General features: G+C 36.6%; 108 protein-coding genes, 2 pseudogenes and 3 other annotated features. Of the genes and pseudogenes, 70 read left to right on the top strand and 40 right to left on the bottom strand.

Annotation, left to right across the window (positions count from 1 at the left end):
* Positions 1-67: 67 nt before the first annotated feature.
* On the top strand, positions 68-424 hold the full coding sequence (locus tag AC1DIT_RS04340) for a hypothetical protein (protein WP_016113757.1): 357 nt from the start codon (positions 68-70) through the stop codon (positions 422-424).
* A gap of 126 nt (positions 425-550) precedes the next feature.
* Here the strand turns inward: AC1DIT_RS04340 and AC1DIT_RS04335 are convergent, their stop codons facing one another.
* Both AC1DIT_RS04335 and AC1DIT_RS04330 read right to left on the bottom strand, forming a co-directional pair.
* Entirely contained in the window at positions 551-691 is a 141-nt protein-coding gene (locus AC1DIT_RS04335) for a hypothetical protein (protein WP_229161490.1), read from the bottom strand.
* Positions 692-765: 74 nt separating this feature from the next.
* Positions 766-1,257, bottom strand: a complete 492-nt coding sequence (locus AC1DIT_RS04330) for a YajQ family cyclic di-GMP-binding protein (RefSeq protein WP_016113758.1) — start codon at positions 1,255-1,257, stop codon at positions 766-768.
* 142 nt (positions 1,258-1,399) lie between these two features.
* On the opposite strand from AC1DIT_RS04330, the gene AC1DIT_RS04325 reads away from it, so the two are divergent.
* Complete coding sequence (locus AC1DIT_RS04325) at positions 1,400-2,266, top strand: CvfB family protein (RefSeq protein ID WP_006093927.1); 867 nt, start codon at positions 1,400-1,402, stop codon at positions 2,264-2,266.
* A gap of 322 nt (positions 2,267-2,588) precedes the next feature.
* Here AC1DIT_RS04325 and prsA read toward each other — a convergent pair whose 3' ends face one another.
* Both prsA and AC1DIT_RS04315 read right to left on the bottom strand, forming a co-directional pair.
* Positions 2,589-3,443, bottom strand: a complete 855-nt coding sequence (gene prsA, locus AC1DIT_RS04320) for a peptidylprolyl isomerase PrsA (protein ID WP_016113759.1) — start codon at positions 3,441-3,443, stop codon at positions 2,589-2,591.
* Between the two features lie 317 nt (positions 3,444-3,760).
* Complete coding sequence (locus AC1DIT_RS04315) at positions 3,761-3,892, bottom strand: DUF3941 domain-containing protein (RefSeq protein ID WP_016113760.1); 132 nt, start codon at positions 3,890-3,892, stop codon at positions 3,761-3,763.
* 106 nt (positions 3,893-3,998) lie between these two features.
* Between AC1DIT_RS04315 and AC1DIT_RS04310 the strand changes: the two genes are divergently transcribed.
* A complete protein-coding gene (locus tag AC1DIT_RS04310) occupies positions 3,999-4,856 on the top strand; it encodes a YitT family protein (protein WP_016113761.1) in 858 nt (285 codons plus the stop codon).
* Between the two features lie 27 nt (positions 4,857-4,883).
* Here the strand turns inward: AC1DIT_RS04310 and AC1DIT_RS04305 are convergent, their stop codons facing one another.
* The 3 genes from AC1DIT_RS04305 to AC1DIT_RS04295 form a co-directional block, all read right to left on the bottom strand.
* On the bottom strand, positions 4,884-5,081 hold the full coding sequence (locus tag AC1DIT_RS04305; RefSeq protein ID WP_016113762.1) for a DUF3813 domain-containing protein: 198 nt from the start codon (positions 5,079-5,081) through the stop codon (positions 4,884-4,886).
* The gene (locus AC1DIT_RS04300; RefSeq protein WP_003195901.1) at positions 5,082-5,222 is read right to left on the bottom strand and encodes a hypothetical protein; all 141 of its coding nucleotides are present in this window, start codon (positions 5,220-5,222) and stop codon (positions 5,082-5,084) included. It lies immediately after the preceding gene.
* A gap of 100 nt (positions 5,223-5,322) precedes the next feature.
* Positions 5,323-6,132, bottom strand: a complete 810-nt coding sequence (locus AC1DIT_RS04295; protein ID WP_016113763.1) for a Cof-type HAD-IIB family hydrolase — start codon at positions 6,130-6,132, stop codon at positions 5,323-5,325.
* A gap of 645 nt (positions 6,133-6,777) precedes the next feature.
* Here AC1DIT_RS04295 and AC1DIT_RS04290 point away from each other — a divergent pair.
* Both AC1DIT_RS04290 and clpB read left to right on the top strand, forming a co-directional pair.
* Positions 6,778-6,957, top strand: coding sequence for a YjzC family protein (locus AC1DIT_RS04290; RefSeq protein ID WP_016113764.1), 180 nt, complete (start codon positions 6,778-6,780; stop codon positions 6,955-6,957).
* A 206-nt stretch (positions 6,958-7,163) separates the two neighbouring features.
* Entirely contained in the window at positions 7,164-9,764 is a 2,601-nt protein-coding gene (gene clpB / locus AC1DIT_RS04285) for an ATP-dependent chaperone ClpB (protein ID WP_016132588.1), read from the top strand.
* A 38-nt stretch (positions 9,765-9,802) separates the two neighbouring features.
* Here clpB and AC1DIT_RS04280 read toward each other — a convergent pair whose 3' ends face one another.
* Positions 9,803-9,985: a YjzD family protein gene (locus AC1DIT_RS04280; protein ID WP_016113766.1), complete on the bottom strand. Its 183-nt coding sequence runs from the start codon at positions 9,983-9,985 to the stop codon at positions 9,803-9,805.
* A gap of 156 nt (positions 9,986-10,141) precedes the next feature.
* Between AC1DIT_RS04280 and AC1DIT_RS04275 the strand changes: the two genes are divergently transcribed.
* From AC1DIT_RS04275 to AC1DIT_RS04240, 8 genes are all read left to right on the top strand, one after another.
* Positions 10,142-10,876, top strand: coding sequence for a lipase family protein (locus AC1DIT_RS04275; RefSeq protein WP_016132589.1), 735 nt, complete (start codon positions 10,142-10,144; stop codon positions 10,874-10,876).
* Between the two features lie 57 nt (positions 10,877-10,933).
* On the top strand, positions 10,934-11,794 hold the full coding sequence (locus AC1DIT_RS04270) for an NAD-dependent epimerase/dehydratase family protein (RefSeq protein WP_016132590.1): 861 nt from the start codon (positions 10,934-10,936) through the stop codon (positions 11,792-11,794).
* A 206-nt stretch (positions 11,795-12,000) separates the two neighbouring features.
* Entirely contained in the window at positions 12,001-12,174 is a 174-nt protein-coding gene (locus AC1DIT_RS04265; protein ID WP_003195910.1) for a ComZ family protein, read from the top strand.
* Positions 12,175-12,520: 346 nt separating this feature from the next.
* Positions 12,521-13,453 (top strand): beta-ketoacyl-ACP synthase III, encoded by a 933-nt coding sequence (fabH, locus tag AC1DIT_RS04260; RefSeq protein WP_016132591.1) that lies wholly within the window; start codon positions 12,521-12,523, stop codon positions 13,451-13,453.
* A 31-nt stretch (positions 13,454-13,484) separates the two neighbouring features.
* On the top strand, positions 13,485-14,723 hold the full coding sequence (fabF, locus tag AC1DIT_RS04255) for a beta-ketoacyl-ACP synthase II (RefSeq protein WP_016113770.1): 1,239 nt from the start codon (positions 13,485-13,487) through the stop codon (positions 14,721-14,723).
* Positions 14,724-15,018: 295 nt separating this feature from the next.
* Positions 15,019-15,522 (top strand): SMI1/KNR4 family protein, encoded by a 504-nt coding sequence (locus tag AC1DIT_RS04250; protein WP_016113771.1) that lies wholly within the window; start codon positions 15,019-15,021, stop codon positions 15,520-15,522.
* Between the two features lie 254 nt (positions 15,523-15,776).
* Positions 15,777-16,565, top strand: coding sequence for a DUF2268 domain-containing putative Zn-dependent protease (locus AC1DIT_RS04245; protein WP_016113772.1), 789 nt, complete (start codon positions 15,777-15,779; stop codon positions 16,563-16,565).
* A 171-nt stretch (positions 16,566-16,736) separates the two neighbouring features.
* A complete protein-coding gene (locus AC1DIT_RS04240) occupies positions 16,737-17,483 on the top strand; it encodes a YjbA family protein (protein ID WP_016113773.1) in 747 nt (248 codons plus the stop codon).
* 275 nt (positions 17,484-17,758) lie between these two features.
* Here AC1DIT_RS04240 and trpS read toward each other — a convergent pair whose 3' ends face one another.
* Together trpS and AC1DIT_RS04230 are read right to left on the bottom strand one after the other, a co-directional pair.
* Positions 17,759-18,748, bottom strand: a complete 990-nt coding sequence (trpS, locus tag AC1DIT_RS04235) for a tryptophan--tRNA ligase (protein ID WP_016113774.1) — start codon at positions 18,746-18,748, stop codon at positions 17,759-17,761.
* A 229-nt stretch (positions 18,749-18,977) separates the two neighbouring features.
* Positions 18,978-19,197, bottom strand: a binding site (T-box leader).
* Positions 19,198-19,430: 233 nt separating this feature from the next.
* The gene (locus tag AC1DIT_RS04230) at positions 19,431-19,766 is read right to left on the bottom strand and encodes a DUF3899 domain-containing protein (RefSeq protein ID WP_375337739.1); all 336 of its coding nucleotides are present in this window, start codon (positions 19,764-19,766) and stop codon (positions 19,431-19,433) included.
* A 155-nt stretch (positions 19,767-19,921) separates the two neighbouring features.
* On the opposite strand from AC1DIT_RS04230, the gene AC1DIT_RS04225 reads away from it, so the two are divergent.
* The 6 genes from AC1DIT_RS04225 (at position 19,922) to AC1DIT_RS04200 (ending at position 25,826) form a co-directional block, all read left to right on the top strand.
* A complete protein-coding gene (locus tag AC1DIT_RS04225) occupies positions 19,922-20,134 on the top strand; it encodes a hypothetical protein (RefSeq protein ID WP_033671046.1) in 213 nt (70 codons plus the stop codon).
* Positions 20,131-21,765 (top strand): peptide ABC transporter substrate-binding protein, encoded by a 1,635-nt coding sequence (locus tag AC1DIT_RS04220; protein ID WP_016132592.1) that lies wholly within the window; start codon positions 20,131-20,133, stop codon positions 21,763-21,765. The genes AC1DIT_RS04225 and AC1DIT_RS04220 overlap by 4 nt, the downstream gene beginning before the upstream one ends.
* A gap of 126 nt (positions 21,766-21,891) precedes the next feature.
* Complete coding sequence (gene opp3b / locus AC1DIT_RS04215; RefSeq protein ID WP_016113777.1) at positions 21,892-22,821, top strand: oligopeptide ABC transporter permease; 930 nt, start codon at positions 21,892-21,894, stop codon at positions 22,819-22,821.
* Positions 22,818-23,834 (top strand): oligopeptide ABC transporter permease, encoded by a 1,017-nt coding sequence (gene opp3C / locus AC1DIT_RS04210; RefSeq protein WP_016113778.1) that lies wholly within the window; start codon positions 22,818-22,820, stop codon positions 23,832-23,834. The genes opp3b and opp3C overlap by 4 nt, the downstream gene beginning before the upstream one ends.
* A gap of 20 nt (positions 23,835-23,854) precedes the next feature.
* A complete protein-coding gene (locus tag AC1DIT_RS04205; RefSeq protein WP_016113779.1) occupies positions 23,855-24,898 on the top strand; it encodes an ABC transporter ATP-binding protein in 1,044 nt (347 codons plus the stop codon).
* Entirely contained in the window at positions 24,891-25,826 is a 936-nt protein-coding gene (locus AC1DIT_RS04200; protein ID WP_016113780.1) for an ABC transporter ATP-binding protein, read from the top strand. The genes AC1DIT_RS04205 and AC1DIT_RS04200 overlap by 8 nt, the downstream gene beginning before the upstream one ends.
* Positions 25,827-26,178: 352 nt before the next feature.
* Here the strand turns inward: AC1DIT_RS04200 and AC1DIT_RS04195 are convergent, their stop codons facing one another.
* Positions 26,179-27,570, bottom strand: a complete 1,392-nt coding sequence (locus AC1DIT_RS04195; RefSeq protein WP_016113781.1) for an MATE family efflux transporter — start codon at positions 27,568-27,570, stop codon at positions 26,179-26,181.
* A 650-nt stretch (positions 27,571-28,220) separates the two neighbouring features.
* Here AC1DIT_RS04195 and AC1DIT_RS04190 point away from each other — a divergent pair.
* Positions 28,221-29,867 (top strand): peptide ABC transporter substrate-binding protein, encoded by a 1,647-nt coding sequence (locus AC1DIT_RS04190; protein ID WP_016113782.1) that lies wholly within the window; start codon positions 28,221-28,223, stop codon positions 29,865-29,867.
* Positions 29,868-29,900: 33 nt separating this feature from the next.
* On the opposite strand, the gene AC1DIT_RS04185 is transcribed toward AC1DIT_RS04190, so the two are convergent.
* Entirely contained in the window at positions 29,901-30,104 is a 204-nt protein-coding gene (locus AC1DIT_RS04185) for a hypothetical protein (protein ID WP_016131247.1), read from the bottom strand.
* A 621-nt stretch (positions 30,105-30,725) separates the two neighbouring features.
* Between AC1DIT_RS04185 and spx the strand changes: the two genes are divergently transcribed.
* Positions 30,726-31,121, top strand: coding sequence for a transcriptional regulator Spx (spx, locus tag AC1DIT_RS04180; protein WP_000258267.1), 396 nt, complete (start codon positions 30,726-30,728; stop codon positions 31,119-31,121).
* 307 nt (positions 31,122-31,428) lie between these two features.
* On the opposite strand, the gene AC1DIT_RS04175 is transcribed toward spx, so the two are convergent.
* Positions 31,429-32,100, bottom strand: coding sequence for a TerC family protein (locus AC1DIT_RS04175; protein WP_016113784.1), 672 nt, complete (start codon positions 32,098-32,100; stop codon positions 31,429-31,431).
* Positions 32,101-32,466: 366 nt separating this feature from the next.
* Here AC1DIT_RS04175 and mecA point away from each other — a divergent pair, with 366 nt between their 5' ends.
* From mecA to pepF, 4 genes and pseudogenes are all read left to right on the top strand, one after another.
* A complete protein-coding gene (mecA, locus tag AC1DIT_RS04170) occupies positions 32,467-33,144 on the top strand; it encodes an adaptor protein MecA (protein WP_016113785.1) in 678 nt (225 codons plus the stop codon).
* Between the two features lie 83 nt (positions 33,145-33,227).
* The gene (gene cls / locus AC1DIT_RS04165; RefSeq protein ID WP_016113786.1) at positions 33,228-34,772 is read left to right on the top strand and encodes a cardiolipin synthase; all 1,545 of its coding nucleotides are present in this window, start codon (positions 33,228-33,230) and stop codon (positions 34,770-34,772) included.
* Between the two features lie 94 nt (positions 34,773-34,866).
* Complete coding sequence (locus tag AC1DIT_RS04160) at positions 34,867-36,108, top strand: competence protein CoiA (protein ID WP_016132593.1); 1,242 nt, start codon at positions 34,867-34,869, stop codon at positions 36,106-36,108.
* A gap of 46 nt (positions 36,109-36,154) precedes the next feature.
* Positions 36,155-37,834: pseudogene (pepF, locus tag AC1DIT_RS04155) on the top strand (oligoendopeptidase F); the annotation flags it as partial.
* Between the two features lie 250 nt (positions 37,835-38,084).
* Here pepF and AC1DIT_RS04150 read toward each other — a convergent pair.
* The 5 genes from AC1DIT_RS04150 to AC1DIT_RS04130 form a co-directional block, all read right to left on the bottom strand.
* Complete coding sequence (locus AC1DIT_RS04150) at positions 38,085-38,381, bottom strand: P-loop NTPase family protein (RefSeq protein ID WP_170927945.1); 297 nt, start codon at positions 38,379-38,381, stop codon at positions 38,085-38,087.
* A 64-nt stretch (positions 38,382-38,445) separates the two neighbouring features.
* On the bottom strand, positions 38,446-38,751 hold the full coding sequence (locus tag AC1DIT_RS04145; RefSeq protein ID WP_016132594.1) for a hypothetical protein: 306 nt from the start codon (positions 38,749-38,751) through the stop codon (positions 38,446-38,448).
* Between the two features lie 413 nt (positions 38,752-39,164).
* Positions 39,165-40,058: a ClpXP adapter SpxH family protein gene (locus AC1DIT_RS04140; protein WP_476998074.1), complete on the bottom strand. Its 894-nt coding sequence runs from the start codon at positions 40,056-40,058 to the stop codon at positions 39,165-39,167.
* Positions 40,058-40,456, bottom strand: a complete 399-nt coding sequence (locus AC1DIT_RS04135) for a globin domain-containing protein (protein ID WP_016113792.1) — start codon at positions 40,454-40,456, stop codon at positions 40,058-40,060. Before AC1DIT_RS04135 ends, AC1DIT_RS04140 begins: the two co-directional genes overlap by 1 nt.
* A gap of 323 nt (positions 40,457-40,779) precedes the next feature.
* Positions 40,780-41,358: a CYTH domain-containing protein gene (locus AC1DIT_RS04130; protein WP_016113793.1), complete on the bottom strand. Its 579-nt coding sequence runs from the start codon at positions 41,356-41,358 to the stop codon at positions 40,780-40,782.
* 144 nt (positions 41,359-41,502) lie between these two features.
* Between AC1DIT_RS04130 and AC1DIT_RS04125 the strand changes: the two genes are divergently transcribed.
* From AC1DIT_RS04125 to AC1DIT_RS04110, 4 genes are read left to right on the top strand one after another with little or no spacing between them, the layout of a single operon-like run.
* A complete protein-coding gene (locus tag AC1DIT_RS04125; protein WP_016113794.1) occupies positions 41,503-41,874 on the top strand; it encodes a UPF0738 family protein in 372 nt (123 codons plus the stop codon).
* Positions 41,875-41,904: 30 nt separating this feature from the next.
* Positions 41,905-42,543, top strand: a complete 639-nt coding sequence (gene yjbM, locus AC1DIT_RS04120; RefSeq protein ID WP_016113795.1) for a GTP diphosphokinase — start codon at positions 41,905-41,907, stop codon at positions 42,541-42,543.
* Positions 42,544-42,561: 18 nt separating this feature from the next.
* Positions 42,562-43,359 carry an NAD kinase gene (locus tag AC1DIT_RS04115; protein ID WP_476998073.1) on the top strand — a complete coding sequence of 266 codons (798 nt, stop codon included), beginning with the start codon at positions 42,562-42,564 and terminating at the stop codon, positions 43,357-43,359.
* Positions 43,360-43,374: 15 nt separating this feature from the next.
* Positions 43,375-44,262 (top strand): RluA family pseudouridine synthase, encoded by an 888-nt coding sequence (locus tag AC1DIT_RS04110; protein ID WP_016113797.1) that lies wholly within the window; start codon positions 43,375-43,377, stop codon positions 44,260-44,262.
* 34 nt (positions 44,263-44,296) lie between these two features.
* On the opposite strand, the gene prpE is transcribed toward AC1DIT_RS04110, so the two are convergent.
* Both prpE and AC1DIT_RS04100 read right to left on the bottom strand, forming a co-directional pair.
* Positions 44,297-45,037 carry a bis(5'-nucleosyl)-tetraphosphatase PrpE gene (gene prpE / locus AC1DIT_RS04105; protein WP_016113798.1) on the bottom strand — a complete coding sequence of 247 codons (741 nt, stop codon included), beginning with the start codon at positions 45,035-45,037 and terminating at the stop codon, positions 44,297-44,299.
* Between the two features lie 75 nt (positions 45,038-45,112).
* Complete coding sequence (locus tag AC1DIT_RS04100) at positions 45,113-46,273, bottom strand: FtsW/RodA/SpoVE family cell cycle protein (protein WP_016113799.1); 1,161 nt, start codon at positions 46,271-46,273, stop codon at positions 45,113-45,115.
* 863 nt (positions 46,274-47,136) lie between these two features.
* On the opposite strand from AC1DIT_RS04100, the gene fabI reads away from it, so the two are divergent.
* The 7 genes from fabI (at position 47,137) to AC1DIT_RS04065 (ending at position 54,591) form a co-directional block, all read left to right on the top strand.
* Positions 47,137-47,913, top strand: a complete 777-nt coding sequence (gene fabI / locus AC1DIT_RS04095; protein ID WP_001050746.1) for an enoyl-ACP reductase FabI — start codon at positions 47,137-47,139, stop codon at positions 47,911-47,913.
* A gap of 263 nt (positions 47,914-48,176) precedes the next feature.
* The gene (locus AC1DIT_RS04090) at positions 48,177-48,995 is read left to right on the top strand and encodes a UTP--glucose-1-phosphate uridylyltransferase (RefSeq protein ID WP_016113800.1); all 819 of its coding nucleotides are present in this window, start codon (positions 48,177-48,179) and stop codon (positions 48,993-48,995) included.
* Positions 48,996-49,023: 28 nt separating this feature from the next.
* The gene (locus AC1DIT_RS04085) at positions 49,024-50,304 is read left to right on the top strand and encodes a UDP-glucose dehydrogenase family protein (RefSeq protein ID WP_476998072.1); all 1,281 of its coding nucleotides are present in this window, start codon (positions 49,024-49,026) and stop codon (positions 50,302-50,304) included.
* Between the two features lie 146 nt (positions 50,305-50,450).
* Complete coding sequence (locus tag AC1DIT_RS04080) at positions 50,451-51,452, top strand: glycosyltransferase family 2 protein (RefSeq protein ID WP_016113802.1); 1,002 nt, start codon at positions 50,451-50,453, stop codon at positions 51,450-51,452.
* A gap of 30 nt (positions 51,453-51,482) precedes the next feature.
* The gene (gene galE, locus AC1DIT_RS04075; protein ID WP_016113803.1) at positions 51,483-52,469 is read left to right on the top strand and encodes a UDP-glucose 4-epimerase GalE; all 987 of its coding nucleotides are present in this window, start codon (positions 51,483-51,485) and stop codon (positions 52,467-52,469) included.
* A gap of 371 nt (positions 52,470-52,840) precedes the next feature.
* Positions 52,841-53,836 (top strand): glycosyltransferase family 2 protein, encoded by a 996-nt coding sequence (locus AC1DIT_RS04070; RefSeq protein ID WP_016113804.1) that lies wholly within the window; start codon positions 52,841-52,843, stop codon positions 53,834-53,836.
* A gap of 26 nt (positions 53,837-53,862) precedes the next feature.
* Positions 53,863-54,591: a GT-D fold domain-containing protein gene (locus AC1DIT_RS04065; RefSeq protein ID WP_016113805.1), complete on the top strand. Its 729-nt coding sequence runs from the start codon at positions 53,863-53,865 to the stop codon at positions 54,589-54,591.
* A 1,481-nt stretch (positions 54,592-56,072) separates the two neighbouring features.
* Here the strand turns inward: AC1DIT_RS04065 and AC1DIT_RS04060 are convergent.
* A complete protein-coding gene (locus AC1DIT_RS04060) occupies positions 56,073-57,041 on the bottom strand; it encodes a GDP-mannose 4,6-dehydratase (RefSeq protein WP_016131249.1) in 969 nt (322 codons plus the stop codon).
* 465 nt (positions 57,042-57,506) lie between these two features.
* On the opposite strand from AC1DIT_RS04060, the gene AC1DIT_RS04055 reads away from it, so the two are divergent.
* Both AC1DIT_RS04055 and AC1DIT_RS04050 read left to right on the top strand, forming a co-directional pair.
* Entirely contained in the window at positions 57,507-58,235 is a 729-nt protein-coding gene (locus AC1DIT_RS04055) for a glycosyltransferase (protein ID WP_016113807.1), read from the top strand.
* Positions 58,236-58,294: 59 nt separating this feature from the next.
* Positions 58,295-58,978, top strand: coding sequence for a CotO family spore coat protein (locus tag AC1DIT_RS04050; protein WP_016132595.1), 684 nt, complete (start codon positions 58,295-58,297; stop codon positions 58,976-58,978).
* Positions 58,979-59,030: 52 nt separating this feature from the next.
* Here the strand turns inward: AC1DIT_RS04050 and AC1DIT_RS04045 are convergent, their stop codons facing one another.
* Positions 59,031-59,450 (bottom strand): CotY/CotZ family spore coat protein, encoded by a 420-nt coding sequence (locus AC1DIT_RS04045; RefSeq protein ID WP_016113810.1) that lies wholly within the window; start codon positions 59,448-59,450, stop codon positions 59,031-59,033.
* A gap of 131 nt (positions 59,451-59,581) precedes the next feature.
* Here AC1DIT_RS04045 and AC1DIT_RS04040 point away from each other — a divergent pair, with 131 nt between their 5' ends.
* The 4 genes from AC1DIT_RS04040 (at position 59,582) to AC1DIT_RS04025 (ending at position 62,215) form a co-directional block, all read left to right on the top strand.
* The gene (locus AC1DIT_RS04040; protein ID WP_016113811.1) at positions 59,582-59,938 is read left to right on the top strand and encodes a DUF1360 domain-containing protein; all 357 of its coding nucleotides are present in this window, start codon (positions 59,582-59,584) and stop codon (positions 59,936-59,938) included.
* Positions 59,939-60,250: 312 nt separating this feature from the next.
* On the top strand, positions 60,251-60,916 hold the full coding sequence (locus AC1DIT_RS04035; RefSeq protein ID WP_016113812.1) for a class I SAM-dependent methyltransferase: 666 nt from the start codon (positions 60,251-60,253) through the stop codon (positions 60,914-60,916).
* Positions 60,917-61,413: 497 nt separating this feature from the next.
* A complete protein-coding gene (locus AC1DIT_RS04030; RefSeq protein WP_077295706.1) occupies positions 61,414-61,587 on the top strand; it encodes a cytochrome C oxidase subunit III in 174 nt (57 codons plus the stop codon).
* A 235-nt stretch (positions 61,588-61,822) separates the two neighbouring features.
* Positions 61,823-62,215 (top strand): CotG/ExsB N-terminal domain-containing protein, encoded by a 393-nt coding sequence (locus AC1DIT_RS04025; protein WP_476998071.1) that lies wholly within the window; start codon positions 61,823-61,825, stop codon positions 62,213-62,215.
* Positions 62,216-62,932: 717 nt separating this feature from the next.
* Here AC1DIT_RS04025 and AC1DIT_RS04020 read toward each other — a convergent pair.
* The 5 genes from AC1DIT_RS04020 to AC1DIT_RS04000 form a co-directional block, all read right to left on the bottom strand.
* Entirely contained in the window at positions 62,933-63,400 is a 468-nt protein-coding gene (locus tag AC1DIT_RS04020) for a CotY/CotZ family spore coat protein (protein WP_016113814.1), read from the bottom strand.
* A 493-nt stretch (positions 63,401-63,893) separates the two neighbouring features.
* A complete protein-coding gene (locus AC1DIT_RS04015) occupies positions 63,894-65,957 on the bottom strand; it encodes an ATP-dependent helicase (RefSeq protein ID WP_016113815.1) in 2,064 nt (687 codons plus the stop codon).
* Positions 65,958-66,057: 100 nt separating this feature from the next.
* Positions 66,058-66,480: a GNAT family N-acetyltransferase gene (locus AC1DIT_RS04010; RefSeq protein WP_033671025.1), complete on the bottom strand. Its 423-nt coding sequence runs from the start codon at positions 66,478-66,480 to the stop codon at positions 66,058-66,060.
* A 1-nt stretch (position 66,481) separates the two neighbouring features.
* Entirely contained in the window at positions 66,482-67,000 is a 519-nt protein-coding gene (locus AC1DIT_RS04005; RefSeq protein ID WP_016113817.1) for a YjcG family protein, read from the bottom strand.
* 93 nt (positions 67,001-67,093) lie between these two features.
* The gene (locus AC1DIT_RS04000; protein WP_016113818.1) at positions 67,094-67,825 is read right to left on the bottom strand and encodes an alpha/beta hydrolase; all 732 of its coding nucleotides are present in this window, start codon (positions 67,823-67,825) and stop codon (positions 67,094-67,096) included.
* A gap of 376 nt (positions 67,826-68,201) precedes the next feature.
* On the opposite strand from AC1DIT_RS04000, the gene AC1DIT_RS03995 reads away from it, so the two are divergent.
* From AC1DIT_RS03995 to AC1DIT_RS03965, 7 genes and pseudogenes are all read left to right on the top strand, one after another.
* Positions 68,202-69,113 carry a DMT family transporter gene (locus AC1DIT_RS03995; protein WP_016113819.1) on the top strand — a complete coding sequence of 304 codons (912 nt, stop codon included), beginning with the start codon at positions 68,202-68,204 and terminating at the stop codon, positions 69,111-69,113.
* A gap of 433 nt (positions 69,114-69,546) precedes the next feature.
* On the top strand, positions 69,547-70,128 hold the full coding sequence (locus AC1DIT_RS03990) for a DUF4256 domain-containing protein (protein ID WP_016113820.1): 582 nt from the start codon (positions 69,547-69,549) through the stop codon (positions 70,126-70,128).
* A 488-nt stretch (positions 70,129-70,616) separates the two neighbouring features.
* Positions 70,617-73,232, top strand: a complete 2,616-nt coding sequence (gene ppsA / locus AC1DIT_RS03985) for a phosphoenolpyruvate synthase (protein ID WP_476998070.1) — start codon at positions 70,617-70,619, stop codon at positions 73,230-73,232.
* 112 nt (positions 73,233-73,344) lie between these two features.
* Positions 73,345-73,752 (top strand): annotated as a pseudogene (locus AC1DIT_RS03980) (CgeB family protein); the annotation flags it as partial.
* 345 nt (positions 73,753-74,097) lie between these two features.
* Positions 74,098-74,799 (top strand): TCR domain-containing protein, encoded by a 702-nt coding sequence (locus AC1DIT_RS03975; protein WP_016113823.1) that lies wholly within the window; start codon positions 74,098-74,100, stop codon positions 74,797-74,799.
* Positions 74,800-74,865: 66 nt separating this feature from the next.
* Positions 74,866-75,339, top strand: coding sequence for a hypothetical protein (locus AC1DIT_RS03970; RefSeq protein WP_016113824.1), 474 nt, complete (start codon positions 74,866-74,868; stop codon positions 75,337-75,339).
* A gap of 491 nt (positions 75,340-75,830) precedes the next feature.
* On the top strand, positions 75,831-76,013 hold the full coding sequence (locus AC1DIT_RS03965; protein WP_016113825.1) for a hypothetical protein: 183 nt from the start codon (positions 75,831-75,833) through the stop codon (positions 76,011-76,013).
* Positions 76,014-76,252: 239 nt separating this feature from the next.
* Here the strand turns inward: AC1DIT_RS03965 and AC1DIT_RS03960 are convergent, their stop codons facing one another.
* The 5 genes from AC1DIT_RS03960 to putP form a co-directional block, all read right to left on the bottom strand.
* Positions 76,253-76,540 (bottom strand): hypothetical protein, encoded by a 288-nt coding sequence (locus AC1DIT_RS03960; RefSeq protein WP_016113826.1) that lies wholly within the window; start codon positions 76,538-76,540, stop codon positions 76,253-76,255.
* Between the two features lie 2 nt (positions 76,541-76,542).
* The gene (locus AC1DIT_RS03955) at positions 76,543-76,839 is read right to left on the bottom strand and encodes a DUF2089 family protein (protein WP_016113827.1); all 297 of its coding nucleotides are present in this window, start codon (positions 76,837-76,839) and stop codon (positions 76,543-76,545) included.
* 1,450 nt (positions 76,840-78,289) lie between these two features.
* On the bottom strand, positions 78,290-79,138 hold the full coding sequence (locus tag AC1DIT_RS03950) for a DUF2935 domain-containing protein (protein WP_016113828.1): 849 nt from the start codon (positions 79,136-79,138) through the stop codon (positions 78,290-78,292).
* Between the two features lie 366 nt (positions 79,139-79,504).
* Positions 79,505-79,894 (bottom strand): Ig-like domain-containing protein, encoded by a 390-nt coding sequence (locus tag AC1DIT_RS03945; RefSeq protein WP_016113829.1) that lies wholly within the window; start codon positions 79,892-79,894, stop codon positions 79,505-79,507.
* Between the two features lie 181 nt (positions 79,895-80,075).
* Positions 80,076-81,542 (bottom strand): sodium/proline symporter PutP, encoded by a 1,467-nt coding sequence (gene putP, locus AC1DIT_RS03940; RefSeq protein WP_016113830.1) that lies wholly within the window; start codon positions 81,540-81,542, stop codon positions 80,076-80,078.
* Positions 81,543-81,847: 305 nt separating this feature from the next.
* Positions 81,848-82,086, top strand: a binding site (T-box leader).
* 49 nt (positions 82,087-82,135) lie between these two features.
* Positions 82,136-82,376, top strand: a binding site (T-box leader).
* 52 nt (positions 82,377-82,428) lie between these two features.
* Between putP and trpE the strand changes: the two genes are divergently transcribed.
* The 9 genes from trpE to scfB all read left to right on the top strand — a co-directional run bounded on the left by trpE (position 82,429) and on the right by scfB (position 90,775).
* Positions 82,429-83,847, top strand: a complete 1,419-nt coding sequence (gene trpE / locus AC1DIT_RS03935) for an anthranilate synthase component I (protein WP_016113831.1) — start codon at positions 82,429-82,431, stop codon at positions 83,845-83,847.
* Complete coding sequence (locus AC1DIT_RS03930; protein WP_016113832.1) at positions 83,844-84,431, top strand: aminodeoxychorismate/anthranilate synthase component II; 588 nt, start codon at positions 83,844-83,846, stop codon at positions 84,429-84,431. The genes trpE and AC1DIT_RS03930 overlap by 4 nt, the downstream gene beginning before the upstream one ends.
* Positions 84,428-85,453: an anthranilate phosphoribosyltransferase gene (gene trpD / locus AC1DIT_RS03925; RefSeq protein WP_016113833.1), complete on the top strand. Its 1,026-nt coding sequence runs from the start codon at positions 84,428-84,430 to the stop codon at positions 85,451-85,453. The genes AC1DIT_RS03930 and trpD overlap by 4 nt, the downstream gene beginning before the upstream one ends.
* On the top strand, positions 85,454-86,215 hold the full coding sequence (gene trpC, locus AC1DIT_RS03920) for an indole-3-glycerol phosphate synthase TrpC (RefSeq protein WP_016132599.1): 762 nt from the start codon (positions 85,454-85,456) through the stop codon (positions 86,213-86,215).
* Positions 86,212-86,820 (top strand): phosphoribosylanthranilate isomerase, encoded by a 609-nt coding sequence (locus AC1DIT_RS03915; protein WP_016113835.1) that lies wholly within the window; start codon positions 86,212-86,214, stop codon positions 86,818-86,820. The genes trpC and AC1DIT_RS03915 overlap by 4 nt, the downstream gene beginning before the upstream one ends.
* A 2-nt stretch (positions 86,821-86,822) precedes the next feature.
* Complete coding sequence (gene trpB / locus AC1DIT_RS03910; protein WP_016113836.1) at positions 86,823-88,016, top strand: tryptophan synthase subunit beta; 1,194 nt, start codon at positions 86,823-86,825, stop codon at positions 88,014-88,016.
* 3 nt (positions 88,017-88,019) lie between these two features.
* Positions 88,020-88,781 carry a tryptophan synthase subunit alpha gene (gene trpA / locus AC1DIT_RS03905; protein WP_016132600.1) on the top strand — a complete coding sequence of 254 codons (762 nt, stop codon included), beginning with the start codon at positions 88,020-88,022 and terminating at the stop codon, positions 88,779-88,781.
* Positions 88,782-89,091: 310 nt separating this feature from the next.
* Positions 89,092-89,241, top strand: coding sequence for a six-cysteine ranthipeptide SCIFF (gene scfA / locus AC1DIT_RS03900; RefSeq protein ID WP_016113838.1), 150 nt, complete (start codon positions 89,092-89,094; stop codon positions 89,239-89,241).
* A gap of 127 nt (positions 89,242-89,368) precedes the next feature.
* On the top strand, positions 89,369-90,775 hold the full coding sequence (gene scfB, locus AC1DIT_RS03895; RefSeq protein WP_016113839.1) for a thioether cross-link-forming SCIFF peptide maturase: 1,407 nt from the start codon (positions 89,369-89,371) through the stop codon (positions 90,773-90,775).
* Positions 90,776-91,065: 290 nt separating this feature from the next.
* Here scfB and AC1DIT_RS03890 read toward each other — a convergent pair whose 3' ends face one another.
* Positions 91,066-91,461, bottom strand: coding sequence for a hypothetical protein (locus tag AC1DIT_RS03890; protein WP_016113840.1), 396 nt, complete (start codon positions 91,459-91,461; stop codon positions 91,066-91,068).
* Positions 91,462-91,692: 231 nt separating this feature from the next.
* On the opposite strand from AC1DIT_RS03890, the gene AC1DIT_RS03885 reads away from it, so the two are divergent.
* Both AC1DIT_RS03885 and AC1DIT_RS03880 read left to right on the top strand, forming a co-directional pair.
* Positions 91,693-93,189 (top strand): L-lactate permease, encoded by a 1,497-nt coding sequence (locus tag AC1DIT_RS03885; RefSeq protein ID WP_016113841.1) that lies wholly within the window; start codon positions 91,693-91,695, stop codon positions 93,187-93,189.
* A gap of 102 nt (positions 93,190-93,291) precedes the next feature.
* Positions 93,292-93,975: a DUF2278 family protein gene (locus AC1DIT_RS03880; protein ID WP_016113842.1), complete on the top strand. Its 684-nt coding sequence runs from the start codon at positions 93,292-93,294 to the stop codon at positions 93,973-93,975.
* A gap of 14 nt (positions 93,976-93,989) precedes the next feature.
* Here AC1DIT_RS03880 and AC1DIT_RS03875 read toward each other — a convergent pair whose 3' ends face one another.
* On the bottom strand, positions 93,990-94,823 hold the full coding sequence (locus AC1DIT_RS03875; RefSeq protein ID WP_016113843.1) for a hypothetical protein: 834 nt from the start codon (positions 94,821-94,823) through the stop codon (positions 93,990-93,992).
* 275 nt (positions 94,824-95,098) lie between these two features.
* Here AC1DIT_RS03875 and AC1DIT_RS03870 point away from each other — a divergent pair, with 275 nt between their 5' ends.
* Together AC1DIT_RS03870 and AC1DIT_RS03865 are read left to right on the top strand one after the other, a co-directional pair.
* Positions 95,099-95,899 (top strand): zinc ribbon domain-containing protein, encoded by an 801-nt coding sequence (locus AC1DIT_RS03870; protein WP_016113844.1) that lies wholly within the window; start codon positions 95,099-95,101, stop codon positions 95,897-95,899.
* Between the two features lie 19 nt (positions 95,900-95,918).
* The gene (locus tag AC1DIT_RS03865; RefSeq protein ID WP_016113845.1) at positions 95,919-97,178 is read left to right on the top strand and encodes a TcaA 3rd/4th domain-containing protein; all 1,260 of its coding nucleotides are present in this window, start codon (positions 95,919-95,921) and stop codon (positions 97,176-97,178) included.
* A 328-nt stretch (positions 97,179-97,506) separates the two neighbouring features.
* Here the strand turns inward: AC1DIT_RS03865 and AC1DIT_RS03860 are convergent, their stop codons facing one another.
* Positions 97,507-97,938, bottom strand: a complete 432-nt coding sequence (locus AC1DIT_RS03860; RefSeq protein ID WP_016113846.1) for a hypothetical protein — start codon at positions 97,936-97,938, stop codon at positions 97,507-97,509.
* 451 nt (positions 97,939-98,389) lie between these two features.
* On the opposite strand from AC1DIT_RS03860, the gene AC1DIT_RS03855 reads away from it, so the two are divergent.
* Together AC1DIT_RS03855 and AC1DIT_RS03850 are read left to right on the top strand one after the other, a co-directional pair.
* The gene (locus tag AC1DIT_RS03855; RefSeq protein WP_476998069.1) at positions 98,390-99,724 is read left to right on the top strand and encodes an FAD-dependent oxidoreductase; all 1,335 of its coding nucleotides are present in this window, start codon (positions 98,390-98,392) and stop codon (positions 99,722-99,724) included.
* Between the two features lie 183 nt (positions 99,725-99,907).
* Positions 99,908-100,318 carry a DUF3908 family protein gene (locus tag AC1DIT_RS03850; RefSeq protein ID WP_016113848.1) on the top strand — a complete coding sequence of 137 codons (411 nt, stop codon included), beginning with the start codon at positions 99,908-99,910 and terminating at the stop codon, positions 100,316-100,318.
* A 268-nt stretch (positions 100,319-100,586) separates the two neighbouring features.
* On the opposite strand, the gene AC1DIT_RS03845 is transcribed toward AC1DIT_RS03850, so the two are convergent.
* The 5 genes from AC1DIT_RS03845 to AC1DIT_RS03825 all read right to left on the bottom strand — a co-directional run bounded on the left by AC1DIT_RS03845 (position 100,587) and on the right by AC1DIT_RS03825 (position 110,560).
* The gene (locus tag AC1DIT_RS03845) at positions 100,587-102,152 is read right to left on the bottom strand and encodes a SagB family peptide dehydrogenase (RefSeq protein WP_016113849.1); all 1,566 of its coding nucleotides are present in this window, start codon (positions 102,150-102,152) and stop codon (positions 100,587-100,589) included.
* A 22-nt stretch (positions 102,153-102,174) separates the two neighbouring features.
* Positions 102,175-104,124 carry a TOMM precursor leader peptide-binding protein gene (locus AC1DIT_RS03840; RefSeq protein ID WP_016113850.1) on the bottom strand — a complete coding sequence of 650 codons (1,950 nt, stop codon included), beginning with the start codon at positions 104,122-104,124 and terminating at the stop codon, positions 102,175-102,177.
* Positions 104,124-106,043, bottom strand: coding sequence for a putative thiazole-containing bacteriocin maturation protein (locus AC1DIT_RS03835; protein ID WP_016113851.1), 1,920 nt, complete (start codon positions 106,041-106,043; stop codon positions 104,124-104,126). The genes AC1DIT_RS03840 and AC1DIT_RS03835 overlap by 1 nt, the downstream gene beginning before the upstream one ends.
* 237 nt (positions 106,044-106,280) lie before the next feature.
* Positions 106,281-107,540 (bottom strand): 2-oxoglutarate dehydrogenase complex dihydrolipoyllysine-residue succinyltransferase, encoded by a 1,260-nt coding sequence (gene odhB / locus AC1DIT_RS03830; RefSeq protein WP_016113852.1) that lies wholly within the window; start codon positions 107,538-107,540, stop codon positions 106,281-106,283.
* Positions 107,541-107,692: 152 nt separating this feature from the next.
* Positions 107,693-110,560: a 2-oxoglutarate dehydrogenase E1 component gene (locus AC1DIT_RS03825; protein ID WP_476998068.1), complete on the bottom strand. Its 2,868-nt coding sequence runs from the start codon at positions 110,558-110,560 to the stop codon at positions 107,693-107,695.
* 841 nt (positions 110,561-111,401) lie between these two features.
* On the opposite strand from AC1DIT_RS03825, the gene AC1DIT_RS03820 reads away from it, so the two are divergent.
* From AC1DIT_RS03820 to AC1DIT_RS03795, 6 genes are all read left to right on the top strand, one after another.
* Complete coding sequence (locus tag AC1DIT_RS03820; protein ID WP_016113854.1) at positions 111,402-111,608, top strand: helix-turn-helix transcriptional regulator; 207 nt, start codon at positions 111,402-111,404, stop codon at positions 111,606-111,608.
* A gap of 19 nt (positions 111,609-111,627) precedes the next feature.
* Entirely contained in the window at positions 111,628-112,005 is a 378-nt protein-coding gene (locus AC1DIT_RS03815) for a hypothetical protein (protein WP_016113855.1), read from the top strand.
* Between the two features lie 46 nt (positions 112,006-112,051).
* Entirely contained in the window at positions 112,052-112,237 is a 186-nt protein-coding gene (locus AC1DIT_RS03810; RefSeq protein ID WP_016113856.1) for a DUF3976 domain-containing protein, read from the top strand.
* A 198-nt stretch (positions 112,238-112,435) separates the two neighbouring features.
* On the top strand, positions 112,436-113,839 hold the full coding sequence (locus AC1DIT_RS03805; RefSeq protein ID WP_476998067.1) for a 3D domain-containing protein: 1,404 nt from the start codon (positions 112,436-112,438) through the stop codon (positions 113,837-113,839).
* 184 nt (positions 113,840-114,023) lie between these two features.
* Complete coding sequence (locus tag AC1DIT_RS03800) at positions 114,024-114,491, top strand: SPASM domain-containing protein (protein ID WP_229161495.1); 468 nt, start codon at positions 114,024-114,026, stop codon at positions 114,489-114,491.
* A 250-nt stretch (positions 114,492-114,741) separates the two neighbouring features.
* A complete protein-coding gene (locus tag AC1DIT_RS03795; protein ID WP_016113860.1) occupies positions 114,742-115,011 on the top strand; it encodes a DUF1292 domain-containing protein in 270 nt (89 codons plus the stop codon).
* Positions 115,012-115,343: the final 332 nt, after the last annotated feature.

Below are 115,343 nucleotides of genomic sequence, written 5' to 3'. Positions count from 1 at the left end.
ATTGAATATGATGAATATGTAATCTGCAGGTTATGAATCTTTTTAGTTAATAGGAGGTGAATTTAAAATGCCTTTTACTACTGGGCCAATTGAAAACGTAGGAAATCAGCCTGCTAATGCAAATAGAGCTAAGGTTAAAATCCTCAATCGTACTGGAGGTACACTTAATGGGGTACTTCGATCTTTTAGACTTGATGGTACAAGAACATTAATCGAACAGAGAAACTTTACTGTAGCTGCTAATGCTTCTACTCTTGTAATTCTAAGTTTAGTTCACTCTACTTTGGGACAAGCAGACCAATATGAAGTTGAAATTGTTCCTAATCAAAACGGTGGCATATACAGTGTTTATGGAGTAACTGCTCAGGGTGTTATTATTACTGCACAACGAGTTTTGAATACAGAATTAACGCAAATTCTGTAGTAACTATTACTGATCAATAAAAACTCTCTGTAGGATTAAACTTAGATTCTTTTTCTGTGCTATTTATGAATGTATAAGAGAAATCGGCCGATTAAAGTAATGAATTCTGCTTCATAAATGCAGTTGTCATCTAATGTAGTTATTCTGGTTGGGATGTATCTTTTTTTCATTCCCAACCAGAATAACAAAATTTGTTATTATTACTTCATAATGATGATTAAAAAAATTAGTATTTAAAAATATTGTATGGATATGACTGTTATGCACTGGGATTACTTCTTTCGTAACACCTGCAAAACGGTGATTATGCCTGTCATTGTACTTTTATAGAGTTTTTTCTATTAACGATAGTTGATGAACTGTACGTCGATTGGTAAATCAGCGCTACGAACTGCTGCGATTACTGCTTGTAAGTCATCGCGGCTTTTTGCTGTTACGCGTACTTGATCATCTTGTACTTGTGTTTTCACTTTTAATTTTAACTCTTTAATAATGTTATTAATTTTCTTAGCGTTCTCTTTATCGATACCTTGTTGCAACGTTGCGCGTTGACGTACTGTGTTACCAGCGGCGCTTTCTACTTTTCCGTAGTCTAAGTTTTTAATTGGTACTTCGCGTTTAACTAGTTTTGAAATAAGAACATCTTTTACTTGATCTAATTTAAATTCATCATCAGAAGTTAAAACGATTACTTCTTTTTCTAATTTAATATCACTTTTGCTTCCTTTAAAGTCATAACGATTTTGAATTTCTTTTAATGCGATGTTAATAGCATTTGTTACTTCTGGTAATTCTACTTTTGAAACGATGTCAAAAGAACTATCTTTTGCCATAGTAAGCACCTCCAAATTAAATTCCACCTCTTATTATAGTGAATTTTTGCGAGTTGGACAAATAAAGGAAAATTCGTGTTATAATGAAGCTTTCTTTGGAATGATAAAAATATACTTTATATATAGAAGGGAATTAAAATATATGTATTTGCAGCCAGGATCGATTGAACAGGTAACTGTTTTACGAGAAACGGAAATTGGATATATGGTTGGATTTGACGATGAGGATGGTTATGAGGAAGTATTTTTACATAAAAATGAAGTAGCGGGAGAAATTGAGGAAGGCGATACGATTGATGTATTTCTATATCTTGATCATCAAGAGCGAATTTCTGCAACGATGAAGACGCCGCTTATTACGATAAGTGATTGGAATTGGGTAAAAGTTGTAGAAGTAAAACCTGATCTAGGTGTGTTCGTTGATATTGGTGTTTCTAAGGATATCTTAATCCCAGCTGATGAGTTTCCAATTTATACACCAGTTTGGCCAGAAGAAGGCGATGAGTTATATTGTACATTAAAATTAACAAATCGTGGCCGTCTTATTGCTCTTCCGGCAAGAGATTCAGATATGCAGGAAATTATTGTAGAGGCAACGCCATCTATGCGTAATAAAAATGTGAACGGACGTGTATATCGCTCGCTTCAAGTTGGTTCGTTTGTATTAACGGATGAACATTTCCGTGCTTTTTTACACCACACAGAAAGAAAAGAACAAGTTCGTATTGGTGAGCGTGTAACGGGCCGTATTATTGATGTGAAAGATGATGGTACGATTAATATTTCACTTCTTCCGCGTAAAGAAGAGGGAATGGAAGATGATGCTGCGGTAGTTTATGAGTACATGGAGAGCCGCGGAGGAGCAATGCCGTTTTGGGATAAGAGCCATCCGGAAGACATTAAAGAACGTTTTAATATGAGTAAAGCAGCGTTTAAACGTGCGCTTGGTAAGTTGATGAAAGAAGAAAAGGTTTATCAAGAAGAAGGTTGGACGTACTTCAAGAAATAAAAAAATCCGAACAGGCTCATGCCTGTTCGGATTTTCAGAGTGTTGGGAAACAGGAGTCAGTAGGCTCCTGTTTTTTGTCGTTATGTGTCGGAACGTCGATATATTCGAATTTGCGCCGATAAAGTGAAACCTTAATCAGTGGGGGGTTCATCCCCCGCTGATTATTAGCTCTCGCCAATCGGGCTTTTACGGGCAGTTGATTCCTCACTTATCTTTCTCGTTTTTCTCTGAATCTTGAGGTGGGAGTCTTACTGCCCGTTAATGCGGGGGGGGGGGATTTCATTTACTATTCTTCTACCAGCCCACTCTGTTGCTAGATTTTTTATTGTTGTCCGGAAAGACGAGAGAATGTATCTTTCAAATCACTATCTTTTACTTTAATATCAGCTTTCTTGAATTCGTCTAGTAATATTTTTTGGCCTGTAGTTTGATCTGCTAATCGCTGTTCTTCCAGATTTTTACGAATGGAATCTTTTACTTCATCATATGGTTTTAATTCTTTTTTATCGGTAAGTTTAATAATGTGATAGCCTTGTGATGACTTGATAGGTTTGCTAATTTCACCGACATTTAATTTGTAAGCCGCTTCTTCAAATTCAGGTACCATTTTACCTGGACCGAAGTATCCAAGGTCTCCGCCATTTTCCTTTGAACCTGGGTCCTGTGACTGTTGTTTTGCTAACTCTTCGAATGAAGCACCTTCATCCAGTTGTTTCTTAATATCATTTGCCGTTTTTTCATCGTTTACTAAAATGTGGCTGGCTTTAATTTCAGGTTTATAGTTTGCTTTTACATCTTTATCTGTAATGCTTTTCTTAATGGCTTCGTTCATTGCTAATTTGAACCTAATTTGATTTTTAAAGTCATCTTCATCTTTTAGGCGGTTACTTTCTAATACCGTTTTGAATTGATCACCAAATTGATCTTTTGCTTTTTTGAATTCTTTATCGACTTCATCATCAGATACTTTATATTTTTTTGTCATGATATCTTGTGCCATCATTTCATATAGCATATCTTTTCCGTACCGTTCTTTTAACTGCTTGTCAAAATCACCTTTTGTAATGGTTGAAACTTTTGATGTTGCAATCGCCTCTGAGTTATCTTTTAGACCACAAGCAGACAGCATTAACGTTCCGAGCGCAGCTGTGGCCATCAATAATTGTTTTCCTTTCACTTTAACACCTCATCTAATTATGTTGTTATTATTGTAAAATAGCGAGGTGAACATGAAGTGAAATTGATATGTTTTTTGTGAAATGAAAAAGTACATCAACAAGATTGTTGATGTACTATTAAATCCATTTTGATTTTCCGACATATAATCCGCTGCTATGAAGAACAAAAGGTGACCGCTACTTGTTTTCTCTTTTTGTTTTAACTTTGCATGGGGCAGGAAAAGGATCTGACCGCTTCTATGCATAGCTGGATACTCTCTCCCGTCTAAAAAGGAAGGTTTTATGTCGGTTTTTTAATTTGTATTTTTATAAATGATTAAAGGTGATTTGTTTTTTTAGAATATGCACGTTTTCCTTGCTGGATATTTTTTTGTTCTTGTTCATTTTTTTGTGTGCGCTTTGCATTATTATCGCGTGCTTTTTTGTCATTATCGCTTGTATGCGGCATACATATCAACTCCATTTCTAAACAGTTGTACGTTTATCATTTCCGTTTTCGTAAAGACTATGTATACGAGTAGTGGTGACCTATTATGTATAAAGGTGGATGGGGTATGGACTTAAAATTAAATTATGCCGAATTAACGAAAAAACTAATTGTTGTTATCATTGCAGGTTTATTAAATGCAATTGGAATGAACTTGTTCTTAACACCGGCAAAAGTATATGCGAGCGGTTTCGCGGGATTATCTCAATTGCTTTCGCAAGTGTTAGGCGATTTTGCATCGATTCACATATCGACGGGAGTACTTTTTGCTTTATTTAATATTCCGGTTGTTATTTTAGCATGGAAAAAGGTCGGAAAAGCGTTTACGTTATTTAGTTTTTTATGTGTTGTATTTATGACACTGTTTTTAGAAATTATACCAGTGAAGGCTGTTTCAAATGATATTATATTGAATGCTATTTTTGGTGGTCTCATTTCAGCGATAGGGGTAGGAATTGCCTTAAAATGGGGAGCTTCCACAGGTGGTTTAGATATCATTGCAATGATTTTGTCAAAAATAAAAGATAAGCCTGTCGGAACATATTTCTTTTTCTTTAATGCAATCATCATTATTGCAGCTGGCTATTTGTACGGATGGGAAAAAGCGTTATACACGTTAGTAACATTATATGTATCATCGAGGATTATTGATGCAATTCATACTCGTCATGTGAAAATTACAGCATTTATCGTTACGAAGAATGGTAAAGATGTACGAAAAGCGATTCAAGCACGTTTAGTACGCGGTATTACAACTATACCAGCGACAGGGGCATATACAAATGAAAATAAAGAAATGTTAATGATCGTTATTACCCGTTACGAGCTATATGAACTAGAGAGAATTATTAAACAGGTAGACCCTGGTGCATTTACAAATGTGCTTCAAACAGTCGGCGTATTTGGGTTATTTCGGAAAGATTAAAGAGGACCGGGAATCGGTCCTCTTGTTTTAATGTGTGTTAGTAATGTTTTGTAGTTGCTGTTGCATCTCACGCAGTTGTACCTTTTCAGCAGTTGAAGAATTGGCATAAGCGGATTGCAAAGCATTTTTGGCTCTATAAACGAGTTCCTGCTGTTCTGTGCCGCTTGAACAAGAAACGGCGCCCGAAACAGCATCTCGTGCTTGCTGAAATAATAAGTTACCCATTTAAACCCCTCCGAGAGAAGAGTTGTTTCGTTCTTTTTCTGCATCAGCTAATGTACCGCGGTACGGGAATCTTTCAGCATGCTTCATAACAGCATCGGCCCCTTGTTGGGTGAAACGTTTTGATTTGTTCTTTTTACCCATTCGTAATTCCCCCTTTTTTAGCAGAAAACAACTGACACATCGCTGTGTCTAGTTATAGTATGAGCGTTTTGAGCCAAACTATAAGTAGGGAATTTTTAGATTACAATCCAAGAACCTCTTCTAAATAAAGAGCAATTCCATCTTCTTCGTTTGTTAATGTCGTATGATTTGCTAATGTTTTTAATTCAGGAATAGCATTACCCATGGCGATGCCGTGACCTGCAAACTCAATCATCTCAAAATCATTGTCTTCGTCACCGAACGCAATAATTCGTTCTTGTGGAATGTTATAATAGCTAGAAACTTTTTGAAGTCCAATCGCTTTATTGAGGCCGCTTTTCACAATTTCAATAATCGGCCAAGGAGCACCCCATTTTCGATGATCAATCACTTCTGCATGCATATCTGTTAAATGCTTACGAATAGCTGTTGATTGCTCATCCAGTGCATCGATTAATAAGCATGTTGGATGATCTTGCAAAATGTTTAGTAAGTCGCCTGTAAAAATATTTGGAGAGCCAAATTCAAAGATATGCTTTTTATCCTCATCAATTTCGCGAACATATACATCATCAATTACTTCGGCATAAATGTTTTTAACGCCAAAATCAAAGCAAGCGCGAACGATTTCTTGTGCAGTAGAAAGCTCAAGGGGGGAATGATGCGTTCCCCAATTTGTATCAAGCGGGTGATGAACATAAGCGCCGTTAAAGTTAACGATAGGTGTATTCAAATCAAGTTCTTTATAATAAGCGTGACTAGCGCGAAATGGACGTCCTGTTGAAATGACAACAACATGTCCTTGTTCTTTTGCTTTTTCAATTGTTTTCTTTGTTCGTGCGGAAATAATTTTATTGTCTGTAAGTAAAGTACCATCTAAATCTAATGCGATTAAATGTTGTTTTTTCATGTTTTCACCTCTTATGAAAAAATTTTTGTTTCTATCTGTATTTCCGTTTTAAGATGCAGAAATAAGAGGTTGGAAAGTGTATAGATAAAGTAAAACTTCTATCAACGGGGGTTCTCCATCCCACGCTGATGGTTAGCTCTCGCCAATCGGGCTTTTACGGGCAGTTATCCCCCACCTATCTTCCTCATTTCTCTCTGAATCTTGAGGTGGGGGTCTTACTGCCCGCCAATAGCGGGAGAAACAACCATGAATGGAAGTTTCATTATATATTCATCTTACGTCGCGAAACATGTTAGTGTCCACTATTTCCTACTAAAAATCAGAAAAGTCAATGATTTTTCCGAAAGTTCAAATAATGTTTCTTTCATTTTGTACAAATTGTGAAAGGGGTTACAGTATGCGCACAGCAAGACGTATAATAAAAATGTAATCTTCTCGTATATGTTTGACTCTCCTTTGGAACTGGCCTAGAATAGGTCGGTTTCTTTTTTTTCAACAAGTGATGCTTTTTCTCCTGCTTTATCATGTAAAGTCATACATATGAACAGTAATAAAAAATATGACTCGTTTCCTAAACATAACAGAAAGGCTTTTTCAAAAATGGATATACTAACGGTGTAAAGATGTCATGGAAGGAGAATGAAAATGGGACAAAATCATAGGTTTCGTTCTGGACAGAAAGCACCAAATGATGGGCTTTATGTGGAGATTGGTGAAACAGGAAGTATGGTTAAAGATCCACAAATGGTAAAATTAACTGCTGGTCAAAGGTTTCCTGAGAATTCGAATCAGAACCGCCAGTGGACATATAAAAGAAAACCGTAAGAGAAGCCGCAATTTATATTGCGGCTTTTCTGATTGAAGAGCAGAGGTATACATACTTTTTTGGGGAAACAAAGTTCAAATTTCATAATCAAATTCATTGTATAAAAAAGACAATTGGCGTATAATCAAATTAAAGGTCAAATAAAGTCAAAAAATCAAAAAAGGTCAAACATCAAGAGGATTCCAATGTTTGGAGGTTTGTGAAGATGGACTTAAATCAAATGACGACGAAAACACAAGAAGCAATTATGAGTGCTCAATCTTTAGCGGTATCTCATCATCATCAAGAAGTTGATACTGTTCATCTATTACTTGCATTATTACAGCAGCAGGATGGATTAGCAGTGCGTATTTTTCAAAAAATGAATGTCAATATAGAACAATTAACGAAAGAAGTAGAAAGATTGCTTCAACAGAAACCATCTGTTACAGGAAGTGGTGTAGAAGCTGGCAAAGTGTATGTGACAAATGCTTTAGGGCAATTACTTGTTAAAGCAGAGGCAGAGGCAAAAAAACTGCAAGATGAATATATTTCAGTGGAACATATTTTGCTCGCATTTTGCGAGGAAAAAGGTGATATGAATCACCTGTTCACAGCATTTCACATTACGAAGGATACATTATTACAGTCTTTAATGGAAGTTCGGGGGAATCAGAGAGTGACTAGTCAAAATCCAGAAGTAACATATGAAGCGTTAGAAAAGTATGGCCGTGATTTAGTGGCAGAAGTAAGACAAGGGAAAATTGATCCTGTCATTGGTCGTGATAGCGAAATTCGCCGGGTTATCCGCATTCTTTCTCGTAAAACAAAAAACAACCCTGTTTTAATTGGTGAACCAGGCGTTGGGAAAACAGCAATTGTTGAAGGATTGGCACAACGAATTGTGCGAAAAGATGTACCAGAAGGATTAAAAGATAGAACAATCTTTGCATTAGATATGAGTGCGCTTATGGCGGGTGCAAAGTTCCGTGGTGAGTTTGAAGAACGTTTGCAAGCTGTGTTAAATGAAATCAAAAAAAGTGAAGGGCGTATTCTTTTATTCATTGATGAGCTCCATACAATTGTTGGTGCTGGTAAAACAGAAGGGGCGATGGATGCAGGGAATATGTTAAAACCAATGCTTGCGCGCGGTGAACTTCATTGTATTGGAGCGACTACTTTAGATGAGTATCGAAAATATATTGAGAAAGATCCAGCGCTAGAACGTCGTTTTCAACAAGTGTTAGCAGAAGAGCCAACGGTAGAAGATACAATTTCTATTTTACGTGGTTTAAAAGAGCGTTTTGAAATTTATCATGGTGTAAATATTCATGATCGTGCGATTGTAGCGGCGTCTGTATTGTCTGATCGATATATATCTGATCGCTTTTTACCAGATAAAGCGATTGACCTTGTTGATGAAGCGTGCGCAACAATTCGAACAGAAATTGATTCTATGCCAACAGAATTGGATGAAGTAACGCGCCGCATTATGCAGCTGGAAATTGAAGAAGCTGCTTTAGGAAAAGAAACGGATCGTGGTAGTCAAGAACGACTAAAAACATTGCAACGTGAACTATCTGATTTAAAAGAAGTTGCAAATGGAATGCGAGCGCAATGGCAAAAAGAAAAAGAAGAAATCCATAAAGTTCGTGACTTAAGAGAACACCTTGAACGTTTACGTCGTGAATTAGAAGAAGCAGAAGGGAATTACGACTTAAATAAAGCAGCAGAGCTTCGTCATGGTAAAATTCCAGCAGTGGAAAAAGAATTAAGAGAAGCGGAAGAAATGGGAGCACATAACGAACAAGAGAACCGTTTACTTCGTGAAGAAGTAAGTGAAGAAGAGATTGCAAATATCGTTTCACGTTGGACGGGTATACCAGTTGCAAAACTTGTAGAAGGTGAACGTGAAAAACTGCTACGTTTAGAGCAAATTTTATCAGAACGTGTTATTGGGCAAGAGGAAGCAGTTAGTCTTGTGGCGGATGCAGTTCTTCGTGCTCGCGCTGGTATTAAAGATCCAAATCGTCCAATCGGTTCATTCATTTTCTTAGGACCAACAGGCGTTGGGAAAACAGAACTTGCGAAAACATTAGCACAATCTTTATTTGATAGTGAAGAGCAAATCATTCGCATTGATATGTCCGAGTATATGGAGAAACATGCTGTGTCTCGCTTGATTGGAGCTCCTCCTGGATATGTAGGATATGAGGAAGGTGGACAATTAACAGAAGCCGTACGCCGTAAACCATATTCCGTTATTTTATTAGATGAAATTGAAAAAGCACATCCAGAAGTATTCAACATTTTATTACAAATGTTAGATGATGGGCGTATTACGGATTCACAAGGACGAACAGTGGATTTCAAAAATACAGTGATTATTATGACATCAAATATTGGTTCAGGGCATTTATTAGAAGGGTTACAAGAAGATGGTACAATTAAAGAGGAAGCAAGAGATCTTGTTATGGGGCAGCTTAGAGGACATTTTCGCCCAGAGTTTTTAAATCGTGTGGATGAAATTATTTTATTTAAACCACTTACAACAAATGAGATAAAAGGAATTGTTGGTAAAATTGTAAAAGAGTTACAAGGGCGTTTAGTAGATCGTCATATTACAGTGGAATTAACAGAAGTAGCAAAAGAGTTTGTTGTAGAATCTGGATTTGATCCGATGTATGGAGCGCGTCCATTAAAACGATATGTACAGCGTCAAATTGAAACGAAGTTAGCACGTGAATTGATTGCGGGAACAATTACTGATAATAGTCATGTAGTTGTTGATGTGGAAAATAATGAACTAGTTGTTCATGTAGAGTAAAAAAAGAGTCCGGAGATTGAATCCGGGCTCTTTCTTTATTAGTGTTGTTCTACTGGTTCGTTTGGAATTGCTGCTGCAATTGCCATTACAAGCACAGCAAGAACAATTGAGAATTTAGACGCTAGCGCGAAATCGTATACACCGCCAGTCATAGAGCTAATTACGTAGCTCATCATATGTACAAGCATAAACGACCAAATAAAGGCCCAAATTACACGCATCTTTTCACACCCCTATTCGTTCAATCTGTCCTTATTGTAACACAATTGAAAAAAGAATATAGAAAAAATATTTGTAGATTTTTCAACGCAAAATTGTATTCCTTTCATACATTATAAAGGAGTAGTTTTATGTTTAGAAAATAAGGCGGGAGAATGATGAGTGTTACGGAACGTTTTTTTTACTTAGAACAAGAACCATGTGTGATTTATTTGCCAGAGAAGCCCAATGGATTTGGTGTCATGCTTCTTGGTGATTACAATTATTTTATTGAGAATGGTACAAGTTTATGGACGCAGCATGCGGGGCGCGCTCATTTTTTAAATGGGCTGATAGAAAATGGATATACCGTTTTTTCATCTAATTTATACGGGAGACATTGGGGGAATGATCAATCGGTTCGTTTAGCGAAGCGTTTGTATCATGTTGTTATGAAAAAAGAAACACTAAACGAACAAATTCATGTCATTGCAGATGGAATGGGGGCTCTTGTGGCTCTTGAAATGATGAATCGATACCCAGAATGCATTCGATCTGTAGTGATGCTTACTCCATGCCTAGATTTGCCTGCACATGTGGAATTTGAAAAAGAGCATAAATTTTTCTATAAAAGGTTAGTGAGAGAGTTATTGCTTGCGTATGATGTGAAGGAAGCACAGTTAGAAGCGGAAATTGCTAAGAAGTCTTTTTCTTATTTACCTTCTTGTGTGCCTGTAAAAATATTTGTATCCACACAAGAACAAAAAGCGCGCAAGCAATTGTTACGTGAATATGAAAAAAAGCGGATAAATGAAAATTGTGAGACCTCACTATCGTTTCATTTGCAACATGTAAAATATAAGATGGTTCAACATACATGTCATTTCTTTAAAAAATATGAAGAAGATTTATGAAGCTCCAATATACATAAATGAGGAGCTATTTGTTTAGAGGGAGAAAGGGTTGGTGACATGAAGCGCGTACTAATTATAGGGGCACTTTCGTTTGTAGGCTATCATCTTGTAAATAAAATGCTTGCGGAAGAAGTAGAAGTATATGGCCTTGATTTTGCTGATCTAGAAAGTATGTCAAAAGTAAGTGAAGAAAAGTTATTTTTAATTGGGCGGAATGATTTGTTTATGTATTCGTCTATAAGAGATGAGAGCGGATGGAAGACAGTAGAAACCGATCAATTTGATGCGGCTTACTTTTGTTTATGTGAACCGAACAGGCAAAGCGGATTTCGAAATGAACGAATCATTTTACAATATTTAAAGCGTGTCATTCATATGTGCGAAAGAAAACAAGTGAAGCTAAATGTACTTTCTTCTATTGAAATGGCGAATGTGCAAGATCTATCTGAAAATAAACGATTATTTATGAAAGTAGAGGAAGAAGTGGAGAAGGCGAATATTCGCTATAGTATACTTCGTGTTCCAATTCTATACGGCCCATGGCAACCTTCCTTTATGACGTACCACAGGCTTATTCTTTCTGAACTTATGGAAAAGGAATATGAGCTTCTTCAAAATGAAAATGGAGCGGACCTTCTTTATGTAGAAGATGTGTGTGAATATTTATGGGAAAAAGGTAAAACCATAGAAAATTTAGGTGTATATAATATGATCAGTGGTAAAGAAAATCTATGGGAAAAAGGAATTATCCTTTTAAATGCTGAGCATAAAGTGAAAAAAACTGTTAAAGAAGTGAAAAGAGAAGAGATAAAGAGTATTTGTATTGTGAAAAACACGCCGTTAGAATTCGGTTTAAATAAACAACTGACACATTTAAAACGATATAAAGAGTTATACGAGGGACAAAATACATGTTAAACTAATGTAGAAATGAGGAGATTATTACTCCTTTTATCCCGCATTAACGGGCAGTAAGACCTCCACCTCAAAATTCAGCGAAAGCAAAGAAGTTAGGTGATGGGATCAACTGCCCGTAAAAGCCCGATTGGTTCAACTAATAATCAGTGGGGGATGAAAAAAACTCCACTGATTAAAGTTTCACTTTATAGAAAGGATGAAGAAATATGAACGAAAAAAATATGCAGTTTTTACAAATCGCTATGAAACACCTGCCGGAAGCAAAGGCCATTTTGGATGATAATGGGATTGCACTTGATATGGAAAAAGCGCAGCCAGTACTAGAGTTGTTAATGAAAGTAATGAACGAAGCATATGAGCTTGGAAAAGCGGGAAAATAAAGTGAACTAGACATAAAAACCCTTTTTTGGAGGAAGAGAGCATCTAGCCATGCATAGAAACGGTCAGAGCCTTTTTCTGCCCCGCGCCAAGTAAAAGCAGATACGGAAGTATTTTTATCATTTTAACCGAGAAGACTCCCTCTTCTAAGCAAAGTGAAGGAGGGGGGAGCTCAATTGGAAAAGAGCGGGATATATAGGTAGTTTGCTTTTGGTTCTACTATGAGATAAGGTCGACAATATGTCGGCTTTATTTTTTTACTTAGAAATATATTCTAGACAAATAAACATTTATGTTTTAGAATTAGTACCAAGTCATAATAATTGATATAAAACGGAGGGCTGCGATGTGAACGTAGGCATTTTAGGGATCGGAAGATATGTGCCAGAAAAAGTAGTCACAAATCACGACTTAGAGAAAATCATGGATACATCTGATGAGTGGATTCGTACGAGAACGGGAATTGCAGAGAGACGCATTGCCGATGATACAATAAATACTTCATATATGGCGGTAGAAGCTGCCAAGAAAGCTATTGAAAATGCAGGGATTAGTGGAGAAGAAATTGACCTTATTTTAGTTGCAACAGTAACGCCAGATCGCTCTTTTCCAGCCGTTGCTTGTGTAATTCAAGAACAAATTGGTGCGAAACATGCAGCAGCAATGGATTTAGGTGCAGCATGTGCGGGCTTTATGTACGGAATGATTACAGCGCAGCAATTTATTCAAACTGGAACTTATAAAAACGTATTAGTAGTTGGTAGTGATAAATTATCTAAGATTGTAGACTGGAATGATCGTAATACAGCTGTGCTATTTGGAGACGGGGCAGGCGCTGTTATAATGGGAGCTGTTTCAGAAGGAAAGGGTATTCTTTCATTTGAATTAGGCGCAGATGGAAGTGGTGGCAAGCACCTTTATCAAGATGAATATGTTATGATGAATGGCAGAGAAGTCTTTAAATTCGCTGTTCGTCAACTTGGTGATTCTTGTCTTCGTGTTGTAGAAAAAGCAGGTCTTACGAAAGAAGATGTGGACTTTTTAGTTCCGCATCAAGCAAATATTCGTATTATGGAATCGGCAAGGGAACGATTAGGTTTGCCACAAGAAAAAATGAGTACAACAATTGAAAAGTTCGGAAATACATCAGCTTCTTCAATTCCAATTGCGATGGTAGAGGAATTGCAAAATGGACGTATTCAAGACGGTGATTTAATTATATTAGTCGGCTTTGGTGGCGGATTAACATGGGGAGCAGTCGCTCTTCGTTGGGGCAAATAAGGACTGAGAGAAAAAAAGGAGTGTATTTTGTATGGAAAAGAAGCGTGTCGTAATTACAGGACTAGGAGCTGTTACGCCGATCGGAACAGATGTAGAAACAGCTTGGGAAAACATTAAAAATGGTGTATCTGGAATCGGACGGCTTACACGCTTAGATCCGGAACAATTTCCAGCAAAAGTAGCAGCGGAAATTAACGACTTTGAAGCTGAAAAATATATTGAGAAAAAAGAAGCGCGCCGTATGGATCGCTTCACACAATATGCGGTAGCAGCAGCGAAAATGGCAGTTGAAGATGCAAAGTTGGACATTACAGAAGAAAATGCACCGCGTATTGGTGTATGGATAGGTTCTGGTATTGGTGGCATGGAAACGTATGAAGAGCAATTTAAAATCTTTACGGAAAAAGGCCCGCGCCGTGTAAGTCCATTTTTGATACCAATGATGATTCCTGATATGGCTGCGGGTCAAGTCTCAATTGCTACAGGTGCAAAAGGAATTAATACTTGTTCTGTGACAGCTTGTGCATCCGGGGCAAACTCAATTGGTGACGCATTTAAAGTCATTCAGCGCGGTGATGCAGATGCAATGATTACAGGCGGTGCAGAGGCGCCGTTAACAAGTATGGCATTTGCAGGATTTAGTTCAGCGAAAGCATTAACATTTAATGAGGATCCAGCAACTGCTTGTCGTCCATTTGATAAAAATCGTAGTGGATTTGTAATGGGAGAAGGAGCTGGTATTCTTATACTAGAAGAGTTGGAGCATGCGTTAGCACGAGGTGCACGTATTTATGCTGAACTTGTCGGATATGGTGCAACAGGTGATGCGTTCCATATTACAATGCCTGCTCCTGGCGGTGAGGGCGGTGTTCGTGCGATACGTCAAGCATTAGCAGATGCCGGTCTTCAGCCTGAGGATATCGATTATATTAATGCGCATGGTACAAGTACAGATGCGAATGAGAAATACGAAACGATGGCAATTAAAGAAGCATTTGGTGAACATGCATATAAAGTAGCGATTAGCTCTACAAAATCAATGACTGGTCATTTATTAGGAGCAGCTGGCGCTGTTGAGGCGATTTTCTCTGTTAAATCTATTACAGATGGAGTGATTCCGCCAACAATTAACTATGAAACACCAGATCCAGAATGTGATTTAGATTACGTACCAAACAAAGCGAGACATCAAGAAGTACGCACTGTTTTAAGTAACTCATTAGGGTTCGGTGGTCATAACGCAGTGTTAGTATTTAAAACTTATAAATAATGTAGTAAGAGGGTGTTTTGGGAAGTAGCAAAGGAGAGCTACTTCTTAAAACACCCTTTTTTGGATGGAAGAGAGCATCCGATCATGCGTAGAAGCGATCGGCTTTTTTCATTTATCTTATTCTTCTCTTTTTTTATAATGAGCGGTATGATGGAAGGAAACAACAAGATACCTATGTTACATATAACAGAAGTCATTCTAAAGTTTACAAAAATGTAAAAAACATGATGCTCCTTTTAGTTATTAGGTTGGGGTATAAAGAAAAAGCACACGATGAAAAGGAAGTGAAATTCACATGGTGAACATATTGCACACTTTTTGGGAGGACTCTGACGAGTTCGTAAACCCAAATCCAGTTACAGATGAAATGATTCAGATTGCAGAAGAAAAATTAGGTTATAAATTACCAGATTCCTATATTCGCTTAATCAAATCGCAAAACGGTGGTACACCTGTACAGAATTGTTTTCCTACTACCGTACCTACCTCTTGGGCTGAGGATCATATTTACGTAGCAGGGTTCTATGGCATTGGTGGAGAGCATGGAATTGATACGGAGGGAATTTACATGATAGAGGAATTTGAATATCCATCTTCTTGTATATATGTAGGAGAATCGCCTACAGCTGGACACGATGCTGTTTTGTTAGACTATAGCGAGTGCGGAAAACAAGGAGAACCAAGAGTAATTCATGTGAATGTAGAAAATTATCAAGATCCAATCATTACGTTCTTAGCGGACGATTTCCAAACTTTTTTACAAGGGTTACTTCCGTACTTTCATTTTGACAAGAATTAAATGTTAGATTGTCGACAAACAGGCTCTTTTTTGAGGGGCCTGTTTGTATGAACAAAAACCAAATTATAATTCTTATACCCGCCTTGTCCCCTCAGTTTAACAGTGCTCCAACAGAAGTTCCCTTCAGCAAGCACATACAGGAAAGATGAAACTGTGCAATCAGAAACAAATCAAAGCCAATCAAAAGTTTCATTTTATCACTTCGCGTTCGCTCCTTTTCTTGCATATATATAGAAGAAAAGGGAGGAGTGAAGATGGGGGTTATTCAAACGGCAGATTGGCTGTACCTTTATTATGGGCGTCCAGAAAAGCTTTGTGAGAAGTTTACAAAATACATTCCATTGCCAAAGGAGAGGTTGTACCGTTTTTTAATTTCTAAAGGTATGTATCGTCCAGTGATGGAAGGACAAAAAGAAATTGAGCAGCTAGAGGAAAAGCAGGTTTGGAAAGAGCTTTCTGAGGAGTATGAGGAACTAAAGCACTGGTTACAAGGGCCAGATGTCCCTATCTTTATTTTRTTATCAGATTCATAYAATCGMACKGTACAAGCGGAATATAACGGAAAAGCTGGCTTAACAATGCGTCATGTGATTTTCCTGTTTGTCTGTGGACGGAATACAGTGAAGGAATTAAAAGCATTGCTTACCCATGAATATCATCACATATGTCGGTTACATCAAATTGAAAAGAAAGAAAAGGATTATACATTACTTGATACAATGATAATGGAGGGGCTTGCAGAGCAAGCGGTGTATGAAAGGCACTCAGAAAAGAGTTATGCACCGTGGACATCGTACTATACAAAAGAGGAAGCGGTTCATTATTGGGAGAAGGTTGTAAAAAAGAAAAAGGATATGAAGAGAGGAACCAGGGAGCATGACTGCTTACTAAATGGAATGCAAATGTACCCGAAGATGCTTGGATATGGCGTTGGATTTCATATTGTAAAAGATTGTGTGGAATTTGAGAAAGATAACACGCTTTCTTTATTGTCTATGGATGCCATATGTATATTAAATAAAGCAAATATTTTTACCTCTTAATAGGTGATAAATATAAAAAACTTGGCGCTGCCAAGTTTTTTTGCATGATGAAAATGGAAGTGAGAAGTAGTGAAGAAATAATAAGTAGAATATATTCCCTTGGATGGAATAAATTTTACAAAAAATGAACATAATGAGATGTACAAACAGTAGTGAAGTGAGGGGTAGAAAATGTTATATCTACATGATGTATGGGTAAATTGGTTTGAAGGTGAGGAAAATGGGTATAACGTTTGTCATTTTTACGAATGGCGGAAGGATGATACGATCGAATTATTAGATCAAGTGCCATTATTAAAAGTAGATTCTACATTATATCATTACATCGAGAACGAATTATTGGAACTTCCGCAAAAACTATTGGAAGACGTACATCATAAGGCGTATATTCGTAAAAATCATGAGCGTTTGCAACAAGAGTATTGTTTTGTTGTTACAGATGGAAAAGGAATTATTGCAGTGGATTCAATTGGGTACAATGTACCGATTCGAAAAAGTAGGCTTATTCCCCGTCAAGAGCAGATGGTATATGAGATGGTGGAAAATGTCCAAGCAGAAAAGTATGAGTTTCAAGTGGAAGAATCACAAAAAGAGCATCATATTTTATCACCATCGCCATATATTATGAATGGCTTAACTCGTAAAGAACGACAATTGAAACAATTGCTTTTTATGGCACTAGATCAACTACATACAACGAAAAATCCAGCTGAAATTCGCTATTGGTATACAGAATGGGATCCATCTGCATATGGGACTGTTCAACATATGAAATTTGAAGCCGTCTGGGAGCGCCTTTATGAGGAAGCGAAATATGGTTGGTCAAAAAAGCATGAACAGCTATGTGAACGCCTTGTAAAAGGGCAACCATTCTTTGAAAAGTTATGGGAAATGGAAAATGAACAAAAGGTAAATTAAAAAACCGCCAATTTGGCGGTTTTTTAATTTGATCCAGCTCCGGTGGCAAGCTCTTCGTGTCTAAGAATCTTCCGCATAAGAAGGCAAAGAACGCCTTCTATGCGAAAGAACATTAGCCCGTCAGAGCTGAATGAGCCGCCTCCGCTTTTTGTATGATCCAGCTCCAGCGGCAAGAATGATCGGTGGCTTCGCGTCTTCCTATGAGGCAAAAAACGCCTCTACGTCAGGAGCTCCATCCCCCTCACATTCTAAGCGAGCCGCCCCCGCTTTTTTAGTTACCTACGTTTTCTGCTTAATCCCATTGCATTTTCAACTTTACGTAGTTGTTTCATTGCAACGCGGTTTGCTTTTTCAGCACCTTTGTCAAGGATTTCATCTAATTCAGGGGAGTTAATTAGTTCGTTATATTTTTCTTGAATTGGACGAATTGCTTCTACGACTACTTGTGCTAAATCACCTTTAAAGTCACCGTATCCTTTTCCTTCATAGTAAGCTTCTAGTTCTTCAATTGTTTTACCTGAGAATGAAGAGTAGATTGTTAATAAGTTGGAAATACCAGGTTTGTTTTCTTTGTCGTATTTTACGATACCGTCAGAATCAGTTACTGCACTTTTAATTTTCTTTTCGATTGTTTTTGGCTCATCAAGCATACTAATCATTGATTTTGGATTTGGATCAGATTTGCTCATTTTTTTCGTAGGTTCTGTTAATGACATAACACGAGCGCCTACTTTTGGAATGCGAATCTCTGGAATTGTGAAAATTTCACGGAAACGTTTATTGAAACGCTCTGCTAAATCGCGAGTTAATTCCATATGTTGTTTTTGATCGTCGCCAACTGGCACAATCTCAGTATTATAAAGTAAGATGTCAGCTGCCATTAATGGTGGATACGTAAGTAATCCAGCTGGAACGGATTCTCTACCAGATGATTTATCTTTATATTGCGTCATACGTTCTAATTCTCCAACATGTGCGATAGATTGCATAATCCATCCGAGTTGAGCGTGCGCAGGTACCTCTGATTGTACAAATAAAGTAGATTTTTCAGGATCAATACCACAAGCTACATATAGCGCAGCAAGACTGCGGATGTTTTTACGAAGTTGTACAGAATCTTGAGGAACTGTAATCGCATGCTGGTTTACAATGCAGAAATAACAATCATGTTCGTTTTGCAATTCTGTAAATTGTTTCATTGCTCCTAAATAGTTTCCAAGCGTAATTGTTCCGCTTGGCTGAATACCAGAAAAAATAACTGACATAATAATGCCTCCTTGAAATTTGTATGTATTGTTGAAGAGTGGGGGAAGTAGGTCAATGCGAGCCGCTTCCGCTTTTTATATAATCCAGCTCCAGCGGCAAGAATGATCGGTGGCTTCGCGCCTTCCTGTGAGGCAAAAAACGCCTCTACGTCAGGAGCTCCATCCCCCTCGCATTCTAAGCGAGCCGCTTCCGCTTTTAAATACAAAAAAGCCCATTCATCCCCAATGATCTAGGGACGAATGGACCGCGGTACCACCCTAATTATTTCACAAATAGTGAAATCTCTTTTATCCATTATAACGCCTGGATAAAACGCCAAAGCCTACTCCTAAGTTGTTTCGGTTTGGTGCTCAAAAGCCCATTCCATACTGTACAATTACTTGTTCWCACCAACCACAAGCTCTCTGAAATTGCTGCAATATGTACTCTTCTTTCTCATCGCATACATATGAATTTATTATAATATAGCTCTGTTTTTTAACAGCTGAGCGAGCCACTTGCGCCTTTTGAGTAATCCAGCTCCAGTGGCAAGAATACTCGGTGGCTTCGCGCCTTCCAGCGAGGCAAAAAGCGCCTCTAAGTCAGGAGCTCCATCCCCCTCGCATTCTGAGCGAGCCACTTGCGCTTTTTATAACAAAATGTTTTGCAAGTTATTATATCATATGGAAAAACGTTTGCAAACTACATCAAAATAGTAAAGCTAATGACCGTAGAGATGAGGCCTAAAAGAACACCTGTAATGCAGATGGGGTATGTCCATGTGAAAGAATACGTTTTATATATTCTTTCTTTTTTATCTATTGCTGATTCTTCTTCTTCAATTAAAGATTCTACCTTTTTATTTGTTCCAAATACTTTTTGGAAAGCGTACATTGTTATGTTGAAAAATCCACTTTGAAATAGAAATAAAAAACCTCCCAAAATAATAAAAAATAATGCAATGTAAAACATGATATTGACAAAATTCAACAAAAAATGAGCTGGAAATAGGAATGCACCAATGCTAGAAACGATTATTGCTAATAATATTAATATACAAGTGTGAAGATAAAGTCTATTCAAAATGTTCCCCTCCGTCAAAATATTACTAGAATTATTATACTATAAAAGTTATAATGAGTACTAGGGATAATTATTTGAAAATTATACGCAATTTTGTATTTTCTTTCAATATGATGAGAGCAATGTTAAGTACCTCATTTACAAAAAATAAAAAAAATAAACATTTTATTAAAAATTTTAACAAAAAAACAAAAAACTATATTCACAATCGTCACATTATATGTATAATGAAAATTGTAGAAACTTGGAGATTATTCTTTCAATTCTGCTTTTTATCAAGTGGGGGTACAGGAGGTGCAATTAGGGGAGGTAGTACAATATGAAGAAAAAGATACCACTAATACTTGCATCGACATTGACGGTCAGTATGCTTGGCACTTGTAGTTATCAGCAAGAGGATACGAAAGCGAGTACGAAAGAAGGCAGTGCTTTAGGCAAACAAGTACTAAATTTACCTGAAGCTGCTGAAATTCCGACAATGGATACAACATTATCAACAGATGCGGCATCTTCTAACATAATGAATAACACAATGGAAGGATTATATCGCCTTGGAAAAGACGATAAACTCGTTCCAGGTGTGGCAAAGTCTTACGAGAAAACGGAAGGTGGTAAGAAGTACGTATTTAAATTACGTGATGATGCGAAGTGGTCTAATGGGGAACCTGTAACAGCTAAAGACTTTGTATATTCTTGGAGACGAGCTGTCGATTCAAATACAGGTGCAAAATTTGCTTACATATTATTCGATGTAAAGAATGCAGAAAAAATTAATAAAAAAGAGTTGCCAGTTGAAGAACTTGGCGTAAAAGCAATTGATGATCACACGCTAGAAGTGGAATTAGACAACCCTGTTCCTTACTTTGTTAGCTTAACGGTATATCCAACATTCTATCCATTAAATGAAAAGTTCGTAAAAGAACAAGGGGATAAATTTGGATTAGAATCTAATACGACGCTCTATAACGGTCCGTTCGTCTTAAATGAGTGGAAACATGAACAAAGTTTCCAGCTTAAGAAAAATGAGACGTACTGGGACAATAAAGTAGTGAAGCTGGAAGAAGTAAACTTCAATATTCTAAAGGATCGTTCAACTGCAATAAATTTATATGAAACAAATGCAATTGATCGTGTCGTATTGACATCAGAATTTGTAGATAAATACAAAAAAGATTCTGATTTCAAGACAATTAAGAAACCTTCTACACAGTTTATTCGTTTAAACGAAAAGAACAAGTTCTTAGCGAATAAGAACATCCGTAAAGCAATATCAATGGCCTTTGAACGTGAAAATATCGGGAAAGTTATTTTAAACGATGGTTCACAGGGGATATACGGTTTTGTTCCGAAAGGTTTAGCGAAAGGACGAAATGGAAAAGACTTCCGTGAAGAAAATGGAAATCTGATCAAAGAAGATATAAAAGAGGCTCAAAAATATTGGGAAGCTGGTAAAAAAGAACTTGGTGTTGATAAAGTAGATTTAGAGTTGCTGAACTTTGATACAGATGATGCTAAGAAAATCGGTGAGTATTTAAAAGGGCAATTTGAAAAGAATTTACCAGGCTTAACAATTTCAATGAAAATGCAGCCATTTGCACAAAAATTAAAACTTGAAGCAAGTGGAGAATATGCAATGTCGTATGCAGGATGGGCCCCAGATTATATGGATCCGATGGCATTCCTAGATATGTATACAACAGGAAATCCGCAAAACAAAGTCAACTATGCAAATCCAGCATATGACGAATTAATTAAGAAGGCAAAAGTAGAGACAGATGTACAATCTCGTTGGGATGCACTGTTGAAAGCTGAAAAACAATTGTTGGATGATGCAGCAATTGCTCCAGTATATCAACCAGGAAAAGCATATTTACAACGCAGCTCTATTACAGGGTTGCTAGAACATAAATATGGTGGCGAATTTAGCTACAAATGGGTTGAAGTCAAAAAATAAAAATGGTTTCCATCATGAATAAGGGTATATGCCTATGATGGGCATATGCTCTTATTTTAAAAAATAAAAGTAAGAATATTTCAAACTATCTTATTGCTTTTGAGAAAAATGGGGAGGTGCTTGATTATGGGACGTTATGCATTAAAACGTTTCGTGTACATGGCTTTGACATTATTTTTAATCACTACGTTGACATTCTTTTTAATGAAATTACTACCGGGTTCTCCGCTTAAGAACCAAGAGAAATTATCTCCGGCGCAAAAAGAAATCATTTTGGAAAAATACGGTTTAAATGATCCGGTACCAGTGCAATATGCGCGCTACTTAGGAAACTTAGCAAAAGGTGATTTAGGAGTATCATTCCAGTACGATAACCGTCCTGTAACGGATATGATTGTTGATCGTATTGGACCATCGGCACAGCTTGGTTTACAAGCAATCTTGTTAGGTACATTTATTGGATTAATCTTAGGAATTATCGCAGCGCTTCGTAATAATACATGGGTCGATTACGGGGCAACCATTATTTCTGTACTCGGAATGTCGGTACCATCCTTTGTATTTGCGGCGTTACTACAATATTTTGTAGGGGTAAAACTTGGTTGGTTCCCAGTTGCATTCTGGAAAGGTCCTGAATTTACAGTCATGCCAACGGTTGCTTTATCGATGGCAGTTACTGCGACAATTGCACGTTTCGCTCGTGCGGAGTTAATTGAAGTAATGCAAGCAGATTATATTTTAACAGCAAAAGCAAAAGGAATTAGTCAAGGTGTCATTATTATAAAACATGCACTTCGTAATGCATTGATTCCAGTTGTTACAATTTTAGGACCAATGGTTGCGGGATTAATTACAGGGACGCTTGTTATTGAACAAATTTTTGCTGTACCTGGACTTGGGGAGCAATTCGTTAAATCGATAACATTAAATGACTATACAGTTATTATGGGAACAACAATTTTCTATAGTGCAATCTTTATTTTAGTCATCTTTATTGTGGATATTTTATACGGAATTATTGATCCTCGTATTCGTCTAGCGGGAGGGAAAAAATGATGAAAGATGTACAAAAATTATCTCCAGATTTATTTCAACCAGCCAATCAAAGCAATGTTGATAATGAAGTCATTGCCCGTCCAAGCTTAACTTTTTGGCAAGATGTAAGAAGACGTTTGTTCCAGCATAAAGGGGCAATGTTTGGTCTTGTATTACTGATTATTATTACACTTATGGCAATTTTAGGACCGATGGTAAGTAAACATTCCTATAAAGAACAAGACTTAGGCCGTGCAAAAATGCCACCAAAAATTCCAGTGATCGAAAATATTCATTGGTTACCGTTTGATGGTACAGATCAATATGGTGTTGATCAATATGAGAAACGTGATATTAAAGAGTATTTCTGGTTTGGTACAGATGATCTAGGGCGTGACTTATGGACAAGAACATGGGAAGGAACACGCGTATCATTATATATCGCCCTGTTAGCGGCGGCGATTGATTTAGTAATTGGGGTTGCATATGGAGGTATTTCAGCGTTCTACGGTGGACGAGTAGATAATATTATGCAGCGTATCATGGAAATTATTAATGGTATTCCGTATTTAATTATCGTTATTTTGATGGTAATTATTATGGGTTCAGGTATTTGGTCAATTACACTTGCGATGGCAATTACAGGTTGGATTGGAATGTCGCGGATTGTACGTGGACAAGTATTAAAATTAAAAAACCAAGAATATGTATTAGCATCTCGTACGTTAGGTGCAACAAACACACAATTAATTGTGAAGCATTTAATTCCGAACGTAATGGGACCAATTATCGTTATGACAATGTTTACAATTCCTACAGCGGTGTTTGGTGAAGCATTCTTAAGCTTCATTGGTCTTGGTATTCAGCCGCCAACTGCATCACTTGGTTCTCTTGTAAATGATGGATATAAGTCAATTCAAACGTATCCACATATGATGTTCATCCCTGCGGTTGTCATCAGTATGTTAATTTTAGCATTTAACTTAATGGCAGATGGATTACGCGATGCGTTAGATCCAAAAATGCGTAAGTAAACGAGGGAGGAGAAGTGAAAATGAAAACATTGTTAGAGGTAAAAGATTTACAAGTCTCCTTTGATACACATGCTGGTGAAGTACAAGCTGTTCGCGGAGTTACATTTGATTTGAAAAAGGGAGAAACATTAGCGATTGTAGGAGAATCTGGTTCTGGGAAATCAGTTACTTCGAAAGCGCTAATGGGATTAATCCCAAATCCTCCAGGACGTATTAAAAATGGAGAAATTGTCTTTGAGGGTCGTGACTTAACAAAATTAACGGAAAAAGAAATGCAGCAAGTACGCGGGAAAGAAATTGCAATGATTTTCCAAGATCCGATGACATCACTAAATCCAACGATGACAATCGGTAATCAAATTATGGAAGGTCTTATTAAACACCAAGGGATGAGCAAAGCGGATGCGCGTAAAGTTGCGTTAGAACTGCTTGATCTTGTTGGAATTCCAAATCCAGAAGCACGTTTAAAGCAATACCCACACCAATTCTCTGGTGGTATGAGACAGCGTGTTGTTATTGCGATGGCATTAGCTTGTAATCCGAAACTATTGATTGCGGATGAGCCGACAACAGCACTTGACGTTACAATTCAAGCACAAATTTTAGAGCTTATGAAGGACATTCAACAGAAAACAGAAGCGGCGATTATTTTCATTACGCATGATTTAGGTGTAGTAGCAAACGTTGCGGACAGAGTTGCTGTTATGTATGCAGGTAAAGTCGTTGAAATTGGTACGGTTGATGAAATTTTCTACAACCCAAAACACCCGTATACATGGGGATTAATCGCATCTATGCCAAGTTTAGATGGTTCAGAAGCAGAGTTATATGCAATTCCTGGAACACCTCCAGATTTATTAAAACCGCCGAAAGGGGATGCATTTGCACCACGTAACCCACAGGCACTAAAAATTGACTTTGAAATGGAACCACCATTATTTAAAGTTAGTGATACACATTATGCGGCAACATGGTTACTTCATGAGCAAGCACCAGAAGTACAACCGCCAGAAGTCGTTCAAAAACGAATTCTTCAAATGAAAGCAGGTGAACAACATGACTAATCAACGTGAAAAATTAATTGAAGTAAAAAATGTAAAGCAGCACTTCAACGTTAGTGGTGGTGTTGTAAAAGCGGTCAACGACATTTCATTTGATATTTACCGCGGTGAAACATTTGGACTTGTAGGGGAATCTGGTTGCGGAAAATCAACAACTGGTAGAACGATTATCAGGTTATATGATGCAACTGCTGGTGAAGTATTGTTCGATGGTGAAAACGTACATGGTAAAAAATCACGTACAGAACTAAAGAAATTTAATCGTAAAATGCAAATGATTTTCCAAGATCCATACGCATCATTAAATCCTCGTATGACAGTTGGAGATATTATTGCAGAAGGCATTGATATTCACGGTTTAGCAAAAAGCAAAAAAGAACGTATGGATCGTGTGCATGAATTATTGAACACAGTTGGGTTAAATAAAGAGCATGCCAATCGTTTCCCGCATGAGTTCTCTGGTGGACAACGTCAACGTATCGGAATTGCTCGTGCACTTGCGGTAGAACCAGAATTTATTATTGCGGATGAACCAATTTCAGCACTTGACGTATCCATTCAGGCGCAAGTTGTAAACTTACTGAAACAACTGCAAAGAGAAAAAGGCTTAACATATTTATTCATTGCCCATGACTTATCGATGGTAAAATACATCAGTGATCGCATTGGTGTTATGTACCGCGGACAAATTGTTGAATTAACAAGCAGTGATGAGCTATACGAGAATCCAATTCATCCGTATACAAAATCACTATTATCAGCAATTCCGCTTCCAGATCCGGATTATGAACGCAATCGTAAGCGTATCGTATATGATCCATCTCAGCATCAATATGGTAATGAAACGCCTACTATGCGAGAAATTCGCCCTGGACATTTTGTTCTTTGTTCAGAAGCAGAATACAAGAAATATAAAGAAATCTATCAATAATAGAAAAGAAGCGGCTGGAGAGGTCGCTTCTTTTTTATATAAATACAAATAAGAAAACTGATATAAACCTTTTCTTATTGGATGGGAGAGAGGATCCGCCCAAGCGTAGAAGCGGTCAGGTCCTTTTTTCGCCCCATGCCGAGTGAAAACAAAAGGAGAGAAGGAAAAGCTGGGGTAGAGATTTCAGCAATAGAGTGGGGTGATAGAAAAATAGTAAATGAAATTTTATCGGCGCAAATCCAAATATATCGACCGTTCCTCAAAATATATCGGCGTTCCGATAAAGAACAACACAAAAACAGGTTGGAGAAGGCTTTCTCCAACCTGTTTTTTCTGAATATCAACATTAATATTAAGCTTGAACAGGAGCTGATTCTTCAGAAGTCTCCGGTTTAACAAGTGCATAATTTTCCCATGCTCTGCTTTTCCAGCGGAAGAACATAATGATGGCGCGTGTCCATTCATCAATCGCAATGGCTAACCAAATGCCGGGCAGTCCCATGTGCAAATAAAATACAAAAAAGTAGCCAAGTGGTAAACTCATTAATACCATTGAGAATGCGCCAATTAAAACTGGATATTTTGCATCACCTGCTGCGCGCAAGGAATTAATGATGACAATATTCATCGTTCGGCCTGTTTCTAGTAGAATACTTAATAAAAGAACGGTTGCTCCTAGAGCGATGACATGAGGATTATCTGTAAATAACCCCATTAACTGCGTGCGAAATGTTATGACGAGAATGACCATACATAACGTAACACCAATGGCCCACTTTACACTTTTCCATACACGTACATATGCTTCGTCTTTCTCATTTCCACCGACTAAACGCCCAACAATGATCGCTGTTCCCATTCCGATGGCGATAGCGAATAAGTAAGTAAACATTGAAATATTTGTTGCATACTGTCTTGCAGCTAATGATTCTGCTCCTAAGTATGTCGCATAATATAAAAAGACAATTTGACATGCTTGGTACATAACTTGTTCAAAAGCCGCTGGAATACCAATCTTTAAAATCTTGCCGATATATTCTTTTGATAATGTAATGTAGTAGTTCAACTTCACGCGATATTCCATGACGCGGTATAGTAACCAGAAGAAGACAATGAGTGCGATTAAACGGCTGAAAGATGATGATATAGCAGCACCTTGAACGCCCATTTCTGGAAAACCGAATTTCCCGAAAATAAGTACATAGTTTCCAGCAATATGAAAAATGTTCATTCCTAATGAAATCCACATTGCTTGTTTTGTAAATCCATGAACACGAATAATGGCAGCCAGTGAATTGATAATGGCTTGAAGAAAGATTGCTCCCCCAACAATTGATAAATAATTTTGTGCGTAAGTTAATACGTCACCTTGTAAATTCATCGCTATCATCATATTTTTCGAAAATAAAAGAAAACCGGCGCTTATGATGAGCCCGACTCCTAAGTTTAATGTTACCGCTAAAGCTGATATTTTTGATGCTTCCATATATCGTTTAGAACCAAGGTACTGAGAAACAACAATTGCGGCCCCGTTTCCGATTACTTCTAATACTAATATTGCGATATGAAGGTATTGATTCGCTGCCCCAACACCTGATACCGCGTCATCTGATAGTGCACTTAGCATAAAAGTATCAGCAATCCCCATTAACATAAAAAGAAAAACCTCTAAAAAAATGGGCCATGTTAAGAAAAATAAATTTAATTTTTCTCCCTGCCCTTTTTTGGACGTAATCTCTGTCATATCATCCCCCACTTTACCGATATCCTTTTTGAAACAAAATGTATCTTAACACACTTCAGCAACACTTGCATTCATTTTGCAGCTTGGTTATTGAACTACCCCCACCTTCACTTCATTTAGAGGAGGGGGTCTTCTCGGTTGAAATGATAAATATATATTTCGAAAAAACAGGACATATATAAGTACAAATTGAAAAACCAATAAAAATCCTTTTTTTTGGTTGGGAGAGAGCGTCCGTTCATGCGTAGAAGCGATCATCCCCTTTTTTCGCCCCATGCCGCGTGAAAACAAAAGGAGAAAAGCAGTGGAGATCTTCTTTTATTTTCAAAGCTGTGACTTATATGTTGAAAGATCAAAATGGTGCATATTAGAAGGGAATAATTATACAAAAGATATTATGTGATATAAAATTAATTATACTCTGATAATTTAGATGATTATAAAAACAGATATATTTAGTATTTCAGGCAGGAAAACAAGTAATATAAAACGTTTACAAAAAATATTATGTTAACAGAAAATTTTAATGAGATAGAAAAATAAATATACAAATAATATATTTATATGTATAATATGAATTATTAGAACATATAAATATTTCTTTCTGTTTGAAAATGAAAGGGCTAACATTTTTTTAGGGGGATGGAAGGATGAAGAAAAAAGTACCAGTTTTAGTAGCGTCGACAATAGCGATGAGCATGGTTTTAGGGGCATGTAGTTATCAAAAAGATGAGTCGCAAGCGAAAGCAAAAGGGGAAAGCGGCAATAATAATGCGAAACAAGTTATAAATTTAACTGAAACACAAGAAATTCCAACGATGGACACAGCGTTATCAGCTGATGCAGTATCATCGCGAGTGATGAATAATACGATGGAAGGGCTATACCGCCTTGATAAAGGGGATAAACTCGTTCCAGGTGTAGCGAAATCAAGTGAAAAATCAGAAGATGGAAAAAAGTACACGTTTAAATTACGCGAAGATGCGAAGTGGTCAAATGGAGATCCTGTAACAGCGAAAGACTTTGTATATGCTTGGCAACGAGCAATTAATCCAGATAAAGCAGCAGTATCAGCATATATTATGTTTGATGTTAAAAACGCTCAGAAAATCAATAAAAAAGAAATGACGCCAGATCAATTAGGTGTAAAGGCTATTGATGATTATACATTAGAAGTAGAATTAGAACATCCAGTTCCTTACTTTGAAAATTTAATGATTTATCCACTGTTTTATCCTGTAAATGAAAAGTATGCAAAGGAACAAGGGGACAAGTTTGGTCTAGAGGCAAACACAACACTATATAATGGCCCATTCGTATTAAGTGACTGGAAGCATGAGAGAAGTTTCCAAATCAAGAAAAACCCATCATACTGGGACAATAAAGAAGTGAAGCTAGAAGAAGTGAATTTTAATATTGTAAAAGACATGGCAACAGCGATTAATTTATATGATACAAAAGCGATAGATCGTGTTATTTTGAGATCTGAGTTTGTTGATAAATATAAAGGGGACAAAGATTTTAAAACTGCAAATGAAGCTTCTGTATTCTTCCTTCGTTTCAATCAGAAAAATGAAGCTTTAGCAAATAAAAATATACGTAAAGCAATCTCTCTTGCTTTTGAACGTAAACCACTTGTTGATACGATTTTAAACAATGGCTCTACTGAAGCGACGGGATTAATTCCAAGCAAATTTATAACAGGGCCAGATAAAAAAGACTTCCGATCTGAAAATGGGGAGTTAGTAAAAGCAAATGCGAAAGAAGCAAAGAAATATTGGGAAGCAGGCAAAAAAGAATTAGGTAAAGATAAAATTGAAATTGAGTTGTTAAATGACGATGTAGATTTATCTAAGAGAATAGGGGAGTATTTAAAAGGTGAGTTAGAAAAGAACTTACCAGGTTTCACGCTGAAAATTAAGCAACAGCCATTTGCACAAAAGCTTAAACTTGAAGAAAGTGGAGACTATGACATGACATTTGCTGGATGGAGTCCAGACTTCCCAGATCCAGTAACTTACCTTGATATGTTTATAACAGATGGCGCGCAAAATAAAATGAAATATTCTAATCCGAAATATGATGAAATTATCACGAAAGCAAAGACGGATGGAAGCGATGTAAAAGCGCGCTGGAATAGTTTACTTGAAGCAGAAAAAATGCTTATGGATGATGCAGCAATTGCTCCTGTATATCAACGTAGTGCGGCTTATTTACAAAGAGGAACAGTTAAAGATATTTATAAGCATAATTATGGCGGAGATTTAAGCTTCAAGTGGGCATCTGTCGGAAAATAATTTAAAAAGAAGCAGGGAATTTCCTGCTTCTTTTTAGTATGTTCGTTTTTTATAAATCCCTTTGCCGCCAACTTGCCTCCATCCAGATTGTATTTCCGCACTTTTATCAACAAATTTCATTTTCTCTTTCCCACCAAATAGCTTTTCACCGATGCTATTCGTAATGACACCAATCAATGCTGTAATTCCGATGACGAGGGCAGCGACAATTGCAAAATCAATAAAAAAAGCAACCATATGAAAATTCCCCCTTTGCCTGTCTGTATCATTATTGTATGAGAAAAAAAGTTAAAAAGAAAGAAAAGTTAGAAAATAATTATTTTACTTAAAAATAGTCTAGACAATAATAATGAGGTTTGATAAAATTAACGAGAACGAACGTTCTTTTTCGTGACTGTTTTACATAGCAGTAAGTCTTACATTTCACCATTGTTTTATCAGAAAAAGGTAATAAAGCGCTATCGGAAACATGTGGTGAAGTACATTATATGAAAGAGAGTCTATCAAAAAAAAATAGTTCTAAAGACGTATACGAATGGGATATAGGGCTTATGTCTTCAAGTATTTATGCCAGCTTTACTGGTCCTAAGCAACAGTTAAAGACATATGGTGTTTTCCCTATTAGTAAGGAAATTTACTGTATATTTCTTTCTGAATCTATTGTATAATGATTATAGAAGTTACTTATTTAAAGTAATTGTTGTTTAATAAAATTTGCTTGCTCATAAGTTGTTGTTTACATCGAAAGCAATTTTTCATTTTGTTGTAAGACAAGTCATAGTGAAGGATTGCTGGGAAATAGAAATTTAAACTGTAATTAGTACAGAATTTGTACTCTTTAAGGAGAGTGAGTCTTGTATGGTAACACTATATAGTTCTCCAAGTTGTACGTCTTGTAGAAAGGCGAAATTATGGCTAGAGGAAAATCATATTCCTTATACAGAACGTAATATTTTCTCAGATCCATTAACGATTGAGGAAATTAAAGAAATTTTACGGATGACAGAAAGCGGAACGGATGAGATTATTTCAACTCGTTCGAAAGTTTTCCAAGAGTTAAACGTTAACTTAGAATCTTTACCACTTCAAGATTTATATAAGATGATTCGTGACTACCCAGGCATTTTACGTCGTCCTATTATGATTGACGAAAAACGTCTTCAAGTAGGTTATAACGAAGATGAAATTCGTCGTTTCTTACCACGTACAGTAAGAACATTTCAGTTACGTGAGGCACAGCGTCTTGTAAATTAATATTAAAAGTTTTGTATATGAAAACCTTCTACCTCACAGTAGAAGGTTTTCTCATATATTAAGTAGTTGTCTCAGTATTTGTAGATAACTCTATTTTGATTTTTCGACACATTAGCTGCGGCTATGAAAACAAAAACAGTTCTCCACTTATTTCCTCTTTTTGTTTTTTACATGGCATGGGGCGAAAAAAGGAACTGACCGCTTCTATGCATGGCCGGATGCTCTCTTCCACCCAAAAAGAATGGTTTGATGTTGGTTTTTCAATTTGGATTTATATAAATCTATATCAAATCAAGAAATACAAGTTTTACTTTACATTCCCTAATTTGATATGCTGAACAATAAACCCGATTGTTAATACTGTGAAAATAAAGAGGAAGGGTATACTTGTTGCAAAGGTCGGGTTATGCTGGAAAAAGTTCGCAAGTCTCGCTTCATGGGTGATCATTCTGCCAGCCGTGTAAGCAAGAACTGCTCCTCCGCAATAAATGAGAAAAGGAAACCGCTCCATAAATAGTAAGATGAGTTTGCTTCCCCAAATAATAATAGGGATGGAAATTAATAATCCGATAATTACGAGTGTAAAATTTCCATGAGCCGCTCCAGCAATCGCAAGGACATTATCAAAACCCATAACGAGATCGGCAAATACAATTGTACGGATTGCTTGAAATAATGTCGTTTTTCCTTGTATAGAAGAAAGGTCATTATTATTGTCGGTTAGTAAATTTACAGCAATCAGTGTAAGTAAKATGCCACCAATAAGTTGTAAGAAGGGAATATCGAGTAAGTATACAGCAAGTATTGTAAGGAGAATTCGCAGCACGATTGCTAGGACCGTACCAATAAAAATAGCTTTATTCCGTTTAGATTCAGGTAAGTTTCGGCTTGCAAGCGCAATTACAATTGCGTTATCACCGCCTAGTACAACATCGATACCGACAATCATTAGTATAGATGTCAAAAAATCTAACTCCATCATTTTTCCTCCATTTATTCTGTTTTAATCAGTAATATAGGTGCAGCTGTATGTATGAAACGAAAAAGCTTGACCAGCTCTATTACAATTGTACGGCGCTAGGTGGAATTGTATGTCCGATTTTTTATTAAGAAGGAATGAGGGAGTTTATATCGCAAGTGTATATAATGGAATATATAAGAGGAAGGAAGTATGATGTATTAGCATAGAATAATCTAGGCGAATGACTGTTTTTCTAAAATGAAACGATTTTATTTCCATTCTGGAGAATCTTATCATAAAATGAAAGTACAAGAATCTATTGATTTGTCATATGAGTGGGGAATCCCTTCATAACAATTCCGAATAGGAAGGGAGAGTTGGATTTTGGACATTGAAAGAATTAACGATCATACGATGAAGTTTTTTATTACGTACGTTGATATAGAAGATAGAGGGTTTAATCGAGAAGAGATTTGGTACAATCGTGAACGAAGCGAACAATTGTTTTGGGAAATGATGGATGAAGCTCGCGATCATGATGATTTCTTTATTGATGGGCCACTATGGATCCAAGTACAGGCGATGGATAAAGGCATTGAAGTACTTGTAACGAAAGCACAGCTTTCAAAAGATGGACAAAAATTAGAATTACCAATAGGTCTAGATAAAATCATTGATATTCCTCTAGATGAGCGGATTGAATCACTATTTCAACAAGAGTTAGAGGAAGAGATGGAAGCGGGAACAAACTTTAACGAAGATGGAACATTTGGCTTTTTAATTAAATTTGATGATTTTGAAGACGTTATTTCGTTAAGTCATCGTCTTATATTTGAAGATATAAAAGATGAATTGTATTCGTTTGAAGACCGCTATTATGTATATGTTGAATTTGATGAAGTGCTACACGATGAAGAAGAAATTGACCGTATTCTAAGTGTTATTTTAGAATATGGGGAAGAGTCTACTTTAACGGTTCACCGTGTAAGTGAGTACGGTAAACAGGTTGTTAAAGAACACGCACTTGAGACGATTCGCAGTCATTTTCCTCCTAAAACGTAGGCCGATTTCAATATTATGAAATCGGCTTTTTATATGATGGGTATGATAAGAGTAGAAAAGCTATGTAAGTAAGGGGGGTAGGAATGAAAAATACATTAAAGTTACTTTTCTTTTTTCTAGGTTTATTCACAGTCTTTGTTTCGTTACGAATGTTTATTGATGTAGCATTTTATTCGGATGTTATAGGCATAAAGGATATTTCGTTTTTAGGATTTATAAGTATTGTATTTACTGTTTCTGCATTTTTAATTGGCTGTGTTATTTTCTTGGAAAATCGGCATCCATCTAAAACATTGACATGGTTAATTGTACTCGGTATTTTTCCTGTATTTGGTTTCTTTGCGTATTTATTGTTTGGACAAAATTTCCGCAGAAAACGAATGTTTCAAAAGAAGGCTCTTTTGGATGAACAAGCTTTCTTACAGTACAAAGGACATGAAGATTATCAAGAACGCATTTTACAGAATCATAAACATCAAGAACTGCTATTTCGTTTAGCGGATCGGCTTGGTGCGTTAAATATTTCATTTCAGACAGAAACAAAAGTGTTAACGAATGGGGATGAAACGTTTCAAGCAATTTTAGCAGGATTGCAAAAAGCGAAGCATCATATCCATATGGAGTATTATATTGTACGTGATGACAAGCTTGGTACACAAATTAAAGACATTTTAATTCAGAAGGCACAGGAAGGTGTTACCGTCCGTTTTTTATATGATGCGGTTGGAAGTTTTAAGCTGTCAAATGCTTATATCGATGAATTAAACGATGCAGGTGTCGAGATGATTCCTTTCTTTCCAGTGCGTTTTCCGATTTTGAACGATAAAATTAATTATCGAAATCACCGAAAAATCGTTGTCATTGATGGGAATGAAGGTTTTGTGGGCGGACTGAATATTGGTGATGAGTATTTAGGGAAAAATAAATATTTTGGATTTTGGCGAGATACACATTTGTATTTACGAGGTGAGGCCGTTCAAAGCCTGCAACTCATATTCGTACAAGACTGGTTCTATATGACAGGGGAAGCAGTATTAGCACCTGAGTATTTACAGGTGGAAGCAGTGGATGGCGATCATTGGGGCGGTGTCCAACTTGTCGCAGGTGGGCCAGATAATAAATGGGAGACAATTAAGCATCTTTATTTTGCGATGATCGCTTCGGCAAGGAAGTCTATATGGATTGCTACACCTTATTTTATTCCAGATGATGATATTTTATCTGCATTAAAAGTAGCAGCTCTTGCGGGCATTGATGTCCGTTTATTAATGCCGAGTAAACCGGATAAACGAACGGTGTTTTATGCATCAAGGTCTTATTTTCCGGAGTTATTAGATGCAGGGGTAAAGGTATACGAATATGAAAAAGGTTTCCTTCACAGTAAAATTGTCATTGTCGATTCTGATTTAGCATCAATTGGGACAGCGAATATGGATATGAGAAGCTTTCATTTAAACTTTGAGGTGAATGCCTTTTTATATGATACAGATAGTATTCGAAAGCTTGTTAAGGATTTTGAAGAGGATTTGCAAGAATCCAGTGAAATTCATGTGGATCATTTTCATAAACGCCGCCTTCATAAGCGAATTGTAGAATCGGCATATCGTTTATTATCACCTTTATTATGAGGAGGATGTTCTTACAAGGACGTCCTCTTTTTGTCTAAAAAGGAATTTGTAATGAATTGTAGAATACAAAGCGGTATAGAAAGGATGTGGTATTATGTTTGTTGCAAGGAGAGAAAATGGAGGGAAAGTTCACCTTCTTGAAAGCTGCAATGAAAAGGAGCTACTTGCAATGCGAAAGAAGGAACGCTTTTTTTGCCCGATTTGCAGGCGAGAGGTGCAGCTCAAGTTAGGGAAGCAAAAGAGATGGCATTTTGCTCATAAAAAATTAAATCAGTGCCTCGTTTCATCTGAGCCTGAATCCGCTTATCATATGCGCGGGAAGGAACAGTTATATAGATGGCTCAAGTCGCAAGGATTTCATGTAAAAATCGAACATTACCTCCCAGAGATTCGCCAAAGACCCGATCTGTTTATTGAAATGAAAGGAAGACAGATTGCAATTGAATATCAATGTGCCTCTTTATCCACTGAGCAGTTATTAAAACGAACGCGTTCCTATTGGGAAATAGGGATACAAATCATTTGGATATTAGGTGGAAATCAACTGAAAAGGCACTCTGCTTATTGGATCTCATTATCCTCGTTTCATTTTCTCTGCATACAATCTTATCCTCAGCCTTCACTTCTCTTTTTTTGTCCAAATGAAAAATCATTTCTGAAATGCGAACTTCTTACCCCGTTTTCTGCAAAGGTTTATTTATCACAGATCATTTATTGCCCGGTACGTACCATCACTTTTGAGAAACTCTTTTGCCAAGCACCAATTACGAAAGAACGATTGGAGCGGGAATGGCAGAATAAAAAGACCTACTTTCGAACGAATGTCCTTCCAATATGGAATTATAGTCATAAATCACTTTTACATCTTCTATATCAATATCACCTTTCTCCCTCTTGTTTTCCATCTGAAATTGGTGTTCCTCTTCCATCTGCATTTGCATTTCAAACGCATCCTTTTGTATGGCAGGCTTTTCTTTGTATAGACTTTATTGGCAAATTTAAAATTGGAGAATATTTTTCATTACATGCTGTTTTTTACTATGTAAATAAAAAGCGTAGTATTCAGAGGCGCACGTTACCGTATTTTTCGCAAAATGTATGGCAATTCGCAATCGTAGAGTATGTAACGTTTTTATGTAAAGCGGGAATGATTGAAAAGGTGGATGTGCATAAGTACCGAAAAATAAGGCAATTTATGATGCCGAAAACAGAAGGAGAAATCAAAGAATACGATGCGATTTGTTTGTCGCATGCGCTATCTTTATTCGAAACAAAGTACAACATGGGAAAAGGAAAAGCGGATATAATAAAGGAGTATCCTGAAGGAATTACATAAGCAGAATCGAATTGTACTAGTAGAGATTAAAAGGAGGTTTTTATTGATGTCTAATCAAAAAACAGCAAAAACATTGCCAGACCGCAGTGAGATTGAAGAAATGAACACATGGCGTTTGGAAGATGTTTTCCAAACTGATGAAGAATGGGAAAAAGAATTTCAAGCAGTAAAAGAATTACTACCAAAGTTAACTGAATTTAAGGGGAAACTTGGTGATTCTGCTGATTCATTATTAGAAGCTTTACAATATGAAGATGAAGTCTCAATGAGATTAGGAAAATTATATACATATGCTCATATGCGTTACGACCAAGATACAACAAATTCTGCTTATCAAGCGCTGAATGATCGAGCAACAAACTTATATTCTCAAGCGTCCAGCAGCATGGCGTATATCGTTCCTGAAATTTTAACAATTTCAGAAGAACAATTACAGTCGTTCTTACAAGAAAATAAAGAATTAAGCGTATATGAACATGCGTTAGAAGAAATTACACGTCAGCGTCCGCATGTACTGTCAGAGGCGGAAGAAGCATTGTTAGCAGAAGCATCTGAAGTCATGAGTGCATCAAGTAGTACATTTGGTATGCTTAATAATGCAGATTTAAAATTCCCATCTATTAAAGATGAAAATGGTGAGGAAGTAGAAGTAACGCACGGCCGTTATATTCAATTTTTAGAAAGTGATGATCGTCGTGTTCGTCATGATGCATTCCAAGCTGTTTTCGAAACGTATGGAAAATATAAAAATACATTTGCAAGCACACTTAATGGTGCAGTGAAACGTAATAATTTCAACGCGCGTGTTCGTAAATATGATTCTGCACGCCAAGCTGCGTTAAGCAATAATAATATTCCTGAAACAGTATATGACCAACTTGTTGAGACAGTAAATGATAACTTACATTTATTGCACCGTTATATTGATATTCGTAAACGTGCATTAGGTCTAGAGGAATTACATATGTACGATCTATATACACCACTTGTACCAGAAGTGAAAATGAATGTGAAATACGAAGAAGCGCAAGAAATTTTATTAAAATCATTAAACGTCCTTGGTGATGAGTATGTTGAGATTTTGAAAGAAGCATATGAAAACCGCTGGGTAGATGTATATGAAAACAAAGGAAAACGAAGCGGTGCGTATTCATCGGGTGCATATGGAACAAATCCGTATATTTTAATGAACTGGCATGATAATGTAAATAATTTATTTACACTTGCACATGAGTTTGGTCATTCKGTGCATAGYTAYTAYACAAGAAARACACAGCCACAYGTATATGGTGAYTATTCMATMTTCGTTGCRGARGTWGCATCAACTTGTAAYGAAGCRMTTTTAAATGATTAYTTATTAAAAACGACAGAAGATAAGAAAGAACGTTTGTATTTATTAAATCATTATTTAGAAGGATTCCGCGGTACAGTATTCCGTCAAACAATGTTTGCAGAATTTGAGCACATCATTCATAAAAAGGTACAAGAAGGTCATGCAGTAACGCCAGATATGTTAACGGAAATTTACTATGATTTAAATAAAAAATACTTTGGAGATGCTTTAGTCATCGATAAAGAAATTGGTTTAGAGTGGTCTCGTATTCCACACTTCTATTACAATTATTATGTATATCAATACGCAACAGGATTTAGTGCGGCAACAGCTTTATCAAAACAAATTTTAGAAGAAGGAAAACCAGCCGTAGAGCGTTATATTAACGAATTCTTTGATTTCAGTAAAAAGTAAGGGAACACCTATTTATGGAGTTCCCTTTTTTCGTTAAAGCCCCCGATTATTAAATAAAAAAATCAGTCAAAGGCGATGTTAAACTATCGTGTTGATTATTTATTCCGCTATTCGCGGGCAGTAAGACCTCCACCTCAAGATTCAGAGAGAAACAAGGAAGGTAGGTGGGGGGATCAACTGCCGTAAAACCCCCACTGATTAAAGTTTCACTTTATCAATTTCATCTTAACTAAGATTTTTGAAAGAGTTTCAGTTGTTTCATATAGTCAACAGCCTTCGTTTTATTCTTTTGTTTAGAAACATATTCTGCCTCGTTTTTATTTCTATAATAGCCATTAAATGTATCTTCACAAAGAGTACCGTCAGAAATGGCTTTTTTAACTGCACAGTGTGGCTCGTTTGTATGTGTGCAATCAGAAAACTTACATCTCCTGGATAAATCTACTATATCTTCAAATCCAAAATCTAAGCTTTCTTCAAGGTCTATCATTTCAAATCCCATTTTACTAAAATTCAATCCTTCCACCCACTTTTAATAATGTTTAACAATTGAAATCCTATATTGCTAGTCCTACAAACGTTGTATTCCGTTAAACTGCCTTTAACGGAATACTAAACGATTGTTGTTTTGTAAATTCTGACAATTTAAGTTTATCATACGTCGCTTCCTTTGAGAACAGACAGTTTTCAACCATCATTTTACTGACTGTTGTGTCGTCATTTCGAGGCCTGATTTGGTCAAGGAACTCTTTCAGACCGTATTGATCTGCTGTGCTTAACTTTCTAATTTCTTGGATGATGTCCTTCAGTGCCATTTGAAACAACGCGCTCTCGTACTTTTTTGTGTGCAGAGCAATCGTTCGTTGTTTTCGAATATCAACAGAGAAATTTAACATAGCTTTCTTTTTAGAAGCCTTTGAAACGGTTCCTATGATTGAAATACGAGAGGTTAATTACAATGATTGCGAATAAAAGAGGCAAGGCAATCATCTTTGGAAATGCTTGTAATAGTGAAAGAATGTACAGAAAAAAAGAAATACAAATGCCAAATAGTAGAAAGAAGATATGTGTTTTTTTCATAAAATCCCTCCTGAAAAGCTTCTTTTTAAAGCTTATTCAGTAATGAAAACGTTTAGAATGTGACAAAAGTGTGAAATTCGACAAAAAGGGTTGTCATCTGACGTCGAATCTTGTAATATAATAAGCGTGAACGAATTCACATACAAACATATACCCCTTTGTTTGAACGTGAAAATTTCTCCCATCCCCTTTAATATTTTTATAAGCCGTAAAGAAAAAGACCTGGTGTTTACACCAGGTCTTTTTCTTTTGTAATCCATTTCCAATAACGTTMGCATTTCACTTCAATCATTCGTACTTTTCTTTTCAATGACAATTTTTTTAGTTCTCGTTCTATTTCTTGCTCTGAGCAGTTATAAATAAATGCAATTTCTTTTGATGACATAAATTGAACCATTTCTAGTAATCCCTCTAGTGGTGGCAACGGAGCAGGCTCGATATCACATTTTACAATTTCTTTTAAGAGTTGTACGTATACATCATATGAATAAATTCCTGTAATTTTAATGCCTTCCTCATCTGAATTTGCATGAAAGAATACGAGAGAAGGGATTTCGGTGATGTGCATTTCATTTGTGAATTTTAAATCGCATTGGAATGCTTTTTTTGCACTAATCGAATGCAAATCTTTTTTAAATTCCTCTACATCAATACCGCTTTGCTGTGCGCATGCAAGTAGTGATTCCAAATCTGGTTTTGATACATTTTCAAGAAAAATGTATTCTTGAAGTTTCCGTAAAAATTTCGAACCTGCTTTTCGACCTTGCAACTCGGCTGCTTTAATTGCCATAGAAACTAAATACGGTGTAGATGAGGCGTCCTGCATATGTACTTTTCCATCGCATGAAAAGCCGTGCAAACTTGTTGTCTTTTCCCACACAAATCGAATATTAGCAGGTTTATTCCATTTGTGTGGGGAGGCGATTGCCCCTTCCACTTTTCCGGTTAATATGTGCCGAATCGAAAAATATTTTCCGTATTCGAGCCATAATTTAATGATGACTGGTTCGATTTCCCAGCAATCTTTGCAAAGTGGATCAATAAACAAATAGGCTTCCACAGATTTATGTTCGCACTTGGAAAGAGAAGGAATGCGCATATGCTTTGCTTCCTGTTTATCCATTACGCTTCACCTGTTTCGTTTGGAGTGTTGACCATATGCTGAGCAGTTAATGCTAAACGTTCAAAAACAAATTCTCGAATCTGCCCTTGTACTCCTGTATCTTCCATTGCTTTCTCCATACATGCTAACCAGGCTTTCGCGCGCTTTGGTGTAATCTCAAAAGGGAGATGGCGTGCTCTTAGCATAGGGTGACCATGTTCCTCTGTATACAAATTCGGTCCACCTAAATACTGCGTTAGAAATTGCTTCTGCTTCCTGGCTGTTTCTGTCAAATCGTCTGGGAAGATGGGAGATAAGTCAGGGTGTTTACTGACATAGGAATAAAACGTATCGACTAATGCTGCAATGCCTTGTTCACCGCCAATTGCTTCAAATGGTGTCATCGGTTGCTTGTTCATCCTGTATAAACTCCTTTTTCCATCAAATGTATATCTATTGTAGCAATGGATTGTCACGAAGAGCAACTAAACAGCTCTCGTGTAATCCTTTGCCCATTTTTTCCTTAAGATAAAGCTAAATATACGTGCAACATTGGTAAAGGTGAACCATTAGTAGGAAAAGCACCTACTGATGGAAGTTTCATTTTACCCCGCTACTCACAATCAGTAACCTTCCTTTTCAAAGAAGAAAAAACAAAGAGGGAAGGACTGACCGTAAGAGCCCGATTGGTGAGGGCTCTTACGGTCAGTGAGAAAAAACTTCTACTAATGGAAGTTTCACTTTAGCGTGCTTTGTTTTGTTTGGCAAGAAAAAAGCGTTGCACTTTATTTTTTGTATGGCGAACAGGTATATGGTGTTTGTTCAATAAATTGAGGAAATCAGCTTTGCCCGCTGCTTCATCTTGTACTTCATATTCAAGTTCATAATCATCGTGATTGTAATAGAAACTATGATCAAATACAAGTGTGCCGCCCTTAAATGTAGTTTCTGCTCGTTCTGTTGTTAAGCTTCCCATATAAGCTAAAGTAGAAACAGGGATTTGCAGGGCATGTAGTTGATCTGCTACAGGGCCTGGAATGAGCCCGTTTGTTTCCATCATTAGTTGTGCTTCTCGTGCTGTTAAAGGTTGATGAGTTTCCAGTAACCCAATTTCAGCTGGTTGTTTTAAAGTTAATGTATAAGCTCCGTCTTTATGACGAATACGAAGAGCAGAGCCTGCTGCTTTTAAAGAAAAATGAGGTGTTTCAAAATAATGATTCACTTGTTTTGTAAATGATTCGATAGAAAACACATCGCATAATGCTTGAAATTCTTCTTCTGTGACCATATTTTTAAATTCAATTTCAATTTCTTGTGTCATTGTATAAGCTCCTTCTTAAGAGTAATTCTTTAGACATTATCGCTTTTTCGCAAATTTGGTTCAATGTTTTATTTGTTTGCGTCCATGTTATGATACAATAATAGTGTGAAGTAAGACAGGAAGTTGATATGGAGGAGTTAGAGCATGCAAAATAAAATCCAAGTTAAGAGCGTAGAAGAAAGAGAGAATGCTCTTATTTTTTGTGCGGAAAATATTGAAATACAAGTGGAGGAGTTAAAGGCGCGTAATCACGTACTTGTAGACTCAGATCATTTATCATTTTTATATATTTTAGAAAACGAATCAGCTTTCATTTATGTAAGCATTCCGCATACATACTGGGAAGCAATGAACGGTGCAATGAAGAGTGATAAAGCAATGTTCGTTCGCGTAAACAATATTGAAATTGAGTTAGAGCAATTGAAAGAAGAAGTAGAATATTTAATTGAAAATATTGAAGGTAATGCAAATTACGGAGAAGAACTGGTAACGGCTGTAGAAAAAGTATTTCTATAAGCAAATGGATTGACTTTGGTGGTGGTTGAAATGAATCGTAATTGGGAAGAATTTTTAGCGCCGTACCACCAAGCGGTGGCAGAGCTAAAAGTGAAATTAAAAGGAATGCGTTCTCAGTTTACAATGTTAACAGAACACTCTCCGATCGAGTTTGTAACAGGTCGGGTAAAGTCGGTTGCAAGTATTATTGATAAGGCGGAAAAGAGAAATGTACCGCTTGACCGACTCGGAGAAGAAATGCAGGACATCGCTGGTCTTCGGATGATGTGTCAATTTGTTGATGAGATTAAGCCTGTTGTCGAATATCTTCGAAAACGAAATGACTTTGAAATTGTGGAAGAACGAGATTATGTGACGCAAAAGAAAGAAAGTGGTTATCGTTCGTATCACGTTGTAATTAGTTATCCTGTTCAAACGATTTGTGGAGAGAAAAAAGTATTAGTTGAAATTCAAATTCGAACATTAGCAATGAATTTTTGGGCAACAATTGAGCATTCTTTAAATTACAAATATAGTGGGCGTTTTCCAGAAGATATTAAAGTGCGCCTTCAGCGTGCGGCAGAAGCAGCATTTTTATTAGATGAAGAAATGTCTTCGATTCGTCTTGAAATTCAAGAAGCACAAAAGGTTTTTTCGCGCAAACAAGAAGCGAAAGAATCYGAATCATAAACTAAAGGGTGTTGGGCGATGAAATTTRCAATTATGTCAAAGGGAGATCAATCATCAAAYGCACTTGCAAGTACAATGACAGATTACTTGCAAGATTTTGGGTTTACAATGGATGAGGCGGAACCCGATATTGTAATTTCTGTTGGGGGGGATGGGACGCTCTTATACGCGTTTCATCGTTACTATAATCGATTAGATGAGACAGCTTTTGTTGGTGTACATACGGGACATTTAGGGTTCTATGCAGATTGGTTGCCAACAGAAGTAGAAAAACTTGTGATTGCAATTGCGAAAACACCGTTTCAAGTGGTGGAATATCCGCTTTTAGAAGTCATTATTCGCTATGTGAATGGAAGTAAGGAATCGCAGTATTTAGCAATGAATGAAGCGACAGTAAAAAGCGCAGAAGGAACATTAGTAACAGAGGTGGAAATTCGCGGAGAATATTTTGAAACGTTCCGCGGGGACGGTCTTTGTATTTCTACTCCTTCTGGAAGTACAGCCTATAATAAAGCGCTAGGCGGAGCAATCATTCATCCTTCGATTGAAGCGATACAAATTGCGGAAATGGCTTCGATTAATAACCGTGTGTTCCGTACAGTCGGTTCACCGCTTGTTTTACCGAAGCACCATACATGTGTTTTAAAGCCATCGGCAGGAATGAATTTACAAATTACGGTCGATCATTTAACGATGGTTCATCAAGACGTAAAGTCAATTCAATACCGCGTTGCAAACGAGAAGGTGAGATTCGTTCGTTTTCGCCCATTCCCATTTTGGAAACGTGTTCGCGATTCGTTCGTTGCGGGTGAATAGAGAGGATTTATGTATTTGAGAAGATTTACATTAAAATGGTGTATGACAGAAGCAGAGAAGGGAATGCTCATTCGGGAATTTCTAAAAACGAAAGGGATTTCTAAAGCTGCTTTGACAGATATAAAGTTTCAAGGTGGGGCAATTGAAGTTGACGGTAAGCATGCGACGGTTCGGCACGTATTACAGGCCGAGGAAGAATTGCAAGTGTTTTTTCCGGTTGAGGAGAGAAGTGAAGGAATGCTGGCTGAAAATATTCCGCTGACTGTCCTGTATGAGGATGAATCCGTACTGGTAATCAATAAAGAACCATACATGTCAACCATTCCGTCAAGGGAACATCCGGCAGGAAGTGTTGCGAATGCGCTTCTTTATCATTATGACAGGCAGAATCTTGCAAGTACGGTGCATATTGTAACGAGACTGGACCGTGATACGTCAGGACTTATGCTGATTGCGAAAAACCGTTTCATTCACCATCTTTTATCAAAACAGCATCAGCAAAAACAAGTGAAACGAACATATGAAGCCATTGTTCATGGAGAATTGCTAGAAGAGTCGGGAACGATTGATGCGCCAATTGGAAGAAAAGGCGATAGCATTATTGAACGAATGGTATGTGAAGACGGTCAAAAAGCAGTTACGCATTTTCAGGTGATAGAGAGATTTCCTGATAAAACAAGAGTCTCACTGCAGTTAGAAACAGGAAGAACACATCAAATTCGTGTACATATGGCATATTTAGGCCATCCGCTATTAGGGGATGACTTGTATGGGGGGAGTAAGTCGCAGATGAAACGACAAGCGCTCCATAGTACGAGTTTAACCTTCTATCATCCTATTTTAGAAAAACAGATGACCTTTCATGCGGATGTGCCAGAAGATATGGAAGAATTATTAAAATAAGCTGCCTTCGCATGAGGGCAGCTTTATTTTTTAGTTATGTAATTGGACGAAATTTCTCAGGCACAAACGGCATCGAAGAAGGTACAGAAACGGTCTCCATTTCAGGGTACCGAAGGGCTGTTAGCTTCCCGCCAAATACAGCTCCTGTATCAATATTTACCGTATGATTGACAAAACGGGGTTCTGCCACAGGGGTATGTCCGTATACAATCCAAGCTTCTCCTTCATAATATTTCGCCCAATCACGGCGGACAGGTGAACCATCAGGTTGTTTTTCTCCAGTAATGTCCCCATATAATACGAAAGTTTGGACTTTCTTATCACTTTTTCCGATATAATCTTGGCGAATACCAGCGTGACAGACGATGAGTTTTTTGTTATCAAGCACATGATAGAGAGGTGACTGTTCGTAAAGATCGATAAATTTTTTCTGTACTATTTTTTGTTCGCGAGTTTGAAGGGCTTCATATTCAGCGACGGTTGTTTCTAATCCGTGTGCGATTGTTACGTTACGTCCGATGAAAAATCGGTACAACTTATTACAATGATTTCCCGGAGCGTAATAAGCTTCTTTTTTATTTATTACAAGCTCCCATACAATTTCAATCATGCGAAGGGATGCTGGACCACGGTCAGTAATATCTCCGACAAAAGCAAGTTGTCTCTTCTCTGGATGGACAGGAAGACCGCTATCCCAGTTATAACCGAGCTGCGCTGTTAATGTTTGAAACTCTTCTAAACAGCCGTGGATATCTCCGATAATATCGTACTTCATTTCACAACCTCCATCTTATTTTTACTTAGTATACCTAAATTGGATATAGAAAAAACCATACCCGCTGGATATGGTCTAATCAAACATAAACGTTTTTGTTCGCGATCGTACGTTCAGTACAAAGCCAATCGCAATCATATATGTCAGTAAGGAACTACCGCCATAACTCATAAGAGGAAGGGTAATCCCTGTAATCGGAAGTAATCCAATTGTCATCCCAATATTTTGGAATACTTGGAATGTAAACATTCCAATCGTTCCTGCACATAAATAGCTACCGAATGGATCATTACTTTCTAAAGCGATATGAATCATACGATAAATTAATAGGAAGAACAGTGAAATAACAACGCTTGCTCCTAAAAATCCAAATTGCTCAGCGATGTTTGTGAAAATAAAATCGGTATGCGGTTCTGGGAAATATACTTGCCCATTCTCCCATCCTTTACCGTGTAATTCACCTGATCCGGTTGCTAAAACAGCTTGCCTTAACTGATATCCTTGCGTTTCATATTCATAAGGTGCTAACCAGCCGTAGAAACGATCTAATTGATATTCTTTTAAAATATGTTCTTTAAAGAATGCTGTATGCGCAAAGTAAGTGTACGTTAACGCAGAACCAGCCGCTATAACAAGTGTAGCTAAACCGAAAATAAAGCGCCAGCGTATACCTGAAACTAAAATCATCGCTGCGAGCATCGCTGAAATAACCATCGTATTTCCTAAGTCTGGTTCTTTCGCAATTAAAAGTAGTGGTGGTAAACTTGCACCAAATATTTTACCAAGTAAAATTAAATCTTCACGCGGCGTCCGAAACGGATATTTTTCATTATGATTGACGATAATGCGACCAACGACAATGATTAAAAATAACTTCATAATCTCAGAAGGTTGGAAGTTACCAAGACCCGGCAAGCTATACCAAGCAGTAGCCCCTTTAATAGTTACTGCTCCAGGGATTTTTAATTCAAGCCCAATAAGTAAAATCATCGCAAATCCATACAAGTACCAAGCGATTTGTTTATATCGATCAAAATCAATCACCATAATCGCAAAAATTGCGATGGCCCCAATGACATACCATTGAATTTGTTTCGCAACAAAGTTTACCTGTTGTAAAGCCGGTGGTAAAGATGGTTGTGCACTTGCGATAGCAAAACAACTCACAGCCCCGATTACGAGTACAATCAGGATTAATATGTAATCTATTCGATATTGAGAATTCTTATCTTTCAACGTACGTAGTCCTTTCTATTGCTCTTTGCGTAATAAAAAAAAGACGCTATTACCATATTAGCGGATTTTGGACTGTTTGCAAATATGTTGTTTGGATTTTGAGTGTGAGATGTTAGATTATATAAATATAAATTGAAGAACTGAGATAAAACCTTTCTTTTTTAGATGGGAGGGAGTGTCCGACCATGCATAGAAGCGGTCAGTGCCTATTTTAGCCCCGTGCCAAGTTTAAAACAAAGGGAGGAAGTGAGAGTAGGTCAGCTTGAGTTTTCATAGTAGTAATTTATATGTGAAACCCGAAAAGTATGATTGGTGATGGAAGTGTGACTTTGTATAAATACAAATAAAAAACCACTCTTTTTGGATGGAAGAGAGGATCCGTCCGTGTGTAGAAGCGGTTAGGGCCTATTTTAGCCCCATGCCAAGTTTAAAACAAAGGGAGGAAGTGAGAGTAGATCTCTTTGGGTTTTCATAGCAGTAATTTAGATACGAAAGCCGAAAAGTGTGATTTTACATAAATACAAAATAAAAAACCACTCTTTTGGGATGGGAGAGAGGATCCGTCCATGGGTAGAAGCGGTCAGGGCCTATTTTAGCCCCATGCCATGTTAAAACAAAGAGAGAAAGTGAGAGCGGTTCCCTTTTATTCTTCATAGCCGTGATTTATCCAGCAAGTACTTTTAAATAGAGGAAATAAAGATTGAACTTTCGTAGTAGCAGGAAAGTGAAAGAGCAAAAGAGAAGTAAAGAACCAGTTATACTAATAATTTTGTTTTGCCTTATTTTGAATTTGTGATATGATATAAATATATTACCAGGTACTAATAACTGATATTACTTAATGAATTTAGGGGGATAAATAAATGAATCTTCTCAACTTAAAAGGAAAAAACATTATTGTCATGGGTGTTGCGAACCAACGAAGCATCGCTTGGGGAATTGCTCGTTCATTACATGAGGCAGGAGCAAACTTAATTTTCACATATGCAGGTGAACGTCTAGAAAAAAACGTACGCGATCTAGCAGAATCATTAGAAGGACAACAATCACTTGTTTTACCATGTGACGTAACAAACGATGAAGATATCGCGCGTTGCTTCCAGTCTATTAAAGAAGAAGTTGGAGTTGTTCACGGATTAGCACATTGCATCGCATTCGCAAACCGTGATGACTTAAAAGGTGAATTCGTTGATACATCTCGCGACGGATTCTTACTAGCGCAAAACATTAGCTCATTCTCATTAACAGCTGTAGCAAGAGCGGCGAAGCCATTAATGACAGAAGGCGGCAGCATCGTAACATTAACATACCTTGGCGGCGAGCGCGTTGTATCTAACTACAACGTAATGGGTGTTGCAAAAGCATCACTAGACGCAAGCGTAAGATACTTAGCAAACGACCTAGGACAACACAACATCCGCGTAAACTCTGTATCAGCAGGTCCAATCCGTACACTATCAGCAAAAGGTGTTGGCGACTTCAACAGCATCCTAAAACAAATCGAAGAACGCGCACCACTTCGTCGTAACGTAACGCAAGAAGAAGTTGGTAACACAGCGTTATTCTTATTCAGTGATCTAGCAAGCGGAGTTACTGGTGAGAACATTCATGTGGATTCTGGGTATCATATTTTAGGGTAGTAGGAAGCAAGAGACAATATATTTATAAAATAAAAAACCTCCAAAATTGTAAAAATATAATTTTGGAGGTTTTTTTGATGTTTAAAAACAATTTTGAAGTTTTTACCCTACATATATATTTATGTGATATTTATCCAAAAAATTGACAAGATGTAACAAAAAAGCATCGTTGAAATATATTGATTAATGTAGCGAGATAATGGTTCGTTATTGTACACACAATAGAGCTGTTTTTATTGTATTAGGAAATGAGGTGATCGAGTTTGATAAAAAAGGCTGTTATACCAGCTGCAGGATATGGAACGAGAAGTCTCCCTATTACAAAGGTTTTACCGAAGGAAATGTTTCCTATCTGTGGTCGTCCTGCAATTGATTACATTGTACAAGAAGCGATTGATGCAGGTATTAAGGAAATTCTCATTATTACATCTAGAGCTAAAAATATGATTATGGATTATTTTGATCGCTTTATAGAATTAGAAGAATTCTTAACAAAAAATAAAAAAGAGCATTTAATCTCTACAATTATCCCTCCGAATGTTCATATTCAATATATACGTCAACCTTATGCAACTGGATTAGGGGCTGCTGTACAGCTAGCAGAGCGATTTATCGGTAACGATCCTTTTGCTGTATTGCTCCCCGATCAAGTTTTTATGAATGAAGAAAAGAGTGCGTTAAGAGAGCTAATAGAGATTTATGATGAGTATCAAACAAATGTTATAGGTGTCAAAGAGATGAAACAGGAGGACTTGAAATTATACGGAGTGATAAAAGGAACGCAGATAGAAGAAAATTTGTATGAGATGATTGATATAATTGAAAAACCTCAAAAATATCCCCCATCTAATCTGGCTGCTATAGGACGGTACGTCTTTACCCCTGAAATATTCTGCTTTCTTAATCAAGCAATTCCTGGTGTAGGAAATGAAATTCAATTAACAGATGCGATGAAACAAATGCTTCTTACGAAAAACTATATGGCAAAAGTATTAGAGGAACACTGCTTTGATTTAGGAAAGGAAAGTGAATATATAGCACTTATAAATGAAGTGTTTAGAAAAAGGAATAACTCCTTGTAATTTACAGGTGTTCTTTAAGGAGGAAAATATGAATATATTGGTTATTGGCACAGGATACGTAGGAACGACAACTGCACTTGTATTTGCTGAACAAGGTCATCAAGTGATGGGTGTAGACATAGATGAAAAGAAAATCAGTAGTTTAAAAGCTGGGAAGCTTCATTTTTATGAAGAAGGTTTAGAGGAATTACTGTGCAAGCATTTAGCTCAAAATAATATTTGTTTTACAACAAATATGGAAGAAGCCATTCGAAAAAATGAAATAATTTATATTTGTGTAGGCACACCATCTAAACAGGATGGAAGTGCAGATTTAACATATGTAGAGCAAGTGGCAAGATCAATCGGAACATATATGAATGAATATAAAGTCGTGGTTACGAAAAGTACAGTACCTGTAGGAACAGCAGAAAAGGTCACAAACTGGATAATAGAATCGAAACAAGCAGCACATGAATTTGATGTAGTCTCTAATCCAGAATTTTTACGAGAAGGATCAGCTCTTTATGATGCTTTGCATCCGGACAGAATTGTCGTAGGTGCTGCTAGTCCTAAAGCGTTCGGGAAAATGAAGGGATTATTTGACAATGTTAAATCTCCTTATATGGAAACAACGCAAAGAGCAGCAGAGTTGATTAAATATGCGGCTAATTCATTTTTGGCTTTGAAAATTTCCTACATCAATGAATTGGCAAGATTGTGTGATCAACTGAATATAAATATCAATGATGTAGCAAAGGGAATGGGATTAGACAATAGGATTGGAACAAGTTTTTTAGGGGCCGGTATAGGATATGGCGGGTCATGCTTTCCTAAGGATGTGAATGCTTTATTGGATACAGCGAATCAATATTCAGCCTCATTATCTATTTTAGAGAAAGCTATACAAGTTAACAAAACACAGCCTGTTTACATGCTTGAAAAAATGAAGAACATAATCGGAGACTTGAAAGGAAAAAACATTGCGGTTTTAGGGTTGTCTTTTAAAGCAAATACAGATGATATAAGAGAATCACCTTCCTTAATTATTATTGACTATTTATTAAAAGAAGGAGTAAATGTCAAAACTCACGACCCTKTGGTTACATCATATTCTGCGTGTTTCAAACAATATCAGACGGTGGAAGAGGCAGTCACAAATGCAGACGCTGTTTTAATTTGTACCGATTGGTCTCAGTATAAGGATTTTGCTTGGGAGACAATAAAAGATAAGATTACCAATCCCATTATTTTTGATGGGAGGAATTGCTTGAATGCTGAAAAAATGAAGTGCTTAGGATTTATCTATAGGGGTGTTGCATACACCTAACGCATATAAAAGTAGTTATAGAGGGAGAAGAGATTAGTAAACTAATCTAAGTTACATGTTTCAAACTCAGTGAATACAGTCTATTATTCTTCGCCAAAAATAGATTGATAATAAATGTATTTTTGGCGAAGGAAAGGAGGAAAGTCATGCTAGTTTCTGTGGTAACAGCTGTTTACAACGGAGAAAAATACCTTCAGGAATGCATTGAGAGTATTTTAAATCAAACATATACAGAGATTGAATACATTATTGTGAATGATGGATCCACAGATGGAACAAAGGAAATTTTAGATGCTATACAAGATACAAGAGTTAGAGTGATGCATTTAGACAGAAATCATGGAGCGGCGTTCTGTCTAAATCAGGGAATCAATCAAGCGGAGGGAAAATGGATTGCTATCCAAGACGCCGATGATGTAAGTGTTCCAATAAGACTAGAAGAGCAGATTGAATATTTTAAAAAACATCCTCAAGCTATTGGGGTGAGTTCTTTCGTTAAAGGGATAGCAGGAAAGGAACCGGTTTCGGAAAAATCTTTGTATGCTCATGAATTTTATTTTAATAAGGTAATGTCTAAAGAAGAGGTTTATACGACAAGATTTTTGACATGTTATGTATGTCATGGTTCAGTAATGTTTTTAAAAGAAGTATTCCACCGTTTGGGTGGGTATAATCCTCTCTTTAAAATAGTGTATGATCGCGACCTATGGTTTCGTCTATTTGAAGTTGCACCATTTGAAAAGATACCTAAGGTGTTGTATCACTATCGTGTTCTTCCTAATTCCCTTAGTCATGGTGATTCTAGTGCGGTAGGTAAAGAATTATTATTGGCTGCCACAATGGGTATACGAGACTTTATACATCGCAAGAAAGGCTATCTCCATAATGAAAGTCCGAATGTTATTGTATTGGCACCTCGAAATAAATGTGAGTTCTTTAAAAGATATATTGCCCCTCATGTAAACATGAATGTTAAAAGATATATTAGTCGTAGCGGAGAGCTTAGAGAATGGGAAATTAAAGACTTAATAAGTAATGATGTCATTGATGCTATATTTGTAATGAATAATCAGCAATCGCATCGCTTAATGAAAAAACTCATTCGTAAAGGGTTGAAGATGAATGAGCATATTTTTAAGATTGAATAGAAATATGTATTCAGAAAAGCAGGTGAATATATGATACTGGTTTTAGGTGGGGCCGGTTATATAGGTAGTCATGCGGTAAAAGAATTACTAAATAAAGGGTACGATGTGCTGGTTATTGATAACCTTTCAACAGGGAATCGACAATCATTGGATTCTAGGGCGGTATTTGTTAAAGGGAACATAGGAGATTATGTGTTACTAGAACAGGTTTTTACTCAATATAATGTTGAGGCTGTTATGCATTTTGCCGCGAGTTGCTTAGTTGGTGAATCTATATCCAATCCGCTTAAATATTATGAAAACAATGTTGTGAATTCCTTTAACCTATTAGAGGCAATGGTAAAGCATAACATCAAGAAGATAATTTTTTCTTCTACTTGTGCCACATATGGATTGGCGGAAAACGAATTTTTAAATGAAAAATCTCCTACGTCTCCAATCAATCCATACGGACGTTCTAAGTTAATTGTCGAGCAAATGATAGATGATTGCTTTAAAACATATGGGGTGGATTATATAATTCTTCGTTACTTTAACGTAGCGGGTGCTGATTTTTCCGGTCTAATCGGGGAACATCATAACCCTGAAACACATCTCATTCCAAATGTTCTTTTGCACCTGTCAGGAAAATCCAAATATATATCTGTATTTGGAAACGACTTTAGTACTGCAGACGGAACATGTATACGTGATTATATCCATGTGCTTGATCTGATAGAGGCGCATATATTGTCATTACAAGCATTACTGAATTCTTCACCTATGTGCAGAATTTACAACATAGGTAATAATAGAGGGTATTCAGTTAAACAGATTATTGAACAATGTGAGAGAATAACAAAGAAGAAAGCAAACATTGTTTACGAGAGAAGAAGAGAGGGGGATCCACCTTATTTAGTAGCATCCGTAAAAAAGGTTTGTGAGGAACTCGGCTGGGTACCTAAGTATTCTTTAGAAGATATGATTCGTTCTGCGCAGCGATGGCACAGGATCAATCCGGATGGATATAACAACTGAAATTTGGCATGGTTTTTATCATAAACTTGCCTGGGTAATTCCTTTGATTTACTAGATTTTAAGATAAGTCTGTGCTAAAAACAGATGTTGATATTAGATGTATATAACTGCTAAGGGAAAACAAAACATTCTAGTTTCGTTTGAAGTAGATAAAACAGGTTTACTCTTGTCCCATTTAATGGAATGTTCGTTAAAAAAAGTCCTCGTTCTATTTTATATTCATATATATCGAAATTATCGTGCATTAGTAGAGTGCAATATAAAACTGAATTTAACGGATAAAGGCCCTGTCATCCATCTTTCTTAAAACATAATCTAATAAGAATATAAGAGAAGACCTTTAGTCAATTAAAATTAAGGAGAGTTGCTTAATGTTTGTATCTGTTGTAATGGCTGTTTATAACGGCGAGAAATTTATACAAGAAGCAATTGACAGTATTCTTTCACAAACATACGAGCATTATGAATTGATTATAGTTAACGATGCTTCAACAGATAATACTTCAAATCTTTTAGATGAAATTGTAGATCCTAGAGTGAGGATAATACATCTTTCAAGTAATCAAGGGGCAGCTCAGGCACTGAACATAGGTATTGAACATGCGAAGGGGGACTGGATTGCCATTCATGATGCGGATGATATTAGTGTTCCTAAGCGTCTAGAAATACAAGTTGATTATCTTTTAGAACATCTCCAATTAGTTGCGGTAGGTTCTTGGATTAAGTGTATTCCAGGTGACAACCAACTATCGGAGGGAGATCTTTATTTTGAAAGTGGAAGAAATTGGTTTAGGGAGAATTCTCAGATAGCTTCAAGTTTATATCAGGGTTGTCCATTAACTCATGGAAGCGTAATGTTTTCACGAAGTGCTTATATAACAGCAGGGAAATATGATGCTAACTTAAAAATTGCCTATGATTATGATCTTTGGACTAGACTCATTACTTTAGGTCCAATAGAAAATGTTCCTGAGGTGCTTTATCATTATCGAAGATATGATGACTCTCTATCCAATAAGAATATGCACGAAACAGTGAAAGAATTATTTTACTCATTTTCAAAGTATGTTCGAAATACAATTCATAGAAATAAGCAGGATTATCCAAAATTAGCTGTAATTGGAAGTAAAGGAGGATGTGAATTATTTGTAGAGCAGTCAAAATCGGTACTCGAAATTCCATTAATGATTTATCAGAAGGAAAGAAGTTATCTTCCAAAACTCAAGTCGTGGCTCAAAACTAGAAAATTAGACGGGGTAATTTTATTAAATAGCACCGTTCATAAGAATGAACTAATTAGCTCATTAAAAAGCTATAGAATGGAACCTAATCAAAACATTTTTGAATTTTATAGTGGTGACCTGTAATAAAAAATGATTATTGAGGTGATTCTGTGTCATGTAATTGTCATAGTTATCAACATAAGTTTTTAAATACTTATGAAGTAATAGCTCTTTTAGAGGAAGCGTTAAATAAGAAAGAAGCATTTTCATTGACTCGATTTTCACATGCAGAAATTTCGTGTTTAAGTTGGAAATTTAATAAGAAAGTATTCAATATAATGAATGATTTCAGGTCATACAATGGTTTTACTGAGTCTGTTGAACCCACAGCTAGAAAAGTATTGAAATCAATGAAAACAACAAATGTGGCAGGATTTATTAGACAGGACTGTGAAGAAAACGGAGAATTTTGGTATGAGAATACTAAAAAATTATTTCATCATTTACGCTATATCCCTAAAAAAATATGTTCAGTTTGGGTAACACATGAAATGATAGGGGAACAAAAGTTTTGGGAACTCCTTCAAAATAAAAAGATAGCCCTTATTGGCAGGCGTGCTCAAGAGGCTATACCGTATTTTCAAAAAAAACATGTGAATGTAACTATTGCTTTGCCACTAGAAGGAACACGGCATATAAATGAATTACATGGATATTTATTGGAAAATAATGATTGGGACATTGCTTTACTAGCTGCAGGTATACCCTCAACTATCTTAACACCAATAGTAGCTAATTCAACAGGGCGAATCGCTATCGATTTTGGCCACGCACTTGACATGGTAATTGATGGCCATAGCTTTAACTTTAATGAACTATTTAAACCGTGGAAGAATTAGCACGAGTAAGGATGCTTCAAAGAGGTTTCAATGAAGAACATTTTTAAATTTAGTTTATATTAAAATACAATGTTGGTTTGATAGGGAAAAGAATGCCTTTCGTTAAAGGCATTCTTTTAGGGTTAAATTGTACTAAGCTTGCCAATTATCCTCGTTTGAAATCCACTTAGGCTATTTTAAGTCCGACCGTCCTTCATCGTGGAAACAAACATAATAAGGTGTTTCAAATTTTATGCCTCCAGCTTCATTCCAACAGTTTGAACACCACTCTACAAAGAAAAGTTAGAATTCACTTAATTTCCAATTGTTTTTTTATAGAAGTTTCAGAATGTATCTTCTAGTTTGTCTTCTAATGGGAAATATTCAAAGTCGTCTAGAATGCTTTCACTTTCAGAAAAGATAATTTCCTCTTGCCCTTCGTAAAGAACTCATTGGCTTCCCTATCCATAGAATGCGTCATGATGGATACTTTAGAAGGCGGATACTATTCGATAACTTTATCTAAACGAGAGTTTACGATTCTCTCCATATCTAACAAACTAGAATATGTTGTTTTCTAACGGTCACGAGGAACAAGTATGCATACTTGTTCCTTACTAATACCACGAAACGAAGAAGAACCACCACGCCTTGTTGATTTGTGACCTACAATGTTTCGTTTTTCTTTCTCGGAATATAAGAAATATGTCTCGACTATACCCTCAAATACGGCACAATAGATATACTGAAGAGCAGCTAACAGCTTTTAATAAAACAACGTAACCTATGAAATATCTCTAATGATTTCAGTAGATTTACGAAGAGAGTATCCTTCTATCATACATTGCATGAACCCTAATCATTTCTCTTGTTTTTGAGTACGGCGCAACGGCATAGTTGTAAAATCTGTAAATGATTTACGAAAAGACTTGCATTTGTATTGCTGGCGAATGATTTTTTCATTTTTCATCATTTTGTAAATTTTAAATCGCATTACAGTTTAACTTTCACAATGAGTACATACGAATCCATTTTGGTTGTTTCACTTTGATAATTGGCTTGGTTTTTTGCATAGCGATACGCACAGACCTTTTTAGAAATGCAGAGTCCATACTTACTTGTATCATCTGATTTCAAAATTTCATTTCGTAGTTTGCTTGGCTTCATTGTAATGTATATCGCTTCTTTTCTATGAGTTCAGACCTTTAGTGTGGAATTTTTACAATATCTTATCCATTATTAACAATAAAGTTTAACATAGCCTAAATTAAAAGTTACTAAAAATCACAAAATTGCCCGAGCCCCTGAAGTGTATTACGTAATTCATGCGTCTTATATAATGGGAGCAATGGTTCATCAAAAATGTACATTCATTTAAAAATGAAATTTAGTATAGAAGCCTTTATAGAAAGACACTTTATGTAAACATAAGTGATCTTTCTATATAAAAACTGACTAAAGTGGCTTTTACTAAATATAATTATAATGTTTGGTATTATAAATTAGTAGTATAAATCTAATTTCTTTTTGTAAGTATGAATGGTTAACTTTAGCCCTGCTTCTAAATTTATTTGTGGTTTCCAATTAAGTAATTGCTTTGACTTTGCAATATCTGGTCTGCGCTGCTTMGGATCATCCTCTGGCAGCGGATGGTAGGTAATGTTGCTTTGTGAACCTGTCAATTTTTTTACAATATGAGCAACATCAACAATCTTATACTCTATTGGATTTCCAATATTAATAATTTCTCCATTGGCCTCCTCTTTCTCCATCATCAACATTAGTCCATGCACTGTATCGGTCACATAACAAAATGAACGTGTTTGTGAACCATCCCCATACACAGTCATGTCTTCCCCAGTTAGTGCTTGCGTTACAAAATTGGATATAACTCGCCCATCATCATTTCGTAAACCTGCTGAATACGTATTAAAAATTCTAGCCACTTTAACAGGCACATTGTAGAGAGAATGATACAAGTAACATAGAACTTCTCCCATCCGTTTTGATTCATCATAACAGGCTCTTGGTCCCCATGTATTCACATTTCCTCTATATGTTTCATCTTGAGGATGAACTTCTGGATCTCCATAAGCTTCACTCGTACTTGTATATACGATCTTTGCATTTGTTCGCTTTGCAAGTTCAAGCATATTTTTCGTTCCAGATATATTTACATCTATCGTGTCAAATGGAGTAGATTGATAGAATTTTGGAGAAGCAGGAGATGCAAGATGATAGATTTCATCTACTGCTGATAGGGATGCTAGTTGTAAAATATCAGATGATGATACGTCAGTTTGTAGAAATTTGAAATTACTATTATGAAGTATTTCTTGCAAGTTTTCTATCTTTCCAGTAGATAAATTATCCATTCCTATCACGAAAGTTCCATTTGTATTTAAAAGTGTCTTGGCTAAATAAGAACCAAGAAAACCAGCAACCCCAGTAATCACAACTGTTTTTGTCAATTTGCTCACCTCATGTTGTTGTGTATGAAAGTATATTTTGCCCCTAAAATTCCACCTCAAAGTTATGCAGAAAGCGAAGATATTGGATGGATGATAATTGTCCATAAGAGCCTGATTTGTTCAACTAACCCCATTGAGGGAAGTTTCACTTTATAAGTTTTAAAAAATTCGCCAATAACAGTATATGAAAGACAGAATAGAATGTTCTGGAAGGTTTTTTGGAATATAAAATGTATGTTATTCGTATGATGTTATAAACAAGGTTTATGTAGGAAGGCCCCAGTGGGTAATAAAGTGAAACTTTAATCAGTGGGGGCTTTCTTCATCCCCCACTGATTATTAGTTGAACGAATCGGGCTTTTACGGGCAGTTGATCCCCCTCCTAACTTCTTTTTTTTCGCTGAATTTTGAGGTGGGGGTCTTACTGCCTGTTAATGCGGGATAAATCATAATGGGGGCGAATAGATGGTCTCGATTATTGCGGTTACAAAGCGTGAGAATTTTTTGGAGAATGTTTTTAACAATTATGAGCGTCAACGATATAAGGAGAAAGAATTAATTATTATATTGAATAATGATGCTATGGATATAGACAGGTGGCAAAACAAGGCACAGGACATTGAAAACATTCGTGTTTTTCGATTGGAAAGTAGCATTACACTTGGGGAGTGTTATAACTTCGCTATTCCAAAAACAAAATACGATTGTATTGCAAAGTTTGATGATGATGATTATTACTCTTCATATTATTTAGAAGAGGCGATGAAGGGATTACAAGTAAGTGGTGCAGATATGGTTGGAAAGAGTACTATTTTTATTTATTATCTTGGTAATCAAATGCTTACTCTTTTTAACGAGAAGAAAGAATTTATGGAGTTGTACTTGGAAGAAGAGTTATATGAAAAATATTTAGTAGGTGCCACCTTGGTTTTTAAAAAGAGAATATTTGGAGATGTGACATTTGAAAGAGTGAATGATGGGGAAGATACTCTTTTTTTGAAGGCTTGTTTAAAAAGAGGTTTTAAATTGTATAGTACTTCTAAATATAACTATGTGTATATTCGCTATCCTAACATTCGTCATCATACTTCTACATTTCAAGAACATAAACTTTTGGAAAAATCAAGGGTATTGAGGAGCGTTGCGAACTTTAAAGAATATATTGAATATGATTCAAAGAGCTTTTTTCAGTAACTATATGTAGACAGCTGTAAAAATTAATAGCAAGTAAGTCAAGCAGAGGAGGAAGAAAGATGGGAAAGGAGAAAAAAACTTCTTCAGAACAACAACCACGTCTCTATATTGCACAATCAAAACGCTCGCAACTAGTTGGGGGTATGCAAAAAGTATTTATTGTAAAACAAAATTCTATTGAGCAACATCAATTAGATTTAAATCAGGAAAATAAGAGTGCAACTTTACCTAATGTACCTAGTTCGGAGATGGAAAGTGAAGAAACAGAGGAAGAAGTAGAAGAAAAGCCTTTTTCAGCTGAAGAGGAAAGTATCTCAGTTGATAATGAAGAAGAAACAGAGGAAGAGGTAGAAGAAAAGCCTTTTTCATCTGAAGAGGAAAGTATCTCAGTTGATAATGAAGAAGAAACAGAGGAAGAAGTAGAAGAAAAGCCTTTTTCAGCTGAAAAGGAAAGTGTTTCAGTTGATAATGAAATGGAAATAGAGAAAGAGGTAGAGGGAAAGGGAAAGGGAAAGAAAGCTTTTACACAAATGACCAACATAGAAAAAATTAATTATGTATTGAATAGGCCACATTACATTCCTAATATCCAGTGCGCAGTCCAAACGAGGCAAGAAGTATATGTCGGATATATCGTGTCATTTGAAAAAGAGGTTTTAAAACTGAAAAGTAGCACTTATTTCAATTTTGTTACTATAAAACTTGCGGAGATTGAAACGATACAAATGAAGGGACTCACGTAAATAGAAAAGCGGTAGAAAAATTCTACCGCTTATAGTTTTTAAGTTTACATAATTAAACGCAAGGAATAAATACATCTTCGACGCATGCGATTGCGCAGAAACAATTTAAGTCCACAATGATACATTGATCTGTTTTGTCAAATTTACACATACCCAAACTTCCATCGTTTAATTTTAACACTCGTAATACAGCACAACAGTCATCTACACTTTCTACACGAAAGAATTCTGAACTGTCTGTGGTGCAATTTTCTGTTAAAAAGTTTGCGAAAAATAGGTCGCCATTTTTGCTGTATAAAGAAAATACCCTTGTATTAGCTTTCATTCCGCTAGACGGCATACCTAGCATAGGGTTTAAACAGTTAGCCGTACAGATAAAGTCGACGCATGCAGATTGCAATTCATCAATAAATTTTACAACATCACATACACAGTCGAGACCTTTATGGCCGTGTTTGTCATTACAACTCATTTATTTCACTCCTTATCGTTGAGTTTTCTTTTACATTAATAGAATATTGAAACGGGTGTAAATTGGTTACTATCCTAAGCTTGTCTTTTTGGAAATAGGCATGATTTCTTTTGAGAGGAGAGATGGGGAATTTGTTACTTAATAGTTGGTTGTTATTTGCTATATTTTCTTGCGCTGCGTTTCGGTTAACACGCCTTATTGTTTATGATAAAATTACAGCATTTTTGCGTAGGCCATTTATTGAAGAAGTGCAAATAAATGAACCGGATGGTACAGTATCCACTTATACGAAAGTAAAAGGAAAAGGAATCCAAAAATGGATTGGTGAATTGTTAAGTTGTTATTGGTGTACGGGTGTGTGGGTGAGTGCATTTTTGCTTTTGTTGTATTATTTTGTTCCGAAAGTAGCGGAACCGCTTATACTATTGTTAGCTATTGCAGGTGCTGCAGCTATTATAGAAACGATGATTAGTCGCTTTATTGAGTAAGAAAATGGGGGAACAGAGCAGAAAGGTTGTTCATATATTAGGTTGGTGAATTTATCCTACAGGGGCGTGTTATGAAAAATAATCTGTAACCACATCTATATTATACCCTTTACCCAGCATATCAAACACAACTTCAGCAACAAGGTTTGTGAAAAAAGAAATGTATAATTTTTATTTTTTTAACAATGTCATATAGTTGAAGTGTTAATGTAGCAAGGTGTTTGCAAGAAACATAGTGTGGTAAAAAAACTTATATGTTAGATATATAAAGTTTGATAAATGTTTCATAAAAATATGTAGAAGGGGATGCAGATGGATTCATATGAAAAAGATTATTTTCAATGGTTACAAGTTGGATCGTTACGTTCAGCAAAAATTGTTATCCCTTATGTTCTAGACTTCATTAAGCCTAATTCCGTTGTGGATATAGGATGTGGAGTAGGGACGTGGTTATCTGTTTTCCAAGAAAAAGGCGTTAAAGATATAGTAGGAATTGATGGTGATTACGTAGATCAGAATATGCTTCATATACCACAAAATGCTTTTATAGCACTAGATTTAACAAAGCCTATTAAGTTAAATAGGGAATTTGATTTAGTAGTATCGTTAGAGGTTGCTGAACATTTGCCTATTGAATGTGCTACAACATTTGTAGAAACATTAACATCTCTTGGATCAGTTATTCTATTTTCAGCTGCAATTCCATTTCAGGGAGGTGATAATCATTTCAATGAGCAATGGCCAGAATATTGGGCAGCTTTATTTAAGAAATATAGGTACGAAGCTATTGATTGTATAAGAAGTAAAATATGGAATAACTATGATGTAGAATGGTGGTACTCACAAAATATTTTAATGTATGTTAATGAAGATTATCTTGAAAAAGACCAGAAACTTAAAAAAGAATTTGAAAATACAAATCATTCCCAATTATCAATTGTTCACCCTGTAAAATATTTATCTAGTATAGGACAATGATGAAAACGATTCGAAATTTTAGATTGAATTTATATATGAATATTTTTTATAGGGTATATGTAACGATTTTAAAAAATTCTCCTTAATTAGATTGTAAAATACAAGGAACGATCAAAGTTTTAATATTATTTATTTTATTGGTGATTGTAACTATATAAATCCTAATTAATTTTGCGATATGGCTAGTGGATCGGATGAGCCGGGGTATCTTTTCTAGAAATATTGAGATGTTTTATAAAGGGAACGCTTGATTTTCGAACGTCTTTTCACATAGCATGAAACTAATTTACAATCACGAGTCTTTTCAGCCATCTAAAAGTGCTGCATTGAGGTTTGGGGAATATGGTGGTATATCACACTTATACTACTGTTAGCTATTGCAGGTGCTGCAGCTATTATAGAAACGGTGATTAGTCGCTTTATTGAATAAGAAAATGGGGGAACAGAGTAGAAAGGTTGTTCATATAGTAAAGTGATAGAATTATCCTGCAGAGGAGATGTTTACTATGAGAAATAATCCGCAACCCAATCCATATTATACTATTCATCCATCGTATCAAATACAACAGCAGCAACTTCAACAGCAGCTCCAGCAGCTAGGTTTTGTAAAGAAAAAGGGTTGTAATTGTGGCCAGAAAAAGAACACCTCTGATCAACAAAACCAAGGGTAAAAACACTCACGTTATCGTGAGTGTTTTTGTTTTGTATGAAAATATATGAAGTTCAAAAATTGTTGAAGTAAGAAACAGTTGCAGGTAGTTTGCTTACTGCTTTGCATCAACATCCGCTATATATTTATTTCTATAAACTTTAAGCTTTTGGCCCATACAAAGAGAATACCATTTTCATATCATGATTAATGTAAAAGGATACATTTCAGTTTAATTGGCGATAAGGAGGGATTCTATGAAACGTGATATTCAAAAAGCTGTTGAGGAAATCAAAAGTGCRGGGATGGAAGAGTTTTTACATCAAGACCCAATCTTTAATCACAAATGCACAACAGGTTGTAAACGCACAACAGGTTGTAAACGCACAACAGGTTGTAAACGCACAACAGGTTGTAAACGCACAACAGGTTGTAAACGCACAACAGGTTGTAAACGTCCACGAACAAAATGTACGCGTGTGAAAAAATGTACACGTGTGAAAAAAAATGATCATGATAAAAAATCTTGCCATCACTCATGTGGTGATGATTGTCATTCAGGCTGCCATAAGTGGCCTAACAATAAACTTGTATTCCGCCAAAAGAAAAAGTGTGATCCTTTTGGGTTTATAAAACGTTGCAAAGACTAATTGTAAGACCATGATTACAATAAAGTGAAACTTTAATAAGTGGGGGATTCATCCCCACTTATTATTAGCCTAATCAATCAAACTTGTATTGCTCATGAATCCTTTACAACTCTTCTTGTGGAGTTAGGACCTGAAATGTGTCGTATCAATCGAGGCGATGTGGCAGGATTTCTTGACATATGACAGACATAGGGAGTCAATTTATATTCCTGTTTTTTGTTTATGTTGTCACTTACATTATACAAGAGTCTGGAGTAGTACTCTTTTTATGTGTTCTCAAAACCTTTAGTACATAAGAGTTGAGAGTTATGAAATTGATTAGGATAATAGAAACGGTTGATTGATATAGCAAACTTTAATAGTAGGATAAGGCTGTGCGAGCATGCGCAAAGTCGCTTTAATAAGATATTCAAAGGAGAGAAATTTGCACATGATTAGGATATGAATGGAATAAGGAAAATATGAAGAAGTAATTCGTGGGTTTCAAACAGAAATAGAGAGCCTGTGAGTTATACATGTATTTCATATGGATAAATGAATATACATGCTAGCTATGTAGGAGATAAAGAAAAATCCCGTTATTATAATGAATTGATGGTTACATATGTTCCATATTGCTTCCATTGCTATGTAATTATAAAAAATCGGTAAATTTACTTATGAATAACTTACAGTAATGGATATGGAATGGGAAGTTAGTATTCAATTTCTATATGTTTAATAGTTTACAACAGAAGCATCACGCAAACATTGAATACCGCAAAAACAATGTAAATCAACCGTGATACAAGAAGAGGTTGCACGTAATTCAGCATGCGGAATCGTTAAGTAAGTACAGACTGGATCTGGGCTAGTGTCAGGTCCCTTCCCCACGATAACGATTAATGCACGTAATACTGCACAGCAATCCTCATCTACACTTTCTACACGGAAAATAGGAGAGCGGCAATATTTATTTGTAGAAGGAACATATGCTTCGAATGGATTTCCTGACTTTGTGAATAAAATAAATGGACGTGTGTTTGCTACTTTTGTTGTATAGTGCGGACCGAGGAGTGGAGCTTTAAATTGTGATGAATAAGAAGTGGATACACACGCTTGTAATTCATGTATGAATTTGACGACATTACATACACAGCTTTCATCAAAGTACGTATTGCTTTCGACGTTGCAATTGTAGCTCATATTGTTCACCCCTTATCTTCAAGTTTATCCCGCATTAACGGACAGTAACACTCCCACCTCAAAATTCAGCGAAAGCGAAGAAGTTAGGTGKGAGATGAACTGTCCGTAAAAGCCCGATTGGTTCAACTAATAATCAGTGGGGGATGGAGAAAACCCCCACTGATTAAAGTTTCACTTTATATCATTAGAATATGAGTCGAGCAGAGTCGATATTACGGGAGACAAAGCTGATTTCTATATAAATATAAATTGAAAAACCGACATAAAACTATTCTTTTTAGGTGGGAGAGAGCATCTAGCCATGTAGTCAGATCCTTTTCCTGCCTCATGCCAAGTTAAAACAAAGAGAGAGGGAAAGAGAGTGCAGGTAACCTTTTGTTCTTCATAGCAGGGGATTATATGTTGAAAAATTAAAATAGAGTTGTATATTTAAAGCGATAAGGATTTCAGCGGGATATTATTTGAGGAAGATATGAAAAAAATCAGCACAATGTTAAGGCGCTGATTTTTTCGGTACATCTTTTTGTGCAATATATAAAAATCTCGATACATCTAATTTTTTCCCTCTAAAAAATTGCGGAGAGGAAATGTATAGTTCTTCTTTTGCGCGCGTGATGGCGACATACATGAGCCTTCTTTCTTCTTCTAACGCCTCAGAAGTATCAGTTACGCGGTCATTCGCATCTTTTAAAGAAGACGAATGAGGCAGTATGCCGTCGCTTGCTCCAAGTAAAAAGACACATGGAAATTCCAGTCCTTTTGCATTGTGAATAGACATAAGGGACACAGCATCTTTTTGTTGCATTGTTTTTAATGCTTCCATTTCTTTTTGGCTTTGAATCGCCGTGCTTACAAATTCTAAATAGGAAGGGATATCGGTAAATCGAGTAGCCGATTCCATTAATTCTTCGAGCATTTCTTCTTGTATGTCTTTATGCATCGTAAAGGAAGAACGGTCATTGCTTTGTAAGTACTCTAAGTATTTGCCTTTACCTTTAATAATTTCTTTTAGTGCCTTCTTTGGTTCTAATTCTTTTATGAATTTAATGAAGTCAATCCGGTCATTTATTTTTTTGACTTGAAATGGTTTTAAACTCGGGTTTAGCAATAGAAAATGAAGAAGGGAAGGGAATCTTCCTTCACCGTATTTCCATTGTTCACGTTCAATAAATGAGATGCATTCATCACGGCCGATATACATCGTTGGTAATATACTTGAGAGCGATTCGATTCGAAACGGTTCATATGCGAGACGTAGATGATCGAGTACTGGCTTAATTAAAGAATGCTCATAGAACGATTGGCTTGCACCGTGTTTGATAAACGGGACTTTATGAATCGTCAGTTGATCGAGTAAAGAACGACTGACAGAATGTGTACGATACAATAAGCAAAAGTCTTTGTATTCTCGTTCGCCGCTCGCTACTTTATCTTGAATGAGTTGCAGAATTTGATTTGCCTCATCAAGAGTAGTTGCAGGGCGTGCATAAAATGGCTGTATACCTTCTTCGTGAACGGAATATAATTCTTTTTTAAAGCGTTCTTGATTCAGTTTAATGACTTCGTTTCCAAGTCCAACGATAAATGGATTAGAACGATAATTTGTATTTAGCGCAATAATGGTTGTATCATCAAATTCTTTTGGAAAGGATAAAATAATTTGATGACTTGCACCGCGCCAGCCATATATCGCTTGATCGTCATCTCCCGCGATAAATAAATTATTTCGCGGCGAAGCTAACAGTTTTACAATCTCATATTGCGCATACGATGTATCTTGAAATTCATCGACTTCAATGTAATGGAATCTATTTTGTAATTGTGTTAATAAAGGTGCGTTATTTTCAAGCATATAGAATGTTTCTAGTAAGATATCATCAAAGTCTATATATCCGTATCTTTGTTTTACATCTTCATAGCGTTCATATACTTCACGGAATTCCTGTTCAACGGGTGTTTTTGCTTGTACATCTTTGGGACGATTTAATTTGTTTTTTTCGAGTGAAATCATTGCGAGCATCGTTTCAGCGTCATAATCATCTTTTAAGCGCAATTCTTTCAAAATTTTCTTTATCATAATTTGTTTATGTTTTTCATTTGCTAAAATCTGCTGGTTGTATCCTTGGCTACGAAGTAATTTTAAAAAGACGGAATGGAATGTGCCTGCGACAACATAGCGGCTTGCAGCATGATTCATACCAGGTAAGTTTGCCACGCGGCTTCGTATTTCTTCAGCAGCTTTTTGTGTAAACGTAAGCAGTAAAATGTTGCGTGGGTGGACATTTTTTACATTGATTAAATAGCCAACGCGCGTTGTTAAAACAGATGTTTTCCCGCTTCCAGCTCCGGCTAGTGTAAGAACAGGACCTTCTGTCGTTCGCACAGCTTCTAATTGTTTTTCATTTAAATACACACCTTGCTGCTCTAGGGCGCGGAAATAAGCCGCATCGTTATCCTTCTCTACAATTAAATTGACAGAAGTTTTTGGAATATGATACGTGGCCTGTGGAGCGCTAGCGTGCGTTAATGTTTTTTGCGAAAATTTTTCTTGAGTCATACATTCACCTTCAAAACTATAGCATCAACTTTTAACTTTAGCGGAAGAAAAAGAAAATAGCAATGTAAAAAACAGGAGGGGGTACCTCCTGTTTAGAAAATCATAATTCTTTTATCATCACAACATGTGGTATATCAGCCTCTATAAATACATCAGAAACAGTTTCATATCCGAGTTTCTTATAAAAGGATTCCGCCTGCGTTTGAGCATGGAGTTTCAATTTTGGTAGCGACTCCTCTTTGGCATACGCCTCGAGTGAGTCCATAATGATTTTTCCGACTCCCTTTTTGCGATGGGAAGCGAGAACGCATATCCGTTCCATTTTCCCGATGTCATCCACAATGCGAAAGCGACCTGCTCCGACTGGAATATCCTTATCATATATAACGATGTGTTTAGAAGTTTCTTCAAATTCATCGTATTCTTCTTCAGCAGACACATGTTGTTCTTCAACAAAGACTTGTTTACGTACAGAGAATGCGTCTCTTAGCTGTTCATCTGTTTGCACGATTTGTGCTTGCAAATTAGTTGTTCCCCTTTCCAATATGGAATGTTTCATATACTGTCCATGTTTCATTTTCTAATTGATATAGAAGGTGGAAACGGTCGATTGGTTGCTCGTAATAAAAGTCTTTCATACGTAAGCGACCTAGTACATCAGCATGCTCTGCATCTGATAAATTTTGTCCAATTGTTAAGTGTGGTATAAAAGCGTACTCGCGTTCTTGCGTGAAGAATCCTTTATGCATTTCTTCGTTTAAGAATGTGAGTTCAGGTGTTTTTTCTACTTTAAAATAAATAACATTATTAACAGGTGCAAATGAGCTTACCTTTCCAACATGAAGGGTAAACGGATTTGTTTTGTTTGCAATTGTATGTAGCTCCTCGACAATCGCTTCTAATTGTTCATCTGGTGCCTCAAAGGGTGCTTTTAATGTGATATGTGGTGGAACCAATGCATAATGCGGATCGTAACGCTTACGCAATCCGTTTGCTTTATCTTGAATCATTTTTGATGGAAAAATTACAATGCCTAGTTTCATCTTTCAATTCCTCCCTTTGTAAGTCTAGTTAGATTTTGAGAAAAACAAATCTCTTTTTCTATTATATCAAATAATTCTGAATACTGCTTCCTATTATTTCATTGATAGAATATAAGAAAATGCCTTTGGTAAGTCTGTTTGCCAATATTTCCATGTATGATTTCCTTCAAATTCTTCGTAATGTGTTGTGAAGTTTTTTTCTGTAAGCAATGCATGTAATTCACGATTTGGACCTACGAAATCAGAAGTTTGTCCATCAGTGCGCTTCACATTTGTTTCTTCTGTACCAATTACATGATAAATTTCTAACGCTTGTGGATCTGTAAAATCTTTTGCAAGGTTAAGTACTGTTTCATCGACAAACGGGGACTGCATAACGACTTTACCGAATGTATGCGGATACATAAGTGCTGTCATAAAGGACACTGTACCGCCAAGGGAATCACCGATTAATACACGACCTTTTCCCATTTGATAGGTTGGATAATTTTCATCAATATATGGAACGAGTTCGTGAGCAAGAAAGCGAATATATGCTGCATTCTTTATATCGTTTGGAAAGTATTTTTCTTTACGATCGTGTACATTTTTATATGGAATACCGACAATAATTGTTCGGTCAATTTCTTCATTTTCACGAAGGCGTTCAATTACGCGGTGCGCTTTACCAAGCTGAAAATAATCTCTGCCATCTTGTGCAATGACAACGGTGTGCTTGTGCAGCGGCGTATAATTAACTGGTAAATAGACAAGAAGCGTAATGTCTTCTTGAAGTGATGTACTGTAAAATGAAAGTTCTTCTATTCTCCCGATTGCTTGAGTCATGTATGATCCCCCTAAATAAAAAATATGCTGTAGTTGCCCTGTGAGGATAGCGCAGGTAGTGAAGATGTAAGGATGCATCTACTACTGTGCTTCTCATTTTCTATTTTACCATAATGGTAAGAAGAATCTAAAAAATTAGTATTTATATGATAAAAGAAAAATCGATATAAAATCTAATCTTTAGGTGGAAGAGAGAATCCGCCATGGATAGAAGCGGTCAAATCCTTTTCCTGCCCCATGCGAAGTGAAAATAAAGAGAGGAAGTGAGTGCGGGTCACCTTCTGTTTTTCGTAGCAATGATTTATATGTTGAAAGATTAAATTGGGTTTATATATAATGAAGTGGGGATTTTTACAGAGAGAGGGGTAAAATAACTTTGAAACAAGAAAAATCAATTGCACTACCGTTAGCAGTTTCCATTATAGCTATTTCATTTGCAGCTGTTTTCGTTAAGATGTCCTCAGCACCATTTTCAATTTTAAGCATGTATCGGTTATGGATTATTGTAATCTTTATGCTTCCGATTGTTTGGAAAAAGCGTGAAGAATTTCGCGGAATTCAAAAGCGAGACTGGTATTTCTTAATAGGATCAGGCTTCTTTTTAGCACTGCATTTTCTTTTATGGTTTGCATCTYTAAAATTTACAACTGTTGCCAGCTCAACCATTATTTTAGCGCTCCAGCCAATCGTATCGCTAGTTGGAGGTTTTTTTCTGTTTAAAGAAAGAACGACTTATTCAGCGATTGCTACAATGGGGATTGCTATCCTTGGTGTAATGTGCATTGGATGGGGCGATTTAGGGTTAAGCAGAGAAGCGATATTCGGGGATATTTTATCCTTTTTAAGTGTAATTGCAGTTGTTGGTTATTTATTTATTGGGCAAACAACAGTAAAAAAAGTTTCGCACTGGATTTATAGTTTTACCGTGTTTGCATTTGCCGGGATATTCATCGCTATTTATAACGTAGTAATGAATGTGCCTTTTACAGGATATTCTACATGGGACTGGTGGATTTTCATTTTGCTTGCGATTGTACCAACTGCTTCACATATGATTAATAACTGGTTATTAAATTATGTGAATGCGACAACAATTTCAATGAGTATTTTAGGAGAACCTGTTGGGGCATCAATTCTAGCATTCTTCTTACTAGGTGAGAAGCTGAATAGTATGCAAGTTATTGGTAGCGTTCTCGTATTATGTGGTGTGTTTATTTTCTTGTTGCAACAGCAAAAACGTGTGCAGAAGGAACCAGTACAAAGTGCAGCATTTACGCAAGAGCTGTAGTGTGTTTATAGATAATTAGTAGGCTGTTAGGGGCAATCCTAGCAGCTTTTTTCTACATAAATTGAAAAAATGATATAAAAACCTTTCTTTTTGGGTGGAAGAGAGGATCCGGCCTTGTATAGAAGCGGTCAGTTCTTTTTTTAGCCTCATGCCAAGTGGAATCAAAGAGAGAAAACGAGTGAAGATCTCCTTTTTGTTGAGTAACAATAAAATTGTTTACTTACAAATAAAATCGTTACATTTACAATAAAGATGTTTAAAGACGTCAGTCATGTTATGCCATTAAAGGGCCAGATTGTGGAGAAATGGATTTACTAAATCATATAATTTATTGTAAACTGAATCCACACAATTATTTAAACGATTTATTATAAAACAAATATTTATATATACTTAAACCATTATGAGTAAAAACAATAAGGGGGGAACTAACATGACGAAGAGAAGTAAAATCAACAATGAAAAGGAGTTGTTACTAGAACAACGTGAAGAATTACTCAGAGCATTGAAAGCCCGTTTTGAGAAAAACATGAACCGCCATAAAGGTCTTGAATGGGCTAAAGTCCAAGCAAAGCTGGATGCTAATACTGAAAAACTGTGGTCGCTCAATGAAATGGAAAGAACTGGCGGTGAACCGGATGTTGTTGGTCATGATAAAGAGAAGGGCGAATACATTTTTTATGATTGTTCAGCGGAAAGTCCTAAAGGTCGCAGAAGTGTTTGTTATGATCGTGAAGGGCTAGAGTCAAGAAAAAAACATAAACCAGAAAATAACGCTATTGATATGGCAACTGCCATGGGCGTTGAACTATTAACGGAAGAACAATATCGGGCGTTGCAAAAACTTGAAAATTTCGATATGAAAACGTCGAGTTGGGTGCAAACACCCTCTGATATTAGAGAACTCGGCGGTGCCCTTTTTTGCGATTGTCGCTTCGGGCACGTCTTTGTGTATCACAATGGAGCAGAATCCTATTATGCCGCCAGGGGTTTTCGTGGTTCGCTAAGGGTTTAAATTTTGCACAGATAGCTAAATTTGAATTTGAGAACGGATCACCTAGGGAAAAGTTTTAATTTCATTCTTCAACTATCGGGCGCTATCCTTGAAAAAGGGTAGTGCTCTTTTGCGTAAAAGGGCCAGATTGTTGAATAACTCTTTATAAGGAAAATGGAGATTGTGAAGAACTGTACTTATGCCAGCGGGCAGGTTAGTTTATTAAGAACGTGATATCTCATATTAATATAAGATATTTTAGGGAAAATAAACAGATTAAATTGAAAAAAGTTGATTTTAACCATATCCATTGTGGGCTAAAAGGCATATGAGCTACTTTCGATTGGATGAACCGAGGCATCAGTTTACCACTGTATGGTAAGGTTTAGCTGTTTTTTGAACTCTTCCTAATTTAATTATAGCATTTAAAAAATGGTTAATATAGACTTTTTATTCTCATTTACTACTGCTAAAATCAATAGAACATTAATGGTTAGGAGAGATGTAGAATGAGTCCTTTGGTTCTCGGTTTTCAGGAGATAGAAGAAACACAGCTTTTGCTCGTTGGCGGAAAAGGGTTAAATTTAGGGGAATTATCAAAAATTCAAGGAATACAAGTACCAGAAGGATTTTGTATTACAACAGTAGGATATCAAAAAGCCATCGAACAAAACGAAACGTTTCAAGCATTGTTGGATCAAATAACAATGCTAAAAGTAGAGGATCGTAATCAAATTAGTGAAATCAGTAGGAAGATTCGACAAATTATTATGGAAGTAGAAATTCCTTCCGATGTTGTGAAAGCAGTTGCTGACTATCTCTCCCAGTTTGGCGATGAACATGCTTATGCAGTGCGTTCTAGTGCGACCGCTGAAGATTTGCCACATGCCTCTTTTGCTGGTCAACAAGACACTTATTTAAATATCATCGGAAAAGAAGCAATCTTGCAGCATATCAGCAAATGTTGGGCTTCCCTATTTACGGATCGAGCGGTAATATACCGAATGCAAAACAGATTTGACCACAGTCAAGTTTATTTATCCGTTATCGTCCAAAGGATGGTTTTCCCACAGGCTTCAGGGATTTTATTTACCGCTGATCCGATTACTTCTAACCGAAAGCTGCTATCAATCGATGCCAGTTTTGGACTTGRAGAAGCACTGGTCTCTGGCTTGGTATCTGCCGATTGTTATAAAGTACAGGAAGATAAAATCGTCGATAAGATGATAGCAACCAAAAAATTGGCTATCTATGCACGAAAAGAAGGCGGAACAGAAGCGCGGCAAATTGATCCTGATCAGCAAAAGACTCAAACACTTACTGAACAACAGATATTACAACTAGCACGCATAGGAAGACAGATCGAAGCTTATTTTGGTTGCCCACAAGATATCGAATGGTGTTTGGTTGATGATACATTTTATATTGTCCAGAGTCGTCCAATCACTACTTTATACCCCATCCCTGAAGTGAATGATCAAGAAAATCACGTCTATGTATCTGTTGGTCATCAACAAATGATGACCGACCCCTTGAAACCATTGGGAATGTCTTTATTCCAGTTAACATCTTTTGGACCCAGGTTTAAAGCTGGTGGAAGGTTATTTGTTGATATCACGCATAATCTGGCTTCACCTGTCAGCAGAAAAACGATAATAGATACATTGGGACAATCCGATCCGCTCATAAAAGACGCACTCATGACTATAATAGAGCGAGAAGATTTTATAAAATCGTCACCAGATGGTAAAAAAGTACCGAGTCCCAGTAAAAGCAATAAAGGTATATCATCTTCGGGTTTTCAAGCACAAATCGAAAACGATCCGACAATCGTTTCTAATTTGATTAAGAGTAGTCAAACATCGATAGAAGAGTTAAAACAAAACATCCAAACGAAATCAGGATCAGATTTATTTGATTTTATTCTAGAAGATATCCAGCAATTAAAGAAGATTTTATTTGACCCACAAAGTTTGGGTGTGATTATGGCTGCTATGGATGCTTCAACATGGATCAATGAAAAAATGAACAAGTGGTTAGGTGAAAAAAACGTAGCAGATACGCTTTCTCAATCTGTACCAAACAATATTACTTCGGAAATGGGTCTGGCGCTATTGGATGTCGCAGATGTGATTCGTCCTTATCTAGAAGTAATTGATTATTTACAACAAGTAAAAGATGATGACTTTTTGGATGAACTGGTTAAGTTTGATGGTGGACAGGAAACCCAAGACGCTATCTATGATTATCTCAGCAAATACGGAATGCGATGTACCGGAGAAATCGATATTACTAAAACTCGTTGGAGCGAAAAACCAACTACACTTGTCCCCATGATTCTTGGTAATATCAAAAACTTTGAGCCGAATGCTAGCAATCGGAAATTTGAGCAAGGGCGACAGAAAGCTTTGAAAAAAGAACAAGAGTTATTAGATCGATTGAAGCAATTACCGGATGGTGAACAAAAAGCCAAAGAAACAAAACGAATGATCGACCTAATCCGGAATTTTATCGGTTATCGGGAATATCCAAAATACGGCATGGTTAATCGCTACTTCGTTTATAAGCAGGCTTTACTGAAAGAAGCCGAACAACTCGTACAAGCCAACGTTATTCATGAAAAAGAAGATATATACTATCTCACTTTTGAAGAACTTCACGAAGTCGTACGCACAAATAAACTAGATTACCAGATCATCAGCAAACGAAAAGACGAGTACAAATTATATGAAAAACTAACTCCACCACGTGTTATCACGTCTGATGGTGAAATCATTGTAGGTGAGTACAAACGAGAAAATCTCCCAGCCGAAGCGATTGTAGGTCTACCTGTTTCTTCCGGAGTTATAGAGGGACGAGCACGTGTCATCTTAAACATGGAAGATGCTGTTCTAGAAGATGGAGATATATTAGTCACCTCCTTTACTGACCCTAGCTGGACACCATTGTTTGTATCCATAAAAGGCCTAGTCACCGAAGTTGGTGGACTGATGACCCATGGAGCAGTTATCGCACGTGAATATGGCTTACCAGCAGTTGTCGGAGTGGAAAATGCTACCAAACTGATAAAAGATGGGCAACGAATTCGCGTGCATGGAACAGAAGGGTATATCGAAGTATTTTAATTTCTGAATACGTACAGATTTAATTAGTAGCACCGCTCCAGTGGATACCAGAGCGGTGTCTCACAATCTTTCCATTGGGACAAAAAATTGAAGCCAACTTTATCGGTGGTGCAAACTTAAAACAGATACTTTTATAAAGCCTATCTCTGAAGACGTTGATGTATTATTTATCGGTGCTATGAATGAGCGCCGTAAAGCAGTTTTTGATCAGTTAAAAAAGCTTGCACCAGATTTAAATATTATTTTTAAAAGCAATGTATGGGGAATTCTCAGAAATGAACTTATAGCGAGATCCAAAATTATTTTAAACATTCATTATTATTTAACTGGTATTCTTGAAACGCCGAGGATTTCTCACGCTGTCGCGAATCATAAATTCATTATCTCTGAAACTAGTAACCCTGACGATGAAGCAAGAATTGATTATGAACAGCTCAAACTTAATTTAGCAAAGTTAAATAAAAATAAATACGTAGAAGAGAAAACTGCTTTCGTTAAATCAATTTTAGAAAAGATTTAATGTTTTTTTATTAAGTTAACAGGGGGATAAGCTGAAAAAGAAAGGACATAACATATTTTATACGACCAATATGTTATGTCTTTTATCTATCTTTTTTCAATTTAGGTCTGGATAAGCTATATTTTCTCTGAATTTTATCTACTCTTGCATGGACTTTAAGATATCAATATAATGTCTCCTAAGACTCATACCAATATCTGAACATCCTAAATCTACATTCCCCTGATTTCTTTCAACACCGTTTTATCTTCTTCTTGCAATTCTAAATCAGCTAAAAATTACATTTGATGATGACTATAAATACCTATATTTTTATGGAAATTAAAGTTTTTCGGGGGGATAAAGATGTGGCAAAATGAACAAGGATATTCCGGTGGTTATCCTTATTATCAACGTAATTGTTCCAATTCAGCTTGTTTGAATCCCTATTGTCAGTGTGGAGAAAATTGTAGGTGTGACCATAACCATCAATGTCATGGGGGAGGCAACCTTGTTTATACGCAACAGAAAGTTAATTTAAGTAATTCTATGCGTTCAGTTTGGGAACAACATGTATATTGGACTAGGATGACAATCATTAGCATAGCTTTTGGTTTACCAGATATAGACGTTGTTACCGCTCGTCTACTTCGCAATGCTGTAGATATGGGGGATTTGCTAAAACCTTATTATGGAAATGAAATAGCAACAATGTACAACAACTTAATAAGGGAACACCTGGTAATTGCTGCGGAACTTGTCAAAGCTGCAAAAGCCGGCAATCAAGAGACTGCAACGGCTGCCGAGAGAAAGTGGTACGTAAATGGAGCTGAAATTTCCCAATTTCTAAATAGAATAAATCCTTTTATTTCAAGAGAGGGATTCCAAAAAATGTTTTTCGAGCATCTGACACTTACTAAAACGGAGGCAGTACTTATGCTCCAAGGTGATTTTAAATCCAGTATTACTGTATTTGACAAAATTGAAGCAGAAGCCTTACAAATGGCGGACACAATAACGATTGCAATTGTAAAGCAGTTCCCGAAAATGTTTTACATATATATTTAATAGGGCAGAAAGGACCTCAAAAAAACCCGAATATTGCCTGAAATACCAAGTGGGAGGGAAATATAATTGGGACATGAAATGAACCATATGAATACTGTGGGTATATCGTGGCTCTTTGCCGTTGTTATCTTATTTATTTGTGCACTGCTCATTTGTCATATTATTTTTACACTCTGGAAGCAACGAAATCGTTTATACAAATTCAATGAACAATCTAATATAATCGTCCATTCACTTCCGATGTCCTTAGGAATGGTTTCTACAATGACAGTTTGTGTAGTTATTGGAGCCATTATGAGTCACCATCTAAGTACGGCCTATGTTTTAGGACTCCTGATTGGTGTTTTTGTTAGTGGTATTATCAGTTTTCCATTTCAAGATATGATCCTCATATTAAACGGGATTGTAGCAGGAGCAATGGGAGGATTAATGGGCGTAATGATTGGTATCATGATACCTCAAACCGGATTGTATATCATTGTAATACTATTAATGATATTGTTTACAGCCACTTGGGTTACCATGAATCGACGAAAGTAGGATCTGCTCCCTTATTTTTGGGTGTGAGGCAAAGATTGGGGGAGCGAAGCAAGGGGCTAACCCCTAAATATGCGTAAATTTATAAAACATTTTTATTAAAGCATTGTTCTAAAAGAAAAACGAAAGACGTATAAAATGACAATAAAGTTATTTAATGTAGTGTAGTGCTATCCTAAAGAGAAGTAAAAAATCCCTCTTGGAAATAGCACTATTTTTGTGCTGAAAATAGCTGTTTTTTACCTTTTAAAACACTTACAGGAAGTTAGTTTTTTAAGTCTTAACGGGGGCCCGCCCCATGCCCATCAACTTAACATTTTGAAGTATCCCCCAAACGAAAAAAATTGTACTGTCAAAGGTAAATATAGAATTAGAGTGCAAATTATCAAGAATTAATAATTAGTAATGTAGAAGCTTTCAAATAAAATCGGTAAAATAATAACCAAGTATTGAAATTAGAAACAGGACTGTATTAAAAAAGGAGATTCTATACTATGGAGCAAATTATTTCAAATAATAAGAACGGATCTACAGAAATATATTATAAGTTATTCTCTATGTTATCTTTCTTGACTTTTCATAAGATTACATCCATTGAAAAGAAAAAGAAAAGTCTTAAGCTTTCCCTCAAAAATGAATTGGAAAGTTTAACAAAAAATAACCCTTATAAATTATAATGCCTTTCTCAAAAATTAAACTTTACAAGAAGATTTATTTAAAAAATATTATTAAACCAATATAAATTCATATTAATTTGACCTCAAAAACGCTATTCTTTTTGTAGAAATATACAGAAAGGATGGCGTTTTTTTTGTTGTATGGATACTAATTTACATTAGGTTTTCTGATAATGTGATAATATCTCATGTTGCTTTATAAAACGAAAAAGAGACCTTAACAAAAAGATCTCTTAAAATTAGAGATTCTGTAACTCAATTAGATCTAATTCTTTTTGTCTCTTTTTTTTAAAACGTTTTCTTCCTGAAGCCCATATACTTAAAAATCCGCATAAACCAGCTATTATCATTATCCATGTAGAAAAATAATCACCTTTAGCTATTAGTAGTTTATTAAAAAAGAAGCTAATAAAACCTATGTATGCTACAGGAAGAATTCCACCTAAATAAGGGTTTTTTCGAGATGATAAAAAGATTTGAGTAACTATAATAACAATAATAACTAGTATTCCAACTACAGGACTCATAATTAAACATCCCTTTCTTTTTTATATTTTTCTATGATGATTTTAGCGATGTCTAGACTAATTCGTTCATCAATAACAAATCCCTTAATCATATTTACAAACTCTACATCATCTTCTTTACTATGTACTTCAATCTTTTTGATTAACCTATCTAATTTGGCACGTACTGTTGGATAAGAAACATCATACAAGTTAGACATATTTTTTAAAGAGCCAGAATTCAATATAAACTTTCTAATAAATTCTAAAGACTCTTTATCTAACGAGAGAACCCATGAAGGGATTTCTTCTCTTTCCATAAAAAAACACCCCCTTGCTTTAATAATATTAAACTCAACCTAAAAATTATTCAATATATAATTAAATAAAATAAAAAATATTTTAAATTTATTTGTGTTTTTAAAATCACAGATTGATGGTATATTGTATATTTCATAAAAAAAGGAGCTTTTATGCAAACAGATTATCAAGTTTTGCAGTCTTTTAGGAATAGTACCCTATGCCCACCAACCTAATCAGAATAACCTTCCCAAAAACGATATAAATAAATTTTTTTGTTATAAAAGCCACAAAATTTTCGTTTTGGGGATACTTCAAAACTTTAGCTTGATAGCGATGTGGTAGGACCCAAGGAAACAATTAATTTCCAATACATGTCTTAATGGCGTACCGCCAACATTTTAACGAAAATATACGCTAAGCAAAATTCGACATGAGAAAACGTTGATTTTACTACTCTAAGCGATATCACCAGTAGGTATTTGAGACAAATGCACTTCAATGTAAAAGGTGCTGAAAAGAGCTTAAATAGTGTCTCAAAACTCATCTTTAAATCAAATTCTCAATTCAACTCGTGTTATGGAGTTTTGAGAATCCCTTAGCGTATAAAAACGTTAAAATGTGTGTCCTACTCCTAATGCGAAAATATGATATTTCGTGACCTTACCCTCATATGCAATATTACATATAAAAATATATTGATATAAATGTAAGCGCTTACTATAATAAAAGCATAAAGATAAATCACATCTTAGCATCAACAACAGAGGAGGAAATAATATGACAATYGCAATGRCAGTTTTAAAATTTGTAGGTGGWGYRCTTCCATTCGTTCAAGAACTTTTAAAAGCATTTATGTAAGTACATTATTTAGCAATTATTTATAAAAATTATCATATCTTAATACGAAATAAGAGGAGGAAATAATATGGCAATCGCAATGGCAGTTTTATCATTCTTAGGTGGAATCATCCCATTAGTAGGAGAGCTTTTAAAAGCAGTAATGTAAGTTCATTATCCCGCAATTATTTATAAAAATTATCATACAAATGATCTGTATATCAAAGATGAATTGATTTGCAGATCATTTGTGTGAGCAAAGTCCCTTTAGCATTATGAAGGGACTTTTTTTAATTTCTACATACTTGAAGTTTCCTCACATCAACATCAAGTTAAAAGCACTTTTAAAACRTTAAAAAGTGCTTTTTATTTATTATAAATACGAATGTAAACTTTTGAATATTAGTTTACTTTCAAATTCCCGAAACCATTGCCTTCCCGTCAATTCTCCTAATATCCTCAATTTATAAAAAGAAATTATACATTCAAAAGACTATAAACAAAGGGGTTAAAAATCCCTTTGGGAATATTTAATAAAATAATGTATGAATCTATCACAAGGAAAAGAAGCTAACAATAAATTGTTAACTTCTCAGCTTAAGGAAAAATAGTATCTTTCCTTATCTTCTACTATCTAGATTGTGATTTAATATTTGTAAGATGAGCATCAAACATATCAATTATTTCAAGAAATCTATCAGCTTCACGGAAAACATGATCTGCTAATAATGGATGAATGATACTCTTTATTTTACATTGCTCAATTAAATCACGTGCCGTTTTCTTAAAATCCCGAAGAGATGTAACTGACACACGATTTTGATCTAAAAATTGATCTAAAAGAGGAACTGTTTGGGATTGTGGTTTCATAGATTCTAAGTCAATTGCTTGATACATCAATTCATCAAAATCATTGCTAAAATTCCGGGCTGTATCTACAAGCTTTCTTTCCGATGGATCAAGAAGATGACCAATAAATTTAGCATGGTCTGCCATAATCCTTAAAAAGAACACATTTTCTTTAATAATAGCATCAGGAAGGGCATCTAATTTACCTTCATTTAATTCAATTAAACGTTTTCTAAAATAATTAGCTTCCCTACTTGTATGGTCAACTAACAGTGGGAAATTATTTTGTCCTGGCAATTTACATGTGAGAATTAATCCTAGAATTTTTCGTTTAAATCCAAAAATATTAGTTGCAGCTTGTTGTACTTCTGAATTAAATCTTTTTATTTGCTCAGGATCTGTTTGATTTGTATAGGAATACGCTATTTGTTCGATATGTTCAAACAATCGATAAAATTGATTAGCCTCTTGGATTAATTGAGTATCCTCACATCTAAACCCCAATCGGAGAAAAAAAGAATGCTCCTTCATAATTCTAGACCAAAAACGAATTTCATTTAATGATCGTTCAACAAACATTACAGACGTAACACCCGTATCAGGATGTAATGAGGTTTCATCCCTATTCATTCTTAATCCCCCCAGTAAATACTAAGCTAGTTCCATTCTTATGAGTAAATATATATAAAAATACCATCAATAAAAATTCATGATGAATAATGATAAATCTCGTATACATGTAAAATTAACCTATCATTATCGATAGCCAAAAAAAAGCTCACTCCTTATCTATTTTTATATAAGGAGTGAGCTTTTCTTCTGAAGTTTCCCTGGCGCAACCTTAGCTTGATAGCAATGTGGTGGGACCCCATATAACGAAGAACGAATGTAAATAATAAAATCCCCCAACATATTAGACATATATAATATGTTGAAGAGATTTATATTAAAACATTTTATAAAATTAGGTCTTGATAAACGTGTTAGCAAGGGATTTTATTTTGGATTTGTTATAAAAGGATAAACATGAACGATACATAAATCACGAAATTTTCCTTCGGCAGTTGTTACGATTACGACAGCTCGCCCAGGATTCATTCCAGTTATGATTGCTTTGTTATCATCTGCATAAACTGCTATGACGTCATGATTCATATTTTTCCATATAAGCTCTTGGTTTGTTGCTTGAATTGGGAGTACAAAGACAGATAATTCAGCGTTTTGTCCTACTTTTATTTTTAGTTTGTTTTTTTGTATATGCACACCAATTACAGATACAACAGAAGGAGCAAGTGAGATTTGAGGTGAATTTGATTGTATGTTTGGACAAGAAGTATTTGTGATAGGTGAAAAGTTTTTTGTATTTTGGTGTCTTAGTGATGCCATCAATCGTTATTCCCCTTTCTGTATGAGTGTCGATACTCATACTATAACGAAGTAGTGTTATGATAAATTTAACGAAATATAAAGAAATTGTTAAATTCAAAGAGGAAATTGTCGAAAGGTGAGTAAAAGAAAGGAACCTCCGCTGTTATGATGAAAGCGGAGGTTCCCTAGTCTAAAAATATTATGCAATTTTCTCAAATTCCTCGAACTGCTTTTCAACTTCTTTTGAAGGTTTTGTTAGTAAACTAACAATAACAATTGCTAGTAAACTTGCTGTGAAACCTGGAATCATTTCATATAGGAAATCTTTTAAAAACTTAAATTGTGTCCACGTGATAACAGTTGCAGCACCAGCAAGCATACCAGCTAGCGCGCCCCATTTTGTCATACGTTTCCAGTATAAGCTTAGTAAAACGACAGGACCAAATGAAGAACCAAATCCAGCCCAAGCATAGCCAACAAGCGCTAGGATTGTGTCGTTTTGTTTAAATGCTAATGCACATCCAATAAGTGCAATGCCAAGAACAGCCATACGACCGACAAATACAAGCTCGCGATCAGATGCAGAACGTTTAAAGAATGTTCGATATAAGTCTTCTGTTACCGCACTTGATGTAACAAGAAGCTGAGATGAAATTGTACTCATAATCGCTGCTAAAATAGCTGCTAATAAAAATCCAGTAATGAGTGGGTGGAATAAAATTTTCCCTAGTTCTAGGAAGATTGTTTCTGGATTCGATAGCTTTAATCCTTCTTTTGAATAGTAAGCAATACCGATAAGACCAGTAAACATAGCTCCTACCACAGAGAAAATCATCCAGCTCATACCAATTCGGCGTGCGCTTTTGATTTCTTTGACAGAAGAGATGGCCATAAAGCGAACGATAATATGAGGTTGTCCAACATAACCAAGGCCCCAAGCGAATAATGAGATAATACCTAATACAGAGGTCCCCTTAAAAATATTTAAAAATGTTGGATCAATTGATTTGATCGTATCAAATGCTGGTCCAAGACCATTTACATTCATAATTGTTACGACTGGAACAAGAATAAGAGCAACTACCATAATGATTCCTTGAACGAAGTCTGTCCAGCTCACAGCTAAGAAGCCACCAAATAATGTATAGGCTACAACAACTGCTGCGACAATGAATAATCCAACATGATAATTCATGCCAAATGAATTTTGGAATAATACAGCGCCTGAAACTAATCCTGAAGCTACATAAAATGTGAAAAAGATCATAATAACAAGTCCAGAAACAAGACGTAGCATATGAGATGCATCATGGAAACGATGCTCTAAAAATTCTGGAATCGTAATAGAGTTGTTTGCAATCTCAGAGTAGGTACGTAAGCGAGGAGCGACATAGACCCAGTTTGCGTAGGCGCCGAGTGTTAGGCCAATCGCAATCCAGCTACTACTTAATCCAACGCTAAACATCGCACCTGGTAAGCCCATTAAGAGCCAACCGCTCATATCAGATGCTCCAGCACTTAATGCTGTTACTGCGGGGCCTAGTGTACGCCCGCCAAGCATATAATCTGTTAAGTTGGATGTTCGTTTATAAGCAAAATAGCCGATGACTAACATCCCGAGCATGTAAATAGAGATAGAAATTAAAACTAATATCTGCGAATTCATGTAGTTCCCCTTCCTTTTGTAATGTCTTTTGATGAACTTTGCATAATTATAATCTATCATGATTATTTCAGAAAATCCATATACAAATACGAATTTTCTGAAATGTAAGCGTTTTTTGACAATGTTTTATTTTTAGAATATATAATTTTCTGACAAAAAACCTTAATTTTAATAGAGTATTTATTATATTTACATAGAAACAGGTTGTTTTGTCAATATAATATTGAATGGAGAGATAAATAAAATTTTTTAAAAAGTATTGACTTATGAAAAAGGAAAGGAATATAATGATTTCAACTTAAAAAATGCAAGCGTTGATGAAGAAGAGTACGTATTATGAACATGTCAGAGAGCTGATGGTTGGTGCGAATCAGTATGGAATTAATATGGAATGGCCTTCGGAGCTTCCAAACCGAACCGAAAGAAGTAGGCTTTGGCGACATGATCTCATCGATACAAGAGACACGTATTATATTTTGATACGTTAAAGTGCGTTACATTTGTAACGAATTAAGGTGGCACCACGGGAGTACCCGTCCTTTCTATAGGATGAGTACTCCCTTTTTGTGTATAAAAATAAATGAGCTGAATAAACTAAATCGTTTAAGTAAGAAGAGTACGTATATTGGAGACGTTCCAGAGAGCCGGGGATAGGTGGGAGCCCGGTGCGGTGCCATATGCGGAATGGGCTTACGAGAGGTATGCTGAACCGAAAGAAGTAGGCAACCCGGGTTCCGCCGTTACAAGGATAAGGTATATATTTGTACCTGAATAAAGCGGGATGCTTCTGCATCCAATAAGAGGTGGTACCACGGTGAATTTATCGTCCTCTACATATTTCGATATGTAGAGGACTTTTTTTATTTCCAATAGTGAGGTGACAGACATGATAACGAAAGAACAATTTAATATGCAAAAGAGACAAGGAAAATCCTTTTTGGTAATTGATGAAGAAGAAGGAGATAGTGTAACGCCAATTGCTTTATATCGCCAGATGAAAGGTGAGAAAAAATTTTTACTCGAAAGCTCGCAGCTTCATCAAGATAAGGGACGTTATTCTTATTTAGGATGTGATCCATACGGAGAAATCAAAAGTGTAGGCGCGGCGGTAGAGATTACGATAAATGGTAGGACTGAAAAGATAGAAGAAAATGTATTACAAGTATTGAAAAAGACCCTTGCGCCATCGGGGGTGGAAAGTCCATTTCCATTTTGCGGAGGAGCAGTTGGATATATTGGTTATGATGTGATTCGGCAATATGAAGATATTGGAGAAGAACTGTTCGACCCGATAAATATTCCAGAAGTTCATGTATTACTGTACCGCGCGTTTATTGTATACGATCATTTACGTCAAAAATTATCGTTTGTATATGTATACAGAGAAGATGATACAGACTCTTTTGAAGAAGTGTATGAGAGATTACAGGCATATAAACAAGACGTCTTACATGGAAAAGAAGAACAAGTGACAGAAATGCAGCCTTCCTTATCCTTTACTTCTTCTATAACAGAAGAAAAGTTTTGCGACATGGTGGAGAAGGCAAAAGAATACATTCGAGCTGGTGATATTTTTCAAGTTGTGTTATCTCAGCGTCTGCAAAGTGAATTTATAGGCGATTTATTTGAACTATATCGCAAACTTCGGATTGCAAATCCATCACCGTATATGTTTTATATTGATTTCCGAGATTATGTTGTACTTGGTTCCTCACCGGAAAGTTTACTTTCTGTACGAGATGAAAAAGTGATGACAAATCCAATCGCAGGAACAAGACCACGTGGAAAAACAAAAGGAGAGGATGAAGAGATAGCGAAAGAACTCTTAGCAAATGAAAAAGAGCGTGCAGAACATATGATGCTTGTAGATTTAGGGCGAAATGATATCGGGCGGGTGAGCGAAGTCGGCTCTGTGGGGCTAGATAAGTATATGCAAGTAGAGAAGTACTCACATGTGATGCATATTGTATCTGAAGTTTACGGAACATTGCGAAAACGAATGGATTGTTTTGACGCATTAGCGTATTGTTTGCCGGCTGGTACTGTATCTGGAGCACCGAAAATTAGGGCGATGGAAATTATAAATGGATTAGAAACTGAAAAAAGAAATGTGTACGCCGGTGCGGTAGGATATATAGCTTTTTCTGGAAACCTTGATATGGCGCTTGCGATTCGCACAATGGTTGTCAAAGACCAGAAAGCATATGTGCAGGCGGGAGCTGGCATTGTCTATGATTCAGATCCAATTGCTGAATATGAGGAGACGTTAAATAAAGCGAAGGCGCTTTTGGAGGTAATGAAATGATTGTACTCATCGATAACTATGACTCATTCACTTATAACTTGTATCAATTGTTAGGGGCATATGAGGAAGAGATTGTTGTCCTGCGAAATGATAAAGTGACGATTCAAGAACTCGAAGAAATGAAACCAAAAGCAATTATTCTTTCTCCAGGACCTGGAAAACCAGAGGATGCAGGGATTTGCATCCAGGTAATTCAACATTTTTATAAACAAATTCCGATTCTTGGCATTTGCCTCGGACACCAAGCGATTGTTTCAGCATTTGGCGGGGAAATTGTGGGGGCGAAGCACATTAAACACGGAAAAACATCACGTGTAAAACATAATGGTACGTCAATATTTTCATATGTTACACAGCCGTTCACTGCGATGCGCTATCATTCACTCGTAGCGGCGAAGCATACGATTCCAAAATGTTTTGATGTATTAGCAACAGCGATGGATGATGGGGAAATCATGGCGGTTCGCCATAACTATTATCCACTCTTCGGATTGCAGTTTCATCCAGAGTCAATTGCGACGGAAGAGGGCGGGAAATTAATCCGTGCATTTTTATCCAGTGTGAAAGAGGAGGAGCGAGTATGAATAGTTATCTTCGGAAATTAGTTGAAGGACAAGATTTAACGGAACAGGAAATGTATGAAGCAGGCCTTGCACTCTTAAGTGAAGATATATTAGAAAGTGAAATTGCAGCTTTTTTAGCATTGTTAAAGGCAAAGGGCGAAACTTCGGATGAAATATATGGTCTCGTTCGTGCTCTTCGGGAAAAGGCATTACCATTTGCAAGTCATATAAAAGGAGCAATGGACAATTGTGGAACCGGCGGAGACGGTGCACAAACATTCAACATTAGTACAACATCTGCTTTCGTACTTGCCGGGGCTGGCGTAAAGGTGGCGAAACATGGGAATCGCGCGGTTTCTAGTAAAACAGGGAGTGCGGATTTATTAGAAGAGCTTGGTGTCAATATTGCATGTACACCAAAAGAAATTGATTATTTATTAGAAAAAGTCGGCATTGCTTTTCTATTTGCACCAGCTATGCATCCAGCACTTAAACGCATTATGAAAATAAGAAAAGAGCTAAATGTACCGACCATTTTTAATCTAATTGGCCCTCTTACAAATCCGATTGATTTAGAAACGCAGTTTGTTGGTATATACAAACGAGATATGTTGTTGCCAGTAGCAGAGGTATTGCGAAAGCTTGGTAGAAAACAAGCGCTCGTTGTAAATGGAAGTGGATTTTTAGATGAAGCATCTCTGCAAGGGGAAAATCATGTAGTGATTTTAAAAGATAACAAAATTATAGAAGAGAGTATTATTCCCGAAGAATATGGATTTTCTCGTGTGAGCAATGAAGAAATACGAGGCGGGAATGCAAAAGAAAATGCGAATATTACACTGCAAGTACTAGAGGGGAAAAAGAGTGTATACCGTGATACGGTTCTACTCAATGCAGGTCTTGCACTTTTTGCAAGTGGAAAAGCAGGGACAATGCAAGAAGGAATTCATATTGCGGCTCAAAGCATAGATTCTGGAAAAGCGTTATCGAAATTGAATCTATTAATTAGTGCAAGTAATAAAAGATTGGAGAAGGTGAACTAAATGGAAACCATTTTAGACAAGATTGTTGAGCAGAAGAAAAAAGAGGTAGAAGCGCTGCACGAAACATATACGCCGGTGAAGAAACAACGGAAGTCACACTCTCTTGTAGAGGCACTGCAAAACTTCACTGTCATTGCTGAAGTGAAGCGAGCTTCTCCATCTAAAGGAGATATTCATTTACATGTAGACGTACCGAAACAAGTGAAAATGTATGAAGAGTGTGGTGCCGGAGCAGTTTCTGTTTTAACGGATGAACAGTTTTTTAAAGGATCTTTTCAAGATTTAGAAACAGCACGAGCAAATAGTAATATTCCACTTCTATGTAAAGATTTTATTATCGATACGATTCAAATTGACCGGGCGTACGAAGCGGGAGCGGATCTCATTTTACTTATCGTTGCTGCACTACCAGAGCAAAAGTTACAAGAGTTATATGCATACGTGCAAAAAGTAGGATTAGAGGCAATTGTAGAAGTCCACAATGAGGGAGAATTAGAGGTAGCGTTAGCACTAAACCCTCATGTGATAGGAATCAACAATCGTAATTTGAAAACTTTTGAAGTGGATTTGAGTACGACAGAAAATCTAGGGAAACGATTGAATGAAGAAAATATGCTTTGGATTAGTGAGAGTGGTATTCATACGGAAGAAGATATCGTACGTGTGAAGCAGGCTGGTGCAAAAGGAATTCTTGTTGGGGAAGTGCTGATGACTGCACCTTCTGTTAGAGACTTCTTCCAATCGCTGAAGGTGATAACATGAAAGTGAAGATTTGCGGCATTACCGATGTAGAAACAGCAAAGAAAGCGTGTGAATATGGCGCAGATGCGATTGGATTTGTGTTTACGAAAAGCAAAAGGGAAATTGCGCCTGAAAAGGCAAGACAGATTATTGGTGAGCTTCCAGCTAATGTAATGAAAGTTGGTGTTTTTGTAAATGAATCGGTAGAGGTCATTCAGAAAATCGTAAATGATTGTGGTTTAACACATGTACAACTGCATGGGGATGAAGGAAATCATCATATTAGAAGATTGAATATTCCGTCTATAAAAGCGATTGGTGTACATTCGAGCGAAGATATAAAACAAGCAACAAATTATGAAGCTGATTTTATCTTATTTGATAGTCCGAAAGACAAATTTCATGGTGGAAACGGAAAAACATTTTCATGGCAGTTACTAGAGCGTATGCCAAATACAGTTCGTAAAAAGTGCATATTAGCTGGTGGATTACATCTTGGAAATATTACAGAAGCAATTGAAACTGTTAAGCCATATATGGTGGATGTCAGCAGTGGAGTGGAAACGGATGGAAAGAAAGATAGCGAAAAAATAAAACAATTTATTATAAAAGCGAAGGAGTGTTAAATATGCAATATGCATATCCAGATGAAAAAGGTCACTACGGTATATACGGAGGACGTTACGTTCCAGAAACACTTATGCAGTCCGTTTTAGAATTAGAGGAAGCATATAAAGAAGCGATGCAAGATGAAGCATTTCAACAAGAATTAGAGCATTATTTACAAACGTATGTTGGAAGGGAGACACCGCTTTATTTTGCTGGAAATCTCACAAAGTATTGCAAAGGAGCAAAAATTTATTTAAAGCGTGAAGATTTAAACCATACAGGAGCCCATAAAATTAATAATACAATTGGGCAAGCGCTTCTTGCAGTACGAATGGGAAAGAAAAAGGTTGTAGCTGAAACAGGAGCTGGACAGCACGGGGTTGCAACGGCGACGGTATGTGCCTTACTCGGTTTAGAGTGCGTCATTTTTATGGGAGAAGAAGATGTAAAACGTCAAAAGTTAAACGTCTTCAGAATGGAACTATTAGGAGCGAAAGTGGAAAGCGTTGCAGCAGGTAGTGGAACGTTAAAAGATGCAGTAAACGAAGCGCTTCGCTACTGGGTTGCACATGTGCACGATACGCACTATGTGATGGGATCTGTCCTTGGACCGCATCCATTCCCGCAAATTGTACGTGATTTCCAAAGTGTAATCGGGAAAGAAACGAAGAAGCAATATGAAGCGTTAGAAGGGAAATTACCAGAAGCGGTTGTTGCTTGCATCGGCGGTGGTAGCAATGCGATGGGCATGTTTTATCCGTTTGTACACGATGAAGAAGTTTCTCTTTACGGCGTAGAAGCAGCAGGTAAAGGGGTTCATACAGAGAAGCACGCAGCAACATTAACGAAAGGAAGCGTTGGCGTCTTACATGGTTCTATGATGTATCTCCTCCAAAATGAAGAAGGGCAAATTCAAGAGGCACACTCCATTTCAGCAGGGCTCGATTATCCTGGAGTTGGACCAGAACATAGCTTGCTAAAAGATATTGGCCGTGTTTCCTACCACTCAATTACAGATGACGAAGCGCTGGCTGCATTTCAGTTACTAACGAAAAAAGAAGGAATTATTCCAGCATTAGAAAGTTCCCATGCAGTGGCGTATGCATTAAAACTCGCACCTACAATGAAGCAAGATGAAGGGCTTGTTATTTGTTTATCAGGTCGTGGTGATAAAGATGTGGAAAGTATAAAACGTTATATGGAAGAGGTGTAAACGATGGGAGTAGAAAGAATTACAGTGGCATTTCAAAATGGAAAAAAAGCATTTATCCCTTATATAATGGCGGGAGATGGCGGCTTACAAAAGTTAAAAGAGCAAATTCGTTTTCTAGATGAAGCAGGAGCGAGTATTGTTGAAATTGGTATCCCTTTTTCTGATCCAGTTGCAGATGGACCAACAATTCAAAGGGCAGGAAAACGAGCATTAGATAGTGGAACAACGCTCGGAGGAATCTTTCAAGCATTAGCGGAAGTAAGACAAGAAGTAACCATTCCATTTGTACTTATGACCTACTTAAATCCAATTTTAGCATTTGGCAAAGAACGGTTTACTCAAAGTTGTCTGGAAGCTGGTGTTGATGGCATTATCGTTCCGGACTTGCCGTATGAAGAACAGAATATTATTGCACCCCTCCTTCGGGATGCAAATATTGCTCTTATTCCACTTGTTACCGTAACGAGTCCGGTTGAACGGATTGAAAAAATTACGAGTGAATCGCAAGGGTTTGTCTATGCGGTAACGGTAGCGGGGGTCACTGGGGTTAGACGTAACTTTAAGCAAGAAATTCATAGTTACTTAGAAAAAGTAAAAGCACATGTACATCTTCCAGTAGTTGCTGGATTTGGAATATCAACAACTAATCAAATAGAAGAGATGATTACTGTATGTGATGGAGTGGTTGTGGGAAGTAAGGTAATTGAGTTGTTAGAAAAAGAAAAAGAAGAGGAAATTTGTGAACTGATTGCTGCAGTGAAATAAGAAGAAGAGGCTGCCTGTTAAGGGGGCCTCTATATTATATGAGCAAGTTTCAAACCATTAAGGCCTTTCACATCAGTGGGGGGGTTCTTCATCTCCCACTAATTATTAGTTGAGCGAATTGGCTTTTACGGACAGTTGATTCCCAAACTAATATGAAAACATCAAGAATGATTGACGTAAACCAAAGGTGTTGTTAAAATTGTTACTGGAATTAATGTGAAATATTTCACAAATTGTAGTTTTAAATGTGAAAACATTCACAAATGTTGAGGTTGTTTCTTAAAAATATTTTTAAAAGGAGTTATACGTCATGAAAAGAATCGTAACACTAAGTACTCGTAAACTGACAGATACAGTAAAACATGGTGGTTGTGGTGCATGTCAAACATCTTGCCAATCAGCTTGCAAGACGTCTTGCGGAGTTGCAAATCAAAAATGTGAAAACATAATGAACAGATAGAAAATGAGAAACGTACCGCCCAACTGCTTCCCAGATGGGCGGCCATTTTTATCCCGCATGAACAAGAAGTAAAAGCCCCATTAACGGAAGCTTTACTTTATAGATAAAAGGAGTTTGATTATTAAATATGATTCATCAATATAAATTAAACGGATACAACATCGTACTCGATACCTACAGTGGATCAGTACATGTTGTTGACGACCTCGCTTATGAAATCATCACGCTTTATGAGACTACTGTTGCAGAAGAAATCATAACAATGATGCTAGAAAAATACGTACATGATTCCGATATCTCTGAGAAGGACATTCGAGAAACCATTGCAGATATCGAAGAGCTAAAAAATGATGGGAAACTCTTTGCTGAGGATGAATATAAGAGTCTCTCAATTGATTTAAGAAATCGCCAAACTTATGTAAAGGCCCTCTGCCTCAATGTTGCACATACATGTAACTTATCATGCGAATACTGCTTCGCCAGCCAAGGAAAATACAATGGAAGCAGAGCGATTATGAGTTATGAAGTTGGCAAAAGAGCTATCGATTACCTATTGGAAAACTCCGGTCATCACCGAAATCTCGACATCGACTTCTTCGGGGGAGAGCCGCTCATGGCCTGGAAAGTTGTAAAACGGATTGTCGCTTACGCAAGAAGTAAAGAAAAAGAGTACAAAAAAACGTTTCGCTTTACCTTTACTACAAATGGCATGTTGCTAAACGATGAAATCACTGATTTTTTGAATAAAGAAATGTACAATGTCGTATTGAGTCTTGATGGAAGAAAAGAAGTCCACGATCACCTTCGTAAAACAGTAACTGGAAAGGGGAGCTATGATTATATCGTTCCGAAGTTCCAAGAATTCGTCAAAAAGCGTGGAGATAAAGAATACTATGTGCGTGGAACTTATACTCATAACAACGTTGACTTCACCAATGACATTTTTCATATCGCAGATCTTGGTTTTGACAAGCTCTCGATGGAACCGGTCATTTGTAATCCGCGGGAACCATATGCACTCACCGAAAAGGACCTTCCAGATATTTATAACCAGTACGAAATTCTCGCCAAGGAAATGCTAAAGCGTGAGGAAGAAGGTAATGGATTCACTTTCTACCATTACATGCTTGACCTCTCAGAAGGTCCTTGCATCCAAAAGAGAATTTCTGGCTGCGGCTCAGGAACCGAATATTTCGCTGTCACACCATGGGGCGAGTTCTTCCCTTGCCACCAGTTCATCGGGGATAACGAATACAGTATGGGAAACATTTGGGATGGGATTACAAAACAAGAGATGCAATGTCAATTTAAAGAGAGCAGTTGCTACTCGAAGCCAGAATGTCAGGACTGCTGGGCGAAACTTTACTGCAGTGGTGGTTGCCCTGCCAACGCATTGCACGCAACCGGCTCCATCAATGGAATCTACGATTTTAGCTGTGACATCTTCCGTAAGAGAGTAGAATGTTCCATGATGGTTAAAGTAGCAGAATCCATGAGAACTATGAAAAAAAACAAACAAGCCGTGGCACATTGAACTACCTCCACCTACCTCTACACGAGCTTTGAGGTGGGGGATTCTCCTGTTTCGGCCCTAGCAAAAACAGTTCCCCTCGTTCAACAAAGAGGATACAACGATATAGAAGTTCCGTAGTGTCCCTGAGACGACCCATTCGGTCTTCCTAGGAAAACAAAATAGGTACAGCTACTTTGTTCTTATATCGAGGCGTAGAACACCTTGTCATGCATCCAGTTCCTAGACTTGTTATCTGCTCTGGTAATAAGCGTAAGAGACTGTGACAAGGTGCTCTTTTTTCTTTATGTAAATCATTTTGCTAGTTTTTTCTTCTCACTTTCAAATAAGTCTAATCGCTCGATTTGTAACCCTTCTTTCGGTTGATTCACATCATATAACTGATAGAAATGAGGCGTACGAATATCCAATCGATTGTTTAATTGATGCCAATGGCTCCAGTGGTGCGCCTCTTTCTTTGGAATATAAGACTGCAGCACCTGGGGCACTTTCTCTTTATATCCTAACCCTCGGCGTCCAATCGTGAAAGCTGCGGATTGATGAATAGAGATACCGAATTTCCGCATATACTTCATTTTCCCTGCAATCGAAGTGTAGGCGGGATTCACTTGAAAGACAGCCACGCCCATTTTATCTGCACGACTGAGAATTGCATTTGTCATCTTCTCATACGCAAACATACTCTTCATTCGATTCGCTCGTTTCCTCTCTTTGATTCATTTCTGAAATCAGCTGCCAAAATTGTTCTTTGTTCATATCTAAAACCCCTTTTGAGAAATATAGTATTTCTTGTAGTGTATCGTTTTTTCGATCATTTACTTGATAAAGAATAGTAAAAAACTGCTGTAAAATGAATTGAATATTCCGTCAACTGTTATATAATAGTTACAATTGTATCTTATAAGAAACGAGATGATGGTATGGCTGTATTGTTAGCCCTTATTCCGATTATGATGATTTTTATTTGTTTATTTGTATTTAAGCAAACATCACTTAAAGCATCGTTAATTTCCTATATTGTATGCGGTGGAATCGTTTTACTAACACCGATATTTCGCTTGCAAATAGGTGAGGTGATGCATGCGACATTTAAGGGCGGACTAATTTGTTTTATTGTAGGCTATGTTTTGTTTTTTGGTATTTTTTTATTTCACCTGATGAACAAAATGGGGTATATCAATCAAGTCGCGCGATTTATGGAACAAGTTACACATGATCGATTATTACAAATGCTCTTGATGTGTTTTGGGATTTGTCCACTTATCGAATCAGTGAGCGGATTTGGAATTGGTTTTATGGTAGCGGCTCCTATTTTTCTCTCGCTAGGTTATAAGCCATTTCAAGCAGTTTTATTATCGTTTATCGGTTTATTGGCGAGTTCCTGGGGAGCAATGGCAACAGGAACGATTATTGGATCACAGCTTATCAACATGCCATTAGTAAACTTAGGATCTCGTACAGCATTATTAAGTATTCCGATATTCGCATACTTTGTCATACTTTCTTTGTATGTAGTTGGCGGCTGGCAAGCAGTGAAGGGAAAATGGAAGGAAGGGTTCGGTTTTTTTCTCTTATTTTCTATATCAATCTATCTTTCTAATGCATACGTAAGTGTTGAACTAGCTGGGATTTTAAGTTCGATTGTAACAATTACATTTGGCTTTCTTATCATTAAAATAACAATGAGGCAAGGGAAGGAGATGTTATCAGAACATGCGGCAACTGTAGAACGAGAAGCCTCTATTTTAAAAATTATAAGTCCTTATTTATTTTTAACGGTTTGTATCTTACTATCTCGTCTCATTCCGTCTCTACATCATACGCTACAATCTTATGCAGTTCTCGACTTACCATCATATTCTTACAAACTAGAACTATTGTATTCACCAGGTTTTTGGCTTGGTGTTACGTGTTTATTTGCCATCATTTTCTTTCGAATTCCATCTACTATAATAAAACAATCTTTATCTCAAACGATCAAACAATGGGTACCGTTTGCAATTACAACGACAATGTTTATTGCGATTTCAGAATTAATGGGTGCAGCGGGTATGCACACATTATTAGCGGACGCAGCAGGGCAAACATTTGGAACATTATTTGTCTTTGTAGCACCTTTCATCGGTGGAATTGGTGGCTTTCTGACGGGAAGTAACGCAGGATCAAATGCGATGTTTATTAAACTACAAATGCAGACAGCGCAGAATGTAGGACTTCCGTGGCAATATGTTACAACCCTTCAAAATACAGCTTCTTCTGTAGCGACAATTGCTTGCCCATCACGGATTACACTCGGGGCCTATTTATGTAATATCCTGTATCGTGAGAATGAATTGTTAAAGAAGACAACGCTTATGATTTTTGGAGCGGTGTTGATTGTGGTGGTGGAGGTTGCCGGGTGGTATGTATTACAATGAGAAGTTTGAAAGAAAATCCTCTATTCTAGAAGGATTTTCTTTTGCTTTAGGGTAATTTGTAAAGTAGTAAGAGCTTTAAGTCAATGAATAGGAGATGATCCCATGCCCTTAAAAAACTACGGAGTCCTAAAAGGTACAGCACTACAATCTATGATTGGAAAAGGGAAGACACCTCATTATCAAGTTCATTTGCAAGGGGAGGCTGAAGTAGAGTATCGGATCGCAATCAATGTAAAATCACAAAGTTATCCATCAGAAGTTTTATATTTTGCAAGTGAAAATATTAGATCGGAAGCAATTACAATTTTACCGACATTACCATTTGGTTTTACGGAAATAAAAAATAATGAGCCGAGAATTGCGTTAGATTATGTGCGAGGACAATTATTCGATTCGAAGGAGATGATCCCTCTGCCACCTGAAAAGTCAGGACAGGATAATGATTTAAATGAAAAAATGGAACACTATATAAAACGAGCAATAGAGGAAAAGGCAATTATTTATGCGTTTGGAGAACGATGGGGACCGGAAGATAATGCGCCTGATCGATATTTTCATTTTAAACCTGGTAACGGCATACATGATATTCATATGAATCAAGGAAATGTGGAGAAATGGAAGAATGATGATGGTACATGGCAAGACGGTGGGATATTAATCCACTTTGAGAAAAAGCAGCAATGGGCAGGAATTTTTCTTGCGTTTCAATCGCAGTCTTGGTGTACGGATGAAGAGGGACATGCACGTGTTCCTGTGGAGCATTGCAATTATAAGACGAAGAATTAATTAAAACAGCTAGTTCATTTCGAACTAGCTGTTTTAATTTTGTAGCAAATAAAGCTGATGAATACAGCGATACATGAAAATAGTATGGCTATGCTAGAGAAAGCGAGTAAGTACGTATTGTATTTCACTACATTTCCTATTAGCTGATTACTGTCATAATGAAAAAGCCTTGCTATGCTATTAAACAGAAATAGGAGAAGGAACATAGTGATGATTCCATCTAATGAGCCCTCTATATCTGGTTTGCTCAAGGCAATATGTGTAGAGATACAAATTGCGATGAAAAGAAAAAGCCAAAACAAAGGATTAAATAAGTTGCTAACTGTAAAAAGGCTTTTTAATAAAAGTATGGATGATAAGAAAATATTTTGCAGCGTGTCGATATTGATAGAAGCAGCTTGAGCATTTGTTTTAAGAGCATTTATAAATAAGGAATAAGACTGTGGTACGAAATAATACATAGAGATTACTAATGTAATCATTCCTGAAAAAATAGGAGCAATTCCGATGAAAAAATTCCCTATTCTTTGATATATACTTCTTTGATTATATTGGTGCCTTACATACCCCAAATAGCCGTTATTTGTATTGGTTGGGAACAGTTGGATTGCTATAATCTGATGCCTGAATAATAAACACATAAAAGCGTGCCCAAATTCATGAATAGGAACACCAATCCACGCTGTTAAAAGGAAACCTTTTCTACCAAAAGCTCTCATCCAATATGTTCGTGTAAGAGATTCTAAATAACCTAATACAAAACCAACCAAAATGATGATACCGATTAAAGAAAATAATTGTATCAAACTTGTAAGGAGTATATGAAAAATTGAGTATGCTAGTTCCATAATTTTCGTCCAATCTATTTATTTTATCCCGTAAAAGCCCGATGCGTTCAACTAATAATCAGTGGGGAATGAAGAAAACCCCCACTAATTAAAGTTTCACTTTATCAATTTAGGTTTTCGGTATTTTTTATAATAACATTTTGTTAGCAGATTACCAGAATATATATGGTGGAAAAGTATAGAATATATAACTTTTTCTTGTAGTCATGTTTCCTCTCCTCGTACATATATTGAATCTGTAACGGCTTGAAGATACATGCAAGGGAGATGATAGGATGACATGTCCAGAGTGCAAAGCTGAGCATACAAGTGAAGCGAAATTTTGTGGTAATTGTGGGCATTCACTTACAGAGCAAGTTGTAGAACATCATGCAGAACAAGGGGAACAGCAGTTGTCCCAACCAGCACCTGTCCAGGAGAATCGTTCGAATGAAACGGTAGAGCAGGCGAAACAATTTGCGAGTGGATATTTTCAGTTTTTTAAGAATGCATTAAAATCTCCGGCCGCAATTATGAAAAGTGGACATATTGAGGTAAGGAATGGGATTACAAGTCTTGTTCTCATTTGTTTTTTATTTGCTTGTATGTTTTATCGGATGATGAGTGCGACTGCATTAATTGCAACGGGTATTATAGGAGGCGCTGGATTTGCACCTGAAGCAACCCCTTCTTTTTTTGGAGAATCTGTTAAAGTCTTTTTCTATTTCTTAATTTTATTTCTTTTTATTGGATTTATCATTTTTGTAAGTGGAAAACTCATGAAATCATCTTTTTCTTTTTTAGAAACGCTAGGGGGGTGGGGGACAGTATCGACACCAGCTGTCGCTGTCCTTGTTATTGCACTCTTATTTAGTTTTTTATTAATTTTTCTACTACCGTTATTTATAAGCCTTGCTGTGATATGTATGAGTGTTTGCACAATTGTTTCAATATTAAAGTTAGACAGAGGTGGATTAGATCCAGTATATACACTTATTATCGCAAATATTTTGATTTCAATTGCGAGCTGGATTGTGCTTTGGTCTTATATAAAAACAATACTTGATACCTTAACTGGAGGTTTAACAAACTTCTAATGAAAAGGTGGAGGAATGGATGAACGTTTGTGCAAAATGTGGTTCACAGTTAATGGATGGCGTGGGATTTTGTCAAAGGTGTGGGGCTAGAAGGGATGAGCATCGGCGAGTAGGGAACGAAAAGGAACCACAGATACGAAAGAAAATAAGCAAGGGGAAGAAAATATGGACTGGGGTTGTCATTCTTTTTATTGTTGGTTTTGGCGGAGCATATCTGTATGGAACAAAGTATTATTCTGCACAAGCACAAATTGATAGAATGGTTACGATTTTACAAGACAGAGATACGGAAAAACTAATTGATATTGTTACAACAGATGACCCGCAATTTGTAGTAGATAAAGAGAGTGTAAGACCGTTGTTTTCGTATATAAAAGAATATCCGTCCTATGTTAATGATTTAAAAGCTTCTATACAACAGCAAAAGAAGAAGCAAAATGATGTAGAAAAAGTAGATTTTGTATTAACGAAGGATGGAAAATACCTCTTTCTATTTGATCGATATAAATTGAAAGCAAAAACCTATTATGCAACGCTCCTTACGAATGAAAAAGATGCATTGTTAAAAATAAATGGAAAAGATTTAGATAAGACAACTGATAAAATGTTTGAAAAGCAATATGGACCATTTTTCCCAGGTATTCAAACGTTTCAATCAGAGTTTAAAAATGATTATGTGAAGCTAGCGCGTGAAGAAAAGGTTGTACTTATGAAACAAAATCAAAATAATGTAACAGTTGACTTATCGTTAAAAGGTCACTACATTACCATTCAAACAAATGTAGCGGGAGCAACATTATATGCCAATCAGAAATCGATTACGACATTGGTGGGGGAAGAATTTAAGTGGGGACCAGTAGCTACAGATGGAAGCGTCTCTATTTATTTAGAAAAAGAAGGTGCAAATGGAAAAGAACAAACAAAGGTGGAAAATATATCGACAAGTCAATATTATACACTTTCGTTTCAGAAGAAGCCTGAAAAACAAGAAACATCTTCTTCTCCATCAACTGTGACAACAAAATATGTATATAACGGATTTTTCTTTCCTGATAGTCATATTCGTAAGTTAACAAGTGTAGAGCTGCAGTCCCTAACAAAAGAACAATTGCGGATCGCGAGAAATGAAATATATGCTCGGCATGGGCATGTTTTTCAAACGAAAGATATACAATCATACTTTTTAAAGCAGTCGTGGTATCGTGAAAATCCATATTATACAGGAGAGTTGAATGATGTGGAGACGTATAATGTTGAGCTTATAAAGTCAAAGGAGTAGGCATTATCACTTTTTATGTTGTAGAGATGAAAGGTACATCAACGATCATGGTGGTGTACCTTTTTTATTTATCCCGCTATTCGCGGGCAGTAAGACCCCCACCTCAAGATTTAGGAAGAAACGAGGAAGATAGGTGGGACTAACTGCCCGTAAAAGCCCGATTGGTGAGGGCTAATAATCAGTGGTGGATGAAGAAAACCCCCACTGATTAAAGTTTCACTTTATGTGTTTGCATTTCATGTTACAAATCCTTTTATGTGTCATGGTAATGATTACCTTATTCTGGTTGAAAAATATAGAAGAATTTAAAGGGAAGATTACCTTTTTGTTATTTCTGTAATGGCATGAGGGAAGTTCTAGCTGGTTCGCGAGAAAAAAAGATATGAAAGAGAAAGTTGACTCTACTTGCTCTGCCAGTTGTACTAGCCTGGACATCGGATAAAGAACTGGAAGAAAGTATGGCTTCCGAATTCGGTGGAACTGTAATCTCCAGTCTACTGTTTAATTTTTTTGATGTTACAACTGTTATTGTGTCGTAAGAGAGGTTGATAATCTTTAGAATACCAAGTGGATAGACAGCATCGTCAGGCTGAGAGGTGGATGCAAATAGGGTAGATTTCCAAATTTCTTGAAAAAAGGTATCGCTATCAGCCGACCAAGTCTGTGCACCGTAAAGTGTTGCACTAATACTGAATTCCTGTTCAAGTGATTGGACAACTTTTGGTTCAGCAGGAGTAGAGATAAGAAAATTACTGCACATTGATTCTTTTCACCTACTTTCCATTGCGATTGTTATAGCATATTAATAATTAGGTTTATGGGACACGACGCTTTACCTATAGTGTTCAAAGGGTGTTTAAAAATATATGAATACAAATTGAAAAACTGACAGAAAACCATTCTTTTTAGGTGGGAGAGAGCGTCGGGCCAAGCATAGAAGCGGTCAGATCCTTTTTGAGCCCCATGCCAAGTGAAAACAAAGGGAGAAAATGAGTGCAAGGCTCTTTTTGTATGCATAGCCGCGACTTATATGTTGGAAAATCAAAATGTATATACAAAGGTATGCGTTGTTATGTTTGGACGGAATGGTTTTATTTGTAAACAAGATGGAGAAAACATATACTTTGTATAAGCTACTTATAGAAAAAAGGATTTATTTACAGTGAATCTGGAGAATGTAAACGATAGAGACTGTACAAAGGAGTGGTTTAGTGAACTATGTAATCATTGGCGGAGATGCAGCTGGCATGAGTGCAGCAATGCAAATTATTAGAAATGATAAAGAAGCAAAAGTTGTAACGTTAGAAAAAGGTGAAATATATTCATATGCGCAGTGTGGACTTCCGTACGTTATTAGCGGTATAATTGCTTCTACTAAAAAATTAATTGCACGAGACATTAGCACATTTCGTGATAAGTATGGAATTGATGCGAAAACATACCATGAAGTAACGAAAATTGATACTGAAAACAAAATTGTGCATGGTATACATACAAGTGAAAACGAGGCATTTCAATATAAATATGATCGCTTGCTAATTGCGACAGGAGTTAGACCTGTTATGCCGGACTGGGAAGGAAACAACCTGCAAGGTGTCCATCTTTTAAAAACAATTCCGGATGCTCATAGAATATTGGAGACGTTACAGGAACAGAATGTTGAGCAAGTAACAATTATTGGCGGCGGGGCAATTGGCCTTGAAATGGCTGAAACATTTGTAGAGCTTGGGAAAAAGGTGCGAATGATTGAGCGAAATGAACATGTTGGCACAATTTATGATGCTGATATGGCAGCATATATACATGAAGAAGCAGCAAAATATAATATTGAAATTTTAATAAATGAAAATGTAAAAGTATTTAAGGGGAAAGAGAAAGTTGAATTTGTTGAAACAGATAAAGGAACGTATAAAACGGATCTCGTTCTAGTATCAGTTGGCGTGCAGCCAAACACAGAGTTTGTTAACGGAACAGCGATTCGCACGAACAAAAAAGGGGCTATAGAAGTAAATGCTTATATGCAAACGAATGTGGAAGATATCTATGCAGCAKGAGATTGTGCAACGCATTATCACATCATAAAAGAAACGCATGATCATATTCCAATCGGTACAACTGCAAATAAGCAAGGGCGTCTTGCAGGATTGAATATGGTTGATAAACGAAGAGCATTTAAAGGCACTCTCGGTACGAGCATTATTAAATTTATGGGACTCACTTTAGCGAGAACGGGTTTAAGTGAAAAAGAAGCAAGTGGATTGAAAATACCATATAAAACAGTGAAAGTAGATACAACAAGTATGGCTGGATATTATCCAAATGCAACAGCACTTTATGTGAAATTGTTGTATCGTTCTGATACAAAACAACTATTAGGCGGACAAGTTATCGGAGAAGAAGGCGTGGATAAACGAATCGATGTTATTGCAATGGCGCTCTTTCATAAAATGAGCATTCATGATTTAGAAGATGTCGATTTAAGTTATGCACCGCCATATAACAGTGTTTGGGATCCAGTTCAACAAGCAGCGCGGCGAGCGGAATAGTACTTCTTATAGAAGTACTATTTTTTATTTCGAAAACACCGAATTATAAAAAAATATATAAAATCATATTTGTCCTTGAAAAATGTAGTACGTATCTATTATATTTTCATATAGTACTTATTTTTTCATACATAAAAATATGATAGAGACAAGATAGTAATGAATGATGCTGGGGGATAAGAAATGGCAATAAATATGAGAACAGTAGAAGAGTGGATTGCGGAGTCAAACGCAAGACATGAGGAGGACTTTGGAGAAATTGTCCAAGAAATAAAAGAGCTATGCATTGCGATTGATAACGCTACTTTAATTTACCCGAAAAATGTATTTTGCTTTGGAAAAAAAGCGGAAGTGTTCTTCTTTTTCCAAGATCATGTTGTCATTGGTCAGGTGCAAGAAGAGTATATTAAAGTTGAAAAATTAAAGTATGAGAATATTACAGATATAAGCCTAAAAACAAATGATAAAAATACAACATTAGAGTTGCAGTTCTCTAATGGAAATTCTATTATGCTAGATAGTTTAAATGATAACTGCGGAACGAAGAATTGGTTGTTTGCAAGACAGATTAAGAGTATCTTTAAAGTAATTTAGTAGTGAAAGCAGGTCTTATATAAATCCAAATTAAAAACGACAAAACCCCTTCTTTTTAGGTAGGAGAGAGCATCCATCCATGCATAGAAGCGGTCAAATCCTTTTCCTGCCCTATGCCAAGTGAAAACAGAGGGAGAAAGCGAGTGTAAGGTACCTTTTGTTCTTCGTAGCAGCAATTTACATGTTGAAAAATCAAAATGGATTTATATAAAATCCCTTCAAAAACACGCCCTTTGCTAGCACAGTGTACTAAGCGCAGGGCGTGTTTTTAGCTATGCAAATATCCTTTTAACCAAGTGCGATGGCGATAGGGACCAACTGGAATTTGAATAAGGGTCGTTTTTCTTTTTGTATCAGTTTCATACAGTTTGTCACATAAGTTTGCATCAAATCCTAAGAGCGGGTGACCTCCCATATCCATAGCTGAGGCTGCTAAGACGAGTTTTTGGACGAGCATTCCAGCTTCCATTTGTTGAATTCGATATCCTCTATAACCTAAATCGTTTTTTAAATAATCTTTATTTCCTATTACATGTAAACAGAGTGGTACTTGAAAGAGATTTACATTGTCCATTGTCATACCGGATTGTAAAGGATAGCGGAGATCTCCTAATTGAATTTTTTCTAATGTATGAGCATTACTGTCGTAGGAATAGGCACCATTTGGCAAACCGTCTACGTTATAAAAGCATCCGTATAGTGAGACACGTGATTTTGTCTTTATATGTGTTCCGTCTAAATCATTTTGATAAGGAAAGGAAAGAGTTGCTTCTTGAAGTAAAGTAGCTAGTTGCGTATCGCTTATTTTCCTTAAGACAAAATCTAAATCAGGTGAATAACGTTTTTGACAAGCTGTTGCGAAATCGTATGATAATCGTTCTACTCTGGGGAGTGTCAAAGTTTGTGTGTGATGTGGAACAGTTGCCTCTTCTGTCACAGTTCGAAATTGTTCAGTTGAATCTAGCATAGATGCTGCATTCATTGTTGTTATTATAGGGTGATCAGTAAAGTTCTTTGATCGAACGAAGTGTTCATGCTTTAAAACGGGAAGCTGCTGTGAGAGTTCATAAGAAGTAACGTTTGCGCATGTATTATTTGGATGAAACCATTCTTCTACAGGGTGGTTAGATAATGGGATAACTGCATACACACTTTCTTCTTGCTCCGATAGTCCGAGTAAATGATTAATGGCTCTATCAAGAAATTGAAAATATACACCAGATGTATAGCCGAATTGTTTAGAGACTTCTAGTAATTGGCCGATGAGGACACCAGTATCTAGACCTTGGAGACGGTAGGAAAAGTTATTATATTTAAAGAAATTTTTCCAAAACATTGTTGATACAAAGGCGGTGCCGAAGCAAGCAGATAGATTGCAGCGATTTCCAAGTGCCTCCGTGAGATAAGAGTCAAAATTTCCTTCACGCAGTAATACGAGACGATGATGTGCTGCGTCATAATGATAGATTCCCTGTGGACAATGATTCATTTTTAAATACAAATATAATTCATTTGGATATAGAGCTCCTCCAGAAGGAATAAATCTTCGGTATATATTTGTTGTATTTTGTTCTTCTAAGCCGAGGGAAGGCTGGCACAATTGAGTTAGGCCAAATGTATACCAGAGACAATGTCCGATTTGCTCGAGAGTGGGTTCTTTAGACAGATTTTGATCTCGCARTGTTAGCGGTACCTCTAGAGAAAGAGGAATGACAGGTAGATTACGGTATAGTTTATAGGGAAGGGGGGCATCAGCCCAGTTAATTTCCTTGTCTTGGGGCATGATTTCATCAATGGAAAAATGCAAATGGTGTAGAAATGTTTCTAGTTGCATCAATCTACCTCCTTATTGTGACTTATGGAAACGGATGAGGATGTGGATTAAGTTGTTCAAATGTAAGTGGCTCATTGGTATATCCAAGTTCCAGTGGTACGGTAAGTACTCTTTGTAGTCCTGTTGTGCGAGTAAGTTGATGTCCAAATGTCATTGGCAACATACCAGGAATTAGTACTTTCACACAATATAATCCGTTCTTTCGTATGAGAGGAACAGTTTGGTCAATGACGATGACTTCAAGACCTGAGTGATGTAGTCGATCTAAAAGATGGCGAAGGTCCGAAGTTAGGTCCCTATCGATAGATCTTAACTGATTCATTTGTTGAAATGTTTGTACAGACCGATTGTCATTCAATAAAAATTGAAGGCGTTCTTCGGCTTCTGGTAAACCATATACCATACTATGATCATCCATTTGGGTGACCAGATAGGGATCCCGTAAACATTGTTCGTATTTTTGCTTGTTTGCTTCAAGTTTTTCATCCATAGTAAGTAACATACCTGCTAATTCATGGATAGCACTTTTAACAGCTCGCATTGGTTCCATGTGGGCACCACCTGCACAGACGAGATTCATTCCACCCTTTTTTGTATTTTTTGCAATGGCCCATATACTTGGAATACCATGCTCCATCGTTGCATCAAAAACATGTAGATCATAGCCTGTAATCGTGCGCATTCGTTCAATCATCAATTGTAATTCCACATCGTCCGCAGAAGCTAAATCCAGGCGGGGAAGTGGTAATTGTGCATACCAAGTTAGCAAGAAAGCATCGCGTTCGACTATTTCTAAAATGCCATGGAAAATCGCTTCTTCTAAACTCCCTCCAATTGCACAGCCGTTTGAAGTTTCATAAACAAAAGCGTCCCTGTGTCCTAGGCTATAATATGCAATCGATTCTGGAACTAAGACGGGACGATTTTGTGATAAAGAATAACCCCATACCCAGTCTTGAGGATAATCAGGATCAAACGGTTTAAATGGGAAATCTGTTTTTTTATAATGTTCATCTGTATGTACACCGATTGTGAGAGGATTGATGGCTGTATCTTCTAACTCTCGGTAGCTACCATGAACATTTGTCCGTTTCCCGCGAGGGGTCATTCCACAGTATCGTTCTAATCCTTCTAAGATAGCAGTTGCTTCACTAGCCCTGAATGAATGTGTTCGGCCCGCAACTCCTTCATTCCCTAAAAGTAACGGCATATTTACAATAACATCAGCAAATGGTAATAAGGAATGCTGCATTTTTCCATTTAAAAGTCCAGTCCGATAATCTAAATAATCTTTAGTCAAAAATGTATTTAAATCTTCAATAGAACGACAACGATAACTTTCATTGCCAGTTTTAAAACTTGACTGGAGTGAAATGTAGGCATCCGTTGCAGTGTCATCAGGTAATGTGCTACACATTGGGCATAGAGGATCAGGAAGAAATGAATGACGTGAACATTGAAAGGTTTGCATGTTAAGTAARATGAGTTCCTCAGCTAAAGAGGTATGCCCTTCTGTTAAAATCCTTTCTGTTTCAGCATGAATAAGCTGACACATTTGTAGTAATCCAGTTTGGGTTGCGCATACATCTCGTTGTATGGCATCATCCTTTTTTAAGGAATATTTCCGCTGTAGCTCCCACATTTCTTTTTGGTCAAAGCCAGCTATAAAACGTCTTGCATCAGCACAAAGGGAACATCCTGCTGTATTTGGCTGAACATAAGGACCAATGATACCCTCACCAAATGAAGTAAAGCCCCGAAGCCATGGAATGTTAGCGGAGCGAAATATTTCTTCAGCTTCATGATGGATAGAGGAAGGAGAACCATCGTGTAATACGAGAGCAAGATGAATATTTTCAGGGAGTGGCTCTTCAAGTGTATTTTGATGAATGATAGGGTAGTGAACAGATAATTGCTGATTTACATAGTTTGCTAGTAGGCCATCTCCTACAATTAATATTTTCCGACTCATCATTCTACCTCCTCTTTGATTACCACACCAACTACACCGCCTAATCCTTCTTTTAAAAATGGTTCAATTGCTAGGTCCAGGACGAAGGGATGAAGATTATGTTCTTTTAAATTCTGTAAGGCTAATTGCAAGGATTCTAATTGTGGCATTTCTTCTTCTTTTTGTATTTCAGCCCTAAACGATTCTGCACTGTGTAAAAGGATAGAGGAGTCCAATAATATATTGGATTTATAGGGAACTTCTTGATTTTGGACATGAAGTAGTGCTTGTTGTAATGCATTTCTTAGTGCTAATGTTATATTTAAATCAGTACTACCGTACCACTGGTTGTGTACACCGATCCAAACAACAGGAAAACCTAGCACCTCTTCACCAATTCCTACCATTGTTTCCCCATGTATCGCGGAGAGTGCACGTAAATAAAATTGGCAGTGTTTGTCGTGAATCTCTGTTAATTGTAGTTGTGTAATTTCTTCTGTTTTGGTCAACTGCCTCGTTTGTAATGTGTGTGTTAAATGATTTTGTAGTGCACGGTACACGCCCTCTACCATTGTTTCCCCAGCCCCAATTCCAATGAATTCATCTTGTTCAGGAATAAGGAAATGAACCATTTGAGTTACATATGTTTCAATTCCGGTTAAACCTGCTTCGCGGCGTGCTTCGTCATGCGTTAATCCACCGCAAATTATAGTAGGCAGGAGCGTAGTAGGTCCTTCTGATAATGGATTTGCAACTTGGATATAGCATTGAGACAACGGTAATTGCTTTAGATTTTGTTCATCCCATATGTGAAAAATTCCAGAGGTTCTTGAAGTTAATTGGTCAAAAAAACGAAAAAGTTCATTCGAAGGGCTTTGGTTTGAATGTCTTTTGAGAGTTTCATCAATGTCTTGTATCGTTTCTATTGTAAAGTTTTTTGTTGTTATAAGCGGGTGTTTGATGGAAGTGTGCCAGCTGCCTTCTAGCGTTTCAAAATTTAGTAAAAAGAATTGTTTATTTTGCTCTCTATTTGAAGAGCCTGTAATATTTTTGAATAACTCAAAAACGACAATGTTTGCTAACATAGCCCCAGCGATTGGAGAGAAAGGCTCTAATAGTTGATCTTTTTGAAGGGCAGTCTCATGTACGCGTCGCCATGCAGATTCCCAGCATTCTTCAGATTCTGTAGTAATGACAGGACCAGCTAAGCCTACTTGCTCCAAACATAAAGCAGGAAGAAAGTTTTTCTTTTCTTCTCTACAAATCGCATGGATCGCTCTTAATTTTTCAATATTTCCATTTTGAGATACATATAGAATCCAATCAAAATGTTGAAAAATTTCCTGCAAGGAACGATCTATCGTTGTATCTATTTCTTGAACAAGTACATTTTGATCAGCATCGTGGGCTTTTTGTACAATCTCAATTAATCGAGAGCGATTTGTTGCGGTAGAGTCGGTAATAAGACAGTGAAACTCAGGTAAACCAGATTCAAGTAAAGAAGAAATTAATGAAGTGAAAATAGATCCAGATCCAATTGCTAGGACTTTAGCTTGTCGATACATTTGAAATTTTAGGGCACCCGAGTGAGAGTAGGCCTCTAAAAATTCAATTTGCGATGCGTATCTCTCAAGTAAGGCATTCTCCAACTGATGAGGAGAATCTTGACTTACATCACGTACAAAACCATTTTGGTGCAAAAGTTCTCCAAGTTCAAAAACTCTATTTTGATAAGGRAGGGGGAGTCCGCTTGTTAGTTCTTCCAAAGTATGTTCTCCATTAAACATAGGCATTAATTTTTCAATCCATTCATAGATACCATTACCTTGCATTCGGAATGAACTGGAGTTGTTTCGAAAATAGACACCCCCGTTTGAGTCGGGGAGGAAAAAGGTATCCTTGTTCATTTTTAGCTTTGTGGAAGCTGTGAAAGTACTCATTGTATTCCTCCTTATCAGTAAATTTGTTCTAGACATACATTATCATTGTATGTATTGTGAGTTGTCCCTTATGAACTCAAAAAAATTACGATTGTTTTAGAGTCTTATTGAACGACCCCCACCTACCTCTACAAGAGCTTGAGGTGGGGGACTCTCGGTTAAAATGATAAAAAAAGGCTGCATGAAAGATCGAATAAATCGATACTTTCATACAGCCTTTTGTATTTCGAAAGTCTATCAACCTTCTAATAATAATGATTTTGGATCTTCAAGCATTTCTTTCACAGCAACAAGGAAGCTAACTGCTTCTTTACCATCGACAATACGGTGGTCGTAAGATAGAGCAATGTACATCATCGGACGGTTTTCCATACGTTCTGCATCGATTGCAACTGGTCTTACTTGAATTTTATGCATTCCAAGAATACCTACTTGTGGGCTGTTTAGGATTGGTGTTGACATAAGGGAGCCGAACACACCACCGTTTGTAATTGTAAATGTACCACCTTGTAGTTCTTTTAATGTAAGCTTGTTATCGCGTGCTTTTTTACCTAGTTCACGAATTTCGCTTTCGATTTCAGCAAAGTTCAATTGGTTTGCATCGCGTACAACTGGAACAACTAATCCATCTGGAGCTGCTACAGCGATTCCGATATCATAGAATTTTTTAATGATAAGCTCGTCACCTTGGATTTCAGCATTTAACAATGGGAATTGTTTTAACGCTGCAACAACTGCTTTTGTGAAGAATGACATAAAGCCAAGACGAACATCATGTTTTTTCTCGAATGAATCTTTACGTTCTTTACGTAATTCCATGATTGCAGTCATATCAACTTCGTTAAATGTTGTTAACATTGCAGATGTTTGTTGAACTTCTACAAGACGTTTTGCAATTGTTTGACGGCGGCGGGACATTTTTACGCGCTCAACTGGTTTTTCAAATTCAGTTTTTGCTGCTGGTTTTGGACTTGTTTTTTCTTGTTTTGGCTCTGCTTTTGGTGCAGCAGCATGTGCTTGTACATCGTGTGGTCTTACACGGCCAAGTGGATCAGTGCTGCGTACTTCATTTAAGTCGATTCCTAATTCACGTGCCATTTTTCTAGCAGCAGGTGATGCGATAGGACGATCTGTATTTGGAAGACCTTGTAAAGCTGTTTTAGCTGGTGCAGCATTTGGAGCTTCAGCTTTAGGTGCTTCTGTAACTTCTTGTTTTGGTTGTTCTGGAGCTGCTGCTGGAGCAGGTGTACTTACTGCAGCGCCGTTTGCATCTAAAATTGCAATGATGTCGCCAACTTCAACTGTATCTCCAGGCTCTCCTAGTAGTTGTGATACAATACCTGAATCTTCTGCAATGATTTCTACATTGACTTTATCCGTTTCAAGCTCAACAACGCTGCCACCTTTCTCAACTTTGTCGCCTACATTGATAAGCCATTGTGAGATAGTTCCTTCTGAAATAGATTCTGCAAGCTCAGGTACTTTAATTTCGATCATTTTAAATGTCCTCCCCTTATTTGCCTAACGGTGTGTTTTGTCTTTTTTTCTTCGGTAATCTCAAAGTTTCCAGCTTGATTGGACAGAAATTCTTTACAGATTGAGCTGTAAGGAACTCTGCCCGCATGAGCTAGAGCACATCACTTTCGTTGTTAGTTGCTAAAAACTTCTATTTCTTGTTTATCTTGTCGAAAGTTATACTTTATATCTAATGCATGTGCAACAATTAGTTCTTGCTCAGCTTTGTGTGCAAATGGATCGCCACCTGATGGGCTAGAACGATCTGGGCGTCCGATGTATCCTGTTTTCACTTTATCTCCAGCAAGTTCAAACAGAATTGGAGCCATGTAATGCCATGCACCCATATTACGTGGTTCTTCTTGTACCCAAATGATTTCTTCTAAGTTTTTAAAGCGTTTCATAATAGATTGAACTTTTTCAGCAGGGAATGGGTACAACTGCTCAATACGAACGATATGAAGTTCATCTAAATTGTACTCGTGTTTACCAGATTCGATTTCTGCTGCTAAATCAATTGCTACTTTACCTGTCGTTAAAACAAGGCGTTTTACTTTGCTTGGTTTTGTACCAAGATTTTCTTGTTCTAAAGCAGGTTGGAAGCGTCCTTCACTTAGTTTGTCACCTGATGAAGCTGTAAGTGGATGACGTAATAAGCTTTTTGGCGTCATAATGACTAATGGACGAACTGCTTCTGTACCAAGGATTGATGCTTGACGGCGTAAAATATGGAAGTATTGTGCCGCGCTTGTTAAGTTTGCAACAGTCCAGTTGTTTTCTGCAGCTAATTGTAGGAAACGTTCTGGACGTGCACTAGAGTGCTCCGGTCCTTGACCTTCGTAACCGTGAGGTAATAGAAGAACTAGGCCTGATTTTTGTCCCCATTTTGCTCTTCCTGCTGAAATATATTGATCAAATAATGCTTGTGCAGTATTTGAGAAGTCACCGTATTGTGCTTCCCACATAACAAGAGTTTCTGGAGCGAATACATTGTAACCATATTCGTAGCCGACAACAGCAGCCTCTGATAACGGACTGTTATGAACAGAGAATGATGCGTTAATATTCGGCAGGCGATGTAATGGTGAATATGTTTCGTTTGTTTCTGTATCATGTAATACGATATGACGATGTGCGAACGTACCACGCTGTGAATCTTGACCAGTTAAACGAATTGGCGTACCTTCTTGTAAAATAGAAGCGAATGCTAAAGATTCAGCAAGTGCCCATTCAATTTTACCGTTCTCTTCAAGAGCATCTTTACGGCGCTCAAGAATTTTCTTCACTTTCGGATATACGTTAAAGCCTTCTGGCCAAGTTAAAAGCCCTTCGTTAATTGCACGAAGTGTTTCAAGCGGAAGACTAGTATCAATTGACTGAATTCCTTTCGCAACAACATCTGGAACCTTAACATGAATTGCAGCTTCACTTGTATCTGCTGGTGGTACTTGTGCATACTCAGATTTTAAATGCTCTTGTACGAATTGAGTAATTGTTTCAACCTCATCTGCATTTAGAACGCCCGCAGCTTCTAATTGGCTTGCATATAAAGCTCTTACAGTTGGATGGTTTTTAATTTTTTTATAAACTTGTGGCTGCGTAACTGCTGGGTCATCCATTTCGTTATGACCGTAACGACGGTAACCGATTAAATCGATTAAGAAGTCTTTTTTGAACAGCATACGATATTGAATCGCAAGGTTAGCAGCAGCAAGACATGCTTCCGGGTTATCAGCATTCACGTGAACGATTGGAATTTCGAATCCTTTCGCAAGGTCACTTGAATATTTCGTAGAACGAGAATCATAGCTATCTGTCGTAAAGCCGATTGCGTTATTTGCGATAACATGAATTGTTCCACCAGTTTGGTATGCGTTCAATCTGCTTAAGTTCAATGTTTCAGATACAATACCTTGACCAGGGAATGCAGCATCACCATGAACTAAAATTACGAATGATTTTGAAACGTCGTGTTCGGGATAGCCAGCTTTTTTACGATCTTCTTGAGCAGCACGTGCATAACCTTCAACAACTGGATTAACGAACTCAAGGTGACTCGGGTTATTTGCTAATGTAACGCGTGTGCTAGCTTCTTCAGATCCGACAACTTCTTCTCTACCTAAATGGTATTTCACATCGCCAGTCCAGCCGGTATTAACTTTAGCATTATCTATTGTTGCATGTTTGAATTCTGCAAACATGTGACTATATGGTTTTTCTAATACATGAGCGAGTACGCTTAGACGACCGCGGTGAGCCATACCAATCATGACATCGTTTACGCCGCCTTTAGCACCTTCTAAAATAATTTCATYTAGTACAGGTACAAGCATATCAACGCCTTCGATGGAGAAACGTTTTTGGCCAACGAATGTTTTATGCAAGAATTGCTCGAAACCTTCAACAGCTGTTAAGCGTTTTAAGAGAGCAGTTCGTTTTTTATTTGTTAATGGTTGACGCAGGGAATTTGATTCCACCATTTGATGCAACCACGCGCGTTCTTCACTATCCTGTATATGCGAGAATTCATAGGCTAAAGATTTTGTGTAAACATCTTTTAATCTATTAATTACATCAAAAGCTGTGTGAACATCATTTGGTGCATCTGCCCATACTGTTTTAGCTGGAATCGCTTTCAAATCTGCATCGCTCAATTCGTTCATTGCTTTCTCGATGAGAGATTGTCCATCAGCAGGCTCTTCCATTGGATTAATATGAGCCGATGTATGACCGAATGAACGGATATGCTCAACAAGTTGAACGACTTTAAGAATTTTTTCAATGTTTCCTGTGTTTTGAGGAGAAAAATTTGTTTCCTTGTTGTCCCCTGTTACGACATCTGCTTGGAATGGAGGAGCTCCAAAAGTTTCAAAAAGCTCTTGTAATTCCGGATCAACAGAACCTTCTCCTGTCACGTAACGATCATACTGTTCAATAACATAACCAAGGTTCGGACCATGGAATTTGGCCCAAGGGTTTGTCGTTGTATTCTTCCTCGTCATTTGTTTAAACCTCCCAATGCATGTAATCCTTCTTTCATAATGCGAAAGAATGCATTTTGCTCTTTTCATAATTGATGAACCAGTAATGAATGTAAATGTTATCTTTACTCTTATGTTATTACGATAATTTACATAATACCAAACATTATTACTTATCCGTTTTGTAAAAAAACATTCACAATTACTTATCACCCAAGTTAATCTTTCATGTTATAAAGTAATTTTAAGGAAAAAATAGGTGATTTCATCTGGTACATCCGCACTTGGAACAAAATCTTCCATATGAAAATATAAGGTGAATTGTAAGAATGTTTTGTTAAAATGCGGTTTGATTTATGTATATTAAAATAATAAGCGCTTTCAAAAATATTATACAACAATATAACAGGATATAGTATAAAAAATAAAAAATTATGAATTTATCGTAAACTTTATTTCAATAGTGTTAAATATTGAAAGGAAAAAAGAAAAATTTGCTTGTAAGTGATGATTATGATTTGAAAATGGTTCATAAATCGTTAGTTTTTGCAAATATAGCAGAAAATAGCTTAAAAAGGGTAGCCAGCTTCATTCGTATAGGAGAAAAAATGTAATATTTTAAAAAGATAAAGTGCAGATAACAATATTAATTTTTCTCATTACAGAGGGATAAATATAATGAAAACCATCTATACAAATAAAGTTAACTATATGTTCCATTTTAGTTATGACAATAGTCGTGATCAAAAAGAATAGGCGGGAGTAAGAAGGATTGGAAAAGTTATGTAAATAATGTAAAGGATACTTGACGTAAAGGATGCTTTACATTTATACTCTGTTCAAGGAGGAGGGGGGATTTTCTTTGGAAAACAAAATGGTAGAATACAGAAAAAAATTGGGACTGTCTCAAGAGAAGTTAGCCGAAAAACTTGGTGTTTCTAGACAGACGATTATTTCAATTGAAAAAGGAAAATATGATCCATCACTTCCTTTAGCATTTGAAATTGCGAAAACATTTCAGACAACCATTGAGAATGTATTTATTTATGAAGGGAAAGAACGGGAATGATAGAGAAGGGGGAATATTAATGAATTATTCACAGAAGTACTTTTTGATTATAGGAATGTTTTTTTTAATTATGAGTGGATTCATGGTATTAGCAGGGATTATGACACATTCTGCGCCGCCAACTCCGACTTATACATTAGCATCGATGATGATTATGTGCTTTTGTTTAAGTTATCTTCACCCACAATTTAAAGAGAAAGACGAAAGGATGAAGTTAATCCGTCAAAAAGGGATGTTTTATTCTTTCTTTGCGTTATTGATATATTTCATTGTTTTTTCAATTGGGTTACATTTAGAAATCATTATATTGACAGCTGGAGAACTACTTAATATATTAGCTGCTTTAACGATTAGTACGGTTTTTATTTCGTTTGTTGTCTTATCTAAAAGATATTAAGTGGAAAATAATGAATTATAGGTCTTACATATAGGAAGGAGAAAAAATGCAATTTTTTTATGCGTTTAGTATAAGTATTATTTTAATTCTATTCATGTATTTCTTCGTTCGCAAAGATATTACGAAAGATAATACGCTGACAAAGAGAGGTTTTTATAAACTGATTGGATGTTTAGCGGCTATGTTTGTGGGGATTATTGTGTTGGTGGTATTGATGAGTAAGAAATTATAAGCTAGTAAAAGAGGTAGAAGATAGCAGGAATAAAACAGAATCAAGTCCAGTATGCAATAAGTTTGCATCTGGATTTCATTCTGTTTTATTTTTATTACATTTTTGTTACTACTCTTATTCTTATCTTAGAAACAATTATACTTATACATAGTATGATGATTTAGTCAATGGCCAAATTTAGGGAAAAGGAATGAATTTATGAAAAAACAAATCACAGCACTTTCTTTAGCTATGGTTCTGGGCTTCGGTTTCCAACCGATYGCTAGTTTAGCAGAAACATCAAATAACATAACGCAAGATTCTACTCAACAAGCTGGATGGAAATTAGAAAATGGTGAAAGGTTTTATTATGAAAATGGTAGTAAAAAAACAGGTTGGATTGTATTAAATAATCAATGGTATTACTTAGATGAATCAGCTGGCGGAGCGATGAAAACAGGTTGGTTAAAAGAAGGGAATAATTGGTATTACTTAGATGAAGCAGCCAGTGGAGCGATGAAAACAGGTTGGTTGAAAGAAGGAACTAATTGGTATTACTTAGATGAGGCAGCCAGTGGAGCGATGAAAACAGGTTGGTTGAAAGAAGGAACTAATTGGTATTACTTAGATGAATCAGCTGGCGGAGCGATGAAAACAGGTTGGTTGAAAGAAGGAACTAATTGGTATTACTTAGATGAATCAGCTGGCGGAGCGATGAAAACAGGTTGGTTGAAATACGGAGTAAATTGGTATTACTTAGATGAGGCAGCTGGCGGAGCGATGAAAACAGATTGGTTGAAATACGGAGAGAATTGGTATTACTTGGATGAATCAGCTGGCGGGGCAATGAAGACAGGCTGGTTGAAAACAGGTGGTAGTTGGTACTACTTGGATGCGGCAGCCAGCGGAGCGATGAAAACAGGTTGGTTGAAATACGGAGTAAATTGGTATTACTTGGATGGAGCAGCTGGCGGGGCAATGAAGACAGATTGGTTGAAGTACGGAGAGAATTGGTATTACTTGGATGCGGCAGCTAGCGGGGCAATGAAGACAGGCTGGTTGAAAACAGGTGGTAGTTGGTACTACTTGGATGCGGCAGCCAGCGGAGCGATGAAAACAGGTTGGTTGAAATACGGAGTAAGTTGGTATTACTTGGATGGAGCAGCTGGCGGGGCAATGAAGACAGGCTGGTTGAAAACAGGTGGTAGTTGGTATTACTTAGATGAAGCAGCCGGTGGAACGATGAAAACAGGTTGGAATAAGATTGACGAAAAAATGAATTATTTCAAAGATAGTGGACAATGGATAGGAAATACGCGTGAGCTAACGGTTAGATCAACAGCATACTCAAACGACCCGGAAGAAAATGGTGCGGAACCTGGTGAACATGTTTATACGAGTATGGGAGATGATTTAACTGCTAATCCAAATTTAAAAGTGATTGCTGTGGATTCTTCAGTTATTCCACTTGGCTCGAATGTATATGTAGAGGGATATGGACCAGCTGGAGCTAGGGATACTGGTGGAGCTATTAAAGGGAATAAAATAGACGTATTTATACCTTCAAAGCAGGAAGTTTGGAACTGGGGAGTTAGAACAGTAAAGGTATATGTATTACCTTAAAGTCATTGTAGTTCATGTACATATTGTAAAAAAATCATTATTACTATAGTAATATGCTTTTATTAGAAACAGCTTTTTCAAGCGAAGACTTGAAGAAGCTGTTTTGTTTAGTGCTAATATACTAGATTCTTTATTGTGTAAATTTATTGAGTGGGTGCAGCATGATGTAGGGTCGGTTTATGTTATGAATTTTGAATGGGCATTAGCTTCCTGGATCGGAATTCCGTCACCAGTCTGTATTTTTTCGGAAGAGTGTGGTAGAGCGGTCGCTATGGAACATAATGGTGATCTGTTTTCTTGTGATCATTACGTTTATCCTAAATATCGATTAGGAAATATTACAGATGGATTAGTAAATATGATAAATTCCCCATCACAGCTTGCCTTTGGTAAGAAGAAGCGAGATACACTGCCCTCAGTGTGTAGAAATTGCGAGGTTCGATTCGCTTGTCATGGCGAATGTCCTAAAAATAGATTTCTAGTTTCAAATCAAAATGAGCCAGGATTAAATTATCTATGCGCATCCTATAAGAAATATTTTAAGCATATTAATCCTTATATGAAAATGATGAAACAGCTGTTACAAGACGGCTTGCCTGCTTCCTATATGAAAGAAATACTTGCGGATCAAGGAGGTCTTTCGAAAATCTAAAATAGTATATTTCTAATTTTTCGAAAGCGTTGGGACTGTAATCACTTTAGTTGATCCAATTATCTAATACGAAATGCGTTAGTTCATATTCACGAATGATATCCGATATCCTTTTGGTTGGGTATTTACGCTGAAGCAGCAAGAATTTGTTGTTTTTTACGCATTAATTTGATTTTTTATGGAAAGATATGTTAGTAGGTATGCGATTTGAACGCTCTATTTTTTAGAGTATGAAAGGAGGAGTACGAATATGGTGGAAATTGAAGTAGGCGAAACTTTTACCATTAGCGATGAGAGTGATCAGGAGCAGGAAGTTGAAGTGCTGGGAACGATGAATGTCGAAGGAGCAGAATACATTGCTGTCGGCTTTGTAGAAGACCTTCAAAAGGAAACAGATGAAGACATTGACATCTTCTTTTTAAGAGTAGAAGATGATGGTGAATTGTCATACATTGAGAGTGACAAGGAGTTTGAAAAAGTGTCTGCTGCGTTTGAGGAAATGATGGATGAGCAAGATTAATATTGATTGGACAGAAGAGAGGGATAAATATATGCCCTCTCTTTGTGTATATATAGTTGAAAAATATTTCCCATAATTGATTATAAATAAAGGGAAAGTGACATTGATGTTTATTAAATATCTCATTGAATTCTTTTGTATAGCTTGAATCAGCAACCATGTTGGCTAAATCAACGAGTAAATTATCGTATAAAAATAGCGTTCTACCAATTGGTAGAACGCTATTTTGCCGTATTTTATCCCGCATTAACGGGCAGTAAGACCCCCACCTCAAGATTCAGAGAGAAACGAGGAAGATAGGTGGGGGATCAACTGTCCGTAAAAGCCCGATT

The organism is Bacillus sp. 05T22 (assembly GCF_056396765.1).
Note: the sequence above shows the minus strand (reverse complement) of the source record. Positions and strands in the feature narration are given on the sequence as shown.

Bases quoted from the DNA above. Each gene is read 5' to 3' on its own strand.
- AC1DIT_RS04340 (WP_016113757.1), top strand. From the start codon at position 68: ATGCCTTTTACTACTGGGCCAATTGAAAACGTAGGAAATCAGCCTGCT.
- AC1DIT_RS04330 (WP_016113758.1), bottom strand. From the start codon at position 1,257: ATGGCAAAAGATAGTTCTTTTGACATCGTTTCAAAAGTAGAATTACCA.
- AC1DIT_RS04325 (WP_006093927.1), top strand. From the start codon at position 1,400: ATGTATTTGCAGCCAGGATCGATTGAACAGGTAACTGTTTTACGAGAA.
- AC1DIT_RS04315 (WP_016113760.1), bottom strand. From the start codon at position 3,892: ATGCCGCATACAAGCGATAATGACAAAAAAGCACGCGATAATAATGCA.
- AC1DIT_RS04310 (WP_016113761.1), top strand. From the start codon at position 3,999: ATGGACTTAAAATTAAATTATGCCGAATTAACGAAAAAACTAATTGTT.
- AC1DIT_RS04305 (WP_016113762.1), bottom strand. From the start codon at position 5,081: ATGGGTAACTTATTATTTCAGCAAGCACGAGATGCTGTTTCGGGCGCC.
- AC1DIT_RS04300 (WP_003195901.1), bottom strand. From the start codon at position 5,222: ATGGGTAAAAAGAACAAATCAAAACGTTTCACCCAACAAGGGGCCGAT.
- AC1DIT_RS04295 (WP_016113763.1), bottom strand. From the start codon at position 6,132: ATGAAAAAACAACATTTAATCGCATTAGATTTAGATGGTACTTTACTT.
- AC1DIT_RS04290 (WP_016113764.1), top strand. From the start codon at position 6,778: ATGGGACAAAATCATAGGTTTCGTTCTGGACAGAAAGCACCAAATGAT.
- clpB (WP_016132588.1), top strand. From the start codon at position 7,164: ATGGACTTAAATCAAATGACGACGAAAACACAAGAAGCAATTATGAGT.
- AC1DIT_RS04280 (WP_016113766.1), bottom strand. From the start codon at position 9,985: ATGCGTGTAATTTGGGCCTTTATTTGGTCGTTTATGCTTGTACATATG.
- AC1DIT_RS04275 (WP_016132589.1), top strand. From the start codon at position 10,142: ATGAGTGTTACGGAACGTTTTTTTTACTTAGAACAAGAACCATGTGTG.
- AC1DIT_RS04270 (WP_016132590.1), top strand. From the start codon at position 10,934: ATGAAGCGCGTACTAATTATAGGGGCACTTTCGTTTGTAGGCTATCAT.
- AC1DIT_RS04265 (WP_003195910.1), top strand. From the start codon at position 12,001: ATGAACGAAAAAAATATGCAGTTTTTACAAATCGCTATGAAACACCTG.
- fabF (WP_016113770.1), top strand. From the start codon at position 13,485: ATGGAAAAGAAGCGTGTCGTAATTACAGGACTAGGAGCTGTTACGCCG.
- AC1DIT_RS04250 (WP_016113771.1), top strand. From the start codon at position 15,019: ATGGTGAACATATTGCACACTTTTTGGGAGGACTCTGACGAGTTCGTA.
- AC1DIT_RS04240 (WP_016113773.1), top strand. From the start codon at position 16,737: ATGTTATATCTACATGATGTATGGGTAAATTGGTTTGAAGGTGAGGAA.
- trpS (WP_016113774.1), bottom strand. From the start codon at position 18,748: ATGTCAGTTATTTTTTCTGGTATTCAGCCAAGCGGAACAATTACGCTT.
- AC1DIT_RS04225 (WP_033671046.1), top strand. From the start codon at position 19,922: ATGATGAGAGCAATGTTAAGTACCTCATTTACAAAAAATAAAAAAAAT.
- AC1DIT_RS04220 (WP_016132592.1), top strand. From the start codon at position 20,131: ATGAAGAAAAAGATACCACTAATACTTGCATCGACATTGACGGTCAGT.
- opp3b (WP_016113777.1), top strand. From the start codon at position 21,892: ATGGGACGTTATGCATTAAAACGTTTCGTGTACATGGCTTTGACATTA.
- opp3C (WP_016113778.1), top strand. From the start codon at position 22,818: ATGATGAAAGATGTACAAAAATTATCTCCAGATTTATTTCAACCAGCC.
- AC1DIT_RS04205 (WP_016113779.1), top strand. From the start codon at position 23,855: ATGAAAACATTGTTAGAGGTAAAAGATTTACAAGTCTCCTTTGATACA.
- AC1DIT_RS04200 (WP_016113780.1), top strand. From the start codon at position 24,891: ATGACTAATCAACGTGAAAAATTAATTGAAGTAAAAAATGTAAAGCAG.
- AC1DIT_RS04195 (WP_016113781.1), bottom strand. From the start codon at position 27,570: ATGACAGAGATTACGTCCAAAAAAGGGCAGGGAGAAAAATTAAATTTA.
- AC1DIT_RS04190 (WP_016113782.1), top strand. From the start codon at position 28,221: ATGAAGAAAAAAGTACCAGTTTTAGTAGCGTCGACAATAGCGATGAGC.
- AC1DIT_RS04185 (WP_016131247.1), bottom strand. From the start codon at position 30,104: ATGGTTGCTTTTTTTATTGATTTTGCAATTGTCGCTGCCCTCGTCATC.
- spx (WP_000258267.1), top strand. From the start codon at position 30,726: ATGGTAACACTATATAGTTCTCCAAGTTGTACGTCTTGTAGAAAGGCG.
- cls (WP_016113786.1), top strand. From the start codon at position 33,228: ATGAAAAATACATTAAAGTTACTTTTCTTTTTTCTAGGTTTATTCACA.
- AC1DIT_RS04160 (WP_016132593.1), top strand. From the start codon at position 34,867: ATGTTTGTTGCAAGGAGAGAAAATGGAGGGAAAGTTCACCTTCTTGAA.
- AC1DIT_RS04145 (WP_016132594.1), bottom strand. From the start codon at position 38,751: ATGTTAAATTTCTCTGTTGATATTCGAAAACAACGAACGATTGCTCTG.
- AC1DIT_RS04135 (WP_016113792.1), bottom strand. From the start codon at position 40,456: ATGAACAAGCAACCGATGACACCATTTGAAGCAATTGGCGGTGAACAA.
- AC1DIT_RS04130 (WP_016113793.1), bottom strand. From the start codon at position 41,358: ATGACACAAGAAATTGAAATTGAATTTAAAAATATGGTCACAGAAGAA.
- AC1DIT_RS04125 (WP_016113794.1), top strand. From the start codon at position 41,503: ATGCAAAATAAAATCCAAGTTAAGAGCGTAGAAGAAAGAGAGAATGCT.
- prpE (WP_016113798.1), bottom strand. From the start codon at position 45,037: ATGAAGTACGATATTATCGGAGATATCCACGGCTGTTTAGAAGAGTTT.
- fabI (WP_001050746.1), top strand. From the start codon at position 47,137: ATGAATCTTCTCAACTTAAAAGGAAAAAACATTATTGTCATGGGTGTT.
- AC1DIT_RS04080 (WP_016113802.1), top strand. From the start codon at position 50,451: ATGCTAGTTTCTGTGGTAACAGCTGTTTACAACGGAGAAAAATACCTT.
- galE (WP_016113803.1), top strand. From the start codon at position 51,483: ATGATACTGGTTTTAGGTGGGGCCGGTTATATAGGTAGTCATGCGGTA.
- AC1DIT_RS04070 (WP_016113804.1), top strand. From the start codon at position 52,841: ATGTTTGTATCTGTTGTAATGGCTGTTTATAACGGCGAGAAATTTATA.
- AC1DIT_RS04055 (WP_016113807.1), top strand. From the start codon at position 57,507: ATGGTCTCGATTATTGCGGTTACAAAGCGTGAGAATTTTTTGGAGAAT.
- AC1DIT_RS04050 (WP_016132595.1), top strand. From the start codon at position 58,295: ATGGGAAAGGAGAAAAAAACTTCTTCAGAACAACAACCACGTCTCTAT.
- AC1DIT_RS04045 (WP_016113810.1), bottom strand. From the start codon at position 59,450: ATGAGTTGTAATGACAAACACGGCCATAAAGGTCTCGACTGTGTATGT.
- AC1DIT_RS04035 (WP_016113812.1), top strand. From the start codon at position 60,251: ATGGATTCATATGAAAAAGATTATTTTCAATGGTTACAAGTTGGATCG.
- AC1DIT_RS04030 (WP_077295706.1), top strand. From the start codon at position 61,414: ATGTTTACTATGAGAAATAATCCGCAACCCAATCCATATTATACTATT.
- AC1DIT_RS04020 (WP_016113814.1), bottom strand. From the start codon at position 63,400: ATGAGCTACAATTGCAACGTCGAAAGCAATACGTACTTTGATGAAAGC.
- AC1DIT_RS04015 (WP_016113815.1), bottom strand. From the start codon at position 65,957: ATGACTCAAGAAAAATTTTCGCAAAAAACATTAACGCACGCTAGCGCT.
- AC1DIT_RS04005 (WP_016113817.1), bottom strand. From the start codon at position 67,000: ATGAAACTAGGCATTGTAATTTTTCCATCAAAAATGATTCAAGATAAA.
- AC1DIT_RS04000 (WP_016113818.1), bottom strand. From the start codon at position 67,825: ATGACTCAAGCAATCGGGAGAATAGAAGAACTTTCATTTTACAGTACA.
- AC1DIT_RS03990 (WP_016113820.1), top strand. From the start codon at position 69,547: ATGACGAAGAGAAGTAAAATCAACAATGAAAAGGAGTTGTTACTAGAA.
- AC1DIT_RS03975 (WP_016113823.1), top strand. From the start codon at position 74,098: ATGTGGCAAAATGAACAAGGATATTCCGGTGGTTATCCTTATTATCAA.
- AC1DIT_RS03965 (WP_016113825.1), top strand. From the start codon at position 75,831: ATGGAGCAAATTATTTCAAATAATAAGAACGGATCTACAGAAATATAT.
- AC1DIT_RS03960 (WP_016113826.1), bottom strand. From the start codon at position 76,540: ATGAGTCCTGTAGTTGGAATACTAGTTATTATTGTTATTATAGTTACT.
- AC1DIT_RS03955 (WP_016113827.1), bottom strand. From the start codon at position 76,839: ATGGAAAGAGAAGAAATCCCTTCATGGGTTCTCTCGTTAGATAAAGAG.
- AC1DIT_RS03950 (WP_016113828.1), bottom strand. From the start codon at position 79,138: ATGAATAGGGATGAAACCTCATTACATCCTGATACGGGTGTTACGTCT.
- AC1DIT_RS03945 (WP_016113829.1), bottom strand. From the start codon at position 79,894: ATGGCATCACTAAGACACCAAAATACAAAAAACTTTTCACCTATCACA.
- putP (WP_016113830.1), bottom strand. From the start codon at position 81,542: ATGAATTCGCAGATATTAGTTTTAATTTCTATCTCTATTTACATGCTC.
- trpE (WP_016113831.1), top strand. From the start codon at position 82,429: ATGATAACGAAAGAACAATTTAATATGCAAAAGAGACAAGGAAAATCC.
- AC1DIT_RS03930 (WP_016113832.1), top strand. From the start codon at position 83,844: ATGATTGTACTCATCGATAACTATGACTCATTCACTTATAACTTGTAT.
- trpD (WP_016113833.1), top strand. From the start codon at position 84,428: ATGAATAGTTATCTTCGGAAATTAGTTGAAGGACAAGATTTAACGGAA.
- trpC (WP_016132599.1), top strand. From the start codon at position 85,454: ATGGAAACCATTTTAGACAAGATTGTTGAGCAGAAGAAAAAAGAGGTA.
- AC1DIT_RS03915 (WP_016113835.1), top strand. From the start codon at position 86,212: ATGAAAGTGAAGATTTGCGGCATTACCGATGTAGAAACAGCAAAGAAA.
- trpB (WP_016113836.1), top strand. From the start codon at position 86,823: ATGCAATATGCATATCCAGATGAAAAAGGTCACTACGGTATATACGGA.
- trpA (WP_016132600.1), top strand. From the start codon at position 88,020: ATGGGAGTAGAAAGAATTACAGTGGCATTTCAAAATGGAAAAAAAGCA.
- scfA (WP_016113838.1), top strand. From the start codon at position 89,092: ATGAAAAGAATCGTAACACTAAGTACTCGTAAACTGACAGATACAGTA.
- scfB (WP_016113839.1), top strand. From the start codon at position 89,369: ATGATTCATCAATATAAATTAAACGGATACAACATCGTACTCGATACC.
- AC1DIT_RS03890 (WP_016113840.1), bottom strand. From the start codon at position 91,461: ATGAAGAGTATGTTTGCGTATGAGAAGATGACAAATGCAATTCTCAGT.
- AC1DIT_RS03885 (WP_016113841.1), top strand. From the start codon at position 91,693: ATGGCTGTATTGTTAGCCCTTATTCCGATTATGATGATTTTTATTTGT.
- AC1DIT_RS03880 (WP_016113842.1), top strand. From the start codon at position 93,292: ATGCCCTTAAAAAACTACGGAGTCCTAAAAGGTACAGCACTACAATCT.
- AC1DIT_RS03875 (WP_016113843.1), bottom strand. From the start codon at position 94,823: ATGGAACTAGCATACTCAATTTTTCATATACTCCTTACAAGTTTGATA.
- AC1DIT_RS03870 (WP_016113844.1), top strand. From the start codon at position 95,099: ATGACATGTCCAGAGTGCAAAGCTGAGCATACAAGTGAAGCGAAATTT.
- AC1DIT_RS03865 (WP_016113845.1), top strand. From the start codon at position 95,919: ATGAACGTTTGTGCAAAATGTGGTTCACAGTTAATGGATGGCGTGGGA.
- AC1DIT_RS03860 (WP_016113846.1), bottom strand. From the start codon at position 97,938: ATGTGCAGTAATTTTCTTATCTCTACTCCTGCTGAACCAAAAGTTGTC.
- AC1DIT_RS03850 (WP_016113848.1), top strand. From the start codon at position 99,908: ATGGCAATAAATATGAGAACAGTAGAAGAGTGGATTGCGGAGTCAAAC.
- odhB (WP_016113852.1), bottom strand. From the start codon at position 107,540: ATGATCGAAATTAAAGTACCTGAGCTTGCAGAATCTATTTCAGAAGGA.
- AC1DIT_RS03815 (WP_016113855.1), top strand. From the start codon at position 111,628: ATGAATTATTCACAGAAGTACTTTTTGATTATAGGAATGTTTTTTTTA.
- AC1DIT_RS03810 (WP_016113856.1), top strand. From the start codon at position 112,052: ATGCAATTTTTTTATGCGTTTAGTATAAGTATTATTTTAATTCTATTC.
- AC1DIT_RS03800 (WP_229161495.1), top strand. From the start codon at position 114,024: ATGAATTTTGAATGGGCATTAGCTTCCTGGATCGGAATTCCGTCACCA.
- AC1DIT_RS03795 (WP_016113860.1), top strand. From the start codon at position 114,742: ATGGTGGAAATTGAAGTAGGCGAAACTTTTACCATTAGCGATGAGAGT.